This window comes from Brachybacterium rhamnosum, from assembly GCF_039526185.1.
GTDB lineage: Bacteria > Actinomycetota > Actinomycetes > Actinomycetales > Dermabacteraceae > Brachybacterium > Brachybacterium rhamnosum.
Genome location: NZ_BAAAIS010000001.1, coordinates 221,542 through 335,168 on the forward strand (window position 1 = coordinate 221,542; position 113,627 = coordinate 335,168).

At 73.2% G+C, this 113,627-nt stretch carries 101 protein-coding genes (2 of these 101 only partly in view); 27 read left to right on the forward strand and 74 right to left on the reverse strand.

What is annotated here, in order from left to right; all coding sequences use genetic code 11:
- Both ABD080_RS01055 and nudC read right to left on the reverse strand, forming a co-directional pair.
- Positions 1-1,144 carry the 5' portion of an ATP-dependent DNA helicase UvrD2 gene (locus tag ABD080_RS01055; protein WP_137771173.1) on the reverse strand. 947 nt of this gene lie to the left of the window's left edge, so the window shows 1,144 of its 2,091 coding nt (coding positions 1-1,144); it begins with the start codon at positions 1,142-1,144; its stop codon lies beyond the left edge, outside the window.
- Entirely contained in the window at positions 1,144-2,067 is a 924-nt protein-coding gene (gene nudC / locus ABD080_RS01060) for an NAD(+) diphosphatase (RefSeq protein WP_137771174.1), read from the reverse strand. Before nudC ends, ABD080_RS01055 begins: the two co-directional genes overlap by 1 nt.
- Positions 2,068-2,116: 49 nt before the next feature.
- On the opposite strand from nudC, the gene ABD080_RS01065 reads away from it, so the two are divergent.
- On the forward strand, positions 2,117-3,169 hold the full coding sequence (locus tag ABD080_RS01065; protein ID WP_137771175.1) for a phosphotransferase: 1,053 nt from the start codon (positions 2,117-2,119) through the stop codon (positions 3,167-3,169).
- A 26-nt stretch (positions 3,170-3,195) separates the two neighbouring features.
- Here the strand turns inward: ABD080_RS01065 and ABD080_RS01070 are convergent, their stop codons facing one another.
- Both ABD080_RS01070 and ABD080_RS01075 read right to left on the reverse strand, forming a co-directional pair.
- Entirely contained in the window at positions 3,196-6,453 is a 3,258-nt protein-coding gene (locus ABD080_RS01070; RefSeq protein WP_343903356.1) for an ATP-dependent helicase, read from the reverse strand.
- Complete coding sequence (locus ABD080_RS01075) at positions 6,450-9,629, reverse strand: PD-(D/E)XK nuclease family protein (protein ID WP_343903357.1); 3,180 nt, start codon at positions 9,627-9,629, stop codon at positions 6,450-6,452. The genes ABD080_RS01070 and ABD080_RS01075 overlap by 4 nt, the downstream gene beginning before the upstream one ends.
- A gap of 89 nt (positions 9,630-9,718) precedes the next feature.
- Between ABD080_RS01075 and ABD080_RS01080 the strand changes: the two genes are divergently transcribed.
- Genes ABD080_RS01080 through ABD080_RS01095 form a run of 4 tightly spaced genes read left to right on the forward strand, consistent with a single transcriptional unit; the run spans position 9,719 to position 14,009 of the window.
- Positions 9,719-10,333: a TetR/AcrR family transcriptional regulator gene (locus ABD080_RS01080; protein ID WP_343903358.1), complete on the forward strand. Its 615-nt coding sequence runs from the start codon at positions 9,719-9,721 to the stop codon at positions 10,331-10,333.
- 47 nt (positions 10,334-10,380) lie between these two features.
- Entirely contained in the window at positions 10,381-10,602 is a 222-nt protein-coding gene (locus ABD080_RS01085) for a DUF3107 domain-containing protein (RefSeq protein ID WP_137771178.1), read from the forward strand.
- Positions 10,603-10,615: 13 nt separating this feature from the next.
- On the forward strand, positions 10,616-12,193 hold the full coding sequence (locus ABD080_RS01090; RefSeq protein ID WP_343903359.1) for a metallophosphoesterase: 1,578 nt from the start codon (positions 10,616-10,618) through the stop codon (positions 12,191-12,193).
- 1 nt (position 12,194) lies between these two features.
- Positions 12,195-14,009 (forward strand): DEAD/DEAH box helicase, encoded by a 1,815-nt coding sequence (locus tag ABD080_RS01095; RefSeq protein WP_377827184.1) that lies wholly within the window; start codon positions 12,195-12,197, stop codon positions 14,007-14,009.
- Positions 14,010-14,104: 95 nt separating this feature from the next.
- On the opposite strand, the gene ABD080_RS01100 is transcribed toward ABD080_RS01095, so the two are convergent.
- Entirely contained in the window at positions 14,105-14,734 is a 630-nt protein-coding gene (locus ABD080_RS01100; RefSeq protein ID WP_137771180.1) for a MarC family protein, read from the reverse strand.
- Positions 14,716-15,612 carry a PHP domain-containing protein gene (locus ABD080_RS01105; RefSeq protein WP_137771181.1) on the reverse strand — a complete coding sequence of 299 codons (897 nt, stop codon included), beginning with the start codon at positions 15,610-15,612 and terminating at the stop codon, positions 14,716-14,718. Before ABD080_RS01105 ends, ABD080_RS01100 begins: the two co-directional genes overlap by 19 nt.
- A 37-nt stretch (positions 15,613-15,649) precedes the next feature.
- Between ABD080_RS01105 and ABD080_RS01110 the strand changes: the two genes are divergently transcribed.
- The 4 genes from ABD080_RS01110 to ABD080_RS01125 are packed head-to-tail and all read left to right on the forward strand — an operon-like array spanning position 15,650 to position 20,258.
- On the forward strand, positions 15,650-17,191 hold the full coding sequence (locus ABD080_RS01110) for an aminopeptidase P family protein (protein ID WP_137771182.1): 1,542 nt from the start codon (positions 15,650-15,652) through the stop codon (positions 17,189-17,191).
- Positions 17,188-18,495 (forward strand): magnesium transporter MgtE N-terminal domain-containing protein, encoded by a 1,308-nt coding sequence (locus ABD080_RS01115; RefSeq protein ID WP_137771183.1) that lies wholly within the window; start codon positions 17,188-17,190, stop codon positions 18,493-18,495. The genes ABD080_RS01110 and ABD080_RS01115 overlap by 4 nt, the downstream gene beginning before the upstream one ends.
- Before the next feature lie 3 nt (positions 18,496-18,498).
- The gene (locus ABD080_RS01120; protein ID WP_137771184.1) at positions 18,499-19,113 is read left to right on the forward strand and encodes a DUF1003 domain-containing protein; all 615 of its coding nucleotides are present in this window, start codon (positions 18,499-18,501) and stop codon (positions 19,111-19,113) included.
- Complete coding sequence (locus ABD080_RS01125; protein WP_343903360.1) at positions 19,110-20,258, forward strand: Mrp/NBP35 family ATP-binding protein; 1,149 nt, start codon at positions 19,110-19,112, stop codon at positions 20,256-20,258. The genes ABD080_RS01120 and ABD080_RS01125 overlap by 4 nt, the downstream gene beginning before the upstream one ends.
- Before the next feature lie 34 nt (positions 20,259-20,292).
- Here the strand turns inward: ABD080_RS01125 and ABD080_RS01130 are convergent, their stop codons facing one another.
- Entirely contained in the window at positions 20,293-20,703 is a 411-nt protein-coding gene (locus tag ABD080_RS01130) for a twin-arginine translocase TatA/TatE family subunit (protein ID WP_240811137.1), read from the reverse strand.
- Positions 20,704-20,849: 146 nt separating this feature from the next.
- Here ABD080_RS01130 and ABD080_RS01135 point away from each other — a divergent pair, with 146 nt between their 5' ends.
- The gene (locus ABD080_RS01135) at positions 20,850-21,503 is read left to right on the forward strand and encodes an O-methyltransferase (RefSeq protein WP_137771187.1); all 654 of its coding nucleotides are present in this window, start codon (positions 20,850-20,852) and stop codon (positions 21,501-21,503) included.
- Positions 21,504-21,577: 74 nt separating this feature from the next.
- Here ABD080_RS01135 and ABD080_RS01140 read toward each other — a convergent pair whose 3' ends face one another.
- The 6 genes from ABD080_RS01140 to ABD080_RS01165 all read right to left on the reverse strand — a co-directional run bounded on the left by ABD080_RS01140 (position 21,578) and on the right by ABD080_RS01165 (position 26,999).
- Positions 21,578-21,748 carry a DUF3117 domain-containing protein gene (locus ABD080_RS01140; protein ID WP_137771188.1) on the reverse strand — a complete coding sequence of 57 codons (171 nt, stop codon included), beginning with the start codon at positions 21,746-21,748 and terminating at the stop codon, positions 21,578-21,580.
- 78 nt (positions 21,749-21,826) lie between these two features.
- The gene (locus ABD080_RS01145; RefSeq protein ID WP_168198113.1) at positions 21,827-22,000 is read right to left on the reverse strand and encodes a hypothetical protein; all 174 of its coding nucleotides are present in this window, start codon (positions 21,998-22,000) and stop codon (positions 21,827-21,829) included.
- Positions 21,997-22,752, reverse strand: a complete 756-nt coding sequence (locus tag ABD080_RS01150; RefSeq protein WP_137771189.1) for an LOG family protein — start codon at positions 22,750-22,752, stop codon at positions 21,997-21,999. Before ABD080_RS01150 ends, ABD080_RS01145 begins: the two co-directional genes overlap by 4 nt.
- A 23-nt stretch (positions 22,753-22,775) precedes the next feature.
- Complete coding sequence (locus ABD080_RS01155) at positions 22,776-24,074, reverse strand: polysaccharide deacetylase family protein (protein WP_343903362.1); 1,299 nt, start codon at positions 24,072-24,074, stop codon at positions 22,776-22,778.
- Between the two features lie 10 nt (positions 24,075-24,084).
- A complete protein-coding gene (dapE, locus tag ABD080_RS01160) occupies positions 24,085-25,221 on the reverse strand; it encodes a succinyl-diaminopimelate desuccinylase (protein ID WP_343903363.1) in 1,137 nt (378 codons plus the stop codon).
- Entirely contained in the window at positions 25,218-26,999 is a 1,782-nt protein-coding gene (locus ABD080_RS01165; protein WP_137771192.1) for an FAD/NAD(P)-binding protein, read from the reverse strand. The genes dapE and ABD080_RS01165 overlap by 4 nt, the downstream gene beginning before the upstream one ends.
- Positions 27,000-27,047: 48 nt before the next feature.
- Here ABD080_RS01165 and ABD080_RS01170 point away from each other — a divergent pair, with 48 nt between their 5' ends.
- Positions 27,048-28,001, forward strand: a complete 954-nt coding sequence (locus tag ABD080_RS01170) for a hypothetical protein (RefSeq protein WP_343903364.1) — start codon at positions 27,048-27,050, stop codon at positions 27,999-28,001.
- 10 nt (positions 28,002-28,011) lie between these two features.
- Here the strand turns inward: ABD080_RS01170 and ABD080_RS01175 are convergent, their stop codons facing one another.
- Positions 28,012-29,391, reverse strand: coding sequence for an APC family permease (locus ABD080_RS01175; RefSeq protein WP_343903365.1), 1,380 nt, complete (start codon positions 29,389-29,391; stop codon positions 28,012-28,014).
- A 179-nt stretch (positions 29,392-29,570) separates the two neighbouring features.
- Between ABD080_RS01175 and dapD the strand changes: the two genes are divergently transcribed.
- Positions 29,571-30,548 (forward strand): 2,3,4,5-tetrahydropyridine-2,6-dicarboxylate N-succinyltransferase, encoded by a 978-nt coding sequence (dapD, locus tag ABD080_RS01180; RefSeq protein ID WP_137771195.1) that lies wholly within the window; start codon positions 29,571-29,573, stop codon positions 30,546-30,548.
- A 1-nt stretch (position 30,549) separates the two neighbouring features.
- Positions 30,550-31,485 carry a hypothetical protein gene (locus ABD080_RS01185; protein WP_343903366.1) on the forward strand — a complete coding sequence of 312 codons (936 nt, stop codon included), beginning with the start codon at positions 30,550-30,552 and terminating at the stop codon, positions 31,483-31,485.
- Between the two features lie 198 nt (positions 31,486-31,683).
- Here the strand turns inward: ABD080_RS01185 and ABD080_RS01190 are convergent, their stop codons facing one another.
- The 3 genes from ABD080_RS01190 to fdxA are packed head-to-tail and all read right to left on the reverse strand — an operon-like array spanning position 31,684 to position 34,600.
- A complete protein-coding gene (locus ABD080_RS01190) occupies positions 31,684-33,081 on the reverse strand; it encodes a citrate synthase (RefSeq protein WP_137771197.1) in 1,398 nt (465 codons plus the stop codon).
- 29 nt (positions 33,082-33,110) lie between these two features.
- Positions 33,111-34,271, reverse strand: coding sequence for a succinyldiaminopimelate transaminase (gene dapC / locus ABD080_RS01195; RefSeq protein WP_137771198.1), 1,161 nt, complete (start codon positions 34,269-34,271; stop codon positions 33,111-33,113).
- Positions 34,271-34,600 (reverse strand): ferredoxin, encoded by a 330-nt coding sequence (gene fdxA, locus ABD080_RS01200; RefSeq protein WP_343903367.1) that lies wholly within the window; start codon positions 34,598-34,600, stop codon positions 34,271-34,273. Before fdxA ends, dapC begins: the two co-directional genes overlap by 1 nt.
- Positions 34,601-34,740: 140 nt before the next feature.
- On the opposite strand from fdxA, the gene ABD080_RS01205 reads away from it, so the two are divergent.
- Positions 34,741-35,001, forward strand: coding sequence for an acetyltransferase (locus ABD080_RS01205; protein ID WP_137771200.1), 261 nt, complete (start codon positions 34,741-34,743; stop codon positions 34,999-35,001).
- Here the strand turns inward: ABD080_RS01205 and ABD080_RS01210 are convergent.
- The 7 genes from ABD080_RS01210 to ABD080_RS01240 all read right to left on the reverse strand — a co-directional run bounded on the left by ABD080_RS01210 (position 34,940) and on the right by ABD080_RS01240 (position 43,501).
- A complete protein-coding gene (locus tag ABD080_RS01210; RefSeq protein WP_137771201.1) occupies positions 34,940-35,524 on the reverse strand; it encodes a CDP-alcohol phosphatidyltransferase family protein in 585 nt (194 codons plus the stop codon). The genes ABD080_RS01205 and ABD080_RS01210 overlap by 62 nt on opposite strands.
- A complete protein-coding gene (locus tag ABD080_RS01215) occupies positions 35,521-35,973 on the reverse strand; it encodes a hypothetical protein (protein WP_205750647.1) in 453 nt (150 codons plus the stop codon). Before ABD080_RS01215 ends, ABD080_RS01210 begins: the two co-directional genes overlap by 4 nt.
- The gene (gene typA, locus ABD080_RS01220; protein ID WP_259360349.1) at positions 35,970-37,886 is read right to left on the reverse strand and encodes a translational GTPase TypA; all 1,917 of its coding nucleotides are present in this window, start codon (positions 37,884-37,886) and stop codon (positions 35,970-35,972) included. Before typA ends, ABD080_RS01215 begins: the two co-directional genes overlap by 4 nt.
- Positions 37,887-38,048: 162 nt before the next feature.
- Positions 38,049-39,860 carry a dipeptide ABC transporter ATP-binding protein gene (locus ABD080_RS01225; RefSeq protein WP_343903368.1) on the reverse strand — a complete coding sequence of 604 codons (1,812 nt, stop codon included), beginning with the start codon at positions 39,858-39,860 and terminating at the stop codon, positions 38,049-38,051.
- Positions 39,857-40,813, reverse strand: coding sequence for an ABC transporter permease (locus ABD080_RS01230; protein WP_259360351.1), 957 nt, complete (start codon positions 40,811-40,813; stop codon positions 39,857-39,859). The genes ABD080_RS01225 and ABD080_RS01230 overlap by 4 nt, the downstream gene beginning before the upstream one ends.
- Positions 40,803-41,732, reverse strand: coding sequence for an ABC transporter permease (locus tag ABD080_RS01235; protein WP_137771204.1), 930 nt, complete (start codon positions 41,730-41,732; stop codon positions 40,803-40,805). Before ABD080_RS01235 ends, ABD080_RS01230 begins: the two co-directional genes overlap by 11 nt.
- Before the next feature lie 119 nt (positions 41,733-41,851).
- Positions 41,852-43,501 (reverse strand): peptide ABC transporter substrate-binding protein, encoded by a 1,650-nt coding sequence (locus tag ABD080_RS01240; RefSeq protein WP_137771205.1) that lies wholly within the window; start codon positions 43,499-43,501, stop codon positions 41,852-41,854.
- Positions 43,502-43,689: 188 nt separating this feature from the next.
- On the opposite strand from ABD080_RS01240, the gene pgi reads away from it, so the two are divergent.
- Positions 43,690-45,390: a glucose-6-phosphate isomerase gene (pgi, locus tag ABD080_RS01245; protein ID WP_137771206.1), complete on the forward strand. Its 1,701-nt coding sequence runs from the start codon at positions 43,690-43,692 to the stop codon at positions 45,388-45,390.
- A 128-nt stretch (positions 45,391-45,518) separates the two neighbouring features.
- Here the strand turns inward: pgi and ABD080_RS01250 are convergent, their stop codons facing one another.
- Complete coding sequence (locus ABD080_RS01250; protein ID WP_343903369.1) at positions 45,519-46,856, reverse strand: MFS transporter; 1,338 nt, start codon at positions 46,854-46,856, stop codon at positions 45,519-45,521.
- A 181-nt stretch (positions 46,857-47,037) separates the two neighbouring features.
- Here ABD080_RS01250 and ABD080_RS01255 point away from each other — a divergent pair, with 181 nt between their 5' ends.
- The gene (locus ABD080_RS01255; RefSeq protein ID WP_343903370.1) at positions 47,038-48,639 is read left to right on the forward strand and encodes a flotillin family protein; all 1,602 of its coding nucleotides are present in this window, start codon (positions 47,038-47,040) and stop codon (positions 48,637-48,639) included.
- Positions 48,640-48,711: 72 nt separating this feature from the next.
- Here ABD080_RS01255 and ABD080_RS01260 read toward each other — a convergent pair whose 3' ends face one another.
- The 26 genes from ABD080_RS01260 to ABD080_RS01385 form a co-directional block, all read right to left on the reverse strand.
- Positions 48,712-49,923: an acyl-CoA dehydrogenase family protein gene (locus ABD080_RS01260; protein ID WP_343903371.1), complete on the reverse strand. Its 1,212-nt coding sequence runs from the start codon at positions 49,921-49,923 to the stop codon at positions 48,712-48,714.
- 93 nt (positions 49,924-50,016) lie between these two features.
- Positions 50,017-50,847: an endonuclease/exonuclease/phosphatase family protein gene (locus tag ABD080_RS01265; RefSeq protein ID WP_343903372.1), complete on the reverse strand. Its 831-nt coding sequence runs from the start codon at positions 50,845-50,847 to the stop codon at positions 50,017-50,019.
- Positions 50,848-50,860: 13 nt separating this feature from the next.
- Positions 50,861-54,430 carry a DNA polymerase III subunit alpha gene (gene dnaE, locus ABD080_RS01270; protein ID WP_343903373.1) on the reverse strand — a complete coding sequence of 1,190 codons (3,570 nt, stop codon included), beginning with the start codon at positions 54,428-54,430 and terminating at the stop codon, positions 50,861-50,863.
- Between the two features lie 151 nt (positions 54,431-54,581).
- Entirely contained in the window at positions 54,582-55,328 is a 747-nt protein-coding gene (locus ABD080_RS01275) for a hypothetical protein (protein WP_137771210.1), read from the reverse strand.
- A 26-nt stretch (positions 55,329-55,354) separates the two neighbouring features.
- Positions 55,355-56,284, reverse strand: coding sequence for an RluA family pseudouridine synthase (locus ABD080_RS01280; RefSeq protein ID WP_264450418.1), 930 nt, complete (start codon positions 56,282-56,284; stop codon positions 55,355-55,357).
- A complete protein-coding gene (lspA, locus tag ABD080_RS01285; RefSeq protein ID WP_343903374.1) occupies positions 56,281-56,889 on the reverse strand; it encodes a signal peptidase II in 609 nt (202 codons plus the stop codon). Before lspA ends, ABD080_RS01280 begins: the two co-directional genes overlap by 4 nt.
- Positions 56,886-57,620, reverse strand: a complete 735-nt coding sequence (locus ABD080_RS01290) for a DivIVA domain-containing protein (RefSeq protein ID WP_343903375.1) — start codon at positions 57,618-57,620, stop codon at positions 56,886-56,888. The genes lspA and ABD080_RS01290 overlap by 4 nt, the downstream gene beginning before the upstream one ends.
- Before the next feature lie 82 nt (positions 57,621-57,702).
- A complete protein-coding gene (locus ABD080_RS01295) occupies positions 57,703-57,993 on the reverse strand; it encodes a YggT family protein (protein WP_137771213.1) in 291 nt (96 codons plus the stop codon).
- A gap of 6 nt (positions 57,994-57,999) precedes the next feature.
- On the reverse strand, positions 58,000-58,482 hold the full coding sequence (locus ABD080_RS01300; RefSeq protein ID WP_137771214.1) for a cell division protein SepF: 483 nt from the start codon (positions 58,480-58,482) through the stop codon (positions 58,000-58,002).
- Positions 58,483-58,649: 167 nt separating this feature from the next.
- Complete coding sequence (gene pgeF / locus ABD080_RS01305) at positions 58,650-59,384, reverse strand: peptidoglycan editing factor PgeF (RefSeq protein ID WP_137771215.1); 735 nt, start codon at positions 59,382-59,384, stop codon at positions 58,650-58,652.
- On the reverse strand, positions 59,381-60,682 hold the full coding sequence (gene ftsZ / locus ABD080_RS01310; protein WP_137771216.1) for a cell division protein FtsZ: 1,302 nt from the start codon (positions 60,680-60,682) through the stop codon (positions 59,381-59,383). Before ftsZ ends, pgeF begins: the two co-directional genes overlap by 4 nt.
- 176 nt (positions 60,683-60,858) lie before the next feature.
- The gene (locus tag ABD080_RS01315; protein ID WP_343903376.1) at positions 60,859-61,851 is read right to left on the reverse strand and encodes a cell division protein FtsQ/DivIB; all 993 of its coding nucleotides are present in this window, start codon (positions 61,849-61,851) and stop codon (positions 60,859-60,861) included.
- A gap of 230 nt (positions 61,852-62,081) precedes the next feature.
- A complete protein-coding gene (gene murC, locus ABD080_RS01320) occupies positions 62,082-63,584 on the reverse strand; it encodes a UDP-N-acetylmuramate--L-alanine ligase (protein WP_343903377.1) in 1,503 nt (500 codons plus the stop codon).
- A 35-nt stretch (positions 63,585-63,619) separates the two neighbouring features.
- Positions 63,620-64,705 carry an undecaprenyldiphospho-muramoylpentapeptide beta-N-acetylglucosaminyltransferase gene (gene murG, locus ABD080_RS01325; RefSeq protein WP_343903378.1) on the reverse strand — a complete coding sequence of 362 codons (1,086 nt, stop codon included), beginning with the start codon at positions 64,703-64,705 and terminating at the stop codon, positions 63,620-63,622.
- On the reverse strand, positions 64,702-66,081 hold the full coding sequence (ftsW, locus tag ABD080_RS01330; protein ID WP_137771220.1) for a putative lipid II flippase FtsW: 1,380 nt from the start codon (positions 66,079-66,081) through the stop codon (positions 64,702-64,704). Before ftsW ends, murG begins: the two co-directional genes overlap by 4 nt.
- Positions 66,078-67,577, reverse strand: coding sequence for a UDP-N-acetylmuramoyl-L-alanine--D-glutamate ligase (murD, locus tag ABD080_RS01335; RefSeq protein ID WP_343903379.1), 1,500 nt, complete (start codon positions 67,575-67,577; stop codon positions 66,078-66,080). Before murD ends, ftsW begins: the two co-directional genes overlap by 4 nt.
- Positions 67,574-68,674, reverse strand: coding sequence for a phospho-N-acetylmuramoyl-pentapeptide-transferase (gene mraY / locus ABD080_RS01340; RefSeq protein ID WP_137771222.1), 1,101 nt, complete (start codon positions 68,672-68,674; stop codon positions 67,574-67,576). The genes murD and mraY overlap by 4 nt, the downstream gene beginning before the upstream one ends.
- A complete protein-coding gene (locus ABD080_RS01345) occupies positions 68,671-70,137 on the reverse strand; it encodes a UDP-N-acetylmuramoyl-tripeptide--D-alanyl-D-alanine ligase (protein ID WP_343903380.1) in 1,467 nt (488 codons plus the stop codon). Before ABD080_RS01345 ends, mraY begins: the two co-directional genes overlap by 4 nt.
- A 2-nt stretch (positions 70,138-70,139) precedes the next feature.
- Positions 70,140-71,708 carry a UDP-N-acetylmuramoyl-L-alanyl-D-glutamate--2,6-diaminopimelate ligase gene (locus ABD080_RS01350; RefSeq protein ID WP_377827198.1) on the reverse strand — a complete coding sequence of 523 codons (1,569 nt, stop codon included), beginning with the start codon at positions 71,706-71,708 and terminating at the stop codon, positions 70,140-70,142.
- Entirely contained in the window at positions 71,702-73,438 is a 1,737-nt protein-coding gene (locus ABD080_RS01355; RefSeq protein ID WP_343903382.1) for a peptidoglycan D,D-transpeptidase FtsI family protein, read from the reverse strand. Before ABD080_RS01355 ends, ABD080_RS01350 begins: the two co-directional genes overlap by 7 nt.
- Positions 73,439-73,506: 68 nt before the next feature.
- Entirely contained in the window at positions 73,507-74,022 is a 516-nt protein-coding gene (ftsL, locus tag ABD080_RS01360) for a cell division protein FtsL (RefSeq protein WP_137771225.1), read from the reverse strand.
- A gap of 1 nt (position 74,023) precedes the next feature.
- Positions 74,024-75,013, reverse strand: coding sequence for a 16S rRNA (cytosine(1402)-N(4))-methyltransferase RsmH (gene rsmH, locus ABD080_RS01365; protein WP_137771226.1), 990 nt, complete (start codon positions 75,011-75,013; stop codon positions 74,024-74,026).
- 171 nt (positions 75,014-75,184) lie between these two features.
- Complete coding sequence (mraZ, locus tag ABD080_RS01370) at positions 75,185-75,616, reverse strand: division/cell wall cluster transcriptional repressor MraZ (RefSeq protein ID WP_137771227.1); 432 nt, start codon at positions 75,614-75,616, stop codon at positions 75,185-75,187.
- Positions 75,617-76,104: 488 nt separating this feature from the next.
- Complete coding sequence (locus ABD080_RS01375; protein WP_137771228.1) at positions 76,105-76,500, reverse strand: DUF3040 domain-containing protein; 396 nt, start codon at positions 76,498-76,500, stop codon at positions 76,105-76,107.
- A gap of 136 nt (positions 76,501-76,636) precedes the next feature.
- Complete coding sequence (dinB, locus tag ABD080_RS01380; protein WP_137771229.1) at positions 76,637-77,947, reverse strand: DNA polymerase IV; 1,311 nt, start codon at positions 77,945-77,947, stop codon at positions 76,637-76,639.
- A 57-nt stretch (positions 77,948-78,004) separates the two neighbouring features.
- A complete protein-coding gene (locus ABD080_RS01385; protein ID WP_137771230.1) occupies positions 78,005-78,460 on the reverse strand; it encodes an SAV_6107 family HEPN domain-containing protein in 456 nt (151 codons plus the stop codon).
- Positions 78,461-78,610: 150 nt separating this feature from the next.
- Here ABD080_RS01385 and ABD080_RS01390 point away from each other — a divergent pair, with 150 nt between their 5' ends.
- Positions 78,611-79,459: a spermidine synthase gene (locus tag ABD080_RS01390; protein ID WP_137771231.1), complete on the forward strand. Its 849-nt coding sequence runs from the start codon at positions 78,611-78,613 to the stop codon at positions 79,457-79,459.
- A 118-nt stretch (positions 79,460-79,577) separates the two neighbouring features.
- On the opposite strand, the gene ABD080_RS01395 is transcribed toward ABD080_RS01390, so the two are convergent.
- A complete protein-coding gene (locus ABD080_RS01395; protein WP_137771232.1) occupies positions 79,578-79,781 on the reverse strand; it encodes a cold-shock protein in 204 nt (67 codons plus the stop codon).
- Between the two features lie 126 nt (positions 79,782-79,907).
- Positions 79,908-80,867 (reverse strand): proteasome assembly chaperone family protein, encoded by a 960-nt coding sequence (locus ABD080_RS01400; RefSeq protein WP_137771233.1) that lies wholly within the window; start codon positions 80,865-80,867, stop codon positions 79,908-79,910.
- A 134-nt stretch (positions 80,868-81,001) separates the two neighbouring features.
- Here ABD080_RS01400 and ABD080_RS01405 point away from each other — a divergent pair, with 134 nt between their 5' ends.
- Positions 81,002-83,251, forward strand: a complete 2,250-nt coding sequence (locus ABD080_RS01405; protein ID WP_343903383.1) for a HelD family protein — start codon at positions 81,002-81,004, stop codon at positions 83,249-83,251.
- A gap of 216 nt (positions 83,252-83,467) precedes the next feature.
- Here ABD080_RS01405 and nrdR read toward each other — a convergent pair whose 3' ends face one another.
- Positions 83,468-83,926, reverse strand: coding sequence for a transcriptional regulator NrdR (nrdR, locus tag ABD080_RS01410; protein ID WP_137771235.1), 459 nt, complete (start codon positions 83,924-83,926; stop codon positions 83,468-83,470).
- A 26-nt stretch (positions 83,927-83,952) separates the two neighbouring features.
- On the reverse strand, positions 83,953-84,240 hold the full coding sequence (locus ABD080_RS01415) for a peptidoglycan-binding protein LysM (RefSeq protein WP_259360380.1): 288 nt from the start codon (positions 84,238-84,240) through the stop codon (positions 83,953-83,955).
- Between the two features lie 278 nt (positions 84,241-84,518).
- Between ABD080_RS01415 and lexA the strand changes: the two genes are divergently transcribed.
- Positions 84,519-85,229: a transcriptional repressor LexA gene (gene lexA, locus ABD080_RS01420; protein WP_137771237.1), complete on the forward strand. Its 711-nt coding sequence runs from the start codon at positions 84,519-84,521 to the stop codon at positions 85,227-85,229.
- Positions 85,230-85,388: 159 nt separating this feature from the next.
- Here lexA and ABD080_RS01425 read toward each other — a convergent pair whose 3' ends face one another.
- Entirely contained in the window at positions 85,389-87,404 is a 2,016-nt protein-coding gene (locus tag ABD080_RS01425) for an ATP-dependent DNA helicase (RefSeq protein ID WP_343903384.1), read from the reverse strand.
- 35 nt (positions 87,405-87,439) lie between these two features.
- A complete protein-coding gene (gene hflX, locus ABD080_RS01430; RefSeq protein ID WP_343903385.1) occupies positions 87,440-88,981 on the reverse strand; it encodes a GTPase HflX in 1,542 nt (513 codons plus the stop codon).
- A gap of 160 nt (positions 88,982-89,141) precedes the next feature.
- On the opposite strand from hflX, the gene ABD080_RS01435 reads away from it, so the two are divergent.
- A complete protein-coding gene (locus ABD080_RS01435; RefSeq protein WP_343903386.1) occupies positions 89,142-89,756 on the forward strand; it encodes a class I SAM-dependent methyltransferase in 615 nt (204 codons plus the stop codon).
- A gap of 39 nt (positions 89,757-89,795) precedes the next feature.
- Here the strand turns inward: ABD080_RS01435 and dapF are convergent, their stop codons facing one another.
- Positions 89,796-90,692, reverse strand: coding sequence for a diaminopimelate epimerase (dapF, locus tag ABD080_RS01440; RefSeq protein WP_343903387.1), 897 nt, complete (start codon positions 90,690-90,692; stop codon positions 89,796-89,798).
- A gap of 9 nt (positions 90,693-90,701) precedes the next feature.
- Positions 90,702-91,628: a tRNA (adenosine(37)-N6)-dimethylallyltransferase MiaA gene (miaA, locus tag ABD080_RS01445; protein WP_343903388.1), complete on the reverse strand. Its 927-nt coding sequence runs from the start codon at positions 91,626-91,628 to the stop codon at positions 90,702-90,704.
- Between the two features lie 156 nt (positions 91,629-91,784).
- Here miaA and ABD080_RS01450 point away from each other — a divergent pair, with 156 nt between their 5' ends.
- Positions 91,785-92,270 (forward strand): YbjN domain-containing protein, encoded by a 486-nt coding sequence (locus ABD080_RS01450; RefSeq protein ID WP_240811143.1) that lies wholly within the window; start codon positions 91,785-91,787, stop codon positions 92,268-92,270.
- 68 nt (positions 92,271-92,338) lie between these two features.
- On the opposite strand, the gene miaB is transcribed toward ABD080_RS01450, so the two are convergent.
- Positions 92,339-93,898, reverse strand: a complete 1,560-nt coding sequence (gene miaB / locus ABD080_RS01455) for a tRNA (N6-isopentenyl adenosine(37)-C2)-methylthiotransferase MiaB (RefSeq protein ID WP_137771243.1) — start codon at positions 93,896-93,898, stop codon at positions 92,339-92,341.
- A 169-nt stretch (positions 93,899-94,067) separates the two neighbouring features.
- Here miaB and ABD080_RS01460 point away from each other — a divergent pair, with 169 nt between their 5' ends.
- The 4 genes from ABD080_RS01460 (at position 94,068) to ABD080_RS01475 (ending at position 97,407) form a co-directional block, all read left to right on the forward strand.
- A complete protein-coding gene (locus ABD080_RS01460; protein WP_137771244.1) occupies positions 94,068-94,850 on the forward strand; it encodes an amino acid ABC transporter ATP-binding protein in 783 nt (260 codons plus the stop codon).
- Between the two features lie 32 nt (positions 94,851-94,882).
- Positions 94,883-95,758 (forward strand): glutamate ABC transporter substrate-binding protein, encoded by an 876-nt coding sequence (locus ABD080_RS01465; protein WP_137771245.1) that lies wholly within the window; start codon positions 94,883-94,885, stop codon positions 95,756-95,758.
- Positions 95,759-95,896: 138 nt separating this feature from the next.
- Entirely contained in the window at positions 95,897-96,544 is a 648-nt protein-coding gene (locus ABD080_RS01470) for an amino acid ABC transporter permease (protein ID WP_137771246.1), read from the forward strand.
- Positions 96,541-97,407 carry an amino acid ABC transporter permease gene (locus ABD080_RS01475; RefSeq protein WP_343903389.1) on the forward strand — a complete coding sequence of 289 codons (867 nt, stop codon included), beginning with the start codon at positions 96,541-96,543 and terminating at the stop codon, positions 97,405-97,407. Before ABD080_RS01470 ends, ABD080_RS01475 begins: the two co-directional genes overlap by 4 nt.
- A 77-nt stretch (positions 97,408-97,484) precedes the next feature.
- Here ABD080_RS01475 and ABD080_RS01480 read toward each other — a convergent pair whose 3' ends face one another.
- The 11 genes from ABD080_RS01480 to ABD080_RS01530 form a co-directional block, all read right to left on the reverse strand.
- Complete coding sequence (locus ABD080_RS01480) at positions 97,485-98,219, reverse strand: regulatory protein RecX (RefSeq protein ID WP_137771248.1); 735 nt, start codon at positions 98,217-98,219, stop codon at positions 97,485-97,487.
- Positions 98,220-98,222: 3 nt separating this feature from the next.
- On the reverse strand, positions 98,223-99,335 hold the full coding sequence (gene recA, locus ABD080_RS01485; RefSeq protein WP_137771249.1) for a recombinase RecA: 1,113 nt from the start codon (positions 99,333-99,335) through the stop codon (positions 98,223-98,225).
- A 297-nt stretch (positions 99,336-99,632) separates the two neighbouring features.
- Positions 99,633-99,857 (reverse strand): DUF3046 domain-containing protein, encoded by a 225-nt coding sequence (locus ABD080_RS01490; RefSeq protein WP_137771250.1) that lies wholly within the window; start codon positions 99,855-99,857, stop codon positions 99,633-99,635.
- Position 99,858: 1 nt separating this feature from the next.
- Positions 99,859-100,158, reverse strand: coding sequence for a helix-turn-helix domain-containing protein (locus ABD080_RS01495; RefSeq protein WP_103384859.1), 300 nt, complete (start codon positions 100,156-100,158; stop codon positions 99,859-99,861).
- Positions 100,159-100,430: 272 nt separating this feature from the next.
- The gene (locus tag ABD080_RS01500) at positions 100,431-100,943 is read right to left on the reverse strand and encodes a CinA family protein (RefSeq protein ID WP_137771251.1); all 513 of its coding nucleotides are present in this window, start codon (positions 100,941-100,943) and stop codon (positions 100,431-100,433) included.
- Between the two features lie 4 nt (positions 100,944-100,947).
- Positions 100,948-101,535 (reverse strand): CDP-diacylglycerol--glycerol-3-phosphate 3-phosphatidyltransferase, encoded by a 588-nt coding sequence (gene pgsA / locus ABD080_RS01505; protein WP_137771252.1) that lies wholly within the window; start codon positions 101,533-101,535, stop codon positions 100,948-100,950.
- Between the two features lie 61 nt (positions 101,536-101,596).
- Positions 101,597-104,407, reverse strand: a complete 2,811-nt coding sequence (locus ABD080_RS01510; RefSeq protein WP_417281879.1) for an FtsK/SpoIIIE family DNA translocase — start codon at positions 104,405-104,407, stop codon at positions 101,597-101,599.
- 270 nt (positions 104,408-104,677) lie between these two features.
- The gene (locus tag ABD080_RS01515) at positions 104,678-106,372 is read right to left on the reverse strand and encodes a ribonuclease J (protein ID WP_264450647.1); all 1,695 of its coding nucleotides are present in this window, start codon (positions 106,370-106,372) and stop codon (positions 104,678-104,680) included.
- A complete protein-coding gene (gene dapA, locus ABD080_RS01520; RefSeq protein ID WP_343903391.1) occupies positions 106,369-107,307 on the reverse strand; it encodes a 4-hydroxy-tetrahydrodipicolinate synthase in 939 nt (312 codons plus the stop codon). The genes ABD080_RS01515 and dapA overlap by 4 nt, the downstream gene beginning before the upstream one ends.
- 131 nt (positions 107,308-107,438) lie before the next feature.
- Complete coding sequence (locus ABD080_RS01525) at positions 107,439-110,045, reverse strand: asparagine synthase-related protein (RefSeq protein WP_343903392.1); 2,607 nt, start codon at positions 110,043-110,045, stop codon at positions 107,439-107,441.
- A gap of 78 nt (positions 110,046-110,123) precedes the next feature.
- A complete protein-coding gene (locus ABD080_RS01530) occupies positions 110,124-110,867 on the reverse strand; it encodes an HAD family hydrolase (RefSeq protein WP_137771257.1) in 744 nt (247 codons plus the stop codon).
- Positions 110,868-110,949: 82 nt separating this feature from the next.
- Between ABD080_RS01530 and ABD080_RS01535 the strand changes: the two genes are divergently transcribed.
- Both ABD080_RS01535 and ABD080_RS01540 read left to right on the forward strand, forming a co-directional pair.
- Positions 110,950-111,744, forward strand: coding sequence for an AzlC family ABC transporter permease (locus ABD080_RS01535; protein ID WP_343903393.1), 795 nt, complete (start codon positions 110,950-110,952; stop codon positions 111,742-111,744).
- Positions 111,741-112,055, forward strand: a complete 315-nt coding sequence (locus tag ABD080_RS01540; RefSeq protein WP_137771259.1) for an AzlD domain-containing protein — start codon at positions 111,741-111,743, stop codon at positions 112,053-112,055. Before ABD080_RS01535 ends, ABD080_RS01540 begins: the two co-directional genes overlap by 4 nt.
- A 25-nt stretch (positions 112,056-112,080) precedes the next feature.
- On the opposite strand, the gene ABD080_RS01545 is transcribed toward ABD080_RS01540, so the two are convergent.
- The 3 genes in view from ABD080_RS01545 to ABD080_RS01555 are tightly spaced (at most 53 nt apart) and all read right to left on the reverse strand, a layout consistent with a single transcriptional unit that may run on beyond the window.
- Complete coding sequence (locus ABD080_RS01545) at positions 112,081-112,506, reverse strand: hypothetical protein (protein ID WP_137771260.1); 426 nt, start codon at positions 112,504-112,506, stop codon at positions 112,081-112,083.
- A gap of 20 nt (positions 112,507-112,526) precedes the next feature.
- Positions 112,527-113,297 (reverse strand): 4-hydroxy-tetrahydrodipicolinate reductase, encoded by a 771-nt coding sequence (gene dapB / locus ABD080_RS01550; protein ID WP_343903394.1) that lies wholly within the window; start codon positions 113,295-113,297, stop codon positions 112,527-112,529.
- A 53-nt stretch (positions 113,298-113,350) separates the two neighbouring features.
- On the reverse strand, positions 113,351-113,627 hold the final stretch of the coding sequence (locus ABD080_RS01555) for a M16 family metallopeptidase (RefSeq protein WP_137771262.1). 1,061 nt of this gene lie beyond the right edge of the window; only the last 277 of its 1,338 coding nucleotides appear in the window; the start codon falls outside the window, past its right edge; its stop codon occupies positions 113,351-113,353.

A 113,627-nucleotide genomic window follows, 5' to 3' on the forward strand; every position in this document is an offset into this window, starting at 1 on the left:
CGGTGAGCGCCTGCTCGAGGGCCTCGGACTGGCTGTTGGTGCGGAAGAGCACCGCCATGTCGGAGGCGCTGCGCCCCTCCTCGATCAGCTCCGCGATGCGTGCCGCCGTGCCCTGCGCCTCGGCGTCGTCGTCCGCGAAGTGCTCGACCACCGGCGGGGGGCCGGCGGGCCGCTGCGCGACGAGGGTCAGCCGGGAGGCGCGGGTGCGGCCGCGCGCCCCGTCGAGCACCGTGTTCGCGACCCGCACGATCTGCGGGGTCGAGCGGTAGTTGCGCTCGAGGCGGATGGTGCGGGCGCGCGGGAACTCCTTGCCGAAGTCCAGCAGGAACGAGGCGCGCGCCCCGGCGAACGTGTAGATCGTCTGCGCGGCGTCGCCCACCACGCAGAGGTCGTCGGAGCTGCCGAGCCACAGCCGCAGCAGCGCGTGCTGGAGCGTCGAGACGTCCTGGTACTCGTCGACGACGAGATGGCGGTACTGGGAGCGCACCTCGCGGGCGACGTCGGCCCGCTCGGTGAGGAAGCCGACCATGTGCAGCAGGACGTCCTCGAAGTCGAGCACGCCGCGCTCCTTCTTCACCTCCTCGTACTGGGTGAGGATGCGGGAGATCGAGCGGGAGTCGAAGCCGGCGACCCCGGGCCGCTGGGCGGCCTCCGCGGCGGCCGGGTAGGACTCGGGGGTCAGCATCGACACGCGGGACCACTCGACCTCGGCGACGATGTCGCGCAGCGCCGCGCGGTCCACGCTCATGTGCAGGCGCTGGCAGGCCTCGCCGATGCCCGCGTACTTCTGCGGCATGAGCTCCGGCATGGGGCCGCCCACCACGCGCGGCCAGAAGTGGCGCAGCTGGCGCAGCGCCGCCGAGTGGAAGGTGCGGGCCTGCACGGCGGGGACGCCGAGGTCGCGCAGCCGCGAGCGCATCTCCGCGGCGGCCTTCGCGGTGAAGGTCACGGCGAGCACGTGCTTGGGGTCCATGCGGCCGGTCGCGACGCCGTGGGCGATGCGGTGCGTGATCGCACGGGTCTTGCCCGTGCCGGCGCCGGCGAGCACGCACAGCGGCGCGCCGAAGCTCGTGGCGACCTCTCGCTGCTCGGGGTCCAGCGCCTCCAGGAGCTGCTCGGCGGTGGGAGGGGTGGTCTCGTCCATCAGGCGCGCGGGTCCTCCGCCTCGTCCAGCCAGTCGTCGATGAGGGCGCGGCCCAGGGACGCCGTGCCGGGGATGCCCACGGAGCCGTCCTCGACCGCGGCGCGCAGCTCCTCCCGGGTGAACCAGCGGGCCTCGGCGATCTCGCCGTCGGCCAGGGTGAGGGTGTCCGTGCCGCGGATCCAGGCGCGGTAGCCGAGCATGAGCGAGCGGGGGAAGGGCCAGGGCTGGCTGCCCACGTACTGCACCTCGGCGACGTCGAGCCCGACCTCCTCGGCGACCTCGCGCGCGACCGCGCCCTCGAGCGTCTCCCCCGGCTCGACGAAGCCGGCGAGCACGGAGTGGAAGCCCGTGGGGAAGTGGGCGTTGCGGGCGAGCAGCAGGCGGCCGGCGCCGTCGCGGACGGACATGATCACGGCGGGATCGGTGCGCGGGAAGTGCTCGCTGCCGTCCTCCGTGCAGCGCAGCACCCAGCCGCCCATCTCCGCGGAGAGCAGCGCCCCGCACAGCGGGCAGTGGCGCATGGAGCGGTGCCAGGCACCCATCGAGGTCGCGGCGAGGGCGAGATCGGCGTCGTCCTCGGCGAGATCGGAGGCGACGTGACGGAGGTCGCGGAGATCACGGCCGGGGTCGTCGAGCTCGGGGCTCGGCTCGGCGATCTCGACGCCCAGCACGCGCCGGCCGTCACGGCGACCCAGCAGCACGAGCGGCTGGACGGTGCCGCCGCGGGGGTCGTCGGTCTCGAGCACGACGTGCAGCAGGCCGTCCTCGTCCTCGCTCATCGCGGCCGCTCCGGCACGGGTCACGACGTAGCGCGCGTCCTCCCCCGGCTCGAGGATCGAGGGGTCCGAGCGCTCGAGCGCGCTGCGGTCGGGGTCCAGGAGGGTGAGGGGTGTGCGCAGGTGCGGTCCACGGAGCGTCGGCATGGCCTCGAGCCTACGCGGACCACGGAGGCCGGGCGGGTACGGTGGACGAGTGCATCGCAACTCCTTCTCCCTGGCCGCCCTCGCCGCTGCTGCGGTCCCGGGCCTGGTGCCCGCGCTGACCACGCCGATCGCCACGCCCGCCGAGGAGCTCGACGTCGCGGGCGTCGTCGGTGAGGACTCCCAGCGCGTGGTGGTCCGCTCCCCGGCGTCGACCGCCGCAGGGGTGCGACTGGACCGCGATCTCACCGTCGCGGACGCCCTGACCGGCACCCCCCTGCGCGGCGTCGTCCCGCCCGTGCTCGGTTTCGTCAAGCTCGCCGAGGGCGGCCGCGCCGCGGTGAGCGCCGCCCCCGCCGGGCACCCGCTCATGCTCGACGAGCTGCAGGACTCCCCCGGCCTCGCCCGTTCCCTGGGCCAGGTGCTCGCCCGCATCCACACCGTGCCCCGCTACGCGGCGGAGGCGGCCGGGGTCGAGAGCTTCACCGCGGCCGCCCTGCTCTCCGAGCACGCGGACCGCGTGCGCCGCGCCCGTGAGGGCGGCCACCTCCCCGCCGCGGTCTCCCAGCGCTGGGAGTCCCTGCTGGCCGACGCCGACCTGTGGGACTTCACGCCCCAGTTCATCCACGCGGACCTCTCCGAGGAGTCGCTGTTCGCCGCGGAGGACCGCATCAGCGCCGTGCTCTCGTGGCACGGGGCGAAGGTCGCCGATCCCGCCACGGATCTCGCCTGGCTCATCTCCTCCCTCGACACCGAGCGCTTCGACGAGCTGTACGCCGCCTACCGCGAGGAGCTCCCCACCGAGGTGCACCCGCGCCTGGTCGAGCGCGCGCAGGCGATCGGCGAGTTCGCCGTGTGCGAGTGGCTCCTGCACGGGCTGGACACCGAGGACCAGGAGATCGTCCAGGACGCCCGGGTCATGATCTCCGACCTCGACCACGACCTCGCGCAGCTCGCGCGCGAGGAGGCGGAGCGCACCTACGAGGAGCTCCACGCCGATCGGCGCGAGCCCGTCGCCGCGGGCCAGGACCCCGCGCCCGAGCAGCGGTCCGCCGCCCCCGAGGACGTCGAGCACCCCGGGACCTCCGAGCGTCCCGGGCACTGACCGGGTGACGGGCTCCGCGCCCGGCCTCAGTCGCCGCGGAGCCTGCTCTCGACCGCCGCACGCGAGGGATGACGCGTCACCTCGTGCGTGACGCCTGCGGCCACGTAGTGGAAGGCGGTGCGGATCCGTGACAGCGGCGTGCCCGTCGCCTCGTGCCAGGCCAGGCGGTACAGCGTGAGCTGCAGCGAGAGCGCCCGCAGCCGCGCCGGGGGCGGCACCTGCCCCGTCTTCCAGTCCACGATCATCACGCCGTCCCCGCCGTCCGGATCGGGGAAGACGGCGTCGATCACGCCGCGCACCGCCACCTCGCCGATCCGCGTGGTCACGGGGTGCTCCACGGCGATCGGGGTGCGGTCGGCCCACTCCGAGGCGGCGAAGGCGTCCCGCAGCGCGGCGGCGGAGCCCGCCGGCCCCTCGTCGTCGTGGTCCGCGAGATCGGCGAGGTCCTCGAGGTCCAGGAGCGTCCCCGCGTCGAAGCGGTGCTCGAGCCAGGCGTGGAAGGCGGTGCCCCGCGAGGCGGCGGCGGAGGGCCGGCGCGGGAGCGGGCGCAGCAGGTCCAGCGCGGCGCCCGTCGGGTCCTGCGCCTGCGCGACGACCTGCGAGGCGGACAGCCGGGCCGGGGAGTGCACCTCGGGGCGCGCGCGATGCTCGGCGAGGTCGGCGAGGGCCCGCTCCACGAGGGTCGCGAGCGCCGGGTCCGCGATCTCCCGATCGGCGGCGCCCGCCTCCGCGACGAGCCGGGCCGCACGATCGCGGGCGGCCTCCTCGGGCCCCGGGTCGGCGGGGAACAGCGCGGTGCGCCGGGAGGAGACCAGCGGGTTCTCCTCGGGGACCTCCTCGACCCGGCGGAAGGCCGGCGGCACGAGGTCCGCGATCTCGGCGAGATAGCGGGAGCGGGGCCGGGGCCGGCTCGCGTCCTGCCGCCAGGCGGCGGAGGTCAGCAGCAGCCGGCGCCGCGCCCGGGTCACCGCGACGTACATGAGCCGGCGGTCCTCCCGCAGCGACTCCTCCCCCTGGGCGAGCTGGTACTCGTCCACGAGCTCCTCGGCGTCGACCTGGGTGTCCGCCTCGGCCCACCGCAGCTCGGGGAGCGTTTCGGCGTCGCCGCGCAGGGCGGTGGGGACGGCGGCGTCGGCGAGCGGACCCAGCCAGCCGCTCGCGGGCACGCGCACCCGCCCCTCCTCGTCGGTGCGCGCGCGGCGCAGGTCGTAGGAGGGCACGGACCCCTCGGTGAGCCCGGCGACCGCGACGAGGTCCCATTCGAGACCCTTCGCGGAATGCATGGTCACGACCGTGACCGCGCCGGGCGGCGGCTCGGTCTGCGCGGCGGCGGAGACGGACAGCCCCGCCTCCTCGTCCTCGCTGATCTCGAGGAGGTCGAGGTAGGCGCCGAGACCGCCCTGCTGCGCCCCGGACTCGAAGGCGGCGGCGTGGTCGCGCAGCGCCTCGAGGTCGCGCAGCACGGCCGGGTCGGCGTCCCGCTCGAGCAGCGCGAGGTCCACGTCGAGCGCGCGAACGGCCGCGGTGACGAGGTCCGGCAGCGGCAGCGGGAGCAGCCGGCGCACGGTGCGCAGCACGGCCTGCAGACGCACCAGCCGTGCCCGGCCCTCCTCCCCCAGCTCCCGGCCCTGCGGGTCCTCCCAGCCGTGGGGCGGGAGGTCGTCGAGGGCGTCCACGAGGGACACCTGGACGGCCTCGTCGGCGGCGCCCGGTCCTCCTCCCGCGCGGCGTGCGAGGTGGTCGCGCCAGCGGCCCAGGACCGCGAGGTCTCGGGCGCCCAGGCTCACGCGCGGTCCGGTGAGCAGGCGCATCAGCGCGTCCCCGCGCGAGGGGTCGTGAGCGCACGTGAGCAGGGCGCGGACGTCCGCGACCTCGGGCCGGTGCAGGAGCCCGCCGAGCCCCACGACGGCCGCCTCGAGACCCGCGGCCTCGAGACCCGCGACGAGCGCGGGGATCTGCCGACGGGCCCGCACGAGCACCGCGGCGCTCGGCACGTCCTCGTCCGGGCCGGCCTCGGCGCGCCGCTCGAGCACCCAGGCGGCGATCGCGGCCGCCTCGGTGGACTCGTCGGCCGCCTCGTGCACCTCGACCGCGCCCTCCCCCGCGCCGGGGCGCGAGCGCAGCTCGGGGATGTCGACCCCGGCACCGGCCGCGCGCAGCGGTCCGGCGAGCCGGTTGGCGACGGCGAGCGGGGCCTCGTCGTTGCGCCAGGACGTGGACAGGGAGCGCTGGAGCACGGGGGCGCCCGGCGCCGCGAAGGAGCGGGCGAAGCCGGCGAGCGAGGCGGCGGAGGCACCGCGCCAGCCGTAGATCGCCTGCTGCGGATCGCCCACCGCGCAGGCGGCGTGCCCGGGGCCGAAGAGGTCGGTGAGCATGCGCAGCTGCGCCACCGAGGTGTCCTGGAACTCGTCGAGCAGGACCACGCGGTGGCGGCGTCGGGCGTCCTCCGCCGCGGCGGGGACCTCCGCCGCGATCCTCGCCGCGATCCCGATCTGGTCGGCGAAGTCGAGGGCGGCGCGCTGGTGGCGGACCTCGGCGAAGCGCTCGAGCAGGGGGATCAGGGCGAGGCGCTGCTCGAGCGCGTCGAGCACGCCGGCGACCTTCTTCGGCGTCACCCGGCGCCGTCCCTCGGCCTGGAGCGGGATGCCCGCGAGGTGGTCCCGGACCCGGGCGAGGTGCTCGCGCAGCTGCTCGGGCGCCACGAGATGGTCGGAGAGGGAGGAGGTCAGCGAGATGAGCGCGGCGGTGAGCGTCGCCGGGGAGGCGTCGAGGTCGAGGGAGTCGTCCGCGGACTCGACGAGGGTGTGCGCGAGCTGCCAGGACGCGGAGGCGGACATCATCGTCAGCTCCGGGTCGAGGCCGACGGCGAGCGCGTGCTCGCGCACGAGGTCGAGGGCGAAGCCGTTGTAGGTCGCGACCGTCGGCTGCTGGCCCACGAGCTCGTCCGCCCCCCGCTCGAGCCCCGGCGGGAGGGCGAGGCCCTCGGCGCGCAGCGCGGCGGCGAGCGCGGAGAGCCGCGCCCCGATCCGGTGGGAGAGCTCCCCGGCGGCCTTGCGGGTGAAGGTCAGCCCGAGCACGTGCCGGGGCTCGACGATCCCGTTGGCGATGAGCCAGACGACGCGGGAGGCCATGGTCTCGGTCTTCCCGGATCCGGCGCCGGCGACGACGAGCATCGGCGCGAGCGGCGCCTCGATGACGGCGCGCTGCTCCTCGGTGGGCGGCGGCTGGTCGAGCAGGGCGGCGAGCTCGAGCGCGGGCAGGCGCACGGCGGGCGTGGCGGTCACAGCTGCTCCCCCTCGGGCTGGAGCGGGCACGAGGCGCGCACCGCGCAGTGCGTGCAGTGCGGGTTGCGGCGGGCGACGACCCGGGTCCCCGAGACCTCCTCGGCGACGAGCGCGACGGCGCGCGCGAACCACTCCGGGTCCTCGGAGGCGGCGAGCGCGCCCTGGCCGCGGACGGCGGCCCGGCGCCCCCCGCCGCCGAGGTAGACGAGCTCCGCCCCGCCCAGGCGCTCGCCCGCGTCCTCCCCGAGCGCCTCGGCGAAGGCGCCCTCCTGCACGGCCGTCTGGTAGGCGGCGAGCTGGAGGTCCTCCGCGGCCGCCGCCTTCGTCTTGGGGGCGCCGGTCTTGAGGTCCACGACGCGCACGCCGGTCGCGTCCCCCTCGATGCGGTCGACGGTGCCGCGCAGGCGCACGGGGTGCTCGCCCGCGAGCTCGACCTCGAAGGGCGCCTCGATCGCGAGCGGGGGCGCGGCGGCGGTGCGCAGGTGCTCGGCGAGGAGCCGGGCGGCGTCCTCGGCCCGGCGCACGCGGCGTCGGCCGGACCACGTGTCGAGCCCGGGGACGCCGCGCAGCAGCGTGTGCAGGCGGGCGAGGAGGTCCTCCTCCTCCGCCTCGCCGCGCGGGTCCTCCTGGGCGAGGCGGTGCACGGCGGTGCCGAGGACCTGGGCGGGGCCGGAGGCGCGGGAGCCGCCGGCCCGTTCGAGCAGCCAGGCGCGGGGGCAGGCGTGGGCGCGCTCGAGGGCGGAGGGGGACAGCGGCACGGCGGTCCCGGGCTCCTGCAGCGCCTCCTCGCTCGAGGGGCGCTGGTGGTACCAGGCGGCGGGGTCCGCGCCGGGCGCCCCGGCCTCGCCGAGGGCGCGCAGCGCGACCGCGGCATCCAGGTCGGGACCCGGGGTGTCGTCGGCCTCCCGCAGGCGACGTCGCAGGGTCGCGACGAGGGTGCGCGCATCGGGGGCGGGTCCCGGGTCCTGCCGGAGGGTCTCCGCGTCCGTCCAGGCGGGGAGGCCGAGCGCCTCGAGCGCCTCGAGCAGCGCCGAGGGGCTCGTCTCCCCGTCCTCGACGGCGGTGACGAGCACGCGGGTCCGGGCCCGGGAGAGGGCGCTCACCGCGAGGCGCACCTCGTCGGCGACGACCTGCGCGCGCTGGGCGGCGTGCAGCGTGTCCGGGTCCGGGGGCGGCTCCTGCCCGGGCCGGGCGGCGCCGACGAGGGAGAGCTCGGCCGCGCCGAACAGCGTCGAGCGCAGGCGCAGGTTCGGCCAGGCCCCCTCCTGGAGCCGCGCGAGGACGATCGTGTCGCGGTCCTCCCCGGCGAGCTGCGCCGGGGTGAGCACGGCGAGGCGTCCGCGGGGCGCCGCGGAGGCGGCGAGGGTGTCCTCGACCACGGCCTGGCCGCGGATCTGCTCGACGAGGTCGAGGGCCCCGGCGCCCGGCCGGCGGTCCGCGAGGCGCTCGGCGGCGGCGAACAGCTCGAGCAGGGCGTCGAGGCGGCCGGAGGCGAGGCGGGCACGGGCGCCGTCGGCGTCCTCCGCCGCGCCGAGGGCCGCTCGCCGCCAGCCGCCGGCGAGCGCGGAGGCGTCCCACGCGGCCCACAGCACCTCCTGGGCGCCCTCCTCGGCGCGCGAGCGGACGGCCGCGATCATGGCGCGCACGCGGTGCACCGGCGCCGCGGCGCGGTCGCGCGCCTCGGCGGCCGGCAGCCCGGGGACCTCCTCGGCGACGAGCGCCCGAGCGAGCAGCTGCTCGCTGGGCGTCTCGTCCCCCTCGGGCCGGGCGGCGAGCAGGAGCCGTCGGATGCGGCGCAGGCGCAGCTGGTCCGCGTCGCCGAAGGGACCGCCCAGCAGCTCGAGCGCCTCGAGCGGGTCGGGCTCTCGGGACAGCTCGTCCAGACCGAGCTCGACGATGCGCAGGAGGTCCGCGACCACGGCCTCCTCGCGCAGCGGCCGCGGCCGGCGGGGCGTGCGCACCGGGAGGCCGCTGCGGGCGAGCAGATCGGCGACGTCCGCGACGGCGCTCCCCGAGCGGCACACGACCGCCATGTCGTCGTAGGGGATCTCCTCGCGGTGGTGGAGGTCGCGCAGGGCCGAGGCGAGCAGCCGGGCCTCGTCGAGCGGGGAGCGCGCCCGCAGCACGGCGAGGCCGTCGTGCGGGCCCTCGAGGTCCCGCGGGCGGCGCAGCGCGCCCGGGGCCCCGGCGAGCGGCAGCCGGGACCGCAGGGAGTCCACGGCGAGCGCCGGCCCGGCGGGGACGACGCCGTCCGCGCCTCCCCCGTCGAGGACCACCTCCGTGAAGGGCCGGCCGAGGGCCTCGGCGAGGCGGGCCGCGGCGTCGGGCAGCGCGCCGCGGAAGGTGTCGACCGCCTCGTCGGCGCACGCGGTGACGAGCACCCGCGCCCCGGCGCCCGCGAGCGCGAGGACCAGCGCGATGCCCGCGCTCGTGAGGTCCTGGGCGTCGTCGACGACGACCCTCGGGGCAGGGAGCTCGACGGCCCCGGCGGCCACGAGCCGGGCGGCGCGGCGCACGAGGCCGCCGCTGTCCAGGCGCGGCCCCGCGTCCAGCGCGGTCGCCGCCTCGAGGTCGAGCACGCCGAGGTAGTCGCGCAGCAGGGCGGCCGCGTCGCGCCAGGCGGGCCGCCCGCGCCGCCGCCCGAGCTCCTCGAGGTCGTCGGGTCCCAGCCCCAGCTCGGTGGCCCGCGTGACGAGGTCACGCAGCTCGGTCCGGAAGCCGGGCAGGGTGCGGGCCGCGGGGTCGACCTCGAGATGCCAGTCGGTGCGCTGGGCGATCAGCTCGGCGAGCAGGGCGTCCTGGTCCGCGCCCGTGACGAGGGTCGGATCCCCGAGCCCGCGACGGGTGGCGTCCGAGCGCACGAGGGCGAAGCCGAGCGCGGCGGGGGTCATGACCCGCGCCTCCCGCGCCCCGTGCACGGCGAGCGCGTCCCGCAGCCGGGCGGCGGCCGCGCGGCGCGGGGCGAGCAGCAGCACCGGCTCCCCCGTCGCCGCGGCGGCGAGCGCGAGCGCGGTGCGGCCCGCGCGGGGCGCCCCGTGGACGAGGACGTCGGCGCCCGCCCCGAACCGCTCGAGCGCCTCCCGCTGAGGAGCCCGGAGCGTGGCCGGGGTGCGCAGGGCGGGCAGCGCGTCGAGATCGGGACCGAGGAGGCGGAGGGCGGGGGCGGTGCTGGTCATGGCTCCCCCATTCCACCCCATGAGGCGGACGAACGGGACACGGGGCTAGAGTGTGGCGGATCATCTCTCCCTGGTCCTGGAGGACAGCCATGGCGCCCACCGTCCGCATGCCCCGCCGGGAGCGGCGCGCCCAGCTGCTGGCGATCGCGACCGAGGTGTTCCGCGCCCGCGGCTACCAGGGCACCTCGATGGACGACATCGCCGCCGCGGCCGGGGTGACGAAGCCCGTGCTCTACCAGCACTTCACCTCCAAGGAGACCCTCTACAAGGAGGTCATCGACGTGCTCGGCGCGTCGCTCCTCGAGGTCGCCCGTTCGCTGCGGGACGTCCCCGGCCCGCCGCAGGCCCGGGTCGAGGAGGGGCTGCGACGCTTCACCGAGATGGTCGAGGTCGAGAACACGCTGCGGCTGTTCACGGGGCGCGGCGACGTCTCCGAGGAGATCGAGCAGCAGGTCGCCGGTCTCCTGGACGCGCTCGCGCTCGAGGTGGCCGGGGTGCTCATCGCGTACCGGGACGTCACCCCCGCGCACGCCCGGGTCATCGGCCGCATGATGATCGCGATCGCCCAGTCCACTGCCCGCCTCGCCCATGAGGCGGGGGACGAGGCGAGCCGCGAGGACCTGCTCCGCACCACGACCGCGCTCGTCGTGGACGGCCTGACCGGATTCGCCCTGCGCGAAGACGCCCCCGCTCTCGCCGAGTGAGCCGATAGAGTGACGGCGCATCCGTCGGACACAGAAAGGCGCAGGTCATGGAGATCCGCATCGGCATCCAGCATTCCCCGCGAGAGATCGTCATCGAGTCCGAGGAGTCCTCGGAGGACGTCCTGAGCTCGCTCGCCTCCGCCGTCCAGGACGGCTCCCCCGTCACGCTGCGCGACACCAAGGGCCGCCTCGTGCTGGTCCCCGGCGCGAAGCTCGCCTACGCGGAGGTCTCCACCGAGGAGCCCCGTCGCGTGGGCTTCCTCGGCTGACGTCGCCCCCTGCGTGACCGCACCGGCCCGCCTCGTCGTGGCCGTGCTCGGCGCCGTGATCGGGGTGCTGCTCGTCCCCGCCACGACCACCCAGGTGGGGCCGCTGACCGCGTCCGTGCACCTGATCCCCTCCCTCGCCTCGGACACCGTGATCCTGCTGCCGCCGGTCGGCGAGGTCCACTTCGACACCCACACGGCGCCCGTGCGCATCGAGGCGCGCGTGCAGGGGGTCGACGTGGCCGCGGCCGAGCAGCTGGTCTCCTCCGCGAGCGGGCTCAGCGACCTCGCCCGCACGGCGCCCGAGGACCTCACTCGGGCCGCCGCGATCAACGCGCTGCTGAACGCCCTCTTCGCCGCGGGCGGTGCGGCGCTCGCCGTCGCCCTGACGTTCCGCCGGGCGCGTCGCTCCCTGGTCGCCGGCGGCTCCGCGGCGGGACTCGTCGCGCTGTCCGTCGCGGCGACCGCGGTGACCTTCCGGCCTCAGGCGCTGTACCAGCCCACCTTCGAGGGGCTGCTCTCCGAGGCCGCGAACGTCGCAGACATCGGCGCGGGCACCCTCGCCGACTACGAGGACTACCGGGCGACGCTCGCCGAGTTCGTGGGGCAGGTCTCCGCCCTGTACATCGCCGCGGACTCGCTGCCCTCGGCCGGGGCCGACGCCGACCTCGTGACCGTCCTGCACGTCTCCGACATCCACGACAACCCGCAGGCCTTCGACGTCATCGCCCAGCTCGACGACCAGTTCGACCTCGACCTCGTGATCGACACGGGCGACATCATCTCCTGGGGCACGCCGTGGGAGAACGACATGGTCGCCCGGATCGGCACGCTCGACGTGCGCTACGTGTTCGTCTCCGGCAACCACGACGGCGCCGCGACCTCCGCGGTGATCGCCGCCCAGCCGAACGCGACCGTGCTCGACAACCAGGTCACGGAGGTGGCAGGCCTGACGATCGCGGGGATCGGCGACCCGCGCTTCGCGGCGGACGACGACTCCGACAAGGGCGGCTGGACCGCGGGCAAGGACGCCGTCTCCGGAGCCGCCTTCCAGCTGGGCGACACCGTCGAGGACTGGGACGCGTCCCATCCCGAGGACCCGGTGGACCTCGCCCTGCTCCACGACCCCACCCAGCCCGCGGGCCTCGAGGGCCGGGTGCCGCTCGTCCTCTCCGGGCACATGCACACCTCGAAGGTCGAGCTGGACCGCGACGGCTCCGGCACCGACTGGCTGACGGTCGGCTCCACGGGCGGCGCGCTCGCCTCGGGCGGGGTGCGCCCCGTCCTCGAGGGCGGGGAGCCGCTCGACCTCACGGCGCGGCTGCTGCGCTTCGACGCGGCCACGGGCCGGCTGGTCTCCTACGACGACGTGACGATGGGCGGCCTGGGCATGGTCTCCGTCGCGATCCACCGCACGCGGATGCCCGCCGAGACCCCGGAGCTCGAGGTCCCCGCGGATGCGGAGACCCCGGCCACACCCGTCCCCACGGAGCAGGAGGTCGCCCCCGGCGAGGGGCTCCCGGACGAGGAGCGCGTCACGCCGACGGACCCGTCCAGCCCGCTCCCCGGCCCGAGCGATTCCGGCGAAGGATAGGATGGCCGGGCACATCCGTATATCAGAGAGTCCAACGGTGCCCGAAACCACACTGACCACCGACGAGGCCGTGTCGGCCTCCCCCGCCGTGGAGCAGAGCTCCGGCGAACCCGCACAGACCTTCGCCGACTTCGACGTCCGCAGCGACATCGTCGAGGCGCTCGCCGCGAAGGGGATCATCCACCCCTTCCCGATCCAGTCCCTCACCCTGCCGGTCGCGCTCAAGGGCCGCGACATCATCGGCCAGGCGAAGACCGGCACGGGCAAGACCCTCGGCTTCGGCCTGCCGCTGCTGCAGCGCACCGTCGCCCCCGGCGAGCCCAACCACGACGACCGCCCGATCGGCAAGCCGCAGGCCCTCGTGGTCCTGCCCACCCGTGAGCTCGCCGTGCAGGTGGCGGAGGATCTCATCGCTGCCTCCGCGAAGCGCCCGGTGCGCATCCTCACCGTCTACGGCGGCCGCGCGTACGAGCCGCAGATCGAGGCCCTCGAGAAGGGCGTCGAGGTCGTCGTCGGCACCCCGGGCCGTCTCATCGACCTCATGCGCCAGAAGTACCTCGACCTCTCGCACGTGCGCACCGCGGTGCTCGACGAGGCGGACGAGATGCTCGACCTGGGCTTCCTCGAGGACATCGAGAAGCTGCTGCGCGCCGTGCCCGAACAGCGCCAGACGATGCTGTTCTCCGCGACGATGCCGGGGCCGATCATGGCCCTCGCGCGCCGCTTCATGAGCCGGCCCACGCACATCCGCGCCCATGACCCGGGCGACGTCTCCCGCACCAAGGCGGACATCAAGCAGGTCGTCTACCGCGCCCACCAGCTCGACAAGATCGAGGTCATGGCACGGATCCTTCAGGCCCGCGGCCGCGGCCTCTCGATCATCTTCATGCGCACCAAGCGTCAGGCCGACAAGGTCGCCGGCGATCTCGCGGACCGCGGCTTCGCGGCCGCTCCGCTGCACGGCGACCTGGGCCAGGGCGCCCGCGAGCAGGCCCTGCGCGCCTTCCGCAACGGCAAGGTGGACGTGCTCGTCGCGACCGACGTCGCCGCCCGCGGCATCGACGTGGACGACGTCACGCACGTCATCAACTGGAACTGCCCCGACGACGACAAGACCTACCTGCACCGCACGGGCCGCACCGGCCGCGCGGGCAAGAAGGGCACCGCCGTCACCTTCGTGGACTGGGAGGACCTCGCGCGCTGGGCCCTCATCGCACGCCAGCTGGGGCTCGAGTCCACCGAGGCCGTGGAGACCTACTCCACCTCGGACCACCTGTTCAGCGATCTCGACATCCCCACGGGCACGAAGGGCACCCTGCCCAAGGAGGCCCGTACCCGTGCGGGACTCGAGGCCGAGCAGATCGAGGACCTCGGCGGCCCCGAGGGTCCGCGCGATCGTGATCGCGGCGGCCGCGGCGACCGGGGCGGTCGCTCCGAGCGCGGCGGTCGTGACGACCGCGGCGGCCGTGGTGGTCGCGGCGGCCGTGGCGAGGGTGGCCGCTCCCGCCGCGAGGGCGCGGACCGTCCCGCACGCACCGACGCCCCCGCCTCCTCCGACGCCCCGTCCGAGGGCGGTGAGCGTCCGCGCCGCGAGCGCACCCGCACCCGCACGCGCCGGGTGAACGGCGAGGTCACCGAGGGCGGCACCGGCTCGACCGGTGCGTCGTCCGAGGACACCCGTCACGAGGGCGGCTCCGGCGAGCAGGGCGATCGTCCCCGGCGTCGTCGCTCGCGCGGCGGCCGCGGTCGCGGTCGCGGCGGCAACGGCGGCGCGAGCACCGGCGGCGAGCAGGGCCAGGCTCCCGCCGAGGGCTGAGCCCCGGAACCGGACAGCGAGGGAGGGCCCGGATCACGCGCGAACGTGGTCCGGGCCCTCCCTCGTCCGGTCGCGGGCAGTCCGGTCGCGGGCCTTCAGGCGCCGAGCACGCCCCAGCTCTCGATGAACGAGTGCACGGCGTCGAAGATCATCTGCGTGGAGATCGCCGCGAGCAGCACACCGGAGATGCGGGTGACGAGGGTGACGCCGCCCTTGCCGAGCATGCGGGCGATGATCCCGGAGAAGCGCATCACCGAGTACATGACCACGGCCATGAGGGCGAGTGCGATGACGAGCGCCGCGATCCGCGGGCCCTCGCCGCCGGTCTGGTCCACGAAGAGCATCATCGCGACGATCGCGCCCGGACCGCCGAGGAGCGGGGTGCCCAGCGGCACGAGGGCCACGTTCACGCCCTCGCTCGCGGCCATCTCCCCCTCCTTCCCGGCGAGGAGCTGCAGCGCGATGATGAGCAGCAGGAGGCCGCCGGAGAACTGCAGCGCCGGCAGCGAGATGTGCATGTAGTCGAGGATGAACCGGCCGAACAGGGCGAAGGTGCTGATGATGAGCATCGCGACGCCCACGGCGACGAGCGCTGCGCGGGACCGCTGCTTCGCGGTCATGCTGCTGGTCAGCGAGAGGAAGATCGGGATCGTCCCCGGGGGGTCGATGATGACGAAGAGGGTGACGAAGACTCCCGTGAGGAAGCTCAGGTCGACCAGGTCCATGGACGGATGACCTCGGTGGTGCTCGTGGCGCGACGGGTGATCGCGGCCAGGACGTCCGACTGCGTGAGGTTCTCCCCGAGCCGGTTGGGTTTGCCCGCGCCATGGTAGTCGCTGCCGCCGGTGACCAGGAGCCCGTGGTGGTCCGCCAGCTCGAGCAGCGCGGTGCGCTCCGCGTCGTCGTGCTCGCGGTGGTCCACCTCGATGCCGTCCAGGCCCGCCGCGATCATGTCCTCCAGCAGCCCCCGCGGCAGTCCCCCGTCGCGGCTCGACGAGGAGGGGTGCGCGATCACCGCGACACCGCCGGCCGCGTGGATGAGCTCCACGACGGCCGTCGGCGACGGGGCGTAGTAGGGGACGTAGTAGGGGCCCGTGGGGGCCAGCAGCTCCGCGAAGGCCGCGGAGCGGTCCGGGACCACGCCGGCGGCGACGAGGGCGTCGGCGATGTGGGGCCGGCCGATCACCGTGGTCTCGTCGGCCACCTGCTCCTGGACCAGGTCCCAGCTGATGGGCACGTCGCGTCCCAGGAGCTCGACCATGGAGCGGGCGCGCTCCGCGCGGGACCGGCAGGCGCGCGCCATCTCACCGGCGAGCCCTGAGCCCGGATCGGGGTCGACGAGCAGGGCCAGCACGTGCACGCTGAGCCCCTCGTGCTCCGCGGAGACCTCGATCCCGGGCACCGCGGCGACGCCCGTCGCCCTCACGGCGTCGGGCAGCTCCGCCCAGCCCGCCGTGGTGTCGTGGTCGGTCAGCGCCAGTGCGGTCACACCTGCTTCCCTCGCGTCCTCGAACAGCTCCACGACGTCGCGGGTGCCGTCGGACCAGGTCGAGTGCGCATGCAGGTCGATGCGGTCGTGCACGGGATCAGCAGCATCGCTCATGGCCCCAGCGTAGTGGGGCGTGTGGGACGATCCTGGGGTGAACACCCAGAACCCTGAGATCGAATCCGGCCCCGCGGCGGGGCCCTCCGCCGACGACCTGGCCTCGCGCGGTGACTCGCGCTCGCAGCGCCCCACCAACGACGTGTTCCGCCGCTTCATCGCCTCCGGCTGGGACGAGACCGTGCCGGAGGCGGAGCCGCTCCCGTCGGCCGCCTTCACCCCGGCCCGGCGCGACGCGCTCGTCGCCGCCGTCCCGTCGACCCGCCTGGTGCTGCCCGCCGGCGTGCTGAAGGTGCGCTCGAACGACACCGACTACCCGTTCCGTCCGGACACGGCCTTCGCGTACTACTCGGGTCTCGGCACCGACCAGGAACCCGACAGCGTGCTCGTCGTCGAGCCCGATCCGGAGGACCCGCAGCGCTCCGTGGCGACGTACTTCTTCCGTCCCCGCGCGGGCTTCGACTCCGCCGAGTTCTTCTCCGACTCCCGCTACGGCGAGATGTGGGTGGGGCGCCGGCTCACGATCGCCGAGGCCGGCCAGCGCATGGGCGTGGAGGTGCGGCACATCGACGAGCTGCGCGACCACCTCGCCAAGGACGTCGGTGCCCAGCTGTCCCTCGCCGTCATGCCCGGGGTCGACGCGGGCGTGGAGACGATGGTCTCCGAGATCCGCTCGCAGAACGGCCTGCCCGGCGGCACCGAGCTCGAGGCGGAGAACGACCGCCTCCGCGAGGCCGCGAGCGAGCAGCGCCTCGTGAAGGACGCCTTCGAGATCGAGCGGATGCGCGAGGCGGTCGACGCGACCCTGCGCGGCTTCGAGGACGTCGTGCGTCACCTCCCCGAGACGGTGGGCCACCCCCGCGGCGAGCGGATCATCGAGGGCGTGTTCGCCGCGAACGCGCGCGCCGAGGGCAACGGGGTCGGCTACGACACGATCGCCGCGGCCGGCGACCACGCCTGCACCCTGCACTGGATCCGCAACGACGGCGCCGTGCGCGGGGACGAGCTCGTGCTCGTCGACGCCGGCGTCGAGGTCGACTCGCTCTACACGGCCGACGTCACCCGCACCCTGCCGGTCTCCGGCACCTTCTCCCCCGCCCAGCGGAAGGTGTACGAGGCCGTGCTCGAGGCCTCCGACGCGGTCTTCGCGATCGCCCGCCCCGGCATCCGCTTCCGGGACCTGCACGCGCGGGCCATGGAGGTCGTCGCCGCGACGCTCGAGGAGTGGGGCCTGCTGCCCGGCACCGCCGAGGAGTCCCTCTCCCCCGAGGGCCAGTGGCACCGCCGCTGGATGGTGCACGGCACGAGCCACCACCTCGGCATGGACGTCCACGACTGCGCGCAGGCGCGGCGCGAGATGTACCTCGACGCGGAGCTCGTGCCCGGCATGGTCTTCACGATCGAGCCGGGGCTGTACTTCAAGGAGAACGACCTGCTCGTCCCCGAAGAGCTGCGCGGCATCGGCGTGCGCATCGAGGACGACGTCCTCGTCACCGAGGACGGAGTGGAGAACCTCTCCATCAACGCACCCCGCGGAGCCGACCAGGTCGAGGCCTGGATCGCTAGTCTGAGGGCGTGAGCACCAACCTCCAGCGCTTCTACGCGGCCCGCCTCGCCGGCACCACCGTCTTCGACCCCATCGGGGACTCGGTGGCGAAGGTGCGCGACGTCGTGGTGATGCCGCAGCCGCGCGGGGAGGCGCGGGCCGTCGGCTTCGTGGTCGAGGTGCCCGGGAAGCGGCGCGTGTTCCTGCCCGCCACCCGGGTCACCTCGATCTCGCCGGGGCAGGTCATCTCCTCCGGCGTCATCAACGTGCGCCGCTTCGAGAAGCGCCCCGGTGAGCTGCTGGTGATCGGCGACATGCTGGACCGCGAGGTCACCCTGCTCGACGGCACCGGCACCGGCACCGTCGAGGACGTCGCGCTGGACCGCAACCGCCACCAGGACTGGGAGCTGTCCCGCCTGCACGTGCGCCGCCGCCGCGGCGGGTCCCTCTCGCGGCTCGTCTCGCGCGGCGAGACGGTGACCGTGCGCCCCTCCGAGGTGACGGGCCTGTACGGGACCCAGGCGGAGCAGTCCGCGCACCTGCTCGCGGCCTCCTACCAGGACCTCAATCCCGCGAACCTCGCCGAGATCCTCCAGGAGATGGACTCCAAGCGTCGCGTCGAGCTCGCGGACGAGCTGCCGGACGAGCGCCTCGCGGACGTCCTCGAGGAGCTGCCCGAGGACACCCGCGTCGAGGTCGTCACCGGTCTCGACGCGAAGCGCGCCGCGGACGTCCTGGACGTCATGGACCCCGACGACGCGGCGGACCTCGTCCAGGAGCTCCCCGAGTCCGTCGCCTCGCAGCTGCTGAGCCTCATGGAGCCCGAGGAGGCGGAGGACGTGCGCCGCCTGCTCGCGTACGACGAGTACACCGCGGGCGGCATGATGACCACCGAGCCGCTGATCGTCTCCCCCGAGACCCCGGTCGCCCACTGCCTGGCGATGATCAGCCGCGAGGAGCTGCACCCCGCGCTCGCCTCGACCGTGCACGTGTGCCGCTCCCCGCTCGAGACGCCGACCGGCCGCCTGCTGGGCATCGTCCACTTCCAGCTGCTGCTGCGAGAACCCCCCGACCGCCTCGTGGGCGACCTCATCGCGCAGGACACCGTCACAGTGCCGCCCACCATGCAGCTGTCGCAGGTCACCCGCGAGATGGCGACCTACAACCTCGTCTCGATCCCCGTGGTCGACGCCGACGCCCGCCTGCTGGGCGCGGTCACCGTGGACGACGTGCTGGACCACGTCCTCCCGGACGACTGGCGCGAGCAGGACGAGCCGATGACCACCACGGGACAGATCGACCTCAGCGAGATCGCCCGCGCCACCAGGAAGGGGTGAGCCATGGCGGAGAAGAACGCTCCCGCCCTCGACGACCCGGCACCCCGGAACCGTCGTCTCCTGCCCCGCAGCCCCTTCTCCGGGGACACCTTCGGCCGCATGGCCGAGACCTTCGCCCGCGCGATGGGCACCCCCGCCTTCCTGGTCGGGATGACCGTCATCTGCGCCGTCTGGCTGACCTGGAACTCCGTCATGCCGGAGTCCGCGCAGTTCGACCCGCGGGCCATGAACTTCACCCTGCTCACGCTGATCCTGTCGCTGCAGGCGTCCTACGCGGCGCCGCTGCTGCTGCTCGCGCAGAACCGTCAGGACGACCGCGACCGCGTGCAGGCGGAGCAGGACCGCCAGTCCAACGAGCGCAACCATGCGACGACGGACTTCATCACCCGGGAGATCGCGGGCCTGCGCCTCGCCCTGAACGACGTCGCGACCCGCGACTTCGTGCGCGGCGAGCTGCGGGACCTGCTCGAGGAGCTCGAGGAGGACTCCCGGGAGGACGAGCTGGAGCGCATGCGCGGGATCGTCCGCGAGGAGATCGCCGCGGCGCTCGGCACCACGGACGGACCGGGCACGGGCCGCGGGGCCGGAGAGCCCGCGACGGAGGAGGAGCAGCGATGAGCACCATCGACACCACGGGCGGTGACGAGCGCGTCGCCCTCATCCACGAGGCCCTCGCGCACGTCATCGACCCGGAGATCCACCGGCCCATCACGGAGCTCGGCATGGTCGAGGACGTGCAGGTCGACGCCGACGGCGCGGCGACCGTGAAGGTCCTCGTGACCATCGAGGGCTGCCCCATGCGGGACCGCATCGAACGGGACGCCGCGGAGGCGACCGCGACCGTGCCGGGCCTGACCCGGGTGGAGGTCTCGACCTCCGCGATGACGGAGGAGCAGCGCCGCGAGCTCACGGCCCGCCTGCGCCAGGGCCGCCGTCAGATCCCCTTCAACCAGCCCGGCTCGCTCACACGGATCCTCGCGATCTCCTCGGGAAAGGGCGGCGTCGGCAAGTCGACGGTCACCGCGAACCTCGCCGCCGCGATGGCGGTGGACGGCCTGAGGGTGGGCGTCATCGACGCGGACATCCACGGCTTCTCGATGCCCGGCATGTTCGGCATCACCGAGCAGCCGACGAAGGTCTCCGACCTCCTCATGCCGCCGCAGGCGCACGGCGTCGCCGTCATGAGCATCGGCATGTTCGTCCCCGAGGGGCAAGCCGTCGTGTGGCGCGGCCCGAAGATGCACCGGGCGATCGAGCAGTTCGCCTCGGACGTCTTCTGGGGCGACCTCGACGTGCTCCTGCTGGACCTCCCGCCCGGGACGGGCGACGTCGCGATCTCCGTGGCGCAGCTCCTGCCGAGCGCGCAGATGGTCGTCGTGACGACCCCGCAGCAGTCCGCGGCCGCGGTCGCGGAGCGGGTGGGCTCGCTCGCCACCTCCACGGAGCAGGAGATCGCCGGGGTCGTCGAGAACATGGCGGGGCTGACCCTGCCCGACGGCACGGTCATGGACGTCTTCGGCTCCGGGGGCGGGGACCGCGTGGCGGCGACCCTCGCGGGCGCCGTGGAGCATCCGGTGCCGGTGCTGGGCCGGATCCCGCTCGAGCCGGCGCTGCGGCACGGCGCGGACACGGGCCTGCCGCTCGTGGTCTCCGATCCCGAGAACCCGGCGGCGATCGCGCTGCGGGACGTCGCGCGCGCGCTCACGCACCGGCCGCGCGGCCTGACGGGGATGAAGCTGCCGCTCTCGGTCTCGCGGCGCTGAGGCTCCCGCCCCGAGGGGCGGGCTCAGCCGCGGATCAGGTGGCCTCGGGGTCCCAGGGGGTGCCCTGCGGGGCCGCATCCTTGGCGGACTTCTTGGCACTGCCGGAGGGCTTGCGCTTGGCGCCCGCACCGGCGGCGGCCGCCCCGGTGCCGATCGCGAGGGCCTCCTTGGACGGGAGCAGGTCCTCGGGGCTCGTGTCGCCCCAGGCCTCGCGGATGATGCGACGCGGATCGTACTGACGCGGGTCGTACTTACGCAGGTCGTCGATGGCGATGCCCATCTCGTCCTCGACCGTCGCCCGCGAGTCCTCGACCCAGCGGCGGGCCTGGCGCACCCAGCGCACGATGTTGCGGGTGTACTCGGGCAGGCGCTGCGGACCGACGATCAGCACGAAGATGAGCAGGATGACGATGAACTCCCAGCCGCCGATCCCGAAGAACGTCACGTCGTCACCTGTCCTGGTCCTCGCGCGCACGGTCGTGCACGCGTCCTGCCGGCCCATTATGGCAGAGGGGGAGGGTGCGGAGGCTGGGTGCCGGCCGTGCCTGTCGTACCCTTAGGCGACTGTCCGGACACGGGGAAGGAAGCGCGATGGCGTCGGGAAAGGTGGCCAGCTGGGCCCACGGCGAGGAGTTCGTCGACGAGGCGGGGCTGTTCGCCGATGCCGGGGTCCTCGAGCGGGCCCGCGAGCGCGGTGCGGAGCTCGGGGCGACACCCGTCCTGCCGGGGGCCGGCGCACTGATGCGCGTGCTCGCGGCCGCGGTGCAGGCGCGCTCCGCGGTGGAGATCGGCACCGGGGCCGGCGTCGGCTCCCTCTACCTCCTCGCGGGGATGCACCCGGACGGGGTGCTCACCACGATCGATCCCGAGGTCGAGAACCAGCGCGCCGCGCGCGAGTCCTTCGCGGAGGCGAGGATCCGCGGGCCGCGCGTGCGCACGATCGCCGGCGCCCCGCGGGACGTCGTCGGACGTCTCACCGACCACGCCTACGACCTCGTCTCGTTCCCCGCGCACGCCCCGCACGCCCTGGACCTGCTCGAGCACGCCCGCCGGCTGCTGCGCCCGGGCGGCGTGCTCGTCATCCCCCACGCGCTGTTCCACGACCGCGTCGCGGATCCCGCGGCGCGCGATGCGAGCACCCGCGCGGTGCGCGAGCTGCTGAAGGCCGTCACCGAGGCGGAGGATCTCGTCACCGCGCTCACCGGCAGCGGCGACGGCGTGCTCGCCGCGGTGCTGCGCCCCTGAGCCGCCTCACCGCCCACCGCCGGGCATGACGAAGGGGCCCCGCACCGGATGGTGCGGGGCCCCTTCGTCAGGGATCACTCCTTGATGACGCCCTCGAGCGCATCACGCAGCTCGACCGCCTCGGACGCGGCGATCTCGACGACCAGGCGACCGCCCCCCTCGAGCGGAACGCGCATGATGATGCTGCGGCTCTCCTCGACGACCTCGAGCGGACCGTCACCGGTGCGCGGCTTCATAGCAGCCATGGCGTGCCTCCTTGTGCTGTCGCTGCCTCTCGTACGATCCCCCGGACGGGACCTCGGGCAGCGCGGGTACGGTGGCTATTATCTCAGGTCCTGACCACTGGTCGTGCGCCGCGCCCGTCGGGAGCGCCGCGGGGGCCTCGGCGGGAGGGCGATCCCGCCCCCGAACCGGCCGGTCGCGATGCCCACGAAGGCCACCGCGACGCCGATCGCGACGAGCAGCAGCAGGATCACCATCGGGCTCGCGGCGGTCATCGGCCGGACTCCTCCTCGCGGCGGGAGGCCTCCCGCAGCACGGCGAGCGCCTCCTCCGCCGTGTCCACGACCCGCAACAGGTCGGGGTCGGTCGGGGCGATCATGCCGCGCTCCACGAGCGTCGTGGAGATCCAGTCGATGAGGCCCTGCCAGTAGGCGCGGCCCACGAGCACCACGGGGAACATCGAGATCTTGTGGGTCTGCATGAGACAGAGGGCCTCGAACAGCTCGTCGAGGGTGCCCAGCCCGCCGGGCATGACGACGAAGCCGCTCGAGTACTTCACGAACATCGTCTTGCGCGCGAAGAAGTAGCGGAAGTCGACGCCGAGGTCGACATAGGCGTTCATCCCCTGCTCGTGGGGCAGCTCGATGCCGAGCCCCACGCTCACCCCGCCGGCCTCGCGGGCGCCGCGGTTGCCGGCCTCCATGATCCCGGGCCCGCCGCCGGTGATCACGGCGTAGCCCATCTCCACGAGGCCGCGCGCGATCTCCTCGGTGCAGCGGTAGTCCGGGTGGTCCGGCGCGACGCGCGCGGAGCCGAAGATCGAGACCGCGGGGCCGAGCTCGGCGAGCGCGCCGAACCCCTCGACGAACTCGGACTGGATGCGCAGCACCCGCCAGGGGTCGCCGTGCACCCAATCGCCGGGGCCCGAGTCCTCGAGCAGTCGCTGGTCGGTGGTGCGGTCGGGACGCTGTCGTCCGCGCAGCGTGATGGGGCCCTTGCGGTGGGCGTTCTCGTCAGATGCGCTCATGGGCCGAGGGTAGCGGCTGGACCCTAGAGACCGGGGCGGGCGGGGTCCAGGATCGCGCCGGCGTCGAGCACGGGATCGAGCACGTGCTCCTCCCCCGCCGCCGTGGCCCGCAGCCGGATGCCGTCGATGTTCATCCGCGCCTGGCGCAGGTACTCGCCGTGGCGCTGCTGCCAGGCGAGGGTGGAGCCGTCGACGGTGAAGAAGTAGGAGAAGCCGTGGTCGCGCAGGCGCCGGTAGCGGACGTCGCCCTCCTCGTACTGCTCGGGGCCGGCGATGTCGGCGCCGAAGGGATAGATGAGCAGGTCGGTGTCCCCCACGAGGGTGCCCACCTCCTCGTCCCAGCGCTGCAGGTCCACGTCGACCTTCTCGAGCGGCTTCTCCCCCATGTCGATGTGGCCCCAGGTGTGGCTCGCGATCTCCCAGCCGGAGTCGGTGAGCGCGCCCGCGACCTCCGCGGCGGCGTCCCGCGCCGCGGAGAGCGCGTCGGGGTCCTCTCCGTACTCGCGGGGCGAGGAGCGGTAGCCGAGGATCCCGTTGTAGCCGGTGAGCGCGATGATGCCCTTGCGGCCGCGGTAGGAGAAGCCGGGGTTCGCCGCGAGGTAGTCGTCGAGCAGCGGGGCCATGTCGTAGGCGCCCTCGTGCTCGGTCCCGTCGGCGTCGACGTAGCGGCTGCGCACGGCGCCGTCGGCGTCGAGGTGGAGGTCCGCCGCGAAGCCGTCGCCGTCCATGTACTCGTAGTAGGAGACGTCGTCCTGCGAGAGCACGAGCGGGGTGCGCCCCTCGGGGAGCAGCAGCTCGCGCGGCCGCATGGTGCCGTCCTCGGCGGGCTCGGCGAGGTCGTGGGGGCTGATCAGGACGTAGCCGTCCTCGTGCATCCTCTCGATGACGGCGGTGAACTCGGGGATCGTGCACATGTAGTCGTCGTAGCCCTGCTCCTTGTCGTCGCCGTCGAAGGCGCGGGAGGGGTCCACGATCAGGCTGTGGAAGAAGAGGTGGCTGACGGGCTCGTCCTCGGGCCACGGGACGAGGGCGTCCTTCTCCTCGTGGCAGCGGGTGCGGAGGTCCTCGGCGTCCTTCCCGTCGACCCCGTCCACGGTGTCCAGGGCGGCGTCGTAGTCGAACTGGTCGGCCTGGCGGGTCGCGGTGGCGAGCTTCGCCGCGGGATCGGGGGCGGCGCCGCCCGCGGCGGGCGCCGCCGTGGAGTCCGAGGCCCCGCCGGCGTCGGACCCGGAGCCGGGGGCCGATCCGGAGCCGTCGGTGCAGCCGGCGAGCGCGGCCACCATCAGAGAGGTCGTCAGCGTGCGGCGGGTCAGCGCTCCCATGCCCGCCACGCTACGCGGTGGGCACCTCCGTGCCGAGGAATCGCGCGAGCCCGGCGAGGGCGTGTCGGAGGTCCGTGGTGGGCACGTGCTCGTCGTCGGTGTGGGCGAGCAGCGGGTCCCCGGGGCCGAAGTTCACGGCGGGGGTGCCGAGCGCCGAGAAGCGCGCGACGTCGGTCCAGCCCTGCTTCGCGGCCACGCTCGTCCCCTCCCCGATCGCGGCGAGGAAGTCGCGGGCGGCGGGGGTGTCCAGCCCCGGCAGCGCGCCGGCGGCGGCATCGGTCACCTCGATGGTGACGCCGAGTCCGGAGAGCACCTCGCGCACGTGGGCCTCCGCCTGCGCGACGCTCGTGTCCGGGGCGAAGCGGTAATTGAGGGTCGCGCTCGCGCGGTCGGGGATGACGTTCCCGGCGATGCCGCCGGAGATCGCGACGACGTTGAGGCACTCGCGGTACTCGAGGCCGTCGATCACGGCACGGCGGGCCTCGTAGTCCGCGAGCCGGACGAGCACGGGGGCGAGGTGGTGGATGGCGTTGTCGCCCACCCAGTCGCGGGCGGAGTGGGCGGCGACGCCGCGGGCGGTGACCTGGAGCTTCATCGTGCCCTTGCAGCCGCCCTCGACGCCCGCGGAGGTGGGCTCGCCGAGGATCGCGAAGTCCGCCTGCAGCAGCTCGGGGCGCTCGGCGGCGAGGCGGGTGAGGGAGTTGTCCGCCGCGGCGACCTCCTCGTGGTCGTAGAAGACCCAGGTGAGGTCGACGGGGGCGGCGTCGGCGCGCACGGCGAGGGCGAGCAGCACGGCGACCCCGCCCTTCATGTCGCAGCTGCCGCGGCCCACGAGCTCCTCGCGTCCGTCCCGCTCCCGTCGGTGGGAGGGGAGGTTGTCGGCGATCGGGACGGTGTCGAGGTGGCCGGCGAGCAGCACCCGGCGGTCGAGGCCCCGGTCGGTGCGGGCGATGACCGTGTCGCCGTCGCGGATCACCTCGAGGTGCGGGGCGTGCGTGCGCAGCGCCTGCTCGACGGCGTCGGCGAGGGCCCTCTCGTCGCCGGAGACGCTGGGGACGTCGACGATCGCGGCCGTGAGGTCGACGATGTCGGCGAAGGGGTCGAGGACGGGGGCGGGAGCGGCGGGGGTGACGGGCATGCCCGTCATCGTGCCACGAGCGGCTCCTCGAGCGCGCCGCCGTGCGCGGCGAGGCGCAGGGCGACCGCCTCGGCGTGCTGCAGCAGCTGCGGGGAGGTGCCGGGCTCGGCCGTGATCGCGGATCCCGGCTGCGCGGTGGAGACGGGGACCCCGGTGAGCAGGCGCCGCTCGTGGACGGTGCCGTCCACCGCGATCGGGCAGTACAGGCCGTCCACCTCGATCGAGCCGGTGAGCACGCGGGTGCCGCTGCCGCGCGAGGCCCAGGAGTCCTTGCGCACCTCGCCCCGCTCGCGCCAGGCGCCGAGCAGCGGGCTGCGGTAGGCGGGCAGGTCCACGGGCGGCAGGTGCGCCTCGAACACGCCGTCGCACAGCACGGGCGGGTTCTCGCCGCCGCGCACCGCGAAGCGCCCGGCCTCCTCGTCGATGTCGACGTGCATGCGCGGACCGAGGAAGCGTACGAGCCCGGCCTCCTCGAGGGCGACGAGCTGGCGCACGCGCAGCACGGGCGGGCCGGAGGCCCAGGAGGCGAAGGCGTTGCGCAGGTGCCCGTCGATGTCGCGGCGCAGGCTCTCGGTCGTATAGGCGCCGAGGTCGATGAGCCGGTTGACCTGCACCCGCATCGCGACGAGCACGCGGAAGACGAGCAGCCAGACGGGGTCGGGGCCGGCGGCCGCGGCGAGCGCCTCGCGGAGCGCCTCCCGGGTGCGTCGGTGCGCGTCGTCGGTGACCCCGCCGCGGCGGCCGAAGGGGAACAGCAGGTGGATGAGGGCCTCGTCGGTCGCGAGCTCGTCCTCCCCGATGCCCTGGAGGGCGCGGCGCAGCTCGGCGAGGATGAGCGGCATGACGTCCCGCTCGTGGTCCACGCCGGCGCTGCGGACGGCGAGCTCGAGGACACGCTCGGAGGTGAGCACCTGCGGGGTGTACGGCTCGGGCAGCGCGGGGCGGAGGTCGGGCTTGGGCCGGTAGACCATGCCGGAGCGGGAGCCGACGACGAGCAGCGGCTCGCCGCCTCCGCGCTCGTACCGGAGCCCCGCCGCGGAGTCCGGGTCGGGCACGAAGCGGCCGCCCGCGGTCTCGGTGAGCATGCCGATCATGTCGTAGAAGTTCAGGCCCATGCCGGCCACGGCGATCGCCTCGCGGCCCAGCAGCCGCCGGTAGTCCACCTCGAGCGGGTTCGCGGGGCCCACGTGCACGAGGCCGTGGCGGTCGGCGGCGTCGGCGTACTGCTGGGAGCGGGGGCCGAGCGCCGTGGAGAGGTGGCCGAGCGGGAGGGCGACGGCGTCGGCGGCGAGCACGCGACCGTCGTCGAGGCGCACCCGCTGGGGGCCGTCGGGCGCACCGGTCACGTCGACGACCTCCGCCGTGTGGCGCACGATCCGCAGCCGGGCGGGGTCGGCGTCGGCCTGGGCGGTGTCGAGCACGTGGGCGAGGTAGCGGCCGTGCGCGGCGCGGGAGGCGATGTCCGCGGGGGCGAGGCCCTCGCCGGCGAGGTGGTCGGCGAGCGTCTCGCTGCGCGTCACGGGCAGCCGCGGGTGGCAGGAAGGATCCGGGTACATCGTGGTCTGGCAGGTCGCGGTGTTCATCAGGAGCACCTCGGACTGGTCGTGGCGCCACACCGCCCCGCCGAGGCCCACGTACGGGTCGATGAGGTGGACGGTGAGGCGGCCCTGCCAGTCGGGCAGCGTCGAGGCGGCGACGAGGCGCTCGACGATCGCCGTGCCCCGGGGCCCGGCGCCGACGACGGCCACCGTCCGGAGAGGGGCGGGGGAATCGGAGCTCGCGGTCATCCGCCCAGTATCGCGCGGATCGGCGGATGGTCTGCGACGATGTGACGCATGAGCGGGACGGCGGGGTCGACGCATCCGACGGGGCCGACGGGATCGGCCCGGCACCTCCGGCACGCGGCCGGCGGGCCGGAGCTGGGCGCGGCGATGCGCCGGCAGACGGCGCGGCTGCGCGCGGAGGCGGCCTCGGACGCCCAGCCGCGGGACCGCGCGGCTGCGGACGCGACCGTGCTCGCCGCCTGGCTCTCCCCCGGGCAGCGCGAGCGGTACGCCCCGAGCCTGCGGGCCGTCGGCGACCTCGACGCGTTCGTGTCCCGGCTCGCCGAGGAGCGGCGGGTGGTGCTCGAGGAAGGCGCGGAGCCCGTCGGCGACGAGATCGGCTCGGCCGCGCAAGCGGAGGACGCCGCGCGGCAGACGGGCCTGCGGGTCCTCGAGGGTGTGGCCGTCACCGCCCTGCTGCTGCTCGTGGTGCTCGCGGCGGTGACGACCCTGCGGGGCCCGGCCCCGCCCGCGGAGCTCGCCGTGCGGGTCGGTCCGCTGCTCGCGGGCGCGGTCCTCGCGCTCGTGGTCGCGGCGGTCGCGGCCTCGCTCGCCGTGCACCGCCGCTCGAGGGCGATGCTCGACTGGGCGGTCGCCCGGCCCGGGCAGCTGGGTCGGGGCGTGCCCGTGCGCCACCCCCTGCAGCGCGCCTCCGCCCCGACGGAGCTCGCGATCTCGCTGGGACTCGGCGCGCTCCTGGTCGCCTCGGTACTCTCGGTGTTCGTGGGCGCCGCGCTGCTGCTCGTGGACCTGCTGCTGCGCAAGGGCCTGCTGGGCCTCGCGCCGACGCTCACCCTGCTCGTCGCGGGGGCGGTGGGCCTGGTCGTGGTGGTCGCCCTCGGCGCCCTCCGCTCCCGGCGCACCGAGCTGCTGCTGCGCCGGGGCCAGGCGATCGAGTGGCGGGCCGAGGGCTGGTTCGACGAGGATCCCGCCGCCCGGGAGCCGGGAGGGGACGAGGCGGTCTGAACGGACCCGCTCAGGCGGGCTCCGGTCGGCGGCCGACGCCCCGCACGAGCAGGATCACGAGCCCGATCACCGCCCACAGGCCGCCGACGATCAGCGCGATCACGGAGGCGCTCACGACCACGGCGAGCAGCACGAGCGCCCCGAGCACGGGGATCACGAGGTGGCGCAGCGGGTCCACTCCCCCGCCGCGGCGCCGCACCGCGAAGTAGCCGATCACCGAGACGTGGAGGACCACGAAGCCGGTGAGCGCGCCGACGTCGACAACGGAGACGACGTGGTCGAGGCCGTCGGCCCGGGTCGCCGCCCACAGGGCGACGGCGACGTTGCCGCCCGCGGCGACGAGCGTCCCCACGAGCGGCGCGCCGGTGCGCGGCGAGACCCGCGCGAGGCCCTTCGGGAGCGAGCCGGAGCGGCCCATGTCCATGAGCACGCGGGAGGCGGCGGCCTGCCCCACGAGGGCGGAGAACGCGGCGCCCACGGCCTTCGCGACGGCGAGCGCGCCGTGGAGCGTGGAGCCGAGCGCGGAGTCGACCATCGCGTAGTAGGCGTCGCCCTGCAGCTCGGGATGCGCCGCGAGCTCCTCGGCGCTCGTGGGGCTGAGCAGGGCGCCCACGTAGGTCTGCGCCATGAACAGCACGCCGATGATCACGAGGCACACGAGGGTCGCGCGGCCGATCGCCCGGGAGTCCCCGCGGGTCTCCTCCGCGAAGGTCGCGAGCGCGTCGAAGCCCAGGAAGGACAGCACCGCGATCGAGACGGCGCCGAGCACCGCGGCGACGGAGATCCCGGCCGCGCCGCCCGTGAACGGCTCGAGCCAGCCGCGCACGGGCCCGGTGGTGGCGAGCACCCCGGCCGCGGCGGCGAGGACGATGAGCAGCACGACCACCTCGACGATCACGACGGCCATCGAGACGCGGGCGGTGACCTTGACGCCGGAGAGGTTCAGCGCGGTCGTGAGGACGACGGCCGCGAGCACGAACACCCAGATCGGCACCGCGGGGATCAGCGAGTTCAGCGCGATCCCCGAGAAGAGATACGCGACGGAGGGGATGAGCAGGTAGTCCAGCAGCATCATCCAACCCGCCATGTGCCCCACGCGCGGGCCGATCCCCTCGCTCGCGTAGGCGAAGACGGATCCTGCCCGCGGCACGGCGCGGGACATGACGACGTAGCTCGAGGCGGTCAGCGCCATGGCGAGCGTCGCGACGAGGTAGACGATCGGGACGACGCCGCCGGAGTGGGCGTCGAGGGTCCCGAAGACCCCCACCGCCGCGGCGGGGCCGATGAAGACGAGGCCGTAGGCGACGAGCTGGCCGAAGCCGATCTCGCGGCGCAGGGCCGGCTGCCCGGCGGCAGGGACGGCGGGTGCGGGGGTGGAGTCTGCAGTCATGGTGCGGCCATTCTGCTCCTGCGACACCCGCACCGCCTCGTATCGGCGCAGGGGGCACGCGGGGCGTGGCCGGCATCCGGGTGCCCTGTCCCCGGCTCGACGGATCCGGACCGCGACGATCATCACCGCCCTGCAGACCTCACAGCCCGCGGGGGAGGTCGCTCCGTAGAATCACCGCCATGACTTCCACGACGACGCCCGAGCCCGCCACCCACGCCTGGGGCATCGGCCTCGCGACCCTCGCCGCCGACGGCTCCACCCTCGACACCTGGTACCCCGCCCCGCAGCTGGGCGAGGCGCCCGCCGATCCCACCGCGGAGCCGCTGCACGCGCAGCTCGCCGCGGCCGCCGCCGTGGACGGCGTGCGCGGCACGACCCAGGAGGTCGTGGTCCGCGCGATCGAGCTGGCCGCCGCGCCCGCGGACGCCTCCGACGCCTACCTGCGCCTCCACCTGCTCTCGCACCGGCTCGTCCAGCCCAACGCCCAGAACCTCGACGGTCTCTTCGGCGCGCTGACCAACGTCGTGTGGACCACCGAGGGCCCCTGCGCCGTCGCCGGCTTCGAGGAGACCCGCCTGCGCCTGCGCGCCGCGGGCCGCACCCCCACCGTGCTCAGCGTCGACAAGTTCCCGCGCATGGTCGACTACGTGCTCCCCTCGGGCGTGCGGATCGGCGACGCGGACCGCGTGCGCCTCGGCGCGCACCTCGCGGACGGCACCACCGTCATGCACGAGGGCTTCGTGAACTTCAACGCGGGCACCCTCGGCACCTCCATGGTCGAGGGCCGCATCTCCCAGGGCGTCATCGTCGAGGACGGCTCCGACGTGGGCGGCGGCGCCTCCACGATGGGCACCCTCTCCGGCGGCGGCACCGAACGCGTGCGCATCGGCAGGCGGTCGCTCGTGGGCGCGGAGGCCGGCGTGGGCATCGCGCTCGGAGACGACTGCGTCGTCGAGGCGGGCCTCTACATCACCGCCGGCACCAAGGTCACGCTCGTCGGCGAGAAGGACGCGGACGCCCCGCACGTGGTCAAGGCGCGCGAGCTCTCCGGCGTGAGCAACCTGCTCTTCCGCCGCAACTCCCTCACCGGCGCCGTCGAGGCCGTCGCCCGCGCCGGGCAGACGGTCTCCCTCAACGCCGCCCTGCACGCGAACTGACATGGCACGAGGCCGCTCCCCGCGCCGCTCGCCGTGGCGCGGCCTCGTGGTCCCGCTGGTGATGCTGCTGCTGTTCGGCGGCATCGCCGGCGGGTCCTACGTCGCGCTGCAGCGCTACGGCTCCCCCGCGCATGCGGGCAGCTGCGTCGCCACGGGCCTCGGCACGAGCCACCGCTACTCCACCGAGAGGGTCGCCAACGCGGCCCTGATCAGCGCTATCGCCGTGGACCGCGGCATGCCGCCGCGTGCCGCGTCGATCGCCCTCGCGACCGCCTACCAGGAGTCGCAGCTGCGGAACATCGAGCACGGCGACCGGGACTCGCTGGGGCTCTTCCAGCAGCGTCCCTCCCAGGGATGGGGCACCGAGGCGGAGATCCTCGACCCGATCCACTCCACGAACGCCTTCTACGACGCGCTCGAGAAGGTCGCGAACTACGAGAGCGGCGACATCAACGACGTCGCCCAGAAGGTGCAGCGCAGCGGGCACCCCGAGGCCTACCGCGACCACGAGACCGAGGGACGGATCTACGCCTCCGCCCTCACCGGCCGCTCCCAGGCGAACCTCGTGTGCACCCTCGACGCGGCGACCGGCACCGTCTCCCCGGACGGCGTGCGCTCCGAGCTCGCCCGCCAGTTCCCGCGGCTCACCGAGGCCGGCTCGCTCCGCACCACCCTCGAATCCGCATCCTCCGTGAGCGCAGGGACGCCCGACGGCGCGGGGGCGACCGCCCTCGTCGTCGACACCGGGGACGACGAGGCCCTCGGCTGGGCCGTCGCCAACTGGGCCGTGGCCCGCGCGGCGGAGGACTCCGTCGTCCAGGTCGAGCACGCCGGGCGGGTCTGGGACCGCTCCGCCCGCGGCGAGGACGCGACCACCTGGGGCTCCGCCGAGGACGCCGCCGACGGCCGCGTCGTCATCCTGGTCTCCGGAGGCTGAAGGAGCTACATGACAGGACCCGCAGGAGCCCCGTCGAGATCGACGTGCGGGTCATGGCCGACGGCGCCGTCGTCCTGCTGAGCCGTGACGCCGGAACCTCACGAACCGGCAACGCGAGAGGGGCCGGGGACGTGCGTCCCCGGCCCCTCTCGCATGGGCGCTCAGCGGGCGCGGTGCGATGCCGCCGCCCACCCGGCCTCAGTGGTCGAAGCGGCGCTCCTTGGCGAGCTTCTCCTGGTGCTCGCGGTGCTGCGCGGCGAGCTCCTCGTGGAGCTGCTCGAGGCGCAGCTCGGTGGTGCCGGTGCGGGCGGCCATGTCGACGTACTCGCGGCGCGGCTCACCGGTGTAGATCTGGCGCGGGCGGCCGATCTTCGTGTCCGGGTCGTGCACCATCTCCTGCCACTGGGCGATCCAGCCGGGCAGGCGGCCGATCGCGAAGAGCACGGTGAACATCTCGGTCGGGAAGCCGATCGCCTTGTAGATGATGCCCGTGTAGAAGTCGACGTTCGGGTAGAGCTTGCGCTCGATGAAGTAGTCGTCCTTGAGGGCGATCTCCTCGAGCTTCATGGCGAGCTCGAGACGCTCGTCCTGCACGCCGAGGCGCTCGAGGACGTCGTCCGCGATGGTCTTCACGAACTTCGCGCGCGGGTCGTAGTTCTTGTAGACGCGGTGACCGAAGCCCATGAGGCGGATGCCGTCCTCGCGCTTCTTCACCTTCTCCATGAACACCTTGGGGTCCATGCCCTCGGCGCTGATGGTGTCGAGCATCTCCATCACCGCGGCGTTCGCGCCGCCGTGGGCGGGGCCGGAGAGCGCGCCGATGCCCGCGGAGATCGAGGTGAACAGGTTCGCCTGCGCGGAGCCGACGAGGCGCACGGCCGAGGTCGAGCAGTTCTGCTCGTGGTCGGCGTGGAGGATCAGCAGCTGCTCCATCGCCCGCGCGATGACCGGGTCCGCGACGTACTCCTGGACCGGGAAGCCGAAGGTCAGGCGGAGGAAGTTCTCGATCAGCGAGAGCCGGTTGTCCGGGTAGAGCAGCGCGTGGCCCTGCGCGATGCGGTGCGCGTAGGCGGCCATGGTCGGCACCTTCGCGAGCAGCCGCACCGAGGACAGGCGCACCTGCTCCTCGTCGAACGGGTCCAGCGAGTCCTGGTAGAAGGTGGACAGCGCGGAGACGCCGGCCTGCAGCACGGCCATCGGGTGCGCGTCACGCGGGTACGCCTCGAACATGCGCTTGAAGCGCTCGTCGAGCATGGAGCGGTGCTCCACCTGCGTGGTCCAGTTCTCCAGCTGTCCCTGCGTGGGCAGCTCGCCGTTGATGAGCAGGTAGGCGACCTCGAGGAAGGTCGACTTCTCCGCGAGCTGCTCGATCGGGTAGCCGCGGTAGCGCAGCACGCCCTCGTCGCCGTCGATGTAGGTGATCGCCGAGGTGGTGTTGGCGGTGTTCATGAAGCCGGGGTCGAAGGTGACCGCCCCCGTCTCCTTGCGCAGCGGACCGATCGCGATGCCCGGGTTCCCCTCGACGGCGTCGACGACGGGGAGGTCGAGGGTGTGGTCGCCGTAGGCGAGGCGTGAGGTCGGCGTCGCGTGATCCATGGGCTCTCCGTTGTGCGTTGTCGGATCCTTCAGGGGCGCTCGAGGTGCTCGAGGCGCCCGGCGGCGGCGGCGATCCGCTCGTCCGTCGCGGTGAGCGCGACGCGCACGGTGGAGCCGCCCCCCTCACCATAGAACATCCCCGGAGCGACCAGCACACCGGCACCTGCCAGTCGCTCGACCGTGACCATCGCGTCCTCCCCGAAGGAGGTCCACAGGTAGAGCCCGGCCTGGGAGCCGCTGATCTCGCCGCCCGCGGCGCGCAGGGCCGGGGCGAGGATCGCGCGGCGTGCGCGGTAGATCTCACGCTGGGCCGCCACCGCGTCGTCGTCGCCGAGCGCCGTGGCCATCGCCGCCTGCACGGGCCCGGGGATCATCATCCCGGCCTGCTTGCGGATCGCCAGCAGCTCCCCCACGAGGGCGGGGTCGCCGGCGACGAAGGCCGCGCGGTAGCCGGCGAGGTTGGACTGCTTGGACAGCGAGTAGACGCACAGCACGCCGTCGAGCGAGCCGCCGTTGACCCGCGGGTCCAGCACGGAGGGGACCTCGTCGACGGTCCACGGCAGCAGGGCGTAGCACTCGTCGGAGGCGACAACGATCCCCCGCTCCCGGGCCCAGGTGACGAGCGCGGCCATCTGCGGGACCGTCAGCACGTCGCCCGTGGGGTTCGAGGGCGAGTTCAGCCACAGCAGCCGGATCCGCGACACGGCGGCCGGGTCCGGCAGCGCGGCGTCGCCGTGCTCGGCGAGGGTGACGAGGTCCAGCGGCAGGGACTGCGCTCCCACGAACCGGGCGCCCATGTCATAGGTGGGGTAGGCGATCGCGGGGAAGGCGACGATCTCCTCCGGCCCGATGCCCAGCTGGAAGGGCAGGTGCGCGACGAGCTCCTTGGAGCCGACGGTGGGCAGCACGCCGTCCACGTCGATCGTCCCGGGGGCGCCGCGGTGCCGGCGGACGAAGTCCACGAGCGCCGCGCGCAGCGCGGGGGTGCCGACGGTCGTCGGGTAGCCGTGGCTGTCCGCGGCGGCGGCGAGCGCCTGCTGCACGGAGGCGGGGGTCGGGTCCACGGGCGTGCCCACCGAGAGGTCGACGAGGCCGTCCTCGTGGGCGGCGGCGCGCTCCTTGGCCCCGGCGATCGCGTCCCACGGGAAGGCGGGGAGGCGGGCGGCGAGGGGGCGACGCGGGGAGTGCATCAGTCGTCGGCGCCGGACTGCGGCGGGAGCGCCTCGATGATCGCGTGGTCCTTGTCGATCACGCCCATCTTGGCGGCGCCGCCGGGGGCGCCGAGCTCGTCGAAGAACTCGACGTTGGCCTTGTAGAACTCCGCCCACTGGTCGGGGAGGTCGTCCTCGTAGTAGATCGCCTCGACGGGGCACACGGGCTCGCAGGCGCCGCAGTCCACGCATTCGTCGGGCTGGATGTACAGCGAGCGGGACCCCTCGTAGATGCAGTCCACGGGGCACTCGTCCACGCAGGCACGGTCCTTGACGTCGACGCAGGGCAGGGCGATGACGTACGTCATGAGGGCGGCTTCCTTCCACGGGGTGACCGCACCATCATCGCACCGACGGGGCGGGCGGCGGAGCCCCGACCGCCGGATGCCGCGCAGACGTGATCCGTCGAACACCGCGGCCGCCGAGCGGCGGGCGCTATGTTCGGGGGATGACCAGCGAGACCCGCCCCGGATGGGCACCGTTCCTCGAGGTGGGACGGCGTGTCACACTTCGCCACGCGATCGATCCGGCGACCGCTCCCTGCGGCGAGCGGATGAGCGACGCGCTCGGCACGATCACCGCGACGGACGAGCGCGCGGTGACCGTCATGACCCGGCGCGGCGAGATGCGGGTACCGCGCCCCCTGGTCATCGCCGCGAAGGAGGTCCCGCCTCCGCCGGAGCGCCGTGACGGGAGCTCCGGGCGCTGAGCACGTAGCCGGCCCCGCTCACCACGTGCACCGCGACGCCGACCCACAGCAGCACCTGCACGGCGCCCACGAGACCCGGGGCCCAGGCGGCGGCCGCGGCCAGCAGGAACACGGAGGTCATGAGCAGCGCCGTGCGGATCTTCCCGAGCCAGGAGACGCGGATCCGGCCTCCGAGCGCGGCGCCCGAGGCGAGCGCGGTGACGGCGAGGTCGACGAGCAGGATCACGACGAGCGCCGCCCACGGGAGCAGCCCGGCGAGGGCGAGGGTCAGCACGATCGCGACCAGCCCAATCCGGTCCGCGATCGGGTCGATGATCTCCCCCACCCGACTGGTCTGCCCGAGCGTGCGGGCGAGCAGGCCGTCGACCCAGTCGGTGCTCGCCCACACCAGCAGCAGGACCACGGCGAGGGTGTCCGGGCCGCGCGCGAGCAGCACGCACACGGGGGCGAGCAGGACGAGCCGCAGCAGGGTCACGGCGTTGGGCAGCGTGGCCCAGTCGCGATCCGCCGCGTCCGTGCTCACGACCGCTGCCCCTCCTCCGCGCGGGCACGCGCCTCCCGGGCACGGGTGCGCGCCTGCTCGAGGCGACGCACCGCGGGGAGGCTCAGCAGACCCGCCGCGAGGAACGGGATCCCCATGCCGAGGCCCTGCACGATCCAGCCGGAGTACTGCGCCTGGTCACCGATCACCCCGGGCAGGAGCACTCCCCCGCCGGCCCCGTTGCCGAGGAACGGCGTGGCGAGGATGCCCCACAGCGCCCCGGAGACCGCGAGCGGCAGCCGGGACCCGGTGACCGCCCAGAGGAACGCGCAGGTCATCACCTGGTAGACCGTGCACAGCAGCAGGCCGGCCGGGATCGTGATCCCGAGCAGGTCCAGCGTCAGGCGGTGCACGGTGACCAGGACGAGCACCGACAGCACCGTGGGCAGCACGGCGAAGGCCGCGTGCCCGACGGTGCGCCGGATGTTCACTTCTTCGCGCGCGAACGGGAGCGGGCCCGCTCCCCGGCGTTGAGGATCACCTTGCGGATCCGCACGATCTCCGGGGTGACCTCGACACACTCGTCCTCGCCCGTGAACTCGAGGGACTCCTCGAGCGTGAGCTTGCGCGGCGGCACGAGGTTCTCGAAGGAGTCGGCGCTGGCGGCGCGCATGTTCGTCAGCTTCTTCTCCTTCGTGATGTTGACGTCCATGTCCTCGTTGCGGGAGTTCTCGCCGACGACCTGGCCCTCGTAGACCTCGCTCGTGGGCTCCACGAAGAAGGAGCCGCGCTCCTGGAGGTTGATCATCGCGTAGGGGGTCACGACGCCCGGGCGGTCCGCGACGAGCGAGCCGGTGGCCCGGAACTCGATCGCGCCCATCCACGGCTCGTAGCCGTCCGCGTAGGAGGAGGCGATGCCGTTGCCGCGGGTCTCCGTCATGAAGCGGGTGCGGAAGCCGATGAGGCCGCGCGAGGGCACCACGAACTCCATGCGCACCCAGCCGGAGCCATGGTTGCTCATGGTCTCCATGCGGCCCTTGCGGCTCGCCATGAGCTGCGTGACGGTGCCGAGGAACTCGTCGGGGACGTCGATCGTCATCCGCTCGACGGGCTCGTGGGTCTTGCCGTCGATCTCACGGGTCAGCACGGTCGGCTTGCCGACGGTGAGCTCGAAGCCTTCACGGCGCATCTGCTCGACGAGGATCGCGAGCGCGAGCTCGCCGCGGCCCTGGACCTCCCAGGAGTCCGGGCGGTCCGTGGGGACCACGCGCAGGGACACGTTGCCCACGAGCTCCTGGTCCAGGCGGTCCTTCACCTGGCGGGCGGTGAGCTTGTGGCCCTTGCCGTTCTTGCCGGCGAGCGGGGAGGTGTTGATGCCGATGGTCATGGAGATCGCCGGCTCGTCGACCGTGATCAGCGGCAGGGGCTGCGGGTCCTCGACGTCGGCGAGGGTCTCGCCGATCATGATCTCGGGGATGCCGGCGACGGCGACGATGTCACCGGGGCGGGCGGTGCGGGTCATCTGCTCACGGGCGAGGCCCTTGGTCTCGAGCAGCTCGGTGATCTTCACGGTCTTGGTGGTCCCGTGCTGGGTGCACCAGGCGACCTGCTGGCCCTTGGTGAGCTCGCCGTTCTTCACGCGCAGCAGCGCGAGGCGTCCCAGGAACGGAGAGGCGTCGAGGTTGGTGACGTGGGCCTGCAGCGGCATCTCGTCGTCGTAGCTCGGGGCGGGGATCGACTCGAGGATCGTCTTGAACAGCGGCTCGACGTTCTCGGAGTCGGGCAGCTCGCCGTCGGCAGGCTTCGTGAGGCTCGCGCGGCCGGCCTTGCCGGAGGCGTAGACGACGGGCACGTCCAGGAGCGCGTCCAGGTCGAGGTCGGGGACCTCGTCGGAGAGGTCCTCGGCGAGGCCGAGGAGGAGGTCGGTGGCCTCGCCGACGACCTCGTCGATGCGGGCGTCGGGGCGGTCCACCTTGTTGACCACGAGGATCACGGGGAGCTTCGCGGCGAGCGCCTTGCGGAGCACGAAGCGGGTCTGCGGGAGCGGGCCCTCGGAGGCGTCGACGAGGAGCACGACGCCGTCCACCATCGACAGGCCGCGCTCGACCTCGCCGCCGAAGTCGGCGTGGCCGGGGGTGTCGATGACGTTGATGATGATGCCCTCGGGCTCACCGATCGCCTCGGCCGAGGGGCCGGTGTAGCGGATGGCGGTGTTCTTCGCGAGGATCGTGATGCCCTTCTCGCGCTCGAGCTCGCCGGAGTCCATCGCCCGCTCGTCGTGCTTGTCGTGGTCGCCGAAGGCGCCGCCCTGGGTGAGCATGGCGTCGACCAGGGTGGTCTTGCCGTGGTCGACGTGGGCGACGATGGCGACGTTTCGCAGGTCGTTGCGGTGCTGGAGGGTCATGCGCGGGAGCTCGTCTCTGACGGAGGTGCGGGGCACGGTCCAGCTGCTCACGTCGCGGGTCCCCCGCACGACATGCTCCTGGGCCGGACCGATTCTAACGGTCCGGCCCAGGATTCCTCAGGAGTCAGGGATGAGAGCTTCGACGCCCTCTGCGCTCACGGCTCAGACGTGACCGGCCTGGGAGAAGGGATCGATGATGTCCTCCGGGCCCTCGCCGTGCTCCGTGACGGTCTCGTCGGCCGGCCCGGCGGGCGCCTCGACGTCGATCGTCTCCGCGCCCGCGAGCGGGATGGAGCCGCCGGGGATCGCGGCGAGCAGGCGCCGGGTGTAGTCCTGCTGCGGGGAGTGGAAGACCTCGTCGGTCGAGCCCTGCTCCACGAGCTTCCCCTTCTCCATGACCAGGGTGCGGTCCGCGATCTGGCGGACCACGGCGAGGTCGTGGGTGATGAAGAGGTAGGACAGCCCGAGCTCGGCCTGGAGATCGTTGAGCAGGTGCAGCACCTGGTCCTGGACCAGCACGTCGAGGGCGGAGACCGCCTCGTCGCACACGACGACCTCGGGGTCCAGCGCGAGGGCGCGGGCGATCGCCACGCGCTGGCGCTGGCCGCCGGAGAGCTCGTTGGGGAAGCGGCGCATCATCGCCGCCGGCAGCGCGACCTTGTCGAGCAGGTCGCGGACCTTCGCCTCGCGGCTCTTCGCGTCGCCGATGCCGTGCAGGCGCATCGGCTCCTCGATCGTGCTGAAGATCGAGTACATCGGGTCGAGCGTCCCGTAGGGGTTCTGGAAGATCGGCTGCACGCGGCGGCGCAGCGTCTTCAGCGCGGACCCCTTGTAGGTGGTGACGTCCTTGCCCTCGAAGAGCACCCGGCCCGAGGTGGGCTGGAGGAGCTTCAGCACCATCTGCGCGACGGTCGACTTGCCCGAGCCGGACTCGCCGACGATCGCGGTGGTGGTGCCGCGCTCGAGGGAGAAGGAGATGTCGTCCACGGCGGTGAACGGCGTGGTGCGCCACGGGACGCTGCCGCGGATCGGGAACACCTTGGTCAGGTTGCGGGCCTCGATGATCGGACCGCGCGCCTGCTCCGAGGACTGACCGACGGCGTGCTCCTGCGCCTGCTCACGCACCTCATCGCGCTCGGTCGCGGAGACCAAGCGCCGCGAGGCGAGGCTCGGCGCGGCCGCGATGAGGCGCTTGGTGTAAGGGTGCTGCGGGGACTGCAGGATCTCGAGCGCGGGACCGGACTCGACGACCTGCCCCTTGTACATCACCACGAGGTGCTGGGCGCGCTCGGCGGCGAGCCCCAGGTCGTGGGTGATCAGCAGCACCGCGACGCCCAGCTCGCCCGTGAGGGTGTCGAGGTGGTCGAGGATCTGCTGCTGCACCGTGACGTCGAGCGCGGAGGTCGGCTCGTCGGCGATGAGCAGCTTGGGGCGGGCGGCGAGACCCATGGCGATGAGCGCTCGCTGCTTCATGCCGCCGGAGTACTCGTGGGGGTACTGGCCGGCGCGGCGCTTCGCGTCCGGCAGGCCCGCCTCCTCGAGCAGCTCCACGGCGCGCTGCTTCGCGGCGGCGCCCTTGGCGATGCCGTTCGCGGCGAGTGCCTCGGTGATCTGCGACCCCACCTTCCACATGGGGTTGAGGTTGCTCATCGGGTCCTGCGGGACCAGGCCCAGCTGGTCGCCGCGCAGGGCCCGGATCTGCTTCTCCGAGACATGCGTGATGTCGCGACCCTCGAAGAGGACCTGGCCGCGGGTGATGCTCCCGTTCTTGGGCAGCAGGTGCGCGATGCTCATCGCGGTCGTCGACTTGCCGGAGCCGGACTCGCCGACGATCGCGACGGTCTCCCCGGGGTACACCTCGAGATTCGCGGTGCGCACACCTCGGACCGGCCCGGTCGAGGTCGTGAACGTGATCTCGAGATCCCTGATCTCGAGCAGGGGCTGCTTCGTGGCGCTGTCAGGTGCGGCGCTCATCGCTTCCTCGCCTTCGGGTCCAGGGCGTCGCGGACGGCGTCACCGAGCATGATGAAGCTCAGCACGGTGGTCGCGAGCGCCACAGAGGGGTAGAACAGCATCATCGGCTGGTTGCGCAGGGCATCCCTCGCACGGGAGATGTCGCCGCCCCAGGAGACGGCCGACGTGGGGAGCCCGACCCCCAGGAACGACAGGGTCGCCTCCGCGACGATGAAGACGCCGAGGTTGACCGTGGCCGTGACGATCACGGGGGCGATCGCGTTGGGGATCACGTGCTTCAGGAGGTTCGTGAGGCTCCCGGCGCCGAGCGCCGTCGACGCGGTGACGAAGTCCTGGCTCTTCGTCGAGATCACCGCGCCGCGCATGATGCGGGCGACGTTGGTCCAGCCGAAGATGCTCAGGACCATGATGACGGTCCACATGTTCATCTCGCCGAGTCGGGTCGCGATGACGATCGCCCCGAGGATCATCGGGACGGCGAAGAAGATGTCCGTGATGCGGGAGACGATCTCGTCGATCCAGCCGCCGACGTAGCCGGCGAGGGCTCCGATCGCGCCACCGAGGATCGTCGAGCAGATCATCGTGAAGAAGCCGATGATCACCGAGGTGCGGGTTCCCCACACCGTGCGGGCCAGCGTGTCGTAGCCCTGCCTCGTCGTGCCGAAGGGGTGCTCCGCGCTCGCAGGCTTGTTGGCCGAGGAGAGGTTGCCGTACGTGGGGTCCTGACTCGTGAACACGCCGGGGAACGCGGCGACGAAGAGCACGAGCAGGATCAGCAGCGCGGAGATGATGAACACCGGGTTGCGCACCAGATTGTGCACGGCCTCGGCCCAGAGCGAGCGAGGCGTCGATGAGGTGTCCGCAGCATCGACCTCCTGCAGCGGGGTCTCGTCGAGCGGGGCGACCCAGTGCTGGGCCTTCGGGCGCTGAGGGGCGCGGTTATCACTTCGCATAGCGGATCCTCGGGTCGAGCACGGCGTAGAGCAGGTCCACGATGAGGTTGGACAGCAGGAAGATGATCACGAGCAGGGTCACGAGGGACACGATCATCGGGGCTTCGCCGGCATTGATGGAGCGGAACAGCAGGGTCCCGACTCCGGGGATGTTGAAGATGCTCTCGGTGACGATCGCACCGCCCATCAGCGCGCCCAGGTCCGCACCGATGAAGGTGACCACGGGGATCAGGGAGTTGCGCAGGATGTGCTTGGTGACGACTCCGCCCCGGGAGAGGCCCTTGGCCGTCGCCGTCCGCACGTGATCCGCTCCGACCGTCTCTGCGATCGAGGTGCGCGTCAGCCGGAGGACGTAGGCGAAGGAGACCGCTCCGAGCACGAACCCGGGGACGAGCAGGTTCTGCCAGCTGGGGTCGCGACCCACGTTGATCGGGGCGATGCCGAGCTTCACACCGAGGATGAACTGGGCGACGAAGCCGAGCACGAAGGTCGGGACGGCGATCACGAGCAGCGAGAGGATGAGGAGCGTCGTGTCGATGAGCTTGCCCTTGCGCAGGCCGGAGATCACTCCGGCGATGACGCCGAACACCGTCTCGACGATCACGGCGATGATCGCGAGACGGATCGTCACCGGGAATGCGGCGGCGATCTGATCGGCGATCGGCCGGCCGTTGAAGCCCACGCCGAAGTCCAGCCGCACCACGTTGCCGAGGTAGATGAGCCACTGGATGATGACGGGCTTGTCCAGGTTGTACTGGGCGCGCAGCTGCTGCTCGACGGCCGGGGAGATCGGCTTGTCCCCCGCGAGGGTGAGGATCGGATCGCCGGAGGCGGCGAACGCGAGCAGGTAGACGATGAGCGTGGCGCCGAGGAAGACGGGGATCATCTGCAGCAGTCGCCGCACGATGTACCAGATCACGTCGTTCTCTTTCGAAGTCGGGCGGGGCGCGAGGACCCCCGGGCGTGCGACAGCGGGAACCGGAGGGATCCGGTTCCCGCTGTCGGGTGGTTCAGCAGGTCACTCGTGGGAAGCGGCGATCACTTCGTGATCTCGTAGTACAGCGGGACGGTGTCCCAGCCGTACTCGACGTTCGACACGAGCGACGAGTAGCCGCCGAAGGTGTTCTGGTACCAGAGCGGGACGACGGGCAGGTCGCGCATGATCAGCGCCTCGGCCTGCTTCCAGATCTTGATGGCCTCGTCCTCGCTCTCGGCGGCGAGACCGTCCGAGAGGAGCTGGTCGAACTCGGGGTTCTTGTAGTCGCCGTCGTTCGAGCCGTTGCCGTCCGCCGCGCCGGAGCCGTAGAGCGGGCCCAGGAAGTTGTACATGGACGGGTAGTCCGCCTGCCAGCCCGAGCGCCAGGTGCCCATGAGCTTCCGCGCGCGGATCTGCTCACGCATCTCGCCGAAGGCCGGGAACGGGGTCGGGTTCGCCTCGATGCCGAGGGTGTTCTTGAGCGAGTTGCAGACAGCCTCGACCCAGTCGGCGTGGGGTCCGTCCGCGTTGTACGCGAGGGTGAGCGGTCCCTTGAAGGGGCTCTTCGCCTCCGCCTGCGCCCACAGGTCCTTGGCCTTGGCCTCGTCGAACTCGAGGACGTCAGCGCCCTCGATGTCGGTCGCACCGCCACCGGGGATCACCGGCGCGACGAAGTCCGTCGCCGGGGTGCGGGTGCCGAAGAAGAGGCTGTCGCAGATGCTCTTGCGGTCGATCGCGCGCGAGATCGCCTCGCGACGCAGCGCACCGGCCTCGCCCTCGAAGTTCGAGTCGTAACCCGGGAGGGTGAAGGACTGGAAGACGGCGCCCGGATCGTTGACCGCGCGGTCGCCGAGGTCGCTCTCGAAGTTCTGCAGCTGCGACGTGGGGATCTGGTCGATGACGTCCACGTTGTCCGCGAGGAGATCGTTGTACATGGTCTCGTCGCTGTCGTACACCACGAAGGTGATGCCCGAGTTCTTGGCCTTGCGCGGGCCGTCGTAGTTCGGGTTCGGGACGAGGACGATCTCCTTGTCATGGGTCCAGGAGTCGACCATGTAGGGGCCGTTCGAGACCGGCTTCTCGCCGAACGCCTCGATGTCGTCGAAGGCGCTCGCGGGGAGCGGCATGTAGGCCGAGTAGCCGAGGCGGTTCGGGAAGTCGGACTGCGCGGAGACGAGCTGCACGGTGAACGTGGTGTCGTCGACGACCTCGAGCCCGGGGAGCTTCGCGTCGGCGGCGACGTCCTCCTTGGACAGATCCGCGTAACCCTCGATCGGCTCGAAGAAGTACTGGCCCAGCTGGGCGTTCGCGGCGTTCGCACCGAAGTTCCAGGCGTCGACGAAGGACTGCGCGGTGAGGTCGGAGTCGTCGGAGAACTTCAGGCCGGACTTGATCTTGATCGTCCAGTGCTGGTTGTCGTCGGACTCGATCGACTCCGCGAGGTCGTTCTCGGCCTTGCCGTCCGCCGTGTAGTACACGAGGCCGGCGAAGATCGAGGTGACGACGCGACCGCCGCCGACCTCTCCGGTGTTCGTCGGGACGAGCGGGTTCTCGGGCTCGGTGGTGTTCGCAAAGATCATCTCACCGGAGCCGGATCCGCCATCTGATCCGCCGGAACCGCCGGAGGAGCCACCGGTGCAGGCGGCGAGCGTGGCTGCGGCGACGCCGGTGGCAGCGGTGCCGAGCATCATGGAGCGGCGCGAAAGGGCCATGTGGATCTCCTGGGAGTGCTGTGTGTGGCGCCGACTACACCGGGCGCCGTGACGTCAAGTGTGCACCAGGGGTTGTCAACCTTTGTCCACCCGGCGGTAACGCTTCGGTCTCGGATACCCCAGGACGGTTCCCAGGAACACAGGGCACGCGCACACCCGCCCGCGCGCTCCGGGTGGAGAATGGGGCCATGACTTCTCCTGATGCCCCTGTCAGCGGCGCCACCGCGCCGGTCGATCCCACCACCACCCCGGCGTGGGAGGCGCTCGAGGCGCACGACGCCGAGATCAGCGGCTCCCTGCGCGAGTGGTTCGCCGAGGACCCGCAGCGTGCCGTCCGCTTCACCCACGACGCGGCCGACCTCCACGTCGACCTCTCCAAGAACCTCGTCACCGCCGAGACCGTGGACCTCCTCCTCCAGCTCGCCGAGCAGACCGGCGTGCTCGCGCGCCGCGACGCGATGTACGCGGGCGCCCACATCAACACCACCGAGGACCGCGCCGTGCTGCACACCGCGCTGCGCCGCCCCGCCGGGGCCTCCCCCGCCCTCGTGGTCGACGGCCAGGACGTCGACCACGACGTGCACGAGGTGCTGGGCCGCATCGCGGACTTCGCGACCAAGGTCCGCTCCGGCGAGTGGACCGGCGTCACCGGCAAGCGCATCGAGACGGTCGTGAACATCGGCATCGGCGGCTCGGACCTGGGCCCCGTCATGGTCTACGAGGCGCTGAAGCCCTACGCGCAGGAGGGCCTCACCGCCCGCTTCATCTCGAACATCGACCCGACGGACGCCTACGAGACCACCGCGGACCTCGACCCCGAGACCACTCTCGTCATCGTCGCCTCGAAGACCTTCACGACCCTCGAGACGATCACCAACGCGCGCCTCGTGCGCACCTGGCTGCTCGACGGCCTCCGGGCGAAGGGCCTCACCGCGGAGCAGGAGAAGGAGGCCGTCGCGAAGCACTTCGTGGCCGTCTCCACGGCGCTCGACAAGGTCGCCGAGTTCGGCATCGACCCGGAGAACGCCTTCGGGTTCTGGAGCTGGGTGGGCGGCCGCTACTCCGTGGACTCCGCGATCGGCACCGTGCTCTCGACGGTGCTGGGCCCGGAGGTCTTCGAGGAGCTGCTCGCCGGCTTCCACGCGATGGACGAGCACTTCGCGACCGCCCCGGCGGAGCAGAACGTGCCGCTGCTCATGGGCCTGCTGAACGTGTGGAACGTGAACTTCCTCGAGGCGGAGACCCACGCGGTCCTCCCCTACTCCCAGTACCTGCACCGCTTCCCCGCCTACCTCCAGCAGCTGACGATGGAGTCCAACGGCAAGTCGGTGCGCTGGGACGGCTCGACCGTCGTCACCGAGACCGGCGAGGTCTTCTGGGGCGAGCCCGGCACCAACGGTCAGCACGCCTTCTACCAGCTGATCCACCAGGGCACCCGGATCATCCCGGCGGACTTCATCGCCTTCGCGACCCCGGCCCGCCCGCTCAAGGACGGCGAGCAGGACGTGCACGAGCTGTTCCTCGCGAACTTCTTCGCGCAGACCAAGGCCCTCGCCTTCGGCAAGACGGCCGACGAGGTCCGCGCGGAGGGCACCGAGGGTGCGCTCGTCGCGGCCCGCGAGTTCTCCGGCGACCGCCCGACGACCTCGATCATGGCGCCCGCGCTGACCCCGTCCGTGCTGGGCCAGCTCATCGCGCTGTACGAGCACATCACCTTCGTCCAGGGCGCCGTGTGGGGCATCAACTCCTTCGACCAGTGGGGCGTGGAGCTCGGCAAGCAGCTCGCGAAGGGCCTCGCCCCCGCGGTCGCGGGTGACGAGTCCGCGATCGCCGCGGAGGACGCCTCCACCGCGGGGCTCATCCGCTACTACCGCGAGCACCGCGCCTGAGCGGAGCGCTCACGGCGGCACCGCAGCACAGCACAGCACAGCACAGCACAGCACAGCATGACGACGGGGCGCCGTCGCCGGGAGCATCCCGGTGACGGCGCCCCGTCGGCGTCGGTGGCGCAGGGCCCTCACTGGAGGAAGTCGACGTCCTTGGTCTCCTTGCCGATCGTGATCGAGATCAGCGTGATGAGCGCGGCGAGGGTGAGGTAGCCGCCCACGAGCCACAGCTTCCCGTCCCCGGCGCCCCACAGGGCGATGAGCGCGTACGGCGCGGGCGCCGCACCGATCACGGAGGCCATGTTGTAGCTGATGGCGCTGCCCGTGTAGCGGACGTCGGCCTTGAACATCTCCGGCAGGAAGGACGCCATGGGGCCGAAGGTCAGGCCCATGAGCGAGAAGCCGATGATGAGGGTGGTCATGACGCCGGCGTCGCCCGCGTGCAGCAGCGGCTGCACGAGGAAGCCGTAGACGCCGATCCCGATCGTCACGCCGATGAGGTGGCGGCGGCGGCCCAGGCGGTCCGCCATCGGGCCGGAGACCAGGGTGAAGATCCCGAAGAACACGACGCCGATGATGAGCCGGGTGAGGAAGCCCGCCCGCTCGTAGCCGAGGCCCGGCACCGCGGCGTCCGCCGGGGTGGTGCCGACGACGGTGAGGAAGGCCGTCATCAGGTAGAAGAGGACGTAGGTCGCGACCATCGCGAGGGTCGCCGCGATGAGCGGGCGCCAGGCGGTCGTGAAGACGCGCGCGAGCGGCACGGTCGCCACACGCTGCTCGTCGAGGACCTTCTGGAAGGCCGGGGTCTCCATGAGCTTCAGGCGCACCCAGAGGCCCACGACGACCAGCACCGCGGAGAGCAGGAACGGGATCCGCCAGCCCCAGGAGGCGAACTGCGCTTCGTCGAGGGTGAGGCTGAGGATCACGAACAGCACGTTCGAGAGGATGAACCCGATCGGGGCGCCCAGCTGGGGGAAGGTGCCGTAGAGGGCGCGCTTGCCCTCGGGGGCGTTCTCGGTCGCGAGCAGCGCGGCGCCGGACCACTCGCCGCCGAGGCCGATGCCCTGGCAGAAGCGCAGCAGCACGAGGATCGTCGGGGCGACGACGGCGAAGCCGGGCGTCGAGGCGGAGGGCAGCAGGCCGATGAGGAAGGTCGCGATGCCCATGACGAGGAGGCTCGCGACGAGGGTCTTCTTGCGGCCGATCCGGTCGCCGAAGTGCCCGAAGATGATCGAGCCGATGGGCCGGGCGAAGAAGGCGACGCCGAAGATCGCGAAAGAGCTCAGCAGCTGCGTGGTGGTGTCCTGCTTGGGGAAGAACAGGGCCGGGAACACGAGCGAGGCGGCGGTCGCGTAGGCGTAGAAGTCGAAGAACTCGATGGTCGTGCCGATCATCGAGGCCCCGATCACCCGCCCTCGGGTGTTCGCGGGCGCCGCTGCCGGCGCGGAGGAGGTGCTTGTCGTACTCACCTGCGCGACGATACGCCCGGGTCTCACCATCCGGGACATGCCATCCGCATCCTGGACCCGGGTCACGGCTGGGTCCCGACCTCGGACAGCGCTCGCCACTCGCCTCCCCCACCTGGGAGGATCACCGGGACCGACAGTGCGTGCCCGGGGCCGCGCTGTGCCATCGCTGGAGGGGGACCCCATGGAAGCATTGGTGCCGATCATCGGCATCGCAGCCGTCGCGATCGTCGTGCTGCTCATCCTGCTGCTCGTGCTGCTGCGCAGCTACCGCATCGCCGCACCGAACGAGGCGCTCATCATCACCGGCCGCGGCGCGAAGGCCACCCCCACCGGGGACATCGACCTCGAGTCCGGCGGCGCCCGCGTCGTCATCGGCGGCCGCGCGATCGTGCGCCCCATCGTCGACCGCGCCTTCGTGCTGAGCCTCAGCTCGCGCCAGATCCCCGTCGAGGTCGAGGGATACTCGATGAACGGCATCTTCCTGCGCCTGCGGGGCGTCGCGCAGGTGAAGGTCGGCGGCAACGTGGACGACGTCCGCAAGGCCTCGCAGCGCTTCCTCGATCAGCAGCAGCAGATCGACCACTACACCCAGGAGATCCTCTCCGGCACCCTGCGCGCCGTCGTCGGCACCCTGACGGTCGAGCAGATCATCCGCGACCGCGCCTCCTTCGCGAGCCAGGTGCAGGCCGAGGCCGAGCACTCGATGAACAACCAGGGTCTGGTCATCGACACCTTCCAGATCTCCGCGGTCGAGGACGACGGCTCCTACCTCCGCGACTGGGGCCGGCCCGAGGCCGCGCTCGTCGCCAAGCGCGCCGCGATCGCCGAGTCCGACGCGAACCGTGAGTCCACGCAGGCGAAGAACCTCAACCTCCAGCAGGAGGCGGAGTCCAAGCAGGCCTTCGACCTGCGCCAGGCGGAGATCAAGGAGCAGACGGACGCCCGCCAGGCCGTGGCCGACGCCGCCGGCCCGCTCGCCCGCGCCGCCCAGCAGCAGAAGATCATCGAGCAGGAGGAGCTCATCGCGGTCCGCAACAACGACCTGCGCGAGAAGCAGCTCGTCGCCGAGGTCCACAAGCCGGCCGAGGCCAAGCGCTATGCCGAGCAGCAGGACGCGGACTCCAAGAAGTACGCACGCATCGCCGACTCCGAGGCGCAGCTGACCGACGAGCGCAACCGCGCCGAGTCCCGCAAGGTCTCCGCCGACGCGGAGGCCCACGCGATCGAGGCCCGCGGCCGCGCCGAGGCCGAGGTCGAGCTGCAGCGCCGCTCGAAGGACGCCGAGGCCGTGCGCCTCGAGGGTCAGGCGAGCGCCGACTCCCTGCGCGCCCAGGGCGAGGCCGAGGGCGCATCCATCCGCGCCAAGGGCGACGCGGAGGCGGAGACCACCCGCGCCCGCGCGGAGGCGTACAAGCAGTTCAACGACGCCGCCGTGCTCGCGCAGGTGCTCGAGGTGCTGCCGACGGTCGCCGGCGAGCTCGCGAAGCCCTACTCGAACATCGACAAGCTCTCCGTGTTCTCCACGGACGGCGAGGCGAAGATCGGGCAGAACATCTCCGTGGGCCTCGCGCAGGTGCTCGACATGGTCAGCTCCACCACCGGGATCGACTTCGGCGAGACCCTCCAGCGGGCCTCCGAGGGCGGCCGTGCGGTGCGTGCCGAGGCGGAGAGCTCCTCCGCCCCGGCTCCTGCCGTGTCCGCCTCGTCCGCCCCGTCGGCACCGGCAGCGGCTCCCGCGGTCCGGCCGGCCCCCTCCGAGGAGGATGCCCCCGCGGAGGACTGACCTCCCCACCGCACGGCGCGCCCCGGTCCCTCCTGCGAGGTGCCGGGGCGCGCCGTGTTCCCGGTCGTCCGATCAGGAGCGATCGGCTCCCGGTCGCTCCGCGTCGCCGATCTCGCCCAGCAGCGCCTTGGCGTAGGAGGACTGCACGGATTCCTCGTCCGAGGGGTGGTACATGCCCGCGCGCACATCGCGGGAGAGCCGCTCGAGCTCGCTGCGGCGGAAGAAATGCGCGCCGCCGCTCGCGCGCAGCACCTCGTCCACGGCAGCGATCGCGGCCTCGGTGGAGCGGGACTTCACGCCGGAGAGCTGCAGGAACCAGCGCGGCCCGTGGTCGGTGGTCCCCGCGCCCCGCTCCCCCGTGCCGAGCGCGTCGAGATCCGCGGCGAGCTTCTCGATCTGGAGCACGGAGCCGTCCAGGGCGATCGCCGCGCGTGCGAGGCGCCGGCGCACGTCCGGGTCGTCGGCGTGGAGGATCCCGCGGGTCACGCTGCGGCGGGTCGTCGCGACCCCCGCGCCGAGCTCGACGGCCCGCTCAGCGAGGCCCGTGTACACCGCGGCCAGCAGCAGCTCGAAGGCGCCGAAGATCCCCATGACGAAGGGGTCCCCGTGGGGGCCGACGGGGGTCTGCGTGAGCACGCGGTCGGCGCTCAGCGGCGCCTCGTGCAGGCGCGTCGTGCGGGACTGGGAGGCGCGCATGCCGTGGGTGTCCCAGTCCTCGAGCACCTCGACGGCGTCCGTGCGCTCGAGGACGCCGAGCACGAGCCGCGGGTCGCTCTCCGAGGTCTCGGCGATCCGCCCGTGGACCACGAGCCGGTCCCAGACCGGGGCGAGGGACGTGAAGATCTTGGTGCCGGTGAGGCGGAAGCCGCCCTCGCCGTCCGGCACGGCATGGGTCGAGGAGTCGAAGAGCATCGCCTCGTTGCCGGCCTCGGAGATCCCGAAGGCGTGCAGCTCCCCCGCCGCGGCCTCCTCGAGCACCGTGCGCACCGCGGTGACACCCAGCCGGTGGGCGTGCAGCGCGGCGCCGGTGACGACGAGGTGCATGTTCATGGCGAGGGCGGTGGCCGGGGCGGCCTGCGCGAGCCGGCGCTGCACGCGGGTCGCCTCGAGCAGGCTCGCGCCGAGCCCGCCGAGCTCCTCCGGCACGAGCAGGCGCAGGTAGCCGCGCTCGCGGAGGTCCGCGAGGTCCTGCTCGGGGAAGGTGTTCTCCCGGTCGTGCACGACGGCACGCTCGCGGATCGTGGCCAGCAGGGCATCAGGCAGCAGATCGGTCTCGAGGCTCATGGTCCTACCGTAAGCCGACGGGCCCCGCACCGGCGCGCTCCGGGGCCGTTCTTCCTGCAGGTCACCCCCGCCTCCCACGGGTCCCCGCGCGGCTCAGCCGAGGTCGAGGTGGGCGACGATGAGGCGGTGGTCGGAGGCCGTGCTCCTCACCACGCGCAGCTCCCGGGCCCGGACGGGGCCGCGCAGCCAGATCGCGTCGAGCCGTCGCACCGGCAGGCGCACCGGCCAGGTCGCCCGCACGGGCCCGTGCGGGACCACCGCGCGCGCGAGGGACAGGACCCGCGCTGCGCGCGACGGGGCGCCGCCTGGAGGCGTCCCGTCCGGGGCGCGAGCGACCGTCCCCCACCTGCGCTGCCGCGCCACCTCGATCGCGGCGTCGCGGAAGCCGCACCGCCGCAGGCCCGCGAGCTCGGGGGCGGAGGGATCGGCGTTGAGATCCCCCAGGAGCACGACGGGCCCCGCGTCCTCCGCGACGAGGCGCAGGATCTCCCGCACCTGGACGTCTCGATGGGACCGGTGGTCGTGGTCGAGATGGGTGACGAGCACCCGCACCGGCCCCGCCCCCGGCACCTCCACCCGCGCGTCGAGCACACCGCGGGGCTCCCGCAGCGGCCGGGGACCCGGCGCCCCGGGCAGCACATGCATGACCGCCTGCCCGATCGGTGCACGGCTCAGGAGGGCGACCCCGTAGCCGTCGCCCTCCCCGCGCACGATCGCGGGCCCGAAGCGCACGTGCATGCCGAGCGCCTCGCCCAGCAGCGACGCCTGATCCTGGTCCCGGGAGCGCACGCCGAAGCGGACGTCGACCTCCTGGAGGGCGACGAGATCCGCACCGGTCGCGGCGATCGCCGCGGCCGTGCGGGTCAGGTCGAGGCGACCGCGGGCGTCCGCACCGTGGTGGATGTTGAAGGTCGCGACGCGCACGGCGCTGCCCTGGTCACATCAGGCAGCCGGGACCCAGCAGCGCTTTCAGCGAGGCGTAGAGCGCGGGCGAGGGCGTCACCGAGAGCCGCTTGTCCAGCTGCATGAGCGTCGTGCGGCCCGGCTCCTGGAGCCGCAGGTGCACCTCGCTCGAGCCCGGGTTGTCCTCGAGCACCCCGCGGATGCCCTCGGCGACCTTCGAGGTCGCGCGCATCGCCGGCAGGACGAGCGTGACGGGGCCGTCCGGGCCGGAGCCCACCTCGGGGATCGTCATCTCCATGACGCGCAGCTCGGGCATGCCCTTGGAGGTGTCCACCCGGCCCTTCATCGACACGACGAGGTCCTCGGCGAGCTCGGAGGCGACGGTCATGTACGTCGAGGGGAACATGAGGCAGTCGATCGCGCCCTCGAGGTCCTCGACGGTGGCGATCGCCCACATGTCGCCCTTCTTGGTGGTCTTGCGCTGCAGGGTCGTGATGAGCCCCGCGATCGTGACCATCGTGCCGTCCTCGACGGCGCCGTCGTCCGCGAGGGCGCTGATCGCGATCGAGGAGTTCTGCGCGATCACGTGCTCGAGGCCGTACAGCGGGTGGTCGGAGACGTACAGGCCCAGCATGTTCCGCTCGAAGGCGAGCTTCTCCTTGCGGTCCCACTCGGGCAGCTCGGGGATCGTGAGGGTCGCGGCGGAGCCGGTGGCCATGCCGTCGTCGGCCCCGCCCCCGCCGAGCATGTCCGCGAAGAGGTCGTACTGGCCCTGGGCCTCCTTGCGCTTGACGTCGACCACGGAGTCCACGGCGTCCTCGTGGATGAGCACGAGGGAGCGGCGGTTGTGGCCCAGCGAGTCGAAGGCGCCGCCCTTGATGAGCGACTCGATCGTGCGCTTGTTGCAGACGCTGAGCGGCACCTTGTCGAGGAAGTCGGTGAAGGAGGTGAAGGCGCCCTTCTCCTCTCGGGCCCTGATGATCTCCTCCACGACGTTCGCGCCCACGTTGCGGATCGCGGAGAGGCCGAAGCGGATGTCGTCGCCGACGGCGGAGAAGTACAGGTCCGACTCGTTGACGTCGGGCGGCAGCACCGTGATCCCGCGGTGGCGGCAGTCGCCCAGGTACAGGCCGAGCCGGTCGCGGTTCTCCTGCGTGGAGGTGAGCAGCGCGGCCATGTACTCGGTCGGGTAGTTCGCCTTGAGGTACCCGGTCCAGTAGGAGACCACGCCGTAGGCGGCGGAGTGGGACTTGTTGAAGGCGTAGTCCGCGAAGGGCAGCAGGGTCTCCCAGAGCGCGGCGACGGCGGCGTCGGAGTAGCCGTGCTCCTTCATACCGGCCTCGAAGGAGACGTACTGCTTGTCCAGCTCAGCCTTCTTCTTCTTGCCCATGGCGCGGCGGAGGATGTCCGCCTCGCCGAGGCTGTAGCCCGCGACCTTCTGCGCGGTCTGCATGACCTGCTCCTGGTAGACGAGCACGCCGTAGGTCTCGCCGAGGATCTCCGCGAGCGGCTCCTCGAGCTCCGGGTGGATGGGCGTGATCGGCTGCAGGCCGTTCTTGCGCAGCGCATAGTTCGTGTGCGAGCCCATGCCCATCGGGCCCGGGCGGTAGAGCGCCGAGACGGCGGTGATGTCGCCGAACTTGTCAGGCTTCATCTGCCGCAGCAGGGTGCGCATCCCGCTGCCGTCCAGCTGGAACACGCCGAGCGTGTCGCCGCGCTGGAGCAGGTCGTAGGTGGCGGGGTCGTCGAAGGGCAGCTGCTCGAGGTCGACGGGCTCCTTGCCGTTGCGCTCGATGTTCTGCACCGCGTCGGAGAGCACCGTGAGGTTGCGCAGGCCCAGGAAGTCCATCTTCAGCAGGCCGAGCGTCTCGCAGGTCGGGTACTCGAACTGGGTGATGATCTGGCCGTCGGAGGGGCGGCGCATCATCGGGATGATGTCGGTGAGGGTGTGGCTGGACATGATGACCGCGCAGGCGTGGACGCCCCAGCCGCGGGTCAGGCCCTCGACGCCCTTCGCGATCCCGACGACCTTCTGGACGTCCGGGTCCTCGTCGTGGAGGCGGCGGAACTCGGTCGCCTCCGCATAGCGCTTGTGCTCGGGGTCGAAGATCCCCTTGATCGGGATGTCCTTGCCCATCACGGCCGGCGGCAGCGCCTTCGTGATCCGGTCGCCGACGGCGAAGGGATAGTCCAGGACGCGGGCGGCGTCCTTGAGGGAGTTCTTCGTCTTCATGACGCCGTAGGTGACGACCTGGGCGACCTTGTCGTCGCCGTACTTCTGCTCGACGTAGTCGATGACCTCGCCGCGGCGGCGATCATCGAAGTCGACGTCGAAGTCGGGCATGGAGACGCGGTCGGGGTTGAGGAACCGCTCGAAGAGCAGGCCGTGCTCGATCGGGTCGAGGTCGGTGATGCGCATGGCGTAGGCGACCATCGAGCCGGCGCCCGAGCCTCGGCCCGGTCCCACGCGGATCCCCTGCTCCTTGGCCCACTTGATGTAGTCGGAGACGACGAGGAAGTAGCCCGGGAAGCCCATCTGGAGGATGATCCCGACCTCGTAGTCCGCGCGCTGCTGGACGTTGTCGGGGATGCCGGCGGGGTAGCGGTACTCGAGGCCGTCCTGGACCTGCTTGACGAACCAGGAGTCCTCGTCCTCGCCGCCGGGGGTCGGGAAGTGCGGCATGTAGTTCGCGCCCTCGGCGGTCGTCGTGAAGGCGACGTCGCACATCTCGGCGATCCGCAGCGTGTTGTCGCACGCCTCGGGGAACTCGCGGAACAGCTCGCGCATCTGCTGGGCGGACTTCAGGAAGTAGCCGGAGCCGTCGAACTTGAAGCGGTCCGGGTCGGTGAGCTTGGACCCGGAGTTGATGCACAGCAGCACGTCCTGGATGGTCGCGTCCTGCTCGGTGACGTAGTGGAGGTCGTTGGTCGCGACGAGCGGGGCACCCACGGCCCTCGACACCTCGAGCAGGCCCTTCGTGACCCGCCGTTCGATGTCGAGCCCGTGGTCCATGAGCTCGATGAAGTAGTTCTCCTTGCCGAACATGTCCTGGAACTCGCCGGCGGCCTTGATGGCCTCGTCGACCTGTCCCAGGCGGAGCCGGGTCTGCACCTCGCCGGAGGGGCAGCCGGAGGTCGCGATGAGGCCCGGCGCGTACTTCGCGAGGATCTCGCGGTCCATGCGCGGCCACTTGCCCATCTGGCCGTCGAGGGAGGCGGCGGAGCCCAGGCGGAAGAGGTTGTGCATGCCCTCGGTCGACCTCGACAGCAGGGTCATGTGCGTGTAGGCGCCGCGCGCGGAGACGTCGTCGCCGGCGAGCTGCTGCTCCTTGGTCCCCCACTGCACGCGCGTGCGGTCGTGCCGGCTGGTCCCGGGCGTCACGTACGCCTCGACGCCGATGATCGGCTTCACCCCGGCGTTCGTCGCCGCGCGGTAGAACTCGTAGGCGCCGAAGAGGTACCCGTGGTCGGTGATCGCGACCGCGCTCTGCCCCTGGTGGGCGGCCTCGGCGACGAGCTTGTCGATCTTCGCCGCCCCGTCCAGGAGGGAGTAGTCGGTGTGGACGTGGAGATGGACGAAGTCGTCGTTACCCGCGGAAGCCATGCGCTCCAGCGTAGTCATCCCGCGGCCCCGACGTGCCGCGCGACGGGGGTCACGGAGGTCACCCCGGCGGGTCGGGGCGCAGGGGAATCCCCGGGGCCCGCGGGGCGTTCGGCGGCGGCTCCGGGGGGCGTCCGACGGGCCGGGACAGGGATCAGGCCGGGCGCTCGCCCGGGCCGTCCCCGGTGCCGTCGCCCTCGGCCTCGCGCTCGCGCAGGCTGTCCGTGAGCAGGGAGTCGACGTACTCGGCGGCCTCCTCGAAGGTGAGGGCGCGACCGTCGCGGCGGGGCGGCATGCCCTCGACGAAGGCGCCGCCGTGCCAGGCCATGGAGTCGTCCGGCAGGGCGGGGTCGTCGTCCCGCCACAGGTCCAGGGGCACGGCGTGCGCGGCGAGGTCCCGGGCGAGGGCGTCCGCCCGGTCGGGGCTGCCGGCGCGGGTGAACACGTCCACGAGCAGCGACTGCGCCGCCCAGGCGACGGCGTCGTCCTCCGGGGGCCGGGCGAACTCGGCCACCATCGCCGCGAAGCTCGCGGCGAGCTCCTCGTCGCCGTCCTCGTGATGGTCCTTCGCGACGCGCAGGGCGATCTGCGGCACGAGGTCCGTGACCTCCCACAGCACGCCGGCGCCGATGAGGCTCATGCCCATCCCGGTCGGGAAGTCCGGATGGGCGGCGATGGCGGTGTCCGGCACGCGGCCCGCCCGGCGGTCGTCGTCCGCGGCGAGGTGGGCGCGGCTCGCGGCGAGCACCGCCTCACGCGTGCGGTCCTCGTCGCGGAGCGCGAGCTCCGCCTCCTCAGGGTCCAGGCCCAGCACACCGGCCACCCGGGACCAGGGGAACGCCGCCCGCTCGAGGGCGCGGTCGCGGGAGGGGCGCTGCGGGTTCTCGCTCGCGGGGCTCATGGGTCGACCGTATCCGGCCGGGCGGCTCAGGCGTCGCGCAGGGCGTCGAGCGCGTGCTGGAGATCGCTCGGGTACTGCGAGGAGAAGGTGACCTGCTCCCGGGAGACGGGGTGCACGAAGGTCAGCTCCATGGCGTGCAGCCACTGCCGCCGCAGGCCCACCCGCTCGGCGAGCGTCGGATCGGCGCCGTAGAGCGGGTCCCCCACGAGCGGGTGGTGCAGGGCGGCCATGTGCACGCGGATCTGGTGCGTGCGGCCGGTCTCGAGCTTCACCCGCAGCAGCGTCGCGCCGGAGAGCTCCTCGAGCGTCGAGTAGTGGGTGACCGAGTGCTTGCCGTCCTGGCGCACCGCGAACTTGTAGTCGTGGTGCGGGGAGCGCCCGATCGGCGCCTCGATCGTGCCCGCGCCGCGATCCGGGCGGCCCTGGCAGACCGCGTGGTAGACCTTGCCGACCTCACGGGCCCGGAAGGCGTCCTTGAGCGTCGTGTAGGCGCGCTCGGTGCGGGCGACGACCATGAGGCCGCTCGTGCCCACGTCGAGGCGGCTGACGATCCCCTGGCGCTCCGCGTCGCCGCTCGTGCGGATGGAGACGCCGGCGGCGGCGAGGTGCCCCAGCACGGTGGGGCCTGACCAGCCGGCGCTCGGGTGCGCGGCGACGCCCACCGGCTTGTCGACCACGACGAGGTCCTCGTCCTGGTGGACGAGGCTCATGCCGGGGGCGATCTGCGGGCGCACCGCGACGGCGGGCGCCTCGTCCGGCAGGTGCACGAAGAGCATCATGCCGGGCTCGAGGCGCACGGAGCGCGAGGCGACGGCGCTGCCGTCGATCTCCACGTGGCCGGCGTCGATGAGATCCGCGGCGCGGGTGCGGGAGAGCCCCAGCATCCGGGAGAGCCCCGCGTCCACGCGGTCGCCGGCGAGACCGTCCGGGACCATGAGTGTGCGCTCGCTGCTCACGCCTCGCCCTCCTCGGGCGCGGGGGCCTCGGTCGTGTGGTCCTCGCGGTCCGTGGCGCCGGGGTCGGTCGCGACGCCGAGGACGCCGAGCAGCACGACGAGCACCGCGCCGCCCACCACGCCCATGTCGGCGACGTTGAAGACGGGCCAGTGGGGCAGCTCGAGGAAGTCGACGACGCCGCCGTGGAAGGGACCGGGCTCGCGCAGCAGGCGGTCGTGGATGTTGCCGAGGGCCCCGCCGAGGATCAGGGCGAGGGCGATCGCGTACCAGGGCGAGCGCACCGCCTTCACGGCGAAGACCACGACGCCGGCGGCGATGCCCATCTGCAGGACGGTGACCACGGGGGTGATCTCCGCGCCCATGCCCCAGGCGGCGCCGGTGTTGTACAGCAGCGTCAGCTGGAGGAGCTCACCGAGGAACGGCTGCGGCTCCAGGAGCGGCAGGTTCGCGACGGCCCAGTTCTTCGAGACCTGGTCGAGCACGAGGACCATGGTGCCGAGCAGCACGACGATCGCGAGCACCGCGGGCAGCGGGAGGCCCGCACGGCGACGAGCGCCGGACCCCACGGGTCCGGCGCTCGTCGAGGAGGAGGCGGGCTGGCTCACAGGCCGAAGTTCGCCTGCTTGTCCTGCGTCTCGTCGGTGTCGAGCTCGCGGAGCTGGTTCTCGAGGTAGTTCCGCAGGCGGTTGCGGTAGTCGCGCTCGAAGGTGCGCAGACCCTCGATCGACTTCTCCAGATCCGCCTTGGTCTTCTCGAGCGCCGCGAGGGTGCTCGCCGACTTCTCCTCGGCCTCGCCGACGATGCGCTTGTGCTCGTCGTTGGCCTCGGCGATGAGGCGGTCGCGCTCGTCCTCACCGTTCTTGACGTACTCGTCGTGCAGGCGGTTCGCGAGGGCGATGATGCCCGCGGCGTCGGTCGGCGCCGGGGCGGCGGCGGGAGTCTCGGCGGCCGGGGCCTCCGCGGACTGCTCGACCACGGGAGCGGGCTGCTCGGCGGCGACGGTCTCGGTGGTCGAAGGGGCCTCGTCCACGACCGTCTGCGGGGCGGTCTCGTCGACCTCGGGGGTCTCCGCGACGGCTGCGACGGGGGCGGCGGTCCCCTCGGCCTGCTCGGCCGGGACCTCGGTGGAGGCTGCCTGGGCGGACTCGAGCTCGGCGACGCGGTTGTGCGCCTCCTCGAGCTCCTTGGTCAGCCGGCTGTTCTCGTCGATGAGCTCCTGCAGGCGCGGCAGGATGTCATTGTCGAGGAAGTTGTCCACCTCGTCCATGTCGTAGCCCTCGGAGAACCGCACCGGGGTGAACCGCTTGTTCAGCAGGTCATCGGGCATCAGAGCCATGGGTCACCTTCTCGTTGCAGTCTGGGTCCGAACGCGCTTGCGCGCTGCTGGACAGAGTAGCGGATCGTGCAGGGCGTCGCGGTCAGACCGCGACGCGCCCCAGGACTCCCAGCAGGATCCAGCCCACGAGGAGCACGATCATGAGGCTGAGGTCCAGCGAGACCGCCCCGAGCCGGATGGGCGGGATGAGGCGGCGAAGACCCTTCACGGGAGGGTCGGTCAGCGTGTACACCACCTCGAACAGCACCAGCACGAGGCCGGTCGGCCGGAAGTCGCGCGAGTACGCCTGGATCCATTCCAGGACCAGGCGCGCCACGAGCACGATCATGTAGAGCAGGAGTGCGATGTACAGCACTCCTGCGATCACGGCCATCGAGGGTCAGCTCTGGTTGTAGAAGCTGCCCTCGTCGGGCGTGGTGTCGCCGTCGACCTCCACGAACTCCGGGGAGAGCAGGAAGACCTTGGACGTCACGCGCTCGATGGTGCCGCGCAGGCCGAACACGAGACCGGCGGAGAAGTCGACCATGCGCTTCGCGTCGCCGTCCTGCATGTCGGAGAGGTTCACGATGACGGGGACGCCGTCGCGGAAGGACTCGCCGATGGCCTTCGCGTCGTTGTAGGAACGCGGGTGGATCGTGGTGATGCGGTGCATCGACTCCTCCACGGAAGGCGCCACGGTCACGACGGACCGCTGACGGATCGGGGTGACCTGGGCCTCCCGGGCGGGGGCAGGCTCGGGGGTGCGCTCGGTGCGGCGGGGCTGTGCGGCCTCGTCGCGGGCGTCCCGCTCGTCCTCGTAGTACTCGTCGTCGACCTCGTTGGCGAGGCCGAGTGCGACCATGGCGTTGCGCCAGGTTCCCATGGCTGTTCTCCCACTTCGTTGTTCACGCTGACCTGGACCCCGGGGAAGCACGGGGAGTGCGCGGGGGCCCTGTGCGACGAACGTACCGCAGGGCCCTCCCGGCACGGCGCACCTGCACGGCGTGTCGCCGCGAGCCGCGACATGCGCTCGTGCTCACACCCGTGTGCTCACGCCCGGGCGATGACGCCCGCGAGGCGCCCGGTCCGGGCGCTGCGCCGGTAGGAGAAGAAGTCCTCGTCCTCGAGGGTGCAGGGGTGCCGGTCCTCGATGGCGGCGAAGGGGACGCCGGCGCCCACGAGCGCGGCGACCGCGCCGGCCGTGAGGTCGAGGGACGGCGTGCCCCAGGACGTCGTCGCGGCGAGCTCGGTGAGCTGCGCCGCGGACTCCTCGCGCATGGCGGCGGGGACCTCGTAGCACGCCCCGCAGATCGACGGGCCGATCGCCGCCCCGATCCGGGCGGGCACGGCCCCGAGCGAGGCCATCGCGCGGACGGTCTCCTGCAGGACGCCGTCCAGGAGGCCGCGACGGCCCGCGTGGGCGGCGCCGATCACCCCGGCGTCGGGATCGACGAGCAGCACAGGCAGGCAGTCCGCCACCATGATCGCGAGCGCCACGTCGCGGCGGTCGGTCACGAGGGCGTCGGCCGTGACGACCGGCACCGGGCCGGAGGCGGGCAGGACGTGGACGTCCGGTGAGTGCACCTGATCGACGAAGGCGAGCGGCAGTCCCACCTCGGCGGCGAGCAGCGCACGGTTGCGCTCGACGTCCGCCTCCTCGTCCCCCACGTGCCGAGCGAGGTTGAGGCCGGCGAAGTCGCCGCCGCTTACCCCGCCCGCGCGCCCCGTGAACAGGGAACGGGCCCCGCGAAGTCGCGGGGCCCGTGCCGTGAGGGGTGTCGTCACTTCAGGAAGGACGGGAGGTCGAGGTCGTCGTCGTCCGCCGGCGGCTCCTCGATGCGCGGCGGGCGCGCGGGCTGCGGCGCGACCGGCTGCGCGGGCGAGGGCTCGCTGCTCTGCACGGCGTCCTGCTCCTCGACCTCGGCCGGGTCGAACTGCTCCGTCTCGGGCTCCGAGGCGGAGCGGGCCGAGGGCGTGAAGGTCTGCTGCGGGGCGTTCCACGCCCCGGTGCCGGTGCCGCCGGCCGCCGGGGCCGCGCTGCGGCTCTCGGTGACCGCGGGGCGCGGCGCGGGGGCCTTCTCCTGACGGGGCGCGGGGCGCGCGACCACGGGAGCGGACTCCTGGCGGGGGCGCGGGCCGCCGCTCTCGAAGCCGGCGGCGATGACGGTCACGCGGACCTCGTCGCCCAGGGCGTCGTCGATGACGGAGCCGAAGATGATGTTGGCGTCCGGGTGCGCGGCCTCCTGCACCAGGCGGGCGGCCTCGGAGACCTCGTAGAGGCCGAGGTCGCTGCCGCCCTGGATGGAGAGCAGCACGCCGTAGGCGCCGTCGATCGAGGCCTCGAGCAGGGGGCTCGAGACCGCGAGCTCGGCGGCCTGCAGCGCACGGTCCTCGCCGCGGGCGGAGCCGATGCCCATGAGGGCGCTGCCGGCGCCCTGCATGACGGACTTGACGTCCGCGAAGTCGAGGTTGATCAGGCCCGGCGTGGTGATGAGGTCCGTGATGCCCTGGACCCCGGAGAGCAGGACCTGGTCCGCGCTCTTGAAGGCGTCGAGCATCGAGACGGCCTTGTCGGCGATCGACAGCAGGCGGTCGTTGGGGATCACGATGAGCGTGTCGACCTCGGCCTGGAGGGCCGCGATGCCCGACTCGGCCTGGGTCGCGCGGCGGCGGCCCTCGAAGGTGAAGGGGCGGGTGACCACGCCGATGGTCAGCGCGCCGAGGCTGCGGGCGATGCTCGCGACGACGGGGGCGCCGCCGGTGCCGGTGCCGCCGCCCTCGCCGGCCGTCACGAAGACCATGTCGGCCCCGCGGAGGACCTCCTCGATCTCCTCGGCGTGGTCCTCGGCGGCCTTCTTGCCGACCTCCGGGTCCGCGCCGGCGCCGAGGCCGCGCGTGATCTCCTTGCCGACGTCGAGCTTGACGTCCGCATCGGACATGAGGAGGGCCTGCGCATCGGTGTTGATGGCGATGAACTCGACGCCCTTGAGGCCGGATTCGATCATGCGGTTGACGGCGTTCACGCCGCCGCCGCCGACACCGACGACCTTGATGACTGCGAGGGAGATCTGGGTTCCGGCCACGTTTGGTCCTTGCTCTTTGTCGTTCGCCTGCCGAGAGGGCCGAACCCTCAACCCTCAACCTCCACCTGAGGTTCGAGGATCGGGGCGCCTCTCCGTCCCTTCGACGCTAGGGACCCTCCCGTCCCGGCGCAACGACCGCACCCGCGTGTCGTGCGCGGGAACGGACGAGTCTCACGTCAGCGGGTCACCGGGGCGACCGGCGAGGACACGTCGATCTCGGATCCGGGCTCGGCGAGCAGCGCCCGGACGACCTCCGCCTTGAGATCGGCGTCCGCCGCATCGCCCCACACGATCGTCTTCGTGCCGCCGTCCTCGAGCTCGAGCGTGAAGGAGACGTCGCTCGGGGAGGAGGCCGTCATCCCGGTCATGCCCGTGCGCAGCGAGCTCGGCATCTGGGCGAGGACGTCGATCATCGCCGCCTGCGCGCCGTCGGGATCGGCGGCGTCGGCCGCGACCGTGAGCGGGACCGGCGAGGCGCCCTCCCCCGCCCCCTCGGGCAGCTCGGTCCCCTCGGCGTCGAGCAGCACGGTCGCGCCGTCCTGCTGGGTGACGCTCGCGATCGCCGTGCGCTCGGTCACGGTGATGCTCATGCCGTCCGGCCAGGAGCGGTGCACCTCGGCGGTCGCGACCCCGGGCACCTCCTCCACCGCGGACTCCACGGAGCCGGTGCCGAGCAGCAGCACGCTGTCACCCCGGAAGGGCTCGACCGCCTCGTCGACGGCCGACTCCTGCACATAGCCGAGGCCCTCGACCTGCACCTGCCGCACGGAGAGCGCCGGCAGCGTCACGGCCGCGACGAGCGCGACCACGAGCAGCGCCACGACGATCGCGGCGGTCACGAGGATCGCGCGACGCCGGCGACGCCAGGGCCGCGCGCGGACGAGGTCGCGGAAGCGGTCCGCCGCCTGGATGACGCCGCCGGCGCGGCCGGACTGCCGGGTGGTCTGCTCCGACGACGCGGTGCGGTCCTCCGTGCGGGGCCGGCCGACGGCCCGTCCCCCTCCGCGGGGTGCAGGAGCGGCGGCATCATCGGACCCGCCGGCGCGGGCCGCGGGCCGCGACGAAGAGGGACCGCCCGAGGGCCGACGGCTCGTGCCGGACGGCGAGTGTCGGGCCCGCCCGGGGCGGGAGGCCCCGGTCGTGGAGCGTGCGTCGCCCGCGGTCCTCACGACCGGACGGTCCGTGCCCGCGGGCTCCGCGGGCGAGGCCGCCGAGGACGCCGATGCGGCGGACGTGCGCGAGGCCGACGGGGACGGGGCCGACGGCGCCGTCGAGGACGAGGGTCGCGGCGTCCCGGGACGCGGGGACTCAGCACCGGGCGCGGCGGGACGCGAAGCCCCGGACCGCGAGGCCGGAGTGCGCGGCGCGGCGGGTCGCGGGGCCGAGGGACGTCGGGCCATCAGCGCTCCTGCGCGCTCTGCTCGAGGGCGGCGAGCACGCCGGAGGTCAGCTCGACCACGTCGCCCGCGCCGAGCATGAGGACGAGGTCGCCCTCGCGGGCCGCGCCGGCGACCTGCCCGGCAGCCTCCTCCCGGGCCTCCAGCGGCGTGAGCGTCCCGGCCGGGGCGAGGTCCGTGATCGTGCGCTGGTCGATCCCCGGGACGGGATCCTCGCGGGCACCGTAGACGGGCAGCACCCAGGCGAGGTCGGCGGCGCCGAGGGCGGCGGCGAAGTCCCCGGCGAAGCTGCGGGTGCGGGAGTACAGGTGCGGCTGGAAGACGGCGAGCACCCGGCCCCCGCGCCCGGCGCCCTCGACGATGCCGCGGGCGGCGGCGAGCGTCGCGGCGACCTCGCGGGGATGGTGGGCGTAGTCGTCGACGACGGTCACGCCGGCGACGGTCCCGGCGACGTCGAAGCGGCGGGACGCACCCGTGAAGGTGCCGAGCCCGGCGGCGAGCCGCGGGAGCGGCGACTCCGGGTCCGCCTCGGCGGCGGCCGCGAGGGCGCCCACGGCGTTGAGCACGTTGTGGTGCCCGGCGACGGCGAGGTCCAGCAGCAGCGGGACCCGCGGGCTCTCCACCTCGGCGCGGGCACCGCGCTCGCCCGGCGTCTCCGTGACGATGCGCCAGTCCGATCCCTCGGCGGTGCCATAGGTGAGGACACGGGTGCCGCGGGCCGCGGCGCGCTCCCCGAGCGCACGGGCGCCGGGGTCGTCGCCGCACACCACGAGCGCGCCGCCGTCGACGATCTGCGTCGTGACGGCGTCGAAGACGGCGGTCAGGGTCTCCTCGTCGCCGTGGAAGTCGAGGTGGTCCGCCTCGAGGTTCGTCACGACGAGCGCGCGGGGGCGGAAGGCGAGGAAGGAGCCGTCGGACTCGTCGGCCTCGACGACCGCGAGGGACTCCCCCGCGCTCGCGCCGGTCGCCGGATCCGCCGCGAAGCCCGCGTTGCGGCCCAGGTCCGGCACCGCCGCGCCGAGCGCCCAGGCGGGGTCGTGGCCCGCGCCGCGCAGGGCGCTGACGGCGAGGCCCGTGGTCGAGGTCTTCCCGTGGGTGCCGGCGATCGCGACGACGTCCCGGGAGGCGAGCAGGCCGGCGAGGCCTGCCGCGCGGTGGATCACGGGGATGCCGCGCTCGTGCGCGGCGATGATCTCGGGGTTGTCCGCCCGCACGGCCGTGGAGACGATGACGAGGTCGCAGTCCGGGGCGATGAGCTCGGCGTCGAAGCCGATGCCGATGCGTGCCCCGGCCTCGCGCAGCGGCGCGATGAACTGGCCGTCCTGGGAGTCCGATCCGCTCACCGCGAGTCCCGCCTCGAGGGCGAGCCGGGCGACGGCGGACATCCCCGCCCCGCCGATCCTCACGACATGCACGGAGCGGACCTCACCCTCCGGCCATGCCGAGCGGGTGATCACCGCCCCGGGACGCAGGACGGTGCGAGGGGAAGGGGCCGCGGAGGTCATGGACCCACCGTAATCCGCGCCGCGCGGGCCGCCGCTCAGGCGCGGCGTGCGGCGCTGATCACGATCTCCGCGAGCACCTCGGCGGCATCGGTGATGCCGAAGCCGCGCGCGGCCTCGGCCATGGTCGAGAGCCGGTCCCGGTCCAGGAGCAGGGGCAGCACCTGCTCGCGCAGGTACGCGGCGTCGAGCTGCGCGTCGGGGACCATGAGCGCCCCGCCGGCGGCGACGACGTCCTCGCCGTTGAGCGCCTGCTCCCCGTTGCCGATCGGCAGCGGCACGAGCACGGAGGGCAGGCCCACGGCCGTGAGCTCGCTGACGGTGCCCGCACCGGAGCGGGTGAGGGCGAGGTCCACGGCGGCGTAGGCGTCCTCCATCGCGGAGACGTACTCGAGGACGCGGTACCCGGGCCGCTCCTGGAGGCCGGCGGTCTTGCCCCTGCCGGTCACGTGGAGGATCTGCCCACCGGCGTCGAGCACGTCCTGCGCGGCGGCGGAGACCTGCTCGTTCAGCCGCTGGGCGCCGAGGGACCCTCCCGTGACGAGCAGGGCGGGGCGCTCGAGGTCCAGGCCCAGCCGCTCCCGCGCCCCGGCGCGGTGCGCGGCGCGGTCCAGGTGGGCGATGCCCTCGCGCATGGGCATGCCGATGCGGCGGGCGCCGGGCAGGGTCGATCCAGGGAAGGCCGTGAGCACGGCGGCGGCGCGACGGGCGCCCAGGCGGTTCGCGAGGCCCGGTCGGCGGTTCGCCTCGTGCACGACGAGCGGCACCCGCGAGCGGGCGGCCGCGAGGTAGGCGGGCGGGCAGACGTAGCCGCCGAACCCGACGACGACGTCCGTCCCCCGCTCCTCCATGAGCGCGCGGACGCGCCGGAGGGTGCCGGAGAAGCGGCCGGGGAAGCGCAGCGCGGCGCCGTTCGGGCGGCGCGGGAAGGGCACCTTCTCGATCGTGGCGAGCTCGAGGCCCGCGGCGGGGACGAGATCCGCCTCGAGGCCGTCGGCCGTGCCGAGGACGAGGATCTCGGCCTCCGGGCTCTGCTCGGCGATCTGCGCGGCGGTCGCGAGCAGCGGGGAGACGTGGCCGGCGCTGCCGCCGCCGGCGAGGAGCACGCGGGGTGCGCGGGTCATCGGGAGCCCTTCCGGGGTCGGGGACGGGAGCCCGCATCGGAGCGGGAAGTGCGGGTGGACCCGCCGCGGCCCGTGCCGCGGCGGCCGCGGCGCGAGGTGCCCGCTCTCGCATCACGCGGGGCGGGGAGCACGCTCGTGGAGCGGCGCACCACGCCGATCCGGGCGCTGATCGCCTCGGCCGCCCCGGGCTCGCGGCGGGCGAAGGAGATCAGCACGCCGAGCGCGGCCATGGAAGCGATGAGCGCGGAGCCGCCCGAGGAGATGAACGGCAGCGGCACACCCAGCACGGGCAGCAGTCCGGTCACCACCATCATGTTGACGAAGGCCTGGCCGAGCAGCCAGCAGCTGATGCCGGCCACGGTGATCTGCTGGAAGCGGTCGTCGATGCGGGTGATCATGCGGAACATGAACAGGGCGAGCGCGGTGAACAGCGCGAGCACGCCGAGCGTACCGATCAGGCCCAGCTCCTCGCCGATGATCGCGAAGATGTAGTCGTCCTGTGCGGCAGGCAGCAGGCCCCACTTCTGGCGGGACTCGCCGATGCCGACGCCCCACCAGCCGCCTCCCGCGAGGGCGGCGAGGCCCTGGTCGGACTGGTAGCAGCTGTCGTTCTCGCAGGTGCCGGTGAGCCAGTTGCCGATGCGGTGCATGCGGTTCGCGCTCGTGAACGTCAGCGCGAGCACGCCGACGAGGCCCAGGCCCGCGGCGAGGGCGAACCAGCGCCGCGGTGCCCCGGAGACCCAGACTGCGCCGGCGACGAGCATCGCCATGACCAGGGCGGTGCCCAGGTCATGGCCGGAGAGCACGAGACCCAGGGCGGCGATCACGCCGGGCACCATCGGGATCGCGAGGTGGAAGGGCTGGTTGAGCAGCTTCTGCTTGGTCGAGAGCACCGCGCCGAGCCACACGGCGAGGGCGAGCTTGAGGAACTCCGAGGGCTGGAGGGTCTGCCCGCCGATGAGGATCCAGTTCGTGTTGCCGTCCTTGCCGATGCCGAGCGGCGTGTGCACGAGCGACTGCAGCACGAGCCCCAGGAACAGCAGCGGCCAGGCCGCCCTCCGGAAGAAGGAGGGCGGGAGCAGCGCGGCCACGACGAGCACCACGAGTCCGAGGATCGCGAAGGTGCCCTGGCGGAACAGGCCCGCGTAGCCGGACAGTCCCTTGGAGATGTTGATGACGGCCGAGGAGGACAGCACCATCACGAGGCCGACTCCGATGAGCAGCGCGCCCACCACGATCAGGCCGTAGAAGTCGAGGGCCGGGGACTTCAGCCAGCTGCCCACGCCCTCCTTGACGCGGGAGCCGATGCTGCCGAGCGGCTGCTCCTCGTCGGGGCGCACGACCCGCGTGGAGCGACGTGACTCCTGCATGGTCATCGGTGCTCTCCTGGCAGTCGGGACACGGCCGCCGCGAAGAGATCCCCCCGCTCCGCGTAGTCACGGAACTGGTCGATGGAGGCGGCGGCGGGCGCCAGCAGCACGACGTCCCCGGCGGAGGCGAGGCGATGGGCGTGTCCCACCGCCTCCCCCATGAGGCGCTCGCGAGCGGCGACGGCTCCAGTGTCACCCGCCTCGACGCGGACCACGGGGACCTCGGGCGCGTGTCGGGCGAGGGCCTCGAGGAAGGGGGTCGCGTCACGGCCCAGCAGCACCGCGCCCACGAGCCGCGATGCGGCGCGGGACACGAGCGCGTCGACGTCGGCCCCCTTGGTGTCGCCGCCCGCGATCCAGACGATCCGCTCGGCGGCGGCGAGGGAGGCCTGCGCCGCCGCAGGGTTCGTCGCCTTCGTGTCGTCGACGTAGACCACGTCGTCGACCCGGGCGATCGTCTCCGCGCGGTGTCGGCCCAGGCGGTAGGCGCGCAGGCCGTCGCGCACAGCGTGGGCGGGCACCCCGTGGGCGCGCGCGAGGGCCGCGGCGTGCAGGGCGTCGAGCACCACGTGCGGCGGTGCGTCGTGCGCGCCCAGGTGCGCGAGATCCTCGAGAGAGGCGAGCTCCGCGGCGTGGGTGCGTCGGTTCTCCACGAAGGCGCGGTCCACGAGCAGCCCGTCGACGACGCCGAGCTCCGAGGGCCCGGGGGCGCCGAGGGTCACGCCGATCGCGCGGGCGCCGTCGACGACGTCCGCGTCCTCCACGAGCTGCAGCGTCACGGGATCGGCGACGGAGTACACGCAGGCGGTGCGCACCTGGTCGTAGATGCGGCCCTTGGCGCGGGCGTAGGCCTCGGCGCCTCCGTGCCAGTCGAGGTGGTCGTCGCTCACGTTGAGGATCGTCGCGGCCTCGCAGTCGAGGTGCTCCGTCCAGTGCAGCTGGAAGCTCGAGAGCTCGAGGGCGAGCACGTCGAAGCCCTCGGGGTCCAGCGCCGCCTCGATGACCGGGAGGCCCACGTTCCCGCAGGCGACCGCGCGCAGGCCGGCGGCCTGGAGGATCGACTCGAGCATCGTGACCGTGGTGGTCTTGCCGTTGGTGCCGGTGATGCCGAGCCACGCGGGGCCGCCCTCCGCCTGCATGCGGCGGGCGAGCTCGATCTCGCTCCACACGGGGATGCCGGCCGCGGCGGCCGCGGCGAGCAGCGGCTGCTCGGGGCGCCAGCCGGGTGAGGTGACGACGAGATCGATCTCGCGATCGGCGGGCAGCGCCGTGGTGTGCTCCGCGCCGAGGCGCACCTCGACGCCGAGGACCTCGAGGATGCGGGCGCGCTCGCGCACCTCCTCGGTGTCCTTCCCGTCCACGACGAGCACCTGGGCGCCGCGCTGCATGGTCTGGTCCGCGACCGCGTAGCCGGAGACCCCGAAGCCGGCGACGAGCACGCGCACACCGCTGACGTCGAGTCCGGGCCAGGGGCGGTCCTCGACGGCGGGCAGGGCGGTCACGAGGCGAGCCCCGGCAGCGCGTCGAGGTAGAAGATCCCGAGGCCCACGCCCGCGAGGATGCCGGCCACGATCCAGAAGCGGACCACGATCGTCACCTCGTTCCAGCCCTTGAGCTCGAAGTGGTGCTGCAGCGGTGCCATGCGGAACACGCGCTTACCGGTGAGCTTGAAGCTCGTGACCTGGATGATCACGGACAGCGAGATGATGACGAAGAGGCCGCCGATGATCGCGCCGAGGATCTCGGTGCGGGTGACGATCGTCAGGCCGGCGAGGGCACCGCCCAGGGCGAGGGAGCCGGTGTCGCCCATGAAGATCTTCGCGGGCGAGGTGTTCCACCACAGGAAGCCGACGAGCGCACCGATGATCGCCGCGCACAGCACCGCCGTGTCCAGCGGGTCGCGGGCGCCGTAGCAGTGCACGAGGCCGCCGGCCTCGAGGTCGACGTTGCACACCTGGCGCCACTGCCAGAACGAGATGATCAGGTACGCGGCGGTGAACATGATCGTCGCGCCGCTCGCGAGGCCGTCGAGGCCGTCGGTGAGGTTCACCCCGTTGGACCAGGCGGCGACCAGGAAGTTCGCCCAGATCGCGAAGAGGATGAAGCCGACGACGGTGCCGCCGAAGGCGAGGTCCAGCCAGGGGATGTCCCGGACGAAGGAGATCGCCGAGGAGGCGGGGGCGTTGCCGTCGGAGTCCGCGAACAGCAGCGCGAGCACCGCGAAGCCGGTCGCGACGACGAACTGGCCGATGAGCTTCGCGCGGGCGGTGAGGCCCAGGCTCCGCTGGCGGGAGATCTTGATGTAGTCGTCGAGGAAGCCGACGATCCCGAGGCCCACCATGAGCAGCAGCACGAGGCCGACGGTGATGGAGGGGCTGGTCCACAGCACGAGGTGGGTGATCCCGTAGGCGAGCAGCGTCGCGAGGATGATCGCCACGCCGCCCATCGTGGGGGTCCCGCGCTTCGTGGCGTGCGAGGTGGGGCCGTCGTCACGGATGAACTGGCCGTAGCCGCGCTTGACGAGCAGCTTGATGTACAGCGGGGTGCCGAGGCCGGAGAGCGCCAGACCGAGGGCCCCCGCGATGATGATCGCGATCATTCCTGGACTCCTCCGTGGACGGGCTGCGCGAGGTGATCGAGCAGGGGCGGGGTGATCCGGCGCAGGCCGGCGTCCCGGGACGACTTCAGCAGCACCACGTCACCGGGCGCCACCTCCCGTTCTAGCACAGCGATGGCCTCCTCGACCGTGTCCAGGTACTCCGACTCCCCGCCGAAGCTGCCCTCGAGGCTCGCGCCGTGATGGATCGCGGCGGCGCCGTCCCCGACCACGTACAGCTGGCTGATGTTCAGGCGCACCACGAGCCGGCCGATCTCGTCGTGCAGGCGCACGCCGTCCGGGCCGAGCTCGAGCATCTCGCCGAGGACGGCGATCGTGCGGTGCCCGCGACCGAGGTGCGCGAGCGTCTTGAGCGCCTGCCGCATGGAGTCGGGGTTCGCGTTGTAGGCGTCGTCGATGATCATGGCCCCGCCAGCGCGATGGACCTCCATGCGCTGGCCGGAGTCCAGGCGCGCGCCATCGAGGGCGGCGGTCGCCGCCGCCGGATCGGCGCCGGCGACGAGCGCGCCGGTGAGCGCGGCGAGGACGTTCGCGGCCTGGTGCTCGCCGAGGAGGTCGGGCCGGACCGGGAAGGATCCGGCGGGGACGGTCGAGCCGTCCAGGCGGGTGAGCCCCTCCGGCACCTCGAGGGTGAAGCTGATGCGGGCGTCCTCGTCGAGGCCGAGCGCGGCGCCGCGCACGTTACCGGAGGCGAAGCCCCAGGTGGTCACGGGGGCCTGGCTGCGGGCGGCCATGGCGGCGACGCGCGGGTCCTCGGCGTTCAGCACGGCGCGCCCCTCGGGCGCGAGGGCCTCGACGAGCTCGCCCTTGGCGACGGCGATGTTCTCGACCCCGCCGAACTCGCCGAGGTGGGCGCTGCCCACGTTCAGCACGAGGGAGACGTCGGGCCGGGCGATCCCGGTGAGGTGCGTGAGGTGGCCGATGCCGCGCGCGCCCATCTCGAGCACGAGGAAGCGCGTGGTCGGGGTGAGTCGGAGCACCGTGAGCGGCAGGCCCAGCTCGTTGTTGAGGCTCGCATGGGTCGCGACGACCTCACCGGCGGTCCCGAGCACCCGGCGCAGGAGGTCCTTGGTGCTGGTCTTGCCGGCGCTGCCGGTGATCGCGAGCACCACGAGGTCATCGCGCTCGGCGCGGGAGCGCTCGAGCTGGGCGCGGGCGAGGGCCGAGAGCGCCTCGCCGACGTCCGGGACGAGCACGGCGGGCACGGACTGCTCGCCGTCGGTCTCCCGGGAGACGAGGGACAGCGCGGCGCCGGCGGAGTGCGCGCGGGCGAGGAAGCCGTGGCCGTCGACGTGCTCGCCGTCGAAGGCGGCGAAGAGGTCGCCGGCGGCGACCTCGCGGGAGTCGATCCGGGCCTCGCCGGTGACCGTCTCCTCGCCGGTCGCCCCGCCCACGAGGCGGCCCCCGGTGATGCCCGCGATGTCGCGGGAGGTGGTCTCGAGCATGCTCAGCCTTCTCCGTCCTGGTCCGTCCGCGTCGACGCGCCTCGAGCGGCGAGGGCGTCGCGCAGCACGGCACGATCGTCGAACGGATGGACGATACCGCCGATCGTCTGACCGGACTCCGCCCCCTTGCCGGCCACGAGGATGGTGTCGCCCACGTCCGCGAGGCGCGCTGCGAGCGCGATCGCCTCGCCGCGGCCGTCCACCTCGTGGACCTGCGCGCTCGTCGAGGCGGGGACGCCTCCGGCGACCTCGCCGCGGATCGCCGCGGGGTCCTCGGAGCGGGGGTTGTCGTCGGTGATGATCACCACGTCGGCCAGTCGGGCGGCGACCTCGCCCATGAGCGGGCGCTTGCCGCGGTCGCGGTCCCCGCCGGCGCCCATCACGGCGATCAGGCGCCGCGTGCCGGGGACGGTGCGGAGGGTCGCGAGGGCCTTCTCGAGCGCGTCGGGGGTGTGCGAGTAGTCGACGACCCCGCGCACGGGCCGCTCGGCGACGAGCTCCATGCGCCCGGGGACGGTGCCGGCCTCCGCGAGAGCGGCGTCAACCTCCGGGCCGGCGATCCCGACGGCCTCGAGCAGCAGGGAGGCGGCGAGGGTATTGGCGACGTAGTGCACGCCGGGAAGGGCCGCGCGGAGCGTGCGCTCCCCCGCTGCGGAGACGACGGTGAACTCGCTGCCGAAGCCCTCGGCGCGGATGTCCCGCACCTGGTGGTCCGCCGGCCGGCCCGTCGCCGAGTAGGTCGTCACCGGGATCGGGGCCGAGTCCGCGAGGCGGCGGCCCCAGCCGTCGTCCACGCACACCACGCCGAGGCGGGCGTGCTCGGGGGTGAACAGCATCGCCTTCGCAGCGAAGTAGTCCTCCATCGTGGGATGGAAGTCCAGGTGGTCCTGGCTGAGGTTGGTGAAGCAGGCCGCGTCGAGCACCACGCCGTCCGCGCGGTGCAGCACCATCGCATGGGAGGAGATCTCCATCGCAGCCACCTCGACGCCGTCCTCGACCATCCGGGCGAGGAGGCCGTGGAGCTCGGGGGCCTCGGGCGTCGTGCGGACGGTGCCGATCGCGTGGTCCCCGCCGCGGGCGTCGCGGTAGCTCGTGCCGGAGGTGCCGACGACCCCGGCGCTGCGGCCCAGGTGGCGGAGTGCGCCGGTGAGTATCGTGGTGACGGAGGTCTTGCCGTTCGTACCGGTCACGCCGATCGTGCCCAGCTGCTCGGCGGGGTCGCCGAGCACGAGCGCGGCGGCGCGGGCCGTGTCGCGGCGGGGGTCGTCGACCACGAGCGCGGGCAGGGCGGCCCGGGCGCAGTCCTCGGCGCCGGTGGGGTCGGTGAGCGCGAGCAGCGCGCCGGCGGCCGCGGCCTGGGCGGCGAAGCGCGCCCCGTGGGTCACGGCGCCGGGCAGGGCGCAGTAGAGGTCACCGGGCTGCACGGAGCGGGAGTCGAGGGTGACACCCGTGAGGACGCTCCCCTCGGCCCCCGCGGGCAGCGCGGCGTGGAGGGCGCGGGCGAGCTCCGGGGCGCCGAGACCGCGCGGGCTGCGGGGGCGGGCGGGCTCGGGGACGGGGGCGCTCACCACTCGTTCTCCAGCTCGCGGCCGGGCTTGCCCGTCGGCGCGATCCCCTGGTTCTGCAGCGTGTAGGCCATGATCTGCGAGAAGGCGGGGGCGGCCGCCGTGGTGCCGGAGATGAAGGAGTTCAGCCCGAACAGGGTCACGCCGATGACGATGTCGGGATCGTCGGCAGGGGCGGTGCCGATGAAGGAGGCGGTGTAGGTGATGCCGCCGTTCTCCCCGGGCACCTGGGCGGTGCCGGACTTCGCGGCGACGGCGTAGCCGGGCACGTCGCCGTTGGTCTTGCCGTCGTCCACGACGTTGTTGTCCATGAGCTCGAGGATCTTCTGCGAGGTCTCCGAGGAGACGACGCGGGTCTGCGTGGGCTCGCCGAGTGAGCGCACGCTGCCGTCCTCCTCCTTCACGCCCTTGACGATCTGCGGCTGCACGCGCACGCCGTCGTTGGCGAAGGTGCTGATCGCGGAGACCATCTGGAGCGCGGTCACGGCGTAGCCCTGGCCGAAGGCGGTCGTGTACTTGGTGCGGCCGGTCCAGTCCGACGGGTCGTGGACGATGCCCTTGGACTCGCCGGGCAGCCCGACGCCCGTCGTCTCCCCCAGGCCGAAGGCCTTGAGGTAGTCGTAGCGGGTCTGGTCGGAGAGCGTCTCGGAGATCTGCACGGTGCCCACGTTCGAGCTATTCTTGAGCACGCCCGCGAGCGTCAGCTTCTGGGTGGGATGGGAGTGGGAGTCCTTGATGCGCTCCCCGTTGAAGGACATCGTGTAGGGCACGGTGTACTGGCTGTCCATGTCGACCGTGCCCTCCTCGAGGGCGGCGGCGAGGGTGAACAGCTTGCCGGTGGAGCCCGGCTCGTAGACGTCCGAGACCGTGCGGTTGCCCAGGTAGGAGTCCGCCTCGGGGCTGTTGGGATCGTAGGTGGGCGCCTCGGCGAGGGTCAGCACCTCGCCGGTGTGGGCGTCGAGGATGACGATGCTGCCGGCGGTCGCGCCCCACTGGTCCACGGCGGAGGCGATGATCTCCTGCGCCTTCCACTGGAGGTCGCGGTCCAGGGTGAGCACGAGGTCGGAGCCGTCCACGGCCGCGGTGGTGGACTGCGTCGCGGTGGGGATGATCTGGCCGCCCGCGCCGCGCTCGTAGGTCGTCTTGCCGTTGGTGCCGGCGAGCAGGTCGTCGTAGGAGAGCTCCGCCCCGGCGAGCGGTGCGCCGTCCGCGCCGACGAACCCGAGCACGTTGCCGCCCACGGAGCCCGCCGGGTAGAGGCGGTCCGCGACGCGGTCCGCGCCGAGGCCCGGGATCTTGAGCGCGATGACGGCGTTGCGCACGGCCGGCTCGACGTTCTTCTGGAGGTACTTGAAGCCCTTGTCCCCCGTGAGCGCCTTCTCGGTGTCCTCGACGGTCCAGCCGAGCACCGGGGCGAGATCCGCGGCGGCGGCCTTCACGCCGGTGTCACCGGCGGCCACGGCCTCCTTGTCGTCCTGCTGGTAGGTGCTCACCTGACGCTGGTTGACCCAGAGGTCGAAGCGCTCCACCGAGCTCGCGAGGACGGTGCCGTCGCGGTCGGTGATGTCACCGCGCAGCGCGGGGATGGTGCGGGTCGTGGTGCGGGCGTCGATGGCCTCCTGGGCCCGCGCGCTCGCGTCGAGGCCCTGCACCCACAGCAGGCGGCCGGACAGCGCCAGCACCGCCACCATGATCATGCTGAGCACGAGGCGGTGCCGGACGGCCGGTGTGCCCACCTGGGCCGCGGGAAGGCGCGGTCGGGACGTCCGCGTGCGTCGATCGGTCCGACGGGACGTGGCCACGATCAGTCCCCCTCGTTGCCCATGCCGTGATAGCTGCTGGGCTGATCGTAGATCTCGGCGGGGGGCACCGCGGAGGAGGCGGACGGCGTGTCGGCGACGGCCGCGTCACCCGCGGTCGGCGTGCTCTCCCCGAGCACCTTCCCCGTGGAGAGGTCGATGTAGGCGGGCTCGCTCACGGGGACCATGCCGAGCTCGCGGGCCTGCCGCTCGAGCTCCTGCGGGGTGCCCAGGCGCTCGTTCGTCTCGGCGAGCGCCTGCTTCTCCTGCGTGAGGCTCTGCGACTGCGACTGCAGGCGGGTGATCTCGTAGCTCGTGTCCGACATCTGGATGTTGAGGTAGAGCAGCGTCGCGAGGGTCGCCACGACGATGAGCGTGCACAGCGCCGTGAACGGCAGCGGGCTGCCGGCGGTGCGGGGCCTCGAGAGGATCGTCAGCCGCGGGCGCGGGGCGGACGCGGGGCGGGGTGCGGTGCGGGCGGGTCGGACCGCGGCGGCGCGGACGGCGGTGGTGCTTGCCATGTCAGTGTGCTCCGTGGTCGGGACGGGTGCGGGTGAGGGCGCGCAGCCGGACGCTGGCGGCGCGAGAGTTGTGCTCCCGCTCGGTCTCGTCGGCCTGGAGGGCGCCGCGGACCAGCGGGGAGAAGGTGGGCTTGTGCTCGTCGAGCTCGACCGGGAACCCGGGGGGCGCGCTCGAGCGGGTCCGACGGCCGAACGCCGTCTTCACGAGGCGGTCCTCCCCCGAGTGGTAGGACTCCACGACGATCCGGCCGCCCACGGCGAGGGAGTCGAGGGCCCCGTCGATCGCGCGGGTGAGGATCTCGAGCTCCTCGTTCACGGCGATCCGCAGCGCCTGGAAGGTGCGCTTGGCGGGATGGCCGCCGCTCGCCTTCGATGCCGCCGGGATCGCCTTCTCGAGCAGGGCCACGAGCTCGCCGCTGCGGGTGAGCGGCTCGGTCTCCCGCTGCTCGACGATCCGACGGGCGATCCGACGGCCGAACCGCTCGTCACCCAGCTCGTGGAGGATCCGGGCGATCTCCGCCTCGGGCAGCTCCGCGAGGAGGTCCGCGGCGGTGGGGCCGTCGGAGGAGGTGTCCATCCGCATGTCCAGCGGGGCGTCCGCCGCGTAGGAGAAGCCGCGCTCGGCGGTGTCGATCTGGAAGCTCGAGAGCCCGAGGTCCATGATCACGCCCTGCACCGCGGGGATGCCGAGGTCGGCGAGGACCGCCGGGATCTCGTCGTAGGTCGCGTGGACGAGGGTCGCCTGTTCGGCGTGCCCGGCCCGGGCGATCCGCTCGCGGGCCAGCTCGAGCGCCTGCGGGTCGCGGTCGATGCCGACGAGCCGCGCGCCGGGTGCGGCGTCGAGGACGGCGATCGCGTGGCCGGCCATGCCGAGGGTCGCGTCGACGTGCACGGCGCCGTCGACGGCGAGCGCGGGGGCGAGGAGCTCGACACAGGTGTCCAGGAGGACGGGGACGTGGCGGTCGTCGGCCGGCGCGCTGTGGCTGTCCATGGCTGCCCTCCCCTTCATGCTCTCGTGTCTCTCGTGCTGACTGCCGGCTGATGCGTGGGCCCGGAGGCCGTCCGGCCAGATGCCCCGTCGTTCCCGACCCGCCACCGGGGAAGTTGTTTCGGGGCGGGAACGACGAGAGGTCTCGCAGGACGGAGGTCCGTGGGGGCCACCTCAGAACAGGCCGGGAACCACCTCTTCCGCGGTCTGCGCGAAGCCCTCCTCCTTCTGCTCGAGATAGGTCTCCCACGCCGGGAGGGACCAGATCTCGAGCCGGTCGAGCGCACCGATCACCGCGCATTCCCGATCCAGCTCCGCGTAGGTGCGCAGATGGCCCGGGATGGTGATGCGGCCCTGCTTGTCCGGGATGACGTCCTCCGCTCCGGACAGCAGCACTCGCAGGTAGTCGCGGGTGCGCCGATCGGTGGTGGGCGCCCGACGGGCCTCCTCGAGCTTCTGGCGGAACTCCCCGATCGGGTACACGGCGATGCAGTGCTCCTGACCGCGAGTCATGACCAGTCCTCCGGCGAGGTCGTCACGGAACTTCGCGGGGAAGATCAAGCGGCCCTTCTCATCGAGCTTGGGCGTGAAGGTCCCGAGGAACATCTCGGACCTCCTTCAGCTGCCTGGACTCGTGAGCCGAACCATTCTCCTCCCTACGCCCTCCACTTTACCCCACTACCCCCCACCCTCCGCCAGCGAACGGCCCTTTTCGCTGCCGATTCAGCCTGTCACTGCAGGTCACAGGCTGGGGTGTGAAGTGGAGGGAAATCGCGCCGCGCGCGCCGCACGGACGGTCGGGGCGCCGCTCCCGGCAGCACTCCCCCACGCTCGCCGCTGCGTTGGCGCAGGTCATCGGCACGCGCCCGGTCCAAGGGCGGCGAGTGGAGGGAGGTGGAGGGCTCCGGTGGAGCGAAGTGGGGACCTGGGAGGAGCCTGATCGGCGCCGGGCATGACGACGCCCCGGCTCCTGGGAGCCGGGGCGTGTCAGCGGTGGGTCAGGAGGCCGGACGGGTCATCGCCCGGCGTGGGCCGGCGACGGCCGGACGTGGCCGCGTGGGGCGCCGTCCCGGGAGGACCGGCGCGGGTGGGGCTCAGCGGCGGGGGTCGTCCCCGGAGCGCTTCTCCCAGCGCTGCTCCATGCGGTTCATAAAGCGGCCGTTGCGGTCCCCCGGGGAGGGAGGCGAGGCCGGGGTCGCGCCGTCGCCGGACTCGTCCCCGCCGCGGCGCGCGGGGGTCGTCACCGCGTACACCGCTCCGGCGAGCATGATCAGGAAGGCGAGGACCCCGAGCCAGACGGCGGGAAGGGCCACCGCGAGGACCAGGACCACGAGGCCCACGACCACACCGGCCAGGCCGACGGCGATCCGCCGGCCGCTCCGGCGCCGAGCGCGTCCCGATGAGAAGGCCCGCGCGAGGCGCGGGTCATCGGCGAAGAGCTGGCGCTCCATCTCCTCGAGCATCTTCTGCTCGTGCTCCGACAGCGGCATGGTCCCGCTCCTTCGTCCCCGTCCTGTCACGCCCTGGGGCGTCCCCGTCGTCCCGGAGAACGTCCTCGTCCCGGCCGGATGGCCGGTCCCGTGCGCCTCCGTCGGCGGTCGTCCCATTCTAGGACGGGCATGCGCCTTATGGGAACTCGAGGGCGTTCGGGCTCTCATCGGGCCCAGGCGGCGGGGGCGTGGGCGCCGGCGCCGCACCGGGCAGCGTCGATCCTCGGGAGAGCGAGCCGCTGCCGAAGCGGTCCCGCGCCCGATCCATCGCGGCCTCCAGATCCGTCCATCCCGTCGTGCGGCCGACGAGCTCGGCCTGCCTCCCGGCGGTCCCGGCGGGCTCCAGATGGGAGGCGCGCACACCGGCCAGCCGGACCCTCGGCATGCCGGCCCGCTCCCGCTCCCACAGGGCGACGACGTGCTCCCTCAGCCGCTCGCCGCTCGAGGTGGGCTGGGCGAGGGTGGAGGAGCGGGTGAGGGTCGTGCCGTCCGGCCCGCGGAGCTTGAGCGTCACCGTGCGGGCGACGAAGCCGCCGGCGCGGAGCTGGCGGGCGACCTCGTCCGCCATGACGGTGATCCGGCGTCGGATGTCGACGGGGTCCACGAGATCCTCGTCCCAGGTGCGCTCGGTGCCGAGCGACCTGTCGCGCACCCGGCGCCCCAGACCGGTGCGGTCGGTGCCGTCCGCGAGCCGGGCGACGTGCGGGGCCTGCGGGCCGAGCACCCGCGAGAGCGCCGCGGGCGGCAGCTCCCGTAGCTGACCGATCGTGCGGACGCCGAGGCGCTCGAGCCCCTGCACGGCCCGCGGACCGACCCCCGAGATGACGGAGACCGGCAGCGGGGCGAGGAACTCCGCCGTCCGGGCCGCGGGGACGATCAGCATGCCGTCCGGCTTCGCCCGCGCGGAGGCGATCTTCGCGACGGCGCGGGAGACGGAGCCGCCCACGGAGCTGGGCAGGCCGAGCTCCGAGCGGATCCGCTCCCGCAGCAGGGCGCCGATCCGCTCCGGCGGCCCGAAGAGACGCCGCGCCGGGCGGACGTCGAGGAAGGCCTCGTCGACGCTGATCTGCTCGACGTCCGCGACGACGTCGCCGAGGATGCCCATCACCTGGGCGGAGATCTCGCGGTACACGCCGATCCGCGGCGGCACGATCACGAGGTCCGGCGCCAGGCGCCGGGCGGTCGCCATCGGCATCGCGGAGCGGATCCCCCGCTCGCGCGCCGGATAGCTCGCCGCCGCGACCACGCCGCGACGCCCGTCCCCGCCCACGACCACCGGCAGCCCGGCCAGCTCCGGGGCGTCGCGCACCTCGACCGAGGCGAAGAAGGCGTCCATGTCGAGGTGGAGGATGCCGGGCTGCTCGAGGGGCTCGGGCGACTCGGACCGCTCGGGCCGTTCGGGCTCGTGGGCACGGCCGGGCGTGACCTCGCCGTGCTGCGCGCTCATCACTGCTCCTGACTCGTGTGCTCGATCCCGCCCGCGCACTGTAGCGCGCAGGACCGCTCAACCGGCGAGCGCCGTGAGGGAGCCCGGGAGATCCTCGAGGAGGATCTCCCCCACCACCTCGAGATGCACGGCGGTGTCCTGGAGATGCCTCGACAGGAGCTCGGGCTCCGGCATCGCCCGCGGGTCGCGGTCCAGCCGCATCCTCTCCGCGACGAGGGGCACCAGCGAGAGCGCGCGGTCGCGCTCGGCGGGCCCCATCCGCTCGAGCGCCGCCCACACGTTCAGCGGCAGCTTGCGGCGGCGCTCGCGGTTCGCTCGGGCCACGAGGATCCCGGCGCCGCGCAGCGCGGCGCGGTGGACGAGCTCGAAGGCTCCCCGAGGATCCGTGACCTCGCGCTCCCGCGCCGCGCTGAGCAGCTGGCGCGCACGCTCGAGATCCGCCTGGTCCTCGTCGAAGCGGTGGAGGGGGCCGCGCCGTGCGCCGCCCCGCGGGGTCGTGGTGCTGCCGGTCATCCGCTCCTCCTGCCGTCGTTCCCCCGGGGCGCTCCCGGGATGTCCCCCACGCTACGAAGGGGGTACGACGGACGAGCCTCCTGCCGCCGGCATGGGGACGACGGGACGATGGGGAGGAACGATCCGGTCGCCGCCTCCTAGAGTGGGGTGATGCCCCCACGTGCCCGACGCCGCTCCGGCGCCTCCTCCGCCGGCTCGAGTCCCTTCCCCCATCTCGGCCCCCTCGGCGAGGTCGTCCCCGTCTCCACCGGCGTCGTGCGGCTCGAGCAGGAGAGCGACGGCTCCGTGCTCCTCGAGGTCAACGGGGTGCCCTCCTCGCATCTGCATCCCGACCCCCGACACCTCGTCTTCGAGTACATGCGGTGGATGCTCCTCGCGATCGACCTCCACCTCGACACCTCGGGCGACGACGCCCCGCAGCTCGCGCACCTCGGGGGCGGGGGCTGCTCCCTTCCCCGGGCGATCGCGGCCCTGCGCCCACGGTCCCGCCAGATCGTCGTGGAGCTCGACGCACTGCTCGCCGAGCACGTGCGCACCTGGTTCGACCTCCCCCGCTCCCCGCAGCTGCGCATCCGGGTCGATGACGCGGCCGTCGCGCTCGCGGACTGGCGCGAGGACCGCTTCGACGTGCTCGTGCGCGACGTCTTCGCCGGCGACCGCACCCCGGACTCCCTCGTCTCCCGCGGGGCGGCCGAGCACGCCGACCGCGTGCTCCGCGAGGGCGGGCTCTATCTCGCGAACTGCGCGGCCGCCCCCGGGACCGGGCTCCTGGCGGACGAGGTCGCGACGCTCTCCACCGTGTTCGAGCACGTGGGCGTCATCGCCGAGCCCGCCCACCTCAGCGGGAAGCGCCGGGGGAACGCGGTGCTCCTCGCGAGCGCGCACCCGCTCCCCGACGGCCTGGACCGCGCGCTCCGCTCCGATGCCGTCTCGGTGCGCCTCGCGCGACCCGAGCAGGTCACCGCCCTGCGCCGCTCCGGCCGCGTCCTCGAGCAATGATCTCCGAGCGCAGCGCCCCGAGCACCGGCCTCGGCGGGGGCCGGTCCGGGACATGACGAGGGCCGGCCCGGAGCGATGCTCCGTGCCGGCCCTCGCGGGCGTCCGGGGACACGCGGGATCAGAGAGGACGGACCTGCTCGGCCTGCGGGCCCTTGTCGCCCTGGGCGACCTCGAACTCGACACGCTGCCCCTCGTCCAGCGAGCGGTAGCCGTCCATGTCGATCTGGCTGTGATGCACGAAGACGTCGGCGCCGCCGCCGTCGATCTCGATGAACCCGTAGCCCTTCTCGGCGTTGAACCACTTGACCGAGCCCTGTGCCATACCTGTCCGTCTCCTCGTGTGCGTCCTGCGGCGGTCGCCCGTGCGACGCCGTTGCTGCGGAGCGACCATTCTGGCACGGAGGTGGCGCCGTTCACATGCGGTCCCGAGCTCGAGGGGCCGGGGCGATCACAGCGACGGCGGGGTGTCCCGTCCGTCGCCGTCACGATCCGCGAGGAAGCGCTCGAAGTGGTCGCCGATCTCGTCCGCGGTCGGCATGTCGACCGTCGTCGCGAGCGGCGACCCCTCCTCGTCACGGTCCGCGTCGTACTGCTCCTCCAGGGCGCTGACGACCTGCCCCACCTCGGCGTTGCGCTCCAGGGTGCTCTCGAGCGCCGCGCCGGCGGCGTCCGTGAGATCCCCCAGCGCCACGAGCGGCAGGTCCAGCCCGGCTCCTCCGGAGACCCGGCGCAGCAGCGCGAGCGCCCCCGCGGGGAAGTCCGTGCGGGCCAGGTAGTGCGGCACCTGGGCCGCGTAGCCCATCGCCGGATGACCCGCGCGGCCCAGCTCGACCTCGAGGAGCGCACCGAAGCCGGCCGGAATCACGATCTCCGTGCCCTCCTCGGGCCGCAGGGACCCCTCGGGCGGGCGACGCTCCTGCCCGCCGAGCAGCTCGGGATCGTTCGCATGGGCGAACAGCCCGATCGGGCGGGTGTGCGGAACGGCCATGGGGACGGCCTGCATCCCCACCACCCGGCGCACGCCGAAGAACTCCACGAGGTCCACGATCGCCTGGGCGAGCCGCTTCCACTGGAGATCGGGCTCCGGACCGTCCAGGAGCAGGAACGGCTGGTCCGAATCGTCGTACATGAGCGAGAGCGTGAGCTCGGGGATCTCGACCCGCTGGAAGGAGACCCCGTCGAAGACCGCCTGCGGTCGGGAGCCGCGATAGTCCAGCAGCTCGTCGACGTCGAAGCTCACGAGCCGGACGTGGCGCAGCTCGTCGCGGAGATAGGTCGCCGCGATGCGGCAGGCGTTCCCGGCGTCGACCATGCCCGGCAGCGCATGGACGAGCGTGAGGCCCTCACGGGGCACCGCCTCGAGCAGCTCCGAGGCCTCGAACGAATACAGATCCCGAGGATCACGCATCTGTCCCCTCCTCCCGGGCCGACGGGTGGCGCGCGCACCCAGGCGCGTCCACCATAATGGACCACCGCGCTTCGCCGGCCCGATGTCCTCGGTCGGCGGCCGGCAGGAGTGGAAACGTCAGGGGGAGCAGGTCCGTGGACGACGCCGAGGAGCAGATCCGTCGCGAGATCGCGCGTGAGCAGACGCACGCCGATCGACTCTACGCACGGCTCGACGAGCTCATCATCCAGGTCGAGGGCAACCTCGAGAGCATCCAGGCGTCCCAGCACGCCTCCACCCATCAGAACCGCTCCGAGCGGGACTCCTTCATGGCGCTGTACGAGGACCGTCTCGCACTGCTGCGCTCGGTGTCCCACGGCGTGGTCTTCGGGCGGCTCGACACCGAGGAGGACGCCCGGCGGTACATCGGCCGCATCGGCCTGTTCACCGCGGAGCGCGAGCAGATGCTCGTGGACTGGCGCGCCCCCGCCGCGGCCCCCTTCTACCAGGCCACCAGCGCCGACCGGCAGGGGGTGCGCCTGCGGCGCCACCTCATCAGCCGCGGCCGCACGATCACCGGCCTGGAGGACGACGTCCTGGACCCGACGGTGCTCGCCGAGGGGGACGACGTGGTGCTGCAGGGCGAGGGCGCCCTGCTCGCCGCGGTCTCCGAGCGCCGCACCGGCCGCATGGGCGACATCGTCGCGACCATCCAGGCCGAGCAGGACCGCATCATCCGCTCCGAGAACCGCGGCGTGCTCGTGGTCCAGGGCGGGCCGGGCACCGGCAAGACCGCCGTGGCGCTCCACCGCGCCGCCTACCTGCTCTACACCCACCGACGCCGCCTCGAGCACACGGGCGTGCTGATCATGGCCCCCACCCAGGGGTTCCTGCGCTACATCGAGCGCGTGCTGCCGAGCCTCGGCGAGTCCGGCGTCGTGATGACCACGCCCGGGACCCTGTACCCGGGCGTCGAGACGACGCTGCACGATCCGGACCCCGTGGCGCGGGTCAAGGGGCACGCCGACATGGCCGAGCTGCTCTCCCGTGCGGTCAAGCAGCGCCAGCGCATCCCCGCGGAGGACGTGCACCTTCGCATCGACGGGACCGAGCTCGTGCTCAGCCGGGACGACGTGCGCGGCGCCCGGCGCGAGGCACGCTCGGGCCACAAGCCCCACAACGCCGCGCGCGCGGTCTTCGTGCGCGCCGCGCTGAACCGGCTCGTCACCCGCTACGAGAAGGCGCTCGCCGCCGAGGGCCGCACCGTCGTCCCCGAGGACCGCGGCGACCTCCTCGCCGATCTGCGGAGCGATCCCGACGTGCGCCGGGCGCTGAACCTCGCCTGGCTCCCCTACTCGCCGCAGGGCTTCCTGCGGATCCTGCTCTCGCGGCCCGATCGCCTCCGGGAGGCCGCCCCGCGCTCCCTTGCCGATCACGTGCATCTGCTCGTGCGCGGCAAGGACGAGCCCTGGACGGTCGAGGACGTGCCGCTGCTCGACGAGGTCGCCGAGCTCCTCGGGGAGGACTCCGCGCCCGACGAGGCCCGTGCCCAGGAGGCCGCCTCCCGGCGTGCGGCGGACGTCGAATACGCCCGGCGCGTGCTCGAGAACGTGGACAGCTCGGGGATCGTCCGCGCCGAGGACCTCGCCGACCAGGTCACGCGGGTCCGCGACGGGCGCTCCCTCGCCGAGCGCGCCTCCTCCGAGCGCTCGTGGACCTACGGCCACGTCGTGGTCGACGAGGCGCAGGAGCACTCCCCCATGAGCTGGCGCGCCCTCATGCGCCGCTGCCCGACGAAGTCGTTCACCGTCGTGGGCGACGTCGCGCAGACCTCCTCCGCGGGCGGGGCCTCCTCCTGGTCCGCCGCGCTCTCCCCGTATGTCCAGGACCGCCTCCAGGTCGAGAGCCTCACGGTCAACTACCGCACGCCGGCCCGGATCATGGAGCGGGCCCTCGCCATGGCGGCCGCCCACGACCTGCCGGTCACGACGGTGAGCTCGGTGCGCGAGGGCGAGAGCGACCCCGAGATCCTCAGGGTGGGACCGGACGAGCTCGCCGCGGGCGCCGCCCGCGCGGTCCTGTCCTGGCGCGACGGCCGGACCGGCCGGACCGCGGTGATCACAACTCCGGAGCGGATCGGCGAGGTGGCCCGCGCGCTCCAGGAGCAGGGCGCGGTGTCCGGACAGGGACGGATCGGACTCGGCTCCTCCGGTGTCGACGACGAGATCGCGGTGATGAGCGCGCAGGACGCGAAGGGCCTCGAGTTCGATGCGGTGGTCGTCGTGGAGCCGGCGGAGCTCGTGGAGCAGCACGGCGCCGGGGACCTCTATGTCGCGATGACCCGGCCCACGACCCATCTGGGCGTGGTGCACGCCCGGGACCTGCCGGAGGGCGTCGGCGCCTGAGCCCCCCCCCCCCGGTGGGCCCTCGGCGCCCGGCGTCCCGGCGCCTCGAGGGCCGTCGACGAGCGCCGCTCGGGGCAGGCCCGCGGACAGAGATCGGCGGCCGTGGCTTCCCCTCCACGACCGCCGATCAGATGTGCGCCGCGCGAGCGCACGGGGGCTATCTTACGCACACCCTGGGAGTCTCCTGACCACAATCCACCACATGGTGGACGAGTCTCAGGACGAGGCCGGACCTTCGTCGCGAAGCCGACGGATCGCCGCCTCGAAGTCGTCGAGGGACTCGAACCCCTGGTACACGCTCGCGAAGCGGAGGTAGGCCACGAGGTCCAGCTCCTGGAGCGGCTGCAGGATTGCGAGCCCGACGCCGTGGGCGTCGATCTCCGCCTGGCCCGATCCACGGATGTCCTCCTCGACGCGCTGCGCGAGGACGGCGAGCTGATCGTCGGAGACGGGACGACCCTGGCAGGCCTTGCGCACGCCGGAGATGACCTTCGCCCGGCTGAAGGGCTCGCTCACCCCGGATCGCTTGAGCACGGAGAGCGAGGCCGTCTCCGTGGTGGAGAAGCGGCGGGAGCACTGGGGGCACTGGCGCCGGCGCCGGATCGTGCCGCCGTCGTCGGACGTGCGCGAGTCGACGACCCTCGAATCGGGATGACGGCAGTACGGGCAGTGCATCGGGCCAGGGTACCTGGCCCGGGGGATCAGCGCCCGGCGGGATCCGCGGCGGGCAGCACGATCTCCTGGCCCTGCGTGAGGCGCGGGGTGGGGAGCTCGTTGAGCGCGCGGACCTCGGTGACGAAGTCGGCGTCGCTCATGCCCTCGGGGGCGTAGAGATCGGCGTAGGACCAGAGGTCGTCGCCGGCGGCCACGGTGACCGTCCGCTCGCCGTCGGCCCCGTCACCCGCGAGGGCGGAGGGGACGTCGAGGACGAGCAGGGCGAGGGCGGCGACGGCCAGCCCGAGGAGGAAGGCGATCGCGGTGACGAGCATGCGGCCCCGACGGGTGACCTCCAGTCGAACACCTGCACGAGCGGGACGGGCGACAGAAGAGGTGCCACGCAGGGGAAGAGCGGTGACGGTGGCCTGACGAGTATGCATCTTACGAACTCCTGTTCGATCGAATCTGTGTGCGACTCTAGGGCAGACCGTCACGACACGCAAGAGAAAACTCGAACACATGTTTGGAGTTCGCTCCCGGCCGACCTACCCTGGGTGACACGACCACCGAACCGCGAGGGTCAGACAGACGAAGCCAGGAGGACCGCCCGATGTCGCCGAGCATCCCGTCCCGACCCGAGCCGCTCCGCCGCCTGCGCGAGGAGTCGCCGTCCGAGGCCACGGCCGCGCTCTCCCGTCGCCAGCGGCTCGTGCTGGAGACCATCACCGCGTCGCTGCGCTCGCGCGGCTACCCGCCCACCATCCGGGAGATCGGCGACGCCGTGGGACTCACCTCGTCCTCCTCGGTCTCCCACCAGCTCCAGGTGCTCGAGCGCAAGGGATTCCTGCGTCGCGACCCCCGCAGCCCCCGCGCGATGGAGGTCGTCATGCCCGGGGAGGACGGCGCCCCCGAGCAGGAGGCCGATCCCGCCGAGGTCATGGCCGGCCCCTCCGTGCCCGTGCCGCTCGTGGGACGGATCGCCGCAGGCGTCCCCATCACCGCGCATGAGCAGGTCGAGGACGTCTTCACGCTGCCCGAGCGGCTCGTCGGCGACGGCGACCTCTTCCTGCTGCAGGTGGTCGGCGAGTCGATGATCGACGCGGCGATCTGCGACGGCGACTGGGTCGTGGTCCGCTCGCAGCCCACGGCGGAGAAAGGCGAGATCGTCGCCGCGATGATCGACGGCGAGGCGACCGTCAAGACGTTCGCCCAGCGGGACGGCCACATCTGGCTCATGCCGCACAACCCGGCATTCACGCCGATCCTCGGCGACGCCGCCGAGATCCTCGGCAAGGTCGTCGCCGTCCTCCGTGCGGTCTGAGGTCGCGCTGGGCCCAGACCCCACCGGCTCGGGTACCGTCGGCCCAGACCCCACCGCACGGGCTTCCGCCGGCCGAGTCCCAGCCAGCTCAGGCCCCTCCGGTTCAGTACCCGCTGGGCTCAGCGTCCGTCACGCCACGGGGCCGTCGTACCGCGAGGCTCAGGACGCGCTGAGCCGCCTCAGCGCGTCGACTGCGACGCGCGGGTCCTGGGTGGGCCACAGCGGAGGCATCGCCGCCCTCAGCACCTGCCCGTAGCGGGCCGTCGCCAGCCGCGGGTCGAGCACGGCGACCATGCCGCGGTCCTCCTGCGTGCGGATCAGCCGGCCGGCGCCCTGCGCCATGAGCAGCGCCGCATGCTGCACGGAGACCGCCATGAAGCCGCTGCTCCCCCGCTGGTCCACGCGCTCCTGGCGCGCAGCCGTCAGCGGATCGTCCGGGCGCGGGAACGGGATGCGGTCGATCGTCACCAGGCGGCAGGCCTGACCGGCGACGTCCACGCCCTGCCACAGGGTGAGGGTGCCGAAGAGGCTCGTGTCCGGGTCCTCCCGGAAGTCCCGCACGAGGTTCCCCATCGAGTCCTCCCCCTGCACGCCGATGGGGAGGTCGAGCCGGGCGCGCACGTGCTCCGCGGCGAGCTCCGCGCCCCGGCGGGAGGAGAACAGGCACAGCGCACCGCCGTGGGAGGCCTCCACGAGCTCGGTCAGATGGTCGAGCATCTCGATGCTCGGCCCCTCGCGGCCCGGCCGCGGCAGATGCGCGGCCGTGTAGAGGATGCCCTGGCGGCGGTAGGCGAACGGGCTTCCCACGTCGAGGCCCGCCCAGGCGCCGTGGTCCTCCCGGGAGGGGACCTCGTCCACCCCGGTGCGTGCCGCGCGCGCGAGCCCCACCTCCCCTGCGGGCGGCTCGAAGCGGCCGCCCAGGGCGAGGGTCGCGGAGGCGAGCACGGCCGTGCGGTGCTCGAGGATCGCCCCGCGCATCGCGAGCGCGACGCTCAGCGGCGCGACCTGCACGCTCGAGCGCCCGGTGACGGGCGAGTGGGAGACGGAGACGACGTCGTCCTCCGCCGGGTCCAGGAGACGCTCGCAGACGTCGATGATCTCCTGCAGGCTCGAGCGCACCGCCTTGCGCGCGCCGGCCGTGCCGACCACGCCCTCGTCCCCCGCGTCCTTGGCGTCGGTGTGGGCGGTGCGGGCCTGGACGCGAAGCTGCTCGATCGCATCGGCGAGGCGCTCCGGGAGGTCCCCGATCACCCGCCCGTCGGGGACGAGCGCGAGGGCCTCGCGCAGCTCGTCGCCGGCGTCGTCGAGCGCGGTCGCGGCCATGCCCAGACCCCGGAGGTCGCGCACGGTCCCCCGCACCATGCCGGGGACGAGCACCTCGGTGACGGCGCCGGTGACGCGGGAGGTGAGGTCGTGGGCCTCGTCGAAGACGACCACGTCGTGCTCGGGGATGATCCCGTGGCCGTCGAAGGCGTCGATCGCGAGCAGCGCATGGTTCGTGACGATGACGTCGACCTCCTTCGCGATCTCGCGGCTGCGCTCGGCGAAGCAGGACCCGACCATCGGGCAGGTCTGGCCGAGGCACTGGTTGCCGAGCACGGAGACCTGACGCCAGGCGCGGTCGGAGACCGGGTCCTCGAGGCTGTCGCGGTCACCCGTCTCCGTCTCCTCCGCCCAGGCGCGCAGTCGCCGCACCTGGTCCCCGAGCCGTTCGCTCGCGCCGGAAGCGGGATCCACCGCGGCCTCGGAGAAGAGGGAGCCGGGATCCTCGACGGGGTAGCCGCCGTCCATCTTGTGCCGGCACAGGTAGTTCCCGCGCCCCTTGAGCAGGGCGAAGGTGGGCGTGCGCGGGAGGTGCGGGGCGAGCGCGTCGACGATCCGCGGGAGGTCCTTGCGGATGAGCTGGGTCTGCAGAGCGATCGTCGCCGTGGAGACGACGACCGGGCGCCCCGAGGTCACGGCGTGCCGCAGGGCGGGGACCAGATAGGCGAGGGACTTGCCGGTGCCGGTGCCCGCCTGGACGAGCAGATGGCGCTGTCCCCGCATGGCCGTGTCGACGGCCTCCGCCATCGCGGACTGCCCCTCGCGGGGACTGCCGCCGATGGCCCCGACGGCCGCCTCCATCAGGGTGGACAGGGAGGCGACGGAGGCCTCGGAGGCGGGGGCTGCGGTCATCGGATCAGGGTATCCGCGCGCCCCCGCGCTCCGGCTCAGGCCGCGCCGCGCAGCTCCGCGGCGAGCGCCTCGTCGACACGGGCGTGCAGGTGGGTGCCCTCGGCGAGATGCTCCTCACCCAGCACCTCCCCCGTGTCGTGCGCCCGCGAGATCAGGTCGCCCCGCGAGTAGGGCACCACGAGGTCCACCTCGACGGCGGGACGGGGCAGGTGCTCCGCGATGAGATCGCGCAGCTTCTCGATGCCGGCGCCCGTGCGGGCGGAGACCACCGCGGAGAGCCCCACCTGGGAGCGGATCCGAGCGAGGGTCTCCGGGGCGGCGATGTCGGCCTTGTTCAGCACGACGATCTCGGGCACGTCGAAGCCCTCGATCTCGCCGAGCACGGTGCGCACGGCGCGGATCTGGCCCTCCGGGTCCGGGTGGGACGCGTCGACGACGTGGAGCAGGAGGTCCGCATCGCCGACCTCCTCGAGCGTCGAGCGGAAGGCCTCGATGAGCTGCGTGGGCAGGTGCCGCACGAAGCCCACCGTGTCCGCATAGGTGTACTCGCGGCCGTCCGGGGTCCGGGTGCGCCGGACCGTCGGGTCCAGCGTCGCGAACAGCGCGTTCTCGACGAGCACGCCCGCCCCGGTGAGCCGGTTGAGCAGGGAGGACTTCCCGGCGTTGGTGTAGCCGGCGATCGCGACCGAGGGGACGAGGTTGCGGTGGCGGTCCGCGCGCTGCGCCTCGCGCCCCGGGGCCATGGCCTTGATCTCGCGGCGCAGCTTGGACATGCGGTCGCGGATGCGACGGCGATCCAGCTCGATCTTCGTCTCGCCGGGGCCGCGGGACCCCATGCCCGCGCCGCCCGCGGCGACGCGCCCTCCGGCCTGACGCGACATGGAGTCGCCCCAGCCGCGCAGCCGCGGCAGCAGGTACTCGAGCTGCGCGAGCTCCACCTGCGCCTTGCCCTCGCGGGACTTGGCGTGCTGGGCGAAGATGTCGAGGATGAGCGCGGTGCGGTCCACGACCTTCACCTTGACGATGTCCTCGAGGGCGCGGCGCTGGCTGGGGGCCAGCTCGCCGTCGGCGATGACCGTGTCCGCGCCGACCTCGGTGACGACCTCGGCGAGCTCGGCGGCCTTGCCGCGGCCCAGGAAGGTCGCGGGATCGGGATGGGCACGGCGCTGCATGACGCCCTCGAGCACCTCGGAGCCCGCCGTCTCGGCGAGCGCGGCGAGCTCGCGCAGGCTGTTCTCCGCCTCCGCCACGTCGCCGGAGGTGTAGAGGCCCGCGAGGACCACGCGCTCGAGGCGCAGCTGGCGGTACTCGACCTCGGTGACGTCCTCGATGTCCGTGCGCAGCCCGGCGACGCGGCGCAGGGCATGGCGGTCCGCGAGGTCGAGCTGGTCCCCGTCGGTCGAGGAGTCGTAGGTGACCGACGAGACGGAGGCGTCGCCGCGGGCGAGGATGCGCTCGGTCAGCGGGTCACGGGTGCGGGAGCCCGGGATCGTGCTCTCGGCGGCTTCTGCTCCCGGGGCGCTGCTCGGCACGACGTCGGTGTCGGGCTCGGAATCGGGATGGAAGGCGATGGGCACGTTCAGGGATCTCCTCATGGGGGACGACAGGGGCCCGGCGGCACCGGGTCGTCCCAGAATCCCACGCCCCCGCGCCGGGGTCGAGGGATTTTGCCCACGGCGCACCCGCCCCGGCGCCGAGCTCGCCGCACGCCGGCGCGGGCCTCCGTATCCTGCCGGGGTGGACGAGCACTACTTCTCCCCCTCCCCCTCGACCGAGGACACCCGCTTCCCGCTGCGGGTGAGCCTCGCCGGCGAGGAGCGGCACCTGGTCTCGAGCTCCTCCGTGTTCAGCGGGCACGGCCTGGACAAGGCCACGGCGGTGATGCTCGCGCGGCTCGACGAGATCACCCCCGTGCCGCCCGGCGCCCGGCTGCTGGACCTCGGCTGCGGCTGGGGCCCGATCACGCTCACGGCGGCGCTGCTGCACCCGGACGCCGAGGTGTGGGCGGTCGACGTCTCGAAGCGCGCCCGCGACCTCACGGCGGAGAACGCGGCGAGCCTCGGGCTGGGGAACGTGCGCGTCATCGCGCCCGAGGAGGTCCCTGACGGCCTCACCCTCGACGCGATCTGGTCGAACCCGCCGATCCGGATCGGCAAGGAGGCCCTCCACGCGCTGCTGCTGACGTGGATCGGCCGCCTCACCCCCGAGGGCACCGCGGCGATGGTGGTGGGGAAAAAACTCGGTGCGGACCCGCTGGCCCGGTGGCTCGGCGAGCAGCTGCCGGGCCGCGAGGTCGCCAAGGTCGCGAGCGCCAAGGGCTTCCGGGTCCTCGAGGTGGGGCCCGCCCGCTGAGACGGCCCGAGGGAACCGGTCGCCCCGGACCCGCGCGGCTCAGAGGAGCAGGGTGCCGTCGGCGACGATCTCGGCGGCGCCGGCGAGCGTGACCTCGCCCTGATCGGTCCAGCCCACCTCGAGGGAGCCGCCGGGCACGTCGACCCGCCACGGCAGGCGGGAGTCGTCCCCCGCGCGCAGGGCGGCCGCGACCGCCGTGGCGGCGACGCCCGTCCCGCAGGACTCGGTCTCCCCCACCCCGCGCTCGTGGACGCGCATCGCCACGTGCCGCTCACCGCGCGTGACCACGAGCTCGATGTTCGCGCCGTGCTCCGGCTCCGGGGAGAGCCCCGGCCGGTGTGTGAGGTCGAGGTCCTCGAGGGCGACGCCCTCGGGGAGGAACGCGACGGCATGCGGATTGCCCATGTCGACGTCGGTGACCTCGAGGTCGTGGCCCGCGACGTGGACAGTGCGGCCCGTCCGGGAGATCCCCGCCTCGCCCATGCCGACGCGCACGCGCCAGGCGGGCTCCTCCGGCGTCGGGTCGGCGAGCACCTCGACGGTGCGCACGCCCGCGCGGGTCCAGAGCGGGAAGCGGTCCTCGCGCACGTGCCCCTCGCGGCGCAGGAAGGCAGCGACCACGCGCACCCCGTTGCCGCACATCTCGGCGATCGAGCCGTCGGCGTTGCGGTAGTCCATGAACCACTCGGGGGCGTCCGCGGGGGCGTCGACCCCGGCCGCGCGCGTGCGCACCGCGCGGATCACGCCGTCGCCGCCCACCCCGGAGCGCCGGTCCGCGAGGGCCGCGACCGCGGCCGAGTCCAGGTCGATCGCGCCGTCGGGGTCGTCCAGCAGCACGAAGTCGTTGCGGGTGCCGTGGCCCTTGGAGAAGCGGAGCCCCTCGGGGAGGCGCGGACCCGCGGGGGTGGACCGTCCGTGCGGCGCAGGAGTGCTCATGGTCCGAGCCTAGGCCAGCGCGGCGAGGGCGTCCTCGAGCACGTGATCCAGCGCTCGCCCCGCCGCCGGATCGGCACCGTCGATCCAGCGCACCCGTACGTCGCGGTGGAACCAGGTGTCCTGCTTGCGCACGAGCCGCCGCGTGCCGACCACCGTGGACTCCCGCGCCTGCTCGATGGTCATCGTCCCGTCGAGCACGGCGAGCCCCTGCTCGTAGCCGATCGCGCGCCGCGCCGTGACCCCGCGGTCCAGGCCGAGCTCGCGCAGCGCGGCGACCTCCTCGAGCAGCCCCGCCGCGAGCATGCCGTCCACCCTCCGCGCGATCCGCCCGTGCAGCGCGGCGCGGTCCTGCCGCAGCCCGATCTGCACCGTCGAGGGGTCCCGGTGCAGGGGCCGTGGGAGGAAGGCGGCGAAGGGACGTCCGGTGAGCTCGCCCACCTCGAGGGCCCGCACGATCCTCCGCACGTCCCCGGGACCGATGCTGCTCGCCGCCCCGGGGTCCCGTCGGGCGAGCTCCTCGTGGAGGGCCGGGGCGCCGATCTCCTCCGCGCGGCGCTCCCAGCGGGCGCGGACCTCCGGATCGGTGGGCGGGAACTCGAGGTCGTCGAGGACGGCGCGCACGTAGAGACCGGAGCCGCCCACGAGGATCGGCACCCGCCCCCGGTCACGGATCGCCGCGAGGTCCGCCCGGGCGGCGGCCTGGTACGCGGAGACGCTCGCCTCCTCCGTCACGTCGAGCACGTTGAACTGGTGATGGGGCACACCGAGCCGCTCCGCCGGGGGGACCTTCGCGGTGCCGATGTCCATGCCGCGGTACAGCTGCAGGGCGTCCGCGTTGACGACCTCGGCGTCCAGATGCCGGGCGAGCGCGATCGCGAGGTCGGACTTGCCCGTCGCGGTCGCGCCGACGATCGCGATCAGCGGGGCGTTCTCCATGGCGAGCACCCTATCCGCCGGGTCCGAGGGCGAGCTCGTCGAGGGGTCAGCGGGATCACGTCGGGCGGTCGGGCCTTCTTGCAGGGGACGGGGTAGGGTGAGGCCCGCCCCGGCACCGGGGCTCCACCGTTCCCGAGCGAGACCACCGAGGTGCACGTGACTACCGCGAACGAGGACCGCCTGCTGGCGGACTCGGCCGAGGGCCTGACGCCGATGTCCCTGCAGCGGGTGCAGCAGGCGCTGACCCGCCACGGCTACGCCTATGTGGAGGACGAGGCGCATCCCGAGATCCTCCGGGCGCGCTTCGACGACTACCGCTTCCAGTTCATGCTCAGCGGCGAGGACCACGGCGTCCTGCAGACCCGCGGGCGCTGGAACCACAGCGTGGACATGTCCCGCAAGGTGCAGATGATCAAGCTCTGCAACGAGTGGAACATGAACCGCGTGTGGCCCAAGGTCTACGTGCGGCGTGAGTCCGAGGGCCTGCTCGGCGTCTACGGCGAGCTCGCCGCGGACTTCCGCGCGGGCGCCCTCGACGCCCAGGTCGACAGCGCGCTCACCTGCGGGCTGAGCACCGTCATCGCCTTCTTCCACAGCCTCGAGGACCGCCTCGGCGCCGAGCTCGACGACCTCGACGGCTGATCCCTCACCACGCATGACGACGGCCGGCACCCCGCGGGGTGCCGGCCGTCCTCACGTCCGGGGTGGCGTCAGCCGCGGCGCAGGGAGGGCATGCCCAGGGTGACCGGCCCGCCCGCTCCCCCGCCGCCGTGGCCCGTGCCGCAGGTCGCGTCGAGCCCCAGGGCGCCCTGCTCCCAGAGGTCCCCCGAGCGGGTGCGGCGCACCGAGAACTGCTCCGGGGTCAGCTGCGCGAGCGGGGCCTCGAGGGCGGAGTCCGCGAGCAGGTAGAAGGGCGCCGCACGGGTGATCGTCGTCGTGACCATGTCCCCGGGGCGCGGGCGCTGCGCCTCGGGGAGGTCCGACGGCAGCGCGAGGTGCACGAGCCGATGGTCGCGGGAGCGGCCGGAGAGGCGATGGGTCTCCGCGTCGCGGTCCCCCTCGCCCTCGGCGACGAGCACCTCGACGACCTTGCCCTCGCGGGTGCGGTTCTCCTCGAAGGTGATGCGGTCCTGGAGGGCGACGAGACGCTCGTAGCGCTCCTGGACGACCTCCTTGGGGACCTGGTCCTCCATGGTCGCGGCGGGCGTCCCGGGGCGGATCGAGTATTGGAAGGTGAAGGCGCTCGCGAAGCGGCTCTCCTCGACGACCTCGAGGGTGCGCGCGAAGTCCTCCTCCGTCTCCCCGGGGAAGCCGACGATGATGTCCGTCGTGATGGCGGCCTCCGGGATGCGGTGCCGGACCCGCTCGAGGATCCCGAGGAATCTCCGGCTCCGGTAGGAGCGGCGCATGCGGCGCAGGACGTCGTCGGAGCCGGACTGCAGCGGCATGTGCAGCTGCGGCATGACGTTGGGGGTCTCCGCCATCGCGTCGATGACGTCGTCGGTGAACATCGCGGGATGGGGCGAGGTGAAGCGGACCCGCTCGAGGCCCTCGACGTCCCCGCACGCGCGCAGGAGCTTCGCGAAGGCGCCCCGGTCCCCGAACTCGACGCCGTAGGAGTTCACGTTCTGCCCCAGGAGGGTCACCTCGACGGCACCCGCCTCGACGACGTCGCGCACCTCGGCGAGCACGTCCCCGGGCCGGCGGTCCTTCTCGGTGCCGCGCAGCGAGGGGACGATGCAGAAGGTGCAGGTGTTGTTGCAGCCCACGGAGATCGAGACCCAGGCGGCGTAGGAGGACTCGCGGCGCGTGGGCAGGGTCGAGGGGAAGACGTCGAGGGACTCGAGGATCTCCACCTGCGCCTCGCGGCGGTGCGCGGCCCGGTCCAGGAGCGTGGGCAGGGAGCCGATGTTGTGGGTGCCGAAGACGACGTCCACCCAGGGGGCGCGGTCCACGATGCTCGAGCGGTCCTTCTGGGCGAGGCAGCCGCCCACGGCGATCCGCATGCGGGGGTTGGCGCGCTTCGCGGGGCGCAGCGCGCCGAGGTTGCCGTAGAGCTTGTTGTCCGCGTTCTCGCGCACCGCGCAGGTGTTGAAGACGACGACGTCGACCTCCCCGCGCTTGGCGTCGGCATCGGCGGGCGCGGCCGCGTAGCCGGCCTCCTCGAGGAGGCCGGTCAGGCGCTCGGAGTCGTGGACGTTCATCTGGCAGCCGAAGGTGCGCACCTGATAGGTGCCGCGCGGCGCCGGGTCGATCTGCTGCGTGCTCATGGTGGTCCCAGGGTACGGCGGGCGGGGCGCCCGGCGCGGGTCGACGGCGCCCCGACGGGCGGGTTCGGAGGGAGATCACGCCCGCGCAGCCGGCCGGCGCAGGTCACGATGGGGTGACAGTCCCCGGTCCGCCCGGCGGCCCACCGCGGAGCGGTCTACGGTGCAGCACATGACCCAGACCACATCCGCGCTCCCGCCTGCCGGGAGCCCGGGCGCACGCCCCCTCGTCGCGGTGGAGGGCGTCCAGAAGCACTTCGGCGACCTCCACGTGCTGAAGGACGTCGACCTGAGCGTCGCCGCCGGCGAGGTGGTCGTGGTGCTCGGCCCCTCCGGCTCGGGCAAGTCGACGCTGTGCCGCACCATCAACCGGCTCGAGACGATCGACGAGGGCGAGATCCGCATCGACGGCGAGCCGCTGCCCACCTCCGGCCCCGGACTCGCGCGCCTGCGCTCCGAGGTCGGCATGGTGTTCCAGTCCTTCAACCTCTTCGCCCACAAGACGGTGCTCGAGAACGTCACCGTCGCCCCGATCAAGGTGAAGAAGGTGCCGCGCAAGGAGGCGGAGGCCCGCGCCATGGAGCTGCTCGAGCGGGTCGGCGTCGCCGACCAGGCCCGGAAGCTCCCCGCCCAGCTCTCCGGCGGCCAGCAGCAGCGCGTCGCGATCGCCCGATCCCTCGCCATGGCTCCCAAGGTCATGCTCTTCGACGAGCCCACCTCCGCCCTGGACCCCGAGATGATCAACGAGGTCATCGAGGTCATGACGGGGCTCGCGAAGGACGGCATGACCATGATCGTCGTGACCCACGAGATGGGCTTCGCCCGCCGCACCGCAGATCGCGTCGTCTTCATGGACGCCGGGCGGATCCTCGAGGTCGCCCCGCCGGAGGACTTCTTCGCCCACCCCCGCACCGAGCGCGCCCAGGACTTCCTCGCGAAGATCCTGCAGCACTGATGACCCCCCTCCCGACCGCCAAGGAGCATGCCATGACCACCAGCCGACGACTCCTCCTCACCGGCGGCGCCGGACTCGCCGCCGCGATCGCCCTCGCCGCCTGCGGCGGATCCTCCTCCGACGAGCCCGCGGTCGCCGAGGACGCCACCTTCGCCGACGGCTCGACCATGAAGAAGCTCGCCGACGCCGGCAAGATCACCATCGGCACCAAGTTCGACCAGCCGCTGTTCGGGCAGGCCGGGCCGGACGGCACCCCCGCCGGCTTCGACGTCGAGATCGGCACGCTGATCGCCGCCGCCCTCGGCATCGAGAAGAAGTCCATCGAATGGGTCGAGACGGTCTCCGCGAACCGCGAGCCCTTCATCGAGAACGGCAAGGTCGACCTCGTCGTCGCGACCTACACGATCAACGACACCCGCAAGGAGGTCGTGGACTTCGCGGGCCCCTACTACGTGGCCGGCCAGGCGCTCATGGTCACGAAGGACAACGAGGACATCACCGGCGAGGACACCCTCGAGGGCAAGAAGGTCGCCTCCGTGGAGGGCTCCACCCCCGCGCAGTACATGACCGACAACCACCCCGAGGCGGAGCTCTCGACCTTCGACACCTACTCCAACTGCGTCACGGCGCTCACCAACGGCCAGGTCGACGCCGTCACCACGGACAACGTGATCCTCGCGGGCTTCGTCGCCGCGAACAAGGAGGAGCTCAAGCTCGTGGGTGACGGCGCCACCTTCACCGAGGAGCCCTACGGCATCGGCCTGAAGAAGGGCGACGACGACTTCCGCACCTTCGTCAACGACACCCTCCAGGCCGCCTACGACGACGGCAGCTGGGCCAAGGCCTGGGAGGAGACCGCCGGCGCGGTGCTGCCCACCCCGGACCCGCCGGAGATCGACCGCTACTGAAGCCGCCCGGGCGGCCCCGCGCGCCCGCCCGGCGCCGGCGCCCGCCCGCGTCACCCCGACCTCACCGCCATCGTCCCGGGCGCCGGCCCGGTCCTCGTGACCTGACCGGCGCCCCTTCCCGCCCCGAGGAGCCCCCGCATGCGCAGCCTCCTGCTCGAGCACGACCTGCTGTGGCAGGCGTTCAGCACCACGCTGATGCTCGCCGCCGTCTCCGGTGCGATCGCGCTCGTCGTCGGCACGGTCGTCGCGGGTCTCCGCGTCTCCCCCTACCTGCCCCTGCGCACCGTCGCGACGCTCTACACGGAGTTCCTGCGCAACACCCCGCTGACGATCGTCTTCTTCTTCTACGTCTTCGTGACCCCGTCGATGGGCTTCACGCTCGAGTACAAGGCCGCGGCGATCATCGCGCTGAGCTCCTACACCTCCGCCTTCGTCGCGGAGGCGGTGCGCTCGGGCATCAACTCGGTCGGGGTCGGCCAGGCGGAGGCGGCCCGCTCGCTCGGCATGTCCTTCGGTCAGAACCTCGCGATCGTCGTGCTCCCGCAGGCCTTCCGCACCGCGATCCCGCCGCTCATCAACGTGCTCATCGCGCTCGTGAAGAACACCTCCGTCGCGGGCGCCTTCAGCGTGCTCGAGCTGTTCGCCATGTCCCGGCGCCTGACCAACGTCCACTCCGGTGACGTGCTGGGCATCCTCGCGGGCGTCGCCCTGTGCTACCTGATCATCTGCATTCCCCTGGGGCGTCTCGCCGCGGGCATCGAACGGAAGGTGGCGTTCGCCCGATGAGCAGCGGACCCGTCCTGTACGACGTCGCCGGCCCCGCCGAGCGCCGACGCAGCCGCATCATCTCGGTGGTGCTCACCGTGGTGGTCCTCGCCGCGGCCGCGGTCGCCGTCTCCCGTCTCGCCGCGAACGGCGTGTTCGACGACCGCTGGCGCGTGCTGTGGGACGTGCCGATGAACTTCGCCGGCTACGAGACGAAGCACGTGTGGCAGGCGGTGTTCCGCGGCCTCGGAGCTACCCTGCTCGCCGCGGTCATCGCCCTCCCGCTCGCCGCCGTGCTCGCCGTGGTGCTCGTGTCCCTGCGCACCTCGCACCTGCTCCCGGTGCGCTGGCTCGCGATCGGCGTCATCGAGGTGTGCCGCGGGCTGCCCGTGGTGCTCATGATGTTCTTCGCGATCCTCGTGATCCCCGGCTCGACGCCGCTCATGGCGGTCGTATTCGGTCTGGTCATGTACAACGCGGCGGTCTTCGCCGAGATCCTGCGCGCCGGCATCGCCGCCCTTCCCCGAGGGCAGACGGAGGCCGCGGAGTCCCTCGGCATGGGGCCCGCGCTCACCTACCGCGACGTGCAGCTGCCGCAGGCGGTGCGGATGATGCTGCCCTCCCTCATCGCGCAGGGCGTGGTGCTCGTCAAGGACTCCTCGCTGGGCTACATCGTCTCCTACGCGGAGCTGCTGCGGTCGATCAGCCGGGTGGCCGACGCCCTCACGAACGCCTCGTACCTGCTGCCCCTGCTCACCGTGGGCGCGGCGGTGTACGTGACGCTGAACGTGCTGCTCTCGCGGCTCGCGGTGTGGGCGCAGCGACGCAGCGGCCGGCGGCGCCGTGCGCCCGTCGTGGTGGGCACGCCGACCGTCGAGGTCTGAGCCGGCGGCATCCGGGACTCCAGTAGCTGCCCGCTCCGCGGGTTCAGCGGCCGGCTTGCCCCGCGAGCCCGGCGGGCTCAGCGGCCGGAGGCGCGGCGCAGCTCGCTCGAGATGACCTGCACGGCGAGGTCCCCCGGGTAGCCCTTGCGGGTGAGCAGGGCATCGAGTCGGCGGGACAGGCGTCGTCGCTGGCTGCCGTCGCGATCGGCGGCGAGCCGCTCGAGATCCCGCTCCCCGAGCCGGGAGCGCACGAGCTCCCGGCAGCGCTCCTCCTCACCGCTCACCGGGTCCCCCTCGGGACCTCGGCCCGCGCCGCCGGCGCGGAGCGCCTCCTCGATGAGCTCCCCGTCGACGTGGCGCTGCTCGAGCTCCCGTCGCAGGGCCCGGTCCCCCAGGCTGCGCAGCTCCCGTCGCTGACGCACCCATTCGTGGGCGAAGGCGCGGTCGTCCACGAGGTCCGCCCGCTCGATGCGGGCCATCACCTCGTGCGTGACGGACCCGGGGACCTCACGGCGCTCAAGGCGCTCGAGCATCTCCCCGCGGGAGCGGCGGCGCGTGGCCAGCAGCCGCATGAGGTAGCGGCACTCGCGCATGACCGCCTTCTCGCGCTCGGCGCGGTCGGGATCCTGCTCGGGCCGGGGGCGCTCGAGGATCTCCTGCGTGCGACGCGCCAGCCGTTCCTGGACCGCCGAGCGCTCGCGCCCCTGCGCGCCGGCCGGGGACAGCGCGACGGGCACGTCGCCTGGAGCGGATCCGCGCGGATCCTGCTGCTCCGGGGCGCCGTGCCCGTCGTGCTCGGTGGACAGGGGCATCGATCAGATGGCGGCGGGGACGTCCTCGTCGAGGAAGTCGCCCTCGCCGGGGAGCTCCGCGTCCAGATCCTCCGCGGGAGCCTGCTCCGTCGCGTACTTGCCCACGCCCAGCGTGCGCAGGATCTTCTCCTCGATCTCCGCGGCGAGATCCGTGTTGTCCTTGAGGAACTGACGGGCGTTCTCCTTGCCCTGGCCCAGCTGATCACCCTCGTAGGTGAACCAGGCGCCGGACTTGCGGACCACGCCGTGCTCCACACCGAGGTCGATGAGCCCGCCCTCACGGGAGATGCCCTCGCCGTAGAGGATGTCGAACTCGGCCTGCTTGAAGGGTGGGGCCATCTTGTTCTTCACGACCTTGACGCGCGTGCGGTTGCCGACCGCGTCCTGGCCCTGCTTGAGGGTCTCGATGCGGCGGATGTCCATGCGCACCGAGGCGTAGAACTTCAGCGCCTTGCCGCCCGTGGTGGTCTCCGGGCTGCCGAAGAACACGCCGATCTTCTCGCGGAGCTGGTTGATGAAGATCGCGGTGGTGCCGGAGGCGGCGAGCGCGCCGGTGAGCTTGCGCAGCGCCTGGGACATTAGCCGGGCCTGGAGGCCGACGTGCGAGTCGCCCATCTCGCCCTCGATCTCCGCCTTCGGCACGAGCGCCGCGACGGAGTCGATGACCACGATGTCGAGGGCGCCGGAGCGGATCAGCATGTCCGTGATCTCGAGGGCCTGCTCACCCGTGTCCGGCTGGGAGACGAGCAGGGCGTCGGTGTCCACGCCGAGCTTCTTCGCGTACTCCGGGTCCAGGGCGTGCTCGGCGTCGATGAAGGCGGCGATGCCGCCGTTGCGCTGGGCGTTCGCGACCGCGTGGAGCGCCACGGTCGTCTTGCCCGAGGACTCCGGGCCGTAGATCTCCACGATGCGACCACGGGGCAGGCCGCCGATGCCGAGGGCGGCGTCCAGCGCGACCGCGCCGGTCGGGATGACCTCGACCGGAGGGCGGGTGTCGTCGCCCAGGCGCATGATCGAGCCCTTGCCGAACTGACGGTCGATCTGCGCGAGGGCGTTGTCGAGGGAGGTGCCGCGATCCTTGGATGCGGACTTCGGTGCGGACTTCTGAACTGCCATGGGGGCTTTCCTTCCGAGTGGCCGGGGGCCGGCGGCGTGACCGTTGCGGCCACAGTAGGCGGGCCGCCGGACAAACGCCGTGCCCCTCGTGGCGACCTGTGGACCGAGGTGCCATGGGGAGGAACGACGACGGTGGCGGGAACCGTCGGGCCTCACGATACCCGAACACTCGTTCGAAGCGAACAGTGGCGGCGGCGTGTCGCCGGGTGTCCCCCGCGCTCACGGCGGGTCCGGGCCGCTCCCCGTGCCGGTGCTGCGCCGAGGAGCGGGAGGACGATGCCGCGCCGCTCCTGCCGCTCAGCGCCGGCGGACCGCCGGCGGCACCTCCCAGCGGGAGCCCTCGGGCACGTCCATCGCATCGCACAGCGCGGTCCAGACCGCGCGCACGGGACGCCCCGCCTCGAGGGCCTGCTCGGCTGTCAGACCGCCGACCTCCTCGAGCACGAGGTCCCGGGTGTAGGTGCGCGCCAACGTCGGGCCGAACACGTGATCGGCCAGCTCGGCGAACTCGCTGCGCCGCACCTCAGTGGGCGCCGACCAGCGGCTCGTCGGAGAGCTCGGCGGGGACCGTGTCCGGCACCGCGACCCCCTCGGCCACCGCGATGCGGTCGGAGACCTCACGCAGCACGAAGGACAGCGGGAGGCCGAGCGCGTCGGTCACCGAGTGCAGCAGCTCGCTCGAGGCCTCCTTCTGCCCGCGCTCGATCTCGCTGAGGTAGCCCAGCGAGACCCGGGCATCGGAGGACACCTGTCGCAGGGTGCGACCCTGGGAGCGGCGGGCGTCGCGCAGGACGTCCCCGAGCTCCTGGCGGAACAGGACCATGGCCTTGCCTCCCTTCTTCGCGTCATGCACGGTCAGCACTCCCGGAGCCGGCTTCGCGGAAGCGGCCCGGGCGATCGGGGTCATCGGTGTCATGGAAGTCATCACGATCTCCACAACGTCGCTGCCCCGTCGAGTGTTCCCCAGAGTGTAGTGGGCGAGCTCCCACGCCCCCTGGGAATACCCGGGCATGTGGACGATCGTGACATCGGCGCCCGCGGAGCGGTCGTGCCCGATCGGGGTCGGTCGGGCGCGCGGCGGGTTCGGACGGACGGTCAGCCCAGGCCGAGCGCCCCCGCGAGAGCGGCGATCGCGGCGTCCACCGCCGCGGCGCGCACCGTCGGCCGATCTCCGTCGAGCATCACCAGCTCCGCCACCGGTGCGGAGCCGCGACGCGCCAGACCGATCCACACGGTCCCCGCCCCGACCCCGCGCTCGTCCGCGCCCGGGCCGGCCACACCGGTGGTCGCGACGGCGAGATCAGCGGCGAAGAGCTCGAGCGCTCCCGCCGCCATCTCCCGCGCGACCTCCGCGCTGACGGCGCCGCGGGCGGAGAGCTCCGCCGGGTCCACAGCGAGCACCCGCGACTTCGCCGCGTAGGAGTAGGTGGCCGCTCCCCCGGCGACGACCGCGCTCGCGCCCGGCACGTCCACCAGCCGGGCGACGACCGCCCCCGCGGTGAGCGACTCCGCCGTGGCGAGCTGCACGCCCTGGGCGCGCGCCGCATCGATGACCGCGATGACGTCCGCACCGGGAACCGACCCGGCGTCCGTGCGAGGTGTCGACATGGGATCAGGCCCCGCTCTCGAGCGCCTCGCGGCGCAGGCGCAGGCCGTCCTTGAGGTTCACCAGACCCGACCAGATCGTCAGCACGAAGGCGATCGTCACGAGCGCGAGCCCGATCCAGCGGGCGGGCGACCACAGCAGCTCGAAGGGCAGCAGGCAGAAGGTGATCGCGATGGACTGCATCATCGTCTTCGCCTTGCCCGCCATGTTCGCGGGGAGCGCCCCGTACTTGAGGATCGTGAAGCGCATGATCGTGATGCCGAACTCGCGCACCAGGATCAGGATCGTCATCCACCACGGGACGTAGTCCCAGACCGACAGCATGACGAAGGCGGCGCCGGTCATCGCCTTGTCCGCGATCGGGTCCACGATCTTGCCGAAGTCCGTGATGAGGTTCCGGCTCCGGGCGAGGTACCCGTCCAGGAAGTCGGTGATCATCGCGACCACGAAGATCGCCGCCGCGAGCGAGCGGCCGCCCACCGACTCGGGGTAGAGCGCGGCGACCACGACGAAGACGGGCACCATCACGCACCGCACCATCGTGAGGATGTTGGCGATGTTCCACAGCGGGACGGGCGCGGCGGGGGTGGTCATGGCTGCTCCGGGAGGTCGAGGTGCGGGCGGGTGGGGTGGGACAGGAGGGACGGGAGGATGCTCAGCGGCCGGTCAGCTGCCAGGCGTCCTCGGTCTCGGAGTCGTCCGCGTCGTCGTAGTAGTCGGTCGCGACGTCCGCGTCCTCGTGCGAGAGCGGGTCCGAGCCGTAGCGGTCCCCACCGCCCTCGCCGGGGCGAGCCGGCTCCTCGGTCCCGACCTCGGCGGCGCCGTCGTCGTAGGGCTCGGAGCCCCCGCCGGCCGCGGAGGGCTCGTCCTCGCCGCGGATGCGGGCGAGCGCGCCGGCGAGATCGTCCGGGTGCACGAGCACGTCACGCGCCTTGGAGCCCTCCGACGGGCCCACGATCTCGCGGGACTCGAGCAGGTCCATGAGCCGGCCCGCCTTCGCGAAGCCCACCCGCATCTTGCGCTGGAGCATGGAGGTCGAGCCGAACTGCGTGGTGACCACGAGCTCCGCCGCCTGCAGCAGCACCTCGAGATCGTCGCCGATGTCGTCGTCGACCTTCTTCTTCGTCGTCGCGACGACGACGTCCTCGCGGTACGTCGGCTTCATCTGGTTCTTGACGTGGTCGACGACCTTGTGGATCTCCGACTCGTTGACCCACGCGCCCTGGACGCGCATCGGCTTGGACTTGCCCATCGGGTGGAACAGGGCGTCGCCCTGACCGATGAGCTTCTCCGCACCCGGGGTGTCCAGGATGACGCGGGAGTCCTGCAGCGACGAGGTCGCGAAGGCGAGCCGGCTGGGCACGTTCGCCTTGATGATGCCGGTGACGACGTCCACCGACGGACGCTGGGTCGCGAGGATCAGGTGGATGCCGGCGGCGCGCGCGAGCTGCGTGATCCGCTGGATCGACGCCTCCACGTCCCGCGGGGCGACCATCATGAGGTCCGCGAGCTCGTCGACCACGACCAGCAGGTACGGGTACGGCGCGATCTTGCGCTCGCTGCCCGGGGGCACGGTGAGCTCCCCGGAGCGGACGGCCTTGTTGAAGTCGTCGATGTGCTTGTACCCGAACGCCGCGAGGTCGTCGTAGCGCGCGTCCATCTCCCGCACGACCCACTCGAGGGCCTCCGCGGCCTTCTTCGGGTTCGTGATGATCGGGGTGATGAGGTGCGGGATGCCCTCGTAGATCGTGAGCTCCACGCGCTTGGGGTCCACGAGCACCATCCGGACCTCCTCCGGCGTGGCGCGCATGAGGATCGAGGTGATCATGGAGTTCACGAAGCTCGACTTGCCGGCGCCGGTGGCGCCCGCGACGAGCAGGTGGGGCATCTTCGCGAGGTTCGCGACCACGTAGCCGCCCTCGACGTCCTTGCCGACGCCCATCACGAGCGGGTGCTCGTTGCGGTGGGCGACCTGGCTGCGCAGCACGTCGCCGAGCGCGACCGTCTCGCGGTCCGCATTGGGGATCTCGATGCCGATGGCCTTCTTGCCGGGGATCGGCGAGAGGATGCGGACGTCGGCGCTGGCGACGGCGTAGGAGATGTTCTTGTCGAGGGCCGTGACCTTCTCGACCTTGGTGCCCGGGGCGAGCTCCACCTCGTAGCGCGTGACCGTCGGACCGCGGGTGAAGCCCACGACCTCGGCGTTGACGTTGAACTGCTCGAAGACCTCGCCGAGCGCGGCGACGACGTGGTCGTTCGCCTCGGAGCGCGTCTTGTGGGGCGGGCCCTCGAGCAGGAAGGTCGACTCGGGGAGCGTGTAGACGATGTCGCCGGCGAGCTCGAGCTGCTCCCCCGCCCGGGGCAGATCACCCATCGGCGGGTGCACGAGGTCGGGCTCCTGGGCCTCCGGAGCCTCCGCCGTGGCCGAGCGCGCCGGGGCGACCGGCGCGGCCGCCGCGGCGGCGACCTTCTCCGCAGCGCTCGTGGGGACCTTGCGGCCGGACTCCCCGGCCCGGGGGGCACCGTCGTCGGCGCCGCCGCTCGGGAACGACTTCGTGCGCTGGTTCTCCTCCTCGACCACGTCGAAGACCTCGGTGGAGTCCTTCGGGGCCTTGCCGCCGCGGCGCTTGCGCCTGCTGCCGGCGGCGGCCTTCTCCTCGGCGACGCCCTGCTCGAAGGCCTCGTCGCCCGCGTAGCCGAAGCCGTCGTGGTCGCGCTCGGCCTCGATCCGCGCCTGCTCCTCGGCGTCCTTCTCCTTGCGGGAGCGGCGGCGCGTGCGGCCCGCGGCCTGCGCGGTCGTGGGCTGCTCGTGGACCTCCGGATCGACGCGGCGGGGGCGCAGGCCGAAGGCGGCGCGCTCCTCGTCCTCCTCGGCGCTGCGGCCGACGAGCACGTCGTAGACGCCGCGCAGGCGCGAGGGGATCGCCTCGACCGGCGTCGCCGTGAGGACGAGCACGCCGAAGAAGATGAGCACGGAGTACAGGACGACGACCGCGACCGGCGGCAGCAGCGCGATGAGCGGCGCCGCGGCCAGGTAGCCGAGCACGCCGCCGCCGCGGGCGAGGGCGTCGACGCCGTCCGCCGGGGCGGGCAGCCGCGCCGAGACCGCGGAGATCGCGGCGATCGCCGTGAGCAGCAGGGCGACGCCGAGCACGATGCGCGTGTTCGCGCGGACGTGGTCCGGGCGGCGGAACATGCGCAGCGACCAGCCGAGCGCCAGCAGCGGGATCACCATCGAGGCGATGCCGAAGGTGCCCGCGACGACCGTGTGCACAGCGCCGAGGACGGGACCCTCGGCGCTCCACCACTCGACGACCGCGACGAGCACCGCGATGAGCAGGAGCACCAGGGCGTAGCCGTCGCGGCGGAGCTCCGGCGGCACCTCCCAGCGGGCCACGCCGATCGAGCGGACCAAGCCGCCGACCATCCGGGCCGTGCCGAGGTAGCCGGAGCGCACTGCGCGCACCGGCAGGGGAAGCGTCGAGGGGTCGGAGGCCGCGGCGCCGGACGTCCGGGACGTGCCGGCGGATGCGGTCCGCGAGGAGCCTTTCGACGCACGTGCGGGGGAAGACGTACGTGTCGCCATGCCCCACAGACTACCGCCCCGCCCTCCCGGGACCCGGGAGGGCGGGGCGGTGACATCACCGACGGGTCCGCAGGAGAGCGGACCCGTCGACCTCTTACGCTCTGCTCGACCTGCCTGATCTCCTACCGCTCGTCCCTCGCAGCACGTCGATCAGGCTTCGACGACGATCGGGATGATCATCGGCTTGCGGCGCAGCCGCTGCGAGACGTAGCGGCCCACGACGCGGCGCATGACCTGCTGCAGCTGATGCGTGTCGCGACGGTTGGTCTGGTCCGCGACGGCCTGCTCGAGGGCCTTCACGATCTCCGGGCGGATCCGCTCGAAGACCTCGTCGTCCTCCGCCACGCCGCGCGCGTGGATCTCCGGACCCGCGATGAGCGCGCCCGTCTCGGAGTTGACGACCGCGAACAGGGAGATGAAGCCCTCGTCGCCGAGGATGCGGCGGTCCTTGAGATCGGCCTCGGAGATCTCGCCCACGCTCGAGCCGTCGACGTAGACGTATCCGTTGGGCACCTCGCCCACGACCTTCGCGACGCCGTCCTTGAGGTCGACGACGTGACCGTCCTTCGCGAGGATCACGCGCTCGGGGGCGACGCCCGTCGACTCGGCGATCCGCCCGTTCGCGATGAGGTGGCGCACCTCGCCGTGCACCGGCATGACGTTCTTCGGCCGCACGATGTTGTAGCAGTACAGCAGCTCGCCCGCGCTCGCATGGCCCGAGGTGTGGACCTTCGCGTTGCTCTTGTGCACGACCTCGGCGCCGAGCGCCATGAGGCCGTTGATGATGCGGAACACCGCGTTCTCGTTGCCCGGGATGAGCGAGGAGGCGAGGACGACGACGTCACCCGGGCCCACGCTCACACGGTGGTCGCGGTTCGCGATCCGGCCCAGGGCCGCCATCGGCTCGCCCTGCGAGCCGGTGCACATGAGCACGACCTTGTCGTCGGGCAGGTTGTCGATCTTGCGGACGTCCACGAGCGTGTTGTCCGGGACGTCGAGGTAGCCCATGTCCGCGGCGATGCCCATGTTGCGCACCATCGAGCGGCCCACGAAGGCGACCTTGCGGCCGTGCGCGGCGGCGGCGTCGAGCACCTGCTGCACACGGTGGACATGGCTCGAGAAGGAGGCGACGACGATCTTCTGCCGTGCGCGCCCGAAGATCTGGTTCAGGACCGGGCCGATCTCCTGCTCGCCGAGCGTGAACCCGGGGACCTCCGCGTTCGTGGAGTCCGTCATGAACAGGTCCACCCCGGCCTCGCCGAGCCGCGCGAAGGCGCGCAGGTCGGTGATGCGGCCGTCGAGCGGCAGCTGGTCCATCTTGAAGTCGCCCGTGTGCAGCACGGTGCCGGCGCCGGTCGCGATGTGCACCGCGAGCGCGTCCGGGATCGAGTGGTTCACGGCCACGAACTCGCAGTCGAAGGGGCCGAAGGACTCCTTCTGTCCCTCCTTCACCGCGAAGGTGTAGGGCGTGATGCGGTGCTCCTTGAGCTTCGCCTCGATGAAGGCGAGCGTGAGCTGGCTGCCCACGAGAGGGATGTCCGGCTTCTGCCGCAGGAGATAGGGGACCGCGCCGATGTGGTCCTCGTGCCCGTGGGTGAGGATGATCGCGGAGATGTCGTCGAGACGGTCGGAGATGACGTCGAAGTCCGGGAGGATCAGGTCCACACCGGGCTGGGCGTCCTCGGGGAAGAGGACGCCGCAGTCGACCACGAGCAGCCGCCCCTGGTACTCGAAGACGGTCATGTTGCGGCCGACGTCGCCCAGGCCACCGAGCGGGATGACCCGCATGGTGTCCTTCTTCAGCTTGGGCGGCTGGTTCAGCCGGTGAGAGTAGGCAGTGCTCATTCGGGCCTCCGAGAGGGATCCAGTGGGGGGATGCCGACGGCGGCGTCGAGGGCAGCGGCCAGAGCGCGCACCTGGTCGTCGTCGGCGGGGACATGGGGGCCGCGCAGGGCGGCATGGGGCAGGACGCCCTGCAGGTGCAGGGCATGCTTCGCGGCGACGACGCCCGGCATGCGGGTCATGATCGCCTCGACCAGCGGGGCGAGGGACGTGCTCGCCGCCCGGGCCGCGGCGAGATCGCCGCGGTCCACGGCGTCGATCATCGCCCGCTCGAGGTCACCGGCCACCTGACCGACGACGGAGACGATGCCCGCGGCGCCGATGGCGAGCCACGGGAGGTTCAGCGCGTCCTCGCCCGAGTAGTAGGCGAGGCCGGTCTGCGCCATCACCAGGGACGCCTCGAGCAGATCGCCCTTGGCGTCCTTGACCGCGACGATCCGCTCGTGCTCGCCGAGGGCGAGGAGGGTGTCGCGGGAGAAGGGGACCCCGGTGCGACCGGGGATGTCGTACAGCATGACCGGCAGGTCCGTCGCGTCCGCGACGGCGCGCACGTGCGCGAGGATGCCGGCCTGGGAGGGCTTGGAGTAGTACGGGGAGACCACGAGCAGACCGTCGAGGCCGAGGTCCGCATGGGCCCGGGCGAGCTCGATCGAGTGGACGGTGTCGTTGCTACCGACCCCGGCGACGATGCTGACCTCCGGGCCGACGGCCGCGCGGACCGCCTTCGCCAGCTCGATCTTCTCCCGGTCGGAGACGGTCGGCGACTCGCCCGTGGTGCCGGAGACGACGATCTGGTCGTGGCCGTGCTCGACGAGGTGCGCGGCGAGGGCGGACGCGGCGTCGAGGTCCAGGGCGCGGCCGTCCGCGCTGAAGGGGGTCACCATCGCGGTGCCCACGGCGCCGAAGGGGCGGGCGGGGCGCGTGTCGGAGGTGGTCATGGTCTCCTCCCGGGAGGGGCGGCCGGCGGGGCCGGTCAGAGGTGGCGGTGGGCGCCGGGCGTGCGTCCGGCGCGGATGTCGATCGGTGCGGGGCGGGCGCTGCTGCCCGAGCCTAGTCCAGCGGTGGGCGCTCAGCCCCTCGGCGCGGCGGGAGCGGGCGCGGTCCCGTCGCCGGGCTGCTCGCCCCGGTCCACGAGGATCGCCATCGGTGTGCGCTGTCGGCCCTGGCCCAGCGGGTTGTCCGCGAAGGTCGCCTCGAGGTCCGCCTTCGGTGTGGACACGTCGCTGCCCAGCACGTTGCGGCCGATGTCGTTGGCGTCCATGACGACCGTGCCGCGGAAGCTCTCGCGCAGGGCCGCGGGGATGTCCGCGGCGCGGATCGCGGCGGAGAGCCGCGCCGCGACCACGTCGGGGTCCTTCGGCGGGAGCTTCGCGGAGACGTTCGAGGGGAAGGCCGAGTACGGCGTGGGGCCGTCGATGGCCCGCACGTTGTCACCGACGACCTCGTAGAACACGCCGCGGCGGCGCAGCAGCTTGCCGGCGGCGCCCGCCGCGGAGGCCATGAGCACCCGCGGGAGACCGACCTCGCGGATCGCGAGCTCCATCGTGGTCGGGTCCCCGAGGCCGATGCCGGCCGGGGTGCGCGTCACGAAGCGGCTGAGCACCTTCGCCGAGGGGCGCGGGTGGATCTCCCAGGTGTACCAGGAGCGGCCCTGGGTGATGGCGACGATCTTCTCGCTGATCACGTAGTACCAGGGGGCGCCTTCGGGGACCGTGCCGGCGGGCACCGACGCGGCGAAGCGCTCCACCCGCTCGCGCACGATCGCGTCGAGGTCGTCGCCGCGGCCCACGAGCTCCGTCTGCAGGGGCAGTCGGCGCCAGGTGTGCCCGTCGGTCTCGGAGACGAGGTCGAGGCGCTTGCCGGGGTTCGGCTCGTGATCGGCCTTGGCGGCGTCGATCGCGTCGGGGTCGAGATCCTCCCCCGCGGTCTCGGGGGCGGCCTGCTCCTCGGTCCCCGCTGCGGTGCGCGGGTCGATGACGGCGCGCAGCCACAGCTCGAGGGAGAGGAGTCGCCAGATCTGCTCGCTGCGGTGGTGCTCGGGGTGGGCGGCGACGTCCTCGAAGAAGGCGAGCACGCTGCGCGCGTCCACGTAGGGCCGTGCGGCGAAGGACTCGGAGGCGAGGATCGCGCGCACGTCGTCGGCGTGACGGACGATCCAGGCGTGCTCGTCCAGGACGGAGGCCTCGGGGCGGGCGGGGAGATCGGCGCCGGGGGCGAGCCCCGAGAGCACCGAGCGCAGCAGGGAGCCGTCGCGCGCGGCGCGCAGCAGGGACGCGTCGTCGAGGGAGGCGAGCAGCCGCAGCAGCCCGGCGTCCACGAGCGGGGAGGCGCTGCGCAGACCCTCGTGGTCCGCGGCCGCGCGCGAGGCGCGCAGGGCCACCGGGAGGTCACCGTGCAGCACCTCCTCGACGAGGGCCGCGCGGAGGCTCGCGGGAGCGGCGCGCCGCTCGCTGCGGTGGGAGGCGACGAAGGCGTTCGCGAGCAGGGCTTCGGTGGGCACCTCGGCCCGCGGGGCGAGGGCGCCCCGGGCGGCGCCGAGGAGCGCGCCGCGGGAGGCGAGGGCGCCCTGGGCGAGGTCACCGATCCGGCGGCCGGCGCGGAGCCGGCGCAGGCCGGACACCTGGTGGGCGGCGCTCGAGGGGAGCAGCTGCTCCGCGCCGACGCCGTCCACGAGCGCGCCGGCGCCGGCCTCGCGGGCGGAGCGGGCGAGGGTGAGGGCGGTGTGCGCGCGGGCGGAGGGCACCGGCTCGCCGAGGGCGGTCGAGAGCTCGTCGAGGTCCGCGAGCAGGTCGCCCTGGGAGTCCCGGGCGGTGATCAGCTCCATGTCACGGCCGCGGGCGGCGTGCAGCGCGGTGACGGCGGAGGGCACGGAGCCGCTCGGGCGCGTCGCGGCGACGGCGCGGACGCCCTCGGGGGCGGCGGCCGCGACGGCGAGCGAGCCGAGGTCCCCGGTCAGGGCGATCGCGTCCCCGGCGGTCGTGGCGCGGCGCACGGAGGCGGCGAGCAGGCTCGTCGCCTCGGCGACGGCCGCGTCGTCGAGAGGTCGGCCCGGGGCGGCGGCGATCCCCTGGAGCTCCTCGGCGAGCGGGGCGGCATCGGAGAGCGAGAGCCCGTCCGGCCCGTGACGCAGCACCTGGCCCGGCAGCAGTCGGTGGATCCCCTCGACGAAGGTGCGCTCGTCGGTGTCCGCGACGCCGTCGAGGAGGAAGCGGTGGATCGTGCGCTCGTCGGGTCGCGCGGGCACGGGCCCGGCGTCCAGCAGCGCGTCGATCCGGGAGGCGAACAGCAGGTGCTCCTGCGCGGCGTCCGTCCACCAGTACAGCGGTGCGCGTCCGAGCCCGTCGCGCGCGAGCAGGAGCGTGCCGGTGGCCTCGTCGTGGAGCGCGAGGGCGTAGGGCTGCTCGATCGCGGTGAGGTCGAGGCCGGCGAGGTCGTCGCCCAGCGAGTCCAGCAGCGCGGCGGCAGCGGCGTCCGTGAGGCCGTCGGCCAGCAGCACGCGGCCGATCGCCTCGCTCCGCGCGCCGCCGATGCCGGGCCCCACGAGGGTCAGCGCGCCGCCGGGCACGGAGCGGTCGACGGCCTCTCCCCCGGCAGGTGCCGCGAGCGCCGCGCCGAGGCGTGCGGCGATCGCGTCGTGGTCGGCGCCGGATCCGTGGCTGCCGGAGATTCCGCTCATGGACGAGTCCTTCCGTGGGGGACGACCGGAGCGCGGAGGCACCGCGATCGGCCGCTCGAGCTTATCAACGACGGACCCTCAGGCCCCGCGCCGTCCGAGGCGCAGCGTGCCCTCGACGACGGTCACCTCGAGGTCGTCGAGGGAGGTCACGAGGGCATCGGCGAGCGGGGAGAGGGAATCCGCCGGGGTCGTGGTGGTCAGCGCCACCGTCCGCGCACCCGCCGCGCGGCCCGCGGTGAGGCCACCGGCCGAGTCCTCCACGACGATCGTCCGCTCCCCCGGGACGCCGAGCCGGCGGGCGCCGAGCAGGAACGGCTCCGGATCCGGCTTGCCCCGGGTGACCTGGTCGGCCGTGACGAGGTGGGCGGGGACGGGCAGGCCGGTGCGCGCCCAGCGCGCCTCGAAGAGCGGGCGCGTGCAGGAGGTGACGATCGTCCAGGTGGGCCGGCCGAGCTGCTCCGCGGCGGCCTCGAGCTCCTCGAGCACGCGGCGGGTGCCGGGGAGCGTGACGATCCCGGCGACGTCGGCGATCTCGAGCTCCTCGATGCGGCGGTGCGCGGCGTCGATCTGCTCGGCGTCCAGCTCCGGGAGCAGCTCGGCGAGGATCTGCCGTGCGGGCCGCCCGTGCATCGTGTGGTCGAAGGGGCGCGGGGCGTCGAGCTCTGCCAGCAGGGTCCCCCAGGCGCGCTCCACGGAGGGGCCCGAGTCGATGAGGGTGCCGTCCATGTCGAGCAGGAGGGCATCCGCGACCAGCGGCAGCGTGTCCTCCCGGGAGGACGGTTCCGAGGCGGCGGGGCCCGGGGCGGAGGAGGGGGTGGTCATGCCTCCACGGTCTCACGGTGCGACGCCCGGCCGCGGGCGCCGCGCCCGTATCGGTGCAGGTGGTCGTACAGTGGGATGCATCATGCGCCCCGATCCGTCCCCGCTCGAGCCCGTGTCCGGCGACGCCGCGCGCGGCCTCGGTGCGGAGGGCGGTCCGGAGGTGGCCGACGAGGCCGCGGAGGTCGCGAGGGCGCGCCGCACCGGGCTCTCGATCGGCGTGGCCACCGGCCTCTACGGGCTCTCCTTCGGCGCGCTCGCGACCGCCTCCGGACTGGACCTGTGGCAGGCGATGGTGCTCTCGGCGGTCATGTTCACGGGCGGCAGCCAGTTCGCCTTCGTGGGCGTCGTGGGCGGCGGCGGTTCGGCGATCGGCGCCGCGCTCGCCGCGCTCCTGCTCGGCGTGCGCAACACGCTCTACGGCCTGGTCCTCACCCGGGACCTCCCCCGCGGCGGTCTCCGGGGCCTCGCCCGGGCGCAGCTGACGATCGACGAGTCCGCGGCGGCCGCGGCGACCGGGCGCACCCCCGCGGGCATCCGCGCGGGCTTCTGGGCCGCGGGCATCGCGGTCTACGTGTTCTGGAACCTGTTCACGCTCGTGGGGGCCATCGCCGGGCAGCACATCGCCGATCCGGGGGCCTGGGGGCTGGACGCGGCGGCGGCCGCGGCCTTCCTCGCGCTGCTGTGGCCGCGCCTCCGGCGGCGCGAGGCCGTGGCGATCGCCGTCGCCGCCGCCTTCGTCGCCCTGCTCACCACGCCGGTGCTGCCCGCCGGCCTGCCCGTGCTCGCCGCGGCCCTCGTCGCGGTCGCCGCCGGGATGCGGGTGCGGACACGGTCCCGGGGCGCCGAGCAGCAGCGCCTCGAGGAGGGGACCCGATGAGCATGCTCTGGATCGGCGTGATCGCCGCCTCGATCGGCGCCTTCGTGCAGAAGTGGATCGGCTACCAGGTGCCGCCCGAGCTCCTCGAGCGGCCGCGGATCGCCCGGATCACGACCCTGCTGCCGATCGCGCTGCTCGGAGCGCTCGTCGCCGTGCAGGTCGCGACCTCCGGCACCGCGATCGTGCTCGACGCGCGTCTCGCCGGGCTCGCCGCGGCGGTGGTGCTGCTGATCCTGCGCGCCCCGTTCCTCGCGGTGGTGATCGGCGCCGCGGCCGTCACCGCCCTGCTGCGGGCCGCGGGGATCGGCTGAGCCCGGCGCGCCGGGGGCTGCGGGGCTAGGACCGGGCGCCCGCCCTCTCCTCGCGCGCCAGCCGGATCGCGCGGCGGGTCGCGGCGCGGGCCTGCTTGCGGTCGCGGAGGGCGTCGTAGGCGAGGGCCAGGCGGAACCAGCCCCGCCAGTCCTCCTCCGCGCCGGGGGCGGACTCGAGGTGGGCGCGCGCGGCCTCGAACTCCTCGCGCGGCTCCTCGTGCTCGACGGCGGTGCCGGCGTAGCGCCGCGCGAGGCCCCCGGCCTCGAGGCCGAACAGCACCTCCCGCCAGGTCACCCACACCGTGAGGACGAGCAGCACGAGCACCGCGAGGGCGAGACCGATCCCGATCCCGCCACCCGCCCTCCAGAACCCCCAGGCGATCCAGCCGAGGCCCCAGGCGTACGCGGCGGTGATGAGGACCAGCGCCGCCACCATCAGCTTCTGACGCATCGCTGCGCTCCCCCTCGCCCTCAGCCCAGGTCCAGGTAGCCGTCCAGGCCCACCGTGAGACCGGGCCGCGATCCGACCTCGCGGACGCCCAGCAGCACCCCGGACATGAAGCTGACCCGGTCGAAGGAGTCGTGGCGCAGCACCAGCTGCTCCCCCACCCCGCCGAACTGGACGACCTCGTGCGCGACGAGCCCGCGCTGGCGCACCGCGTGCACGTGGACGCCGTCGACGACCGCTCCGCGCGCACCCTGCGGATCCTTCTCGGTCGCGTCCGGAACGGGGCCGAGTCCCGCGGCGGCGCGGCCGCGGGCGATCGCCGCGGCCGTGTGCACCGCGGTGCCCGACGGCGCGTCGAGCTTGTCCGGGTGGTGCATCTCGATGATCTCCGCGCTCTCGTAGTAGCGGGCGGCGATCTCGGCGAAGCACGCGGTGAGGACCGCGCCGATCGCGAAGTTCGGGGCGATGAGCACGCCCACCCCGGGCGCCTCCTCGAGGCGGCGGCGCAGGGCACCGCGGGACTCGTCGTCCCAGCCGGTCGTGCCGACCACCGCATGGATCCCGTGCTCGACGAGGAAGTCGACGTTCTGCGCGGTCACGGCGGGGACCGTGAGGTCCACGGCGACCTGCGCCCCGGCGTCGACGACGGCGGAGAGGTCGTCCTCGCGGCCGATCCGGGCGACGAGCTCGAGGTCCTCGGCGCCGTCGACGGCGCGGCAGGCCTCCGAGCCCATGCGGCCGGAGGCGCCGAGGACGGCGACGCGGAGGGGACGGGAGGCGGGGGTGCCGGGCATGAGAGCTCCTTCGTGCGGAAGCGGGGCGGTCGACAGGGGGCGGGTGGTGGGGATCAGGCGGCGGGGCCGACGTCGACCCGCGTGGAGAACGAGGCGGAGAGGCGCGCGGCGAGCTCCTGGACCTCCGCTGCGGTGACCCGGCCGATCCGGGCGAGCGTCTCGTCGACGCCCGAGTAGCGGCCGTGCACGAGCTCGATCGTGCCGAGCCGGCCCATGCGGCTGCTCGTGTCCTCGAGGCCGAGCGCGAAGGACCCGGTGATCTGCCCGAGCGCGCGGCGCATCTCATCCTCGTCCACGCCCCGCTCCCCCATCGTGGCGAGCTCGGCCGCG

Coding starts and splice junctions, on each gene's coding strand:
- nudC (WP_137771174.1), bottom strand. CDS start 2,067: ATGCCGACGCTCCGTGGACCGCACCTGCGCACACCCCTCACCCTCCTG.
- ABD080_RS01075 (WP_343903357.1), bottom strand. CDS start 9,629: ATGACCAGCACCGCCCCCGCCCTCCGCCTCCTCGGTCCCGATCTCGAC.
- ABD080_RS01080 (WP_343903358.1), top strand. CDS start 9,719: ATGGCGCCCACCGTCCGCATGCCCCGCCGGGAGCGGCGCGCCCAGCTG.
- ABD080_RS01085 (WP_137771178.1), top strand. CDS start 10,381: ATGGAGATCCGCATCGGCATCCAGCATTCCCCGCGAGAGATCGTCATC.
- ABD080_RS01095 (WP_377827184.1), top strand. CDS start 12,195: ATGGCCGGGCACATCCGTATATCAGAGAGTCCAACGGTGCCCGAAACC.
- ABD080_RS01100 (WP_137771180.1), bottom strand. CDS start 14,734: ATGGACCTGGTCGACCTGAGCTTCCTCACGGGAGTCTTCGTCACCCTC.
- ABD080_RS01105 (WP_137771181.1), bottom strand. CDS start 15,612: ATGAGCGATGCTGCTGATCCCGTGCACGACCGCATCGACCTGCATGCG.
- ABD080_RS01120 (WP_137771184.1), top strand. CDS start 18,499: ATGGCGGAGAAGAACGCTCCCGCCCTCGACGACCCGGCACCCCGGAAC.
- ABD080_RS01125 (WP_343903360.1), top strand. CDS start 19,110: ATGAGCACCATCGACACCACGGGCGGTGACGAGCGCGTCGCCCTCATC.
- ABD080_RS01135 (WP_137771187.1), top strand. CDS start 20,850: ATGGCGTCGGGAAAGGTGGCCAGCTGGGCCCACGGCGAGGAGTTCGTC.
- ABD080_RS01140 (WP_137771188.1), bottom strand. CDS start 21,748: ATGGCTGCTATGAAGCCGCGCACCGGTGACGGTCCGCTCGAGGTCGTC.
- ABD080_RS01145 (WP_168198113.1), bottom strand. CDS start 22,000: ATGACCGCCGCGAGCCCGATGGTGATCCTGCTGCTGCTCGTCGCGATC.
- ABD080_RS01150 (WP_137771189.1), bottom strand. CDS start 22,752: ATGAGCGCATCTGACGAGAACGCCCACCGCAAGGGCCCCATCACGCTG.
- ABD080_RS01155 (WP_343903362.1), bottom strand. CDS start 24,074: ATGGGAGCGCTGACCCGCCGCACGCTGACGACCTCTCTGATGGTGGCC.
- dapE (WP_343903363.1), bottom strand. CDS start 25,221: ATGACGGGCATGCCCGTCACCCCCGCCGCTCCCGCCCCCGTCCTCGAC.
- ABD080_RS01165 (WP_137771192.1), bottom strand. CDS start 26,999: ATGACCGCGAGCTCCGATTCCCCCGCCCCTCTCCGGACGGTGGCCGTC.
- ABD080_RS01170 (WP_343903364.1), top strand. CDS start 27,048: ATGAGCGGGACGGCGGGGTCGACGCATCCGACGGGGCCGACGGGATCG.
- ABD080_RS01175 (WP_343903365.1), bottom strand. CDS start 29,391: ATGACTGCAGACTCCACCCCCGCACCCGCCGTCCCTGCCGCCGGGCAG.
- dapD (WP_137771195.1), top strand. CDS start 29,571: ATGACTTCCACGACGACGCCCGAGCCCGCCACCCACGCCTGGGGCATC.
- ABD080_RS01185 (WP_343903366.1), top strand. CDS start 30,550: ATGGCACGAGGCCGCTCCCCGCGCCGCTCGCCGTGGCGCGGCCTCGTG.
- ABD080_RS01190 (WP_137771197.1), bottom strand. CDS start 33,081: ATGGATCACGCGACGCCGACCTCACGCCTCGCCTACGGCGACCACACC.
- dapC (WP_137771198.1), bottom strand. CDS start 34,271: ATGCACTCCCCGCGTCGCCCCCTCGCCGCCCGCCTCCCCGCCTTCCCG.
- fdxA (WP_343903367.1), bottom strand. CDS start 34,600: ATGACGTACGTCATCGCCCTGCCCTGCGTCGACGTCAAGGACCGTGCC.
- ABD080_RS01205 (WP_137771200.1), top strand. CDS start 34,741: ATGACCAGCGAGACCCGCCCCGGATGGGCACCGTTCCTCGAGGTGGGA.
- typA (WP_259360349.1), bottom strand. CDS start 37,886: ATGACCCTCCAGCACCGCAACGACCTGCGAAACGTCGCCATCGTCGCC.
- ABD080_RS01225 (WP_343903368.1), bottom strand. CDS start 39,860: ATGAGCGCCGCACCTGACAGCGCCACGAAGCAGCCCCTGCTCGAGATC.
- ABD080_RS01230 (WP_259360351.1), bottom strand. CDS start 40,813: ATGCGAAGTGATAACCGCGCCCCTCAGCGCCCGAAGGCCCAGCACTGG.
- ABD080_RS01240 (WP_137771205.1), bottom strand. CDS start 43,501: ATGGCCCTTTCGCGCCGCTCCATGATGCTCGGCACCGCTGCCACCGGC.
- pgi (WP_137771206.1), top strand. CDS start 43,690: ATGACTTCTCCTGATGCCCCTGTCAGCGGCGCCACCGCGCCGGTCGAT.
- ABD080_RS01255 (WP_343903370.1), top strand. CDS start 47,038: ATGGAAGCATTGGTGCCGATCATCGGCATCGCAGCCGTCGCGATCGTC.
- ABD080_RS01260 (WP_343903371.1), bottom strand. CDS start 49,923: ATGAGCCTCGAGACCGATCTGCTGCCTGATGCCCTGCTGGCCACGATC.
- dnaE (WP_343903373.1), bottom strand. CDS start 54,430: ATGGCTTCCGCGGGTAACGACGACTTCGTCCATCTCCACGTCCACACC.
- ABD080_RS01275 (WP_137771210.1), bottom strand. CDS start 55,328: ATGAGCCCCGCGAGCGAGAACCCGCAGCGCCCCTCCCGCGACCGCGCC.
- ABD080_RS01290 (WP_343903375.1), bottom strand. CDS start 57,620: ATGGCTCTGATGCCCGATGACCTGCTGAACAAGCGGTTCACCCCGGTG.
- ABD080_RS01295 (WP_137771213.1), bottom strand. CDS start 57,993: ATGGCCGTGATCGCAGGAGTGCTGTACATCGCACTCCTGCTCTACATG.
- ABD080_RS01300 (WP_137771214.1), bottom strand. CDS start 58,482: ATGGGAACCTGGCGCAACGCCATGGTCGCACTCGGCCTCGCCAACGAG.
- murC (WP_343903377.1), bottom strand. CDS start 63,584: ATGACCTCCGCGGCCCCTTCCCCTCGCACCGTCCTGCGTCCCGGGGCG.
- murG (WP_343903378.1), bottom strand. CDS start 64,705: ATGACCCGCGCACCCCGCGTGCTCCTCGCCGGCGGCGGCAGCGCCGGC.
- ftsW (WP_137771220.1), bottom strand. CDS start 66,081: ATGACCATGCAGGAGTCACGTCGCTCCACGCGGGTCGTGCGCCCCGAC.
- mraY (WP_137771222.1), bottom strand. CDS start 68,674: ATGATCGCGATCATCATCGCGGGGGCCCTCGGTCTGGCGCTCTCCGGC.
- ABD080_RS01345 (WP_343903380.1), bottom strand. CDS start 70,137: ATGCTCGAGACCACCTCCCGCGACATCGCGGGCATCACCGGGGGCCGC.
- ftsL (WP_137771225.1), bottom strand. CDS start 74,022: ATGGCAAGCACCACCGCCGTCCGCGCCGCCGCGGTCCGACCCGCCCGC.
- rsmH (WP_137771226.1), bottom strand. CDS start 75,013: ATGGACAGCCACAGCGCGCCGGCCGACGACCGCCACGTCCCCGTCCTC.
- mraZ (WP_137771227.1), bottom strand. CDS start 75,616: ATGTTCCTCGGGACCTTCACGCCCAAGCTCGATGAGAAGGGCCGCTTG.
- ABD080_RS01375 (WP_137771228.1), bottom strand. CDS start 76,500: ATGCCGCTGTCGGAGCACGAGCAGAAGATGCTCGAGGAGATGGAGCGC.
- dinB (WP_137771229.1), bottom strand. CDS start 77,947: ATGAGCGCGCAGCACGGCGAGGTCACGCCCGGCCGTGCCCACGAGCCC.
- ABD080_RS01385 (WP_137771230.1), bottom strand. CDS start 78,460: ATGACCGGCAGCACCACGACCCCGCGGGGCGGCGCACGGCGCGGCCCC.
- ABD080_RS01390 (WP_137771231.1), top strand. CDS start 78,611: ATGCCCCCACGTGCCCGACGCCGCTCCGGCGCCTCCTCCGCCGGCTCG.
- ABD080_RS01395 (WP_137771232.1), bottom strand. CDS start 79,781: ATGGCACAGGGCTCGGTCAAGTGGTTCAACGCCGAGAAGGGCTACGGG.
- ABD080_RS01400 (WP_137771233.1), bottom strand. CDS start 80,867: ATGCGTGATCCTCGGGATCTGTATTCGTTCGAGGCCTCGGAGCTGCTC.
- nrdR (WP_137771235.1), bottom strand. CDS start 83,926: ATGCACTGCCCGTACTGCCGTCATCCCGATTCGAGGGTCGTCGACTCG.
- ABD080_RS01415 (WP_259360380.1), bottom strand. CDS start 84,240: ATGCTCGTCACCGCGATCGCCTTCCTCCTCGGGCTGGCCGTCGCCGCC.
- lexA (WP_137771237.1), top strand. CDS start 84,519: ATGTCGCCGAGCATCCCGTCCCGACCCGAGCCGCTCCGCCGCCTGCGC.
- ABD080_RS01425 (WP_343903384.1), bottom strand. CDS start 87,404: ATGACCGCAGCCCCCGCCTCCGAGGCCTCCGTCGCCTCCCTGTCCACC.
- dapF (WP_343903387.1), bottom strand. CDS start 90,692: ATGAGCACTCCTGCGCCGCACGGACGGTCCACCCCCGCGGGTCCGCGC.
- miaA (WP_343903388.1), bottom strand. CDS start 91,628: ATGGAGAACGCCCCGCTGATCGCGATCGTCGGCGCGACCGCGACGGGC.
- miaB (WP_137771243.1), bottom strand. CDS start 93,898: ATGAGCACGCAGCAGATCGACCCGGCGCCGCGCGGCACCTATCAGGTG.
- ABD080_RS01460 (WP_137771244.1), top strand. CDS start 94,068: ATGACCCAGACCACATCCGCGCTCCCGCCTGCCGGGAGCCCGGGCGCA.
- ABD080_RS01465 (WP_137771245.1), top strand. CDS start 94,883: ATGACCACCAGCCGACGACTCCTCCTCACCGGCGGCGCCGGACTCGCC.
- ABD080_RS01470 (WP_137771246.1), top strand. CDS start 95,897: ATGCGCAGCCTCCTGCTCGAGCACGACCTGCTGTGGCAGGCGTTCAGC.
- ABD080_RS01475 (WP_343903389.1), top strand. CDS start 96,541: ATGAGCAGCGGACCCGTCCTGTACGACGTCGCCGGCCCCGCCGAGCGC.
- ABD080_RS01480 (WP_137771248.1), bottom strand. CDS start 98,219: ATGCCCCTGTCCACCGAGCACGACGGGCACGGCGCCCCGGAGCAGCAG.
- recA (WP_137771249.1), bottom strand. CDS start 99,335: ATGGCAGTTCAGAAGTCCGCACCGAAGTCCGCATCCAAGGATCGCGGC.
- ABD080_RS01495 (WP_103384859.1), bottom strand. CDS start 100,158: ATGGTCCTGTTCCGCCAGGAGCTCGGGGACGTCCTGCGCGACGCCCGC.
- ABD080_RS01500 (WP_137771251.1), bottom strand. CDS start 100,943: ATGTCGACACCTCGCACGGACGCCGGGTCGGTTCCCGGTGCGGACGTC.
- pgsA (WP_137771252.1), bottom strand. CDS start 101,535: ATGACCACCCCCGCCGCGCCCGTCCCGCTGTGGAACATCGCCAACATC.
- ABD080_RS01515 (WP_264450647.1), bottom strand. CDS start 106,372: ATGAGCACTGCCTACTCTCACCGGCTGAACCAGCCGCCCAAGCTGAAG.
- dapA (WP_343903391.1), bottom strand. CDS start 107,307: ATGACCACCTCCGACACGCGCCCCGCCCGCCCCTTCGGCGCCGTGGGC.
- ABD080_RS01525 (WP_343903392.1), bottom strand. CDS start 110,045: ATGAGCGGAATCTCCGGCAGCCACGGATCCGGCGCCGACCACGACGCG.
- ABD080_RS01530 (WP_137771257.1), bottom strand. CDS start 110,867: ATGACCACCCCCTCCTCCGCCCCGGGCCCCGCCGCCTCGGAACCGTCC.
- ABD080_RS01535 (WP_343903393.1), top strand. CDS start 110,950: ATGCGCCCCGATCCGTCCCCGCTCGAGCCCGTGTCCGGCGACGCCGCG.
- ABD080_RS01540 (WP_137771259.1), top strand. CDS start 111,741: ATGAGCATGCTCTGGATCGGCGTGATCGCCGCCTCGATCGGCGCCTTC.
- ABD080_RS01545 (WP_137771260.1), bottom strand. CDS start 112,506: ATGCGTCAGAAGCTGATGGTGGCGGCGCTGGTCCTCATCACCGCCGCG.
- dapB (WP_343903394.1), bottom strand. CDS start 113,297: ATGCCCGGCACCCCCGCCTCCCGTCCCCTCCGCGTCGCCGTCCTCGGC.